Source organism: Nonomuraea sp. NPDC003727, from assembly GCF_053586935.1.
The window spans coordinates 1-106,105 of record NZ_JBSFNE010000024.1 but is presented as its reverse complement, the minus strand read 5'-3'; the positions used below and the strand labels follow the sequence as shown (position 1 = coordinate 106,105).

Annotated in this window: 94 protein-coding genes, 1 pseudogene and 1 riboswitch; of the genes and pseudogenes, 32 read left to right on the top strand and 63 right to left on the bottom strand. The window is 72.5% G+C overall.

Annotated features, from left to right (window positions below):
* Positions 1–1,097, top strand: a 1,097-nt coding sequence (locus ACWDLG_RS39135; protein ID WP_449929763.1) for a sensor histidine kinase, incomplete at its 5' end; no start/stop codon positions are given.
* A 34-nt stretch (positions 1,098–1,131) separates the two neighbouring features.
* On the opposite strand, the gene ACWDLG_RS39130 is transcribed toward ACWDLG_RS39135, so the two are convergent.
* Complete coding sequence (locus tag ACWDLG_RS39130; RefSeq protein ID WP_354911991.1) at positions 1,132–1,773, bottom strand: response regulator transcription factor; 642 nt, start codon at positions 1,771–1,773, stop codon at positions 1,132–1,134.
* 130 nt (positions 1,774–1,903) lie between these two features.
* On the opposite strand from ACWDLG_RS39130, the gene ACWDLG_RS39125 reads away from it, so the two are divergent.
* The 4 genes from ACWDLG_RS39125 (at position 1,904) to ACWDLG_RS39110 (ending at position 8,158) form a co-directional block, all read left to right on the top strand.
* Positions 1,904–2,398 carry a hypothetical protein gene (locus ACWDLG_RS39125; RefSeq protein ID WP_449929761.1) on the top strand — a complete coding sequence of 165 codons (495 nt, stop codon included), beginning with the start codon at positions 1,904–1,906 and terminating at the stop codon, positions 2,396–2,398.
* Between the two features lie 45 nt (positions 2,399–2,443).
* Positions 2,444–3,928 (top strand): MFS transporter, encoded by a 1,485-nt coding sequence (locus ACWDLG_RS39120; RefSeq protein ID WP_449929759.1) that lies wholly within the window; start codon positions 2,444–2,446, stop codon positions 3,926–3,928.
* A gap of 130 nt (positions 3,929–4,058) precedes the next feature.
* Entirely contained in the window at positions 4,059–5,399 is a 1,341-nt protein-coding gene (locus ACWDLG_RS39115; protein ID WP_449929757.1) for an SWIM zinc finger family protein, read from the top strand.
* Positions 5,396–8,158, top strand: coding sequence for a hypothetical protein (locus ACWDLG_RS39110; protein WP_449929755.1), 2,763 nt, complete (start codon positions 5,396–5,398; stop codon positions 8,156–8,158). Before ACWDLG_RS39115 ends, ACWDLG_RS39110 begins: the two co-directional genes overlap by 4 nt.
* Before the next feature lie 79 nt (positions 8,159–8,237).
* Here the strand turns inward: ACWDLG_RS39110 and bluB are convergent, their stop codons facing one another.
* Together bluB and ACWDLG_RS39100 are read right to left on the bottom strand one after the other, a co-directional pair.
* The gene (gene bluB / locus ACWDLG_RS39105) at positions 8,238–8,870 is read right to left on the bottom strand and encodes a 5,6-dimethylbenzimidazole synthase (RefSeq protein ID WP_449929753.1); all 633 of its coding nucleotides are present in this window, start codon (positions 8,868–8,870) and stop codon (positions 8,238–8,240) included.
* Positions 8,871–8,900: 30 nt separating this feature from the next.
* Positions 8,901–9,095: riboswitch (cobalamin riboswitch) on the bottom strand.
* 170 nt (positions 9,096–9,265) lie between these two features.
* The gene (locus ACWDLG_RS39100; RefSeq protein ID WP_449929751.1) at positions 9,266–9,592 is read right to left on the bottom strand and encodes a hypothetical protein; all 327 of its coding nucleotides are present in this window, start codon (positions 9,590–9,592) and stop codon (positions 9,266–9,268) included.
* 209 nt (positions 9,593–9,801) lie between these two features.
* Between ACWDLG_RS39100 and ACWDLG_RS39095 the strand changes: the two genes are divergently transcribed.
* The 4 genes from ACWDLG_RS39095 (at position 9,802) to ACWDLG_RS39080 (ending at position 12,945) form a co-directional block, all read left to right on the top strand.
* Positions 9,802–10,350 carry an MFS transporter gene (locus ACWDLG_RS39095; protein WP_449929749.1) on the top strand — a complete coding sequence of 183 codons (549 nt, stop codon included), beginning with the start codon at positions 9,802–9,804 and terminating at the stop codon, positions 10,348–10,350.
* A gap of 132 nt (positions 10,351–10,482) precedes the next feature.
* Positions 10,483–11,043 carry a copper chaperone PCu(A)C gene (locus ACWDLG_RS39090; protein WP_449929747.1) on the top strand — a complete coding sequence of 187 codons (561 nt, stop codon included), beginning with the start codon at positions 10,483–10,485 and terminating at the stop codon, positions 11,041–11,043.
* Positions 11,036–12,244 carry a Dyp-type peroxidase gene (locus ACWDLG_RS39085; protein WP_449929745.1) on the top strand — a complete coding sequence of 403 codons (1,209 nt, stop codon included), beginning with the start codon at positions 11,036–11,038 and terminating at the stop codon, positions 12,242–12,244. The genes ACWDLG_RS39090 and ACWDLG_RS39085 overlap by 8 nt, the downstream gene beginning before the upstream one ends.
* Complete coding sequence (locus ACWDLG_RS39080; RefSeq protein WP_449929743.1) at positions 12,241–12,945, top strand: copper resistance protein CopC; 705 nt, start codon at positions 12,241–12,243, stop codon at positions 12,943–12,945. The genes ACWDLG_RS39085 and ACWDLG_RS39080 overlap by 4 nt, the downstream gene beginning before the upstream one ends.
* 14 nt (positions 12,946–12,959) lie before the next feature.
* Here the strand turns inward: ACWDLG_RS39080 and ACWDLG_RS39075 are convergent, their stop codons facing one another.
* The 8 genes from ACWDLG_RS39075 to ACWDLG_RS39040 form a co-directional block, all read right to left on the bottom strand.
* Complete coding sequence (locus ACWDLG_RS39075; RefSeq protein WP_449929741.1) at positions 12,960–13,829, bottom strand: pyridoxamine 5'-phosphate oxidase family protein; 870 nt, start codon at positions 13,827–13,829, stop codon at positions 12,960–12,962.
* A gap of 3 nt (positions 13,830–13,832) precedes the next feature.
* Positions 13,833–14,279, bottom strand: coding sequence for a VOC family protein (locus ACWDLG_RS39070; RefSeq protein ID WP_449929767.1), 447 nt, complete (start codon positions 14,277–14,279; stop codon positions 13,833–13,835).
* Positions 14,280–14,363: 84 nt separating this feature from the next.
* Positions 14,364–14,930, bottom strand: coding sequence for a CGNR zinc finger domain-containing protein (locus tag ACWDLG_RS39065; RefSeq protein ID WP_449929739.1), 567 nt, complete (start codon positions 14,928–14,930; stop codon positions 14,364–14,366).
* Between the two features lie 84 nt (positions 14,931–15,014).
* The gene (locus ACWDLG_RS39060) at positions 15,015–15,584 is read right to left on the bottom strand and encodes a mycothiol-dependent nitroreductase Rv2466c family protein (RefSeq protein WP_449929737.1); all 570 of its coding nucleotides are present in this window, start codon (positions 15,582–15,584) and stop codon (positions 15,015–15,017) included.
* Between the two features lie 66 nt (positions 15,585–15,650).
* Positions 15,651–16,259: a hypothetical protein gene (locus ACWDLG_RS39055; protein WP_449929735.1), complete on the bottom strand. Its 609-nt coding sequence runs from the start codon at positions 16,257–16,259 to the stop codon at positions 15,651–15,653.
* A 155-nt stretch (positions 16,260–16,414) separates the two neighbouring features.
* Entirely contained in the window at positions 16,415–16,780 is a 366-nt protein-coding gene (locus ACWDLG_RS39050) for a cupin domain-containing protein (protein ID WP_449929733.1), read from the bottom strand.
* A gap of 62 nt (positions 16,781–16,842) precedes the next feature.
* Positions 16,843–18,231, bottom strand: coding sequence for a DHA2 family efflux MFS transporter permease subunit (locus ACWDLG_RS39045; protein ID WP_449929731.1), 1,389 nt, complete (start codon positions 18,229–18,231; stop codon positions 16,843–16,845).
* Positions 18,232–18,236: 5 nt separating this feature from the next.
* Complete coding sequence (locus ACWDLG_RS39040; protein WP_449929729.1) at positions 18,237–19,178, bottom strand: NAD(P)/FAD-dependent oxidoreductase; 942 nt, start codon at positions 19,176–19,178, stop codon at positions 18,237–18,239.
* A gap of 28 nt (positions 19,179–19,206) precedes the next feature.
* Here ACWDLG_RS39040 and ACWDLG_RS39035 point away from each other — a divergent pair, with 28 nt between their 5' ends.
* Positions 19,207–19,653 (top strand): helix-turn-helix domain-containing protein, encoded by a 447-nt coding sequence (locus tag ACWDLG_RS39035; protein WP_449929727.1) that lies wholly within the window; start codon positions 19,207–19,209, stop codon positions 19,651–19,653.
* 27 nt (positions 19,654–19,680) lie between these two features.
* Here ACWDLG_RS39035 and ACWDLG_RS39030 read toward each other — a convergent pair whose 3' ends face one another.
* From ACWDLG_RS39030 to ACWDLG_RS39020, 3 genes are all read right to left on the bottom strand, one after another.
* Entirely contained in the window at positions 19,681–20,544 is an 864-nt protein-coding gene (locus ACWDLG_RS39030) for an SDR family oxidoreductase (protein WP_449929725.1), read from the bottom strand.
* 157 nt (positions 20,545–20,701) lie between these two features.
* Positions 20,702–21,496 (bottom strand): maleylpyruvate isomerase family mycothiol-dependent enzyme, encoded by a 795-nt coding sequence (locus ACWDLG_RS39025; RefSeq protein WP_449929723.1) that lies wholly within the window; start codon positions 21,494–21,496, stop codon positions 20,702–20,704.
* 141 nt (positions 21,497–21,637) lie between these two features.
* Positions 21,638–22,507, bottom strand: a complete 870-nt coding sequence (locus tag ACWDLG_RS39020; RefSeq protein WP_449929721.1) for a helix-turn-helix domain-containing protein — start codon at positions 22,505–22,507, stop codon at positions 21,638–21,640.
* Positions 22,508–22,587: 80 nt separating this feature from the next.
* Here ACWDLG_RS39020 and ACWDLG_RS39015 point away from each other — a divergent pair, with 80 nt between their 5' ends.
* Positions 22,588–23,385, top strand: a complete 798-nt coding sequence (locus ACWDLG_RS39015; RefSeq protein ID WP_449929719.1) for a phytanoyl-CoA dioxygenase family protein — start codon at positions 22,588–22,590, stop codon at positions 23,383–23,385.
* Positions 23,386–23,514: 129 nt separating this feature from the next.
* Here ACWDLG_RS39015 and ACWDLG_RS39010 read toward each other — a convergent pair whose 3' ends face one another.
* The 3 genes from ACWDLG_RS39010 to ACWDLG_RS39000 form a co-directional block, all read right to left on the bottom strand.
* Positions 23,515–25,284 (bottom strand): cytochrome P450, encoded by a 1,770-nt coding sequence (locus tag ACWDLG_RS39010; protein WP_449929717.1) that lies wholly within the window; start codon positions 25,282–25,284, stop codon positions 23,515–23,517.
* A 68-nt stretch (positions 25,285–25,352) separates the two neighbouring features.
* A complete protein-coding gene (locus ACWDLG_RS39005; protein ID WP_449929715.1) occupies positions 25,353–26,117 on the bottom strand; it encodes an SDR family NAD(P)-dependent oxidoreductase in 765 nt (254 codons plus the stop codon).
* Positions 26,087–27,040 (bottom strand): alanine racemase, encoded by a 954-nt coding sequence (locus ACWDLG_RS39000; RefSeq protein WP_449929713.1) that lies wholly within the window; start codon positions 27,038–27,040, stop codon positions 26,087–26,089. Before ACWDLG_RS39000 ends, ACWDLG_RS39005 begins: the two co-directional genes overlap by 31 nt.
* Positions 27,041–27,215: 175 nt before the next feature.
* Here ACWDLG_RS39000 and ACWDLG_RS38995 point away from each other — a divergent pair, with 175 nt between their 5' ends.
* The 3 genes from ACWDLG_RS38995 to ACWDLG_RS38985 are packed head-to-tail and all read left to right on the top strand — an operon-like array spanning position 27,216 to position 29,364.
* Positions 27,216–28,052: a fumarylacetoacetate hydrolase family protein gene (locus ACWDLG_RS38995; protein ID WP_449929711.1), complete on the top strand. Its 837-nt coding sequence runs from the start codon at positions 27,216–27,218 to the stop codon at positions 28,050–28,052.
* Positions 28,049–28,984 (top strand): zinc-dependent alcohol dehydrogenase, encoded by a 936-nt coding sequence (locus ACWDLG_RS38990; RefSeq protein ID WP_449929709.1) that lies wholly within the window; start codon positions 28,049–28,051, stop codon positions 28,982–28,984. Before ACWDLG_RS38995 ends, ACWDLG_RS38990 begins: the two co-directional genes overlap by 4 nt.
* Positions 28,981–29,364: a hypothetical protein gene (locus ACWDLG_RS38985; RefSeq protein ID WP_449929707.1), complete on the top strand. Its 384-nt coding sequence runs from the start codon at positions 28,981–28,983 to the stop codon at positions 29,362–29,364. The genes ACWDLG_RS38990 and ACWDLG_RS38985 overlap by 4 nt, the downstream gene beginning before the upstream one ends.
* Positions 29,365–29,402: 38 nt before the next feature.
* Here the strand turns inward: ACWDLG_RS38985 and ACWDLG_RS38980 are convergent, their stop codons facing one another.
* Positions 29,403–30,488 (bottom strand): endo alpha-1,4 polygalactosaminidase, encoded by a 1,086-nt coding sequence (locus tag ACWDLG_RS38980; RefSeq protein ID WP_449929705.1) that lies wholly within the window; start codon positions 30,486–30,488, stop codon positions 29,403–29,405.
* Between the two features lie 29 nt (positions 30,489–30,517).
* On the opposite strand from ACWDLG_RS38980, the gene ACWDLG_RS38975 reads away from it, so the two are divergent.
* Genes ACWDLG_RS38975 through ACWDLG_RS38960 form a run of 4 tightly spaced genes read left to right on the top strand, consistent with a single transcriptional unit; the run spans position 30,518 to position 34,567 of the window.
* Positions 30,518–31,531 (top strand): family 4 glycosyl hydrolase, encoded by a 1,014-nt coding sequence (locus ACWDLG_RS38975; protein ID WP_449929703.1) that lies wholly within the window; start codon positions 30,518–30,520, stop codon positions 31,529–31,531.
* A complete protein-coding gene (locus ACWDLG_RS38970; RefSeq protein WP_449929701.1) occupies positions 31,528–32,826 on the top strand; it encodes an ABC transporter substrate-binding protein in 1,299 nt (432 codons plus the stop codon). Before ACWDLG_RS38975 ends, ACWDLG_RS38970 begins: the two co-directional genes overlap by 4 nt.
* Positions 32,823–33,752 carry a carbohydrate ABC transporter permease gene (locus ACWDLG_RS38965; protein WP_449929699.1) on the top strand — a complete coding sequence of 310 codons (930 nt, stop codon included), beginning with the start codon at positions 32,823–32,825 and terminating at the stop codon, positions 33,750–33,752. The genes ACWDLG_RS38970 and ACWDLG_RS38965 overlap by 4 nt, the downstream gene beginning before the upstream one ends.
* The gene (locus ACWDLG_RS38960) at positions 33,749–34,567 is read left to right on the top strand and encodes a carbohydrate ABC transporter permease (RefSeq protein ID WP_449929697.1); all 819 of its coding nucleotides are present in this window, start codon (positions 33,749–33,751) and stop codon (positions 34,565–34,567) included. Before ACWDLG_RS38965 ends, ACWDLG_RS38960 begins: the two co-directional genes overlap by 4 nt.
* Before the next feature lie 75 nt (positions 34,568–34,642).
* Here ACWDLG_RS38960 and ACWDLG_RS38955 read toward each other — a convergent pair whose 3' ends face one another.
* The 5 genes from ACWDLG_RS38955 to ACWDLG_RS38935 form a co-directional block, all read right to left on the bottom strand.
* The gene (locus ACWDLG_RS38955; RefSeq protein ID WP_449929695.1) at positions 34,643–35,401 is read right to left on the bottom strand and encodes an IclR family transcriptional regulator; all 759 of its coding nucleotides are present in this window, start codon (positions 35,399–35,401) and stop codon (positions 34,643–34,645) included.
* Between the two features lie 77 nt (positions 35,402–35,478).
* Entirely contained in the window at positions 35,479–35,961 is a 483-nt protein-coding gene (locus ACWDLG_RS38950) for a metallophosphoesterase family protein (protein ID WP_449929693.1), read from the bottom strand.
* Positions 35,962–36,064: 103 nt separating this feature from the next.
* Entirely contained in the window at positions 36,065–37,903 is a 1,839-nt protein-coding gene (locus ACWDLG_RS38945) for an outer membrane protein assembly factor BamB family protein (protein WP_449929691.1), read from the bottom strand.
* A 12-nt stretch (positions 37,904–37,915) separates the two neighbouring features.
* Complete coding sequence (locus ACWDLG_RS38940) at positions 37,916–39,535, bottom strand: hypothetical protein (RefSeq protein WP_449929689.1); 1,620 nt, start codon at positions 39,533–39,535, stop codon at positions 37,916–37,918.
* Between the two features lie 173 nt (positions 39,536–39,708).
* Positions 39,709–40,473, bottom strand: a complete 765-nt coding sequence (locus ACWDLG_RS38935; protein WP_449929687.1) for a MerR family transcriptional regulator — start codon at positions 40,471–40,473, stop codon at positions 39,709–39,711.
* Positions 40,474–40,700: 227 nt separating this feature from the next.
* Between ACWDLG_RS38935 and ACWDLG_RS38930 the strand changes: the two genes are divergently transcribed.
* A complete protein-coding gene (locus tag ACWDLG_RS38930; protein ID WP_449929685.1) occupies positions 40,701–43,013 on the top strand; it encodes an ATP-binding cassette domain-containing protein in 2,313 nt (770 codons plus the stop codon).
* Between the two features lie 177 nt (positions 43,014–43,190).
* On the opposite strand, the gene ACWDLG_RS38925 is transcribed toward ACWDLG_RS38930, so the two are convergent.
* The 10 genes from ACWDLG_RS38925 to ACWDLG_RS38880 all read right to left on the bottom strand — a co-directional run bounded on the left by ACWDLG_RS38925 (position 43,191) and on the right by ACWDLG_RS38880 (position 54,709).
* Entirely contained in the window at positions 43,191–43,994 is an 804-nt protein-coding gene (locus ACWDLG_RS38925) for an SAM-dependent methyltransferase (protein WP_449929683.1), read from the bottom strand.
* Positions 43,995–44,557: 563 nt separating this feature from the next.
* Complete coding sequence (locus ACWDLG_RS38920) at positions 44,558–45,298, bottom strand: glycoside hydrolase family 16 protein (protein ID WP_449929681.1); 741 nt, start codon at positions 45,296–45,298, stop codon at positions 44,558–44,560.
* Positions 45,295–46,749 carry a hypothetical protein gene (locus tag ACWDLG_RS38915; protein WP_449929679.1) on the bottom strand — a complete coding sequence of 485 codons (1,455 nt, stop codon included), beginning with the start codon at positions 46,747–46,749 and terminating at the stop codon, positions 45,295–45,297. The genes ACWDLG_RS38920 and ACWDLG_RS38915 overlap by 4 nt, the downstream gene beginning before the upstream one ends.
* A 19-nt stretch (positions 46,750–46,768) precedes the next feature.
* Positions 46,769–47,467, bottom strand: a complete 699-nt coding sequence (locus tag ACWDLG_RS38910) for a hypothetical protein (RefSeq protein ID WP_449929677.1) — start codon at positions 47,465–47,467, stop codon at positions 46,769–46,771.
* 11 nt (positions 47,468–47,478) lie between these two features.
* A complete protein-coding gene (locus ACWDLG_RS38905; RefSeq protein ID WP_354911897.1) occupies positions 47,479–48,468 on the bottom strand; it encodes a MinD/ParA family ATP-binding protein in 990 nt (329 codons plus the stop codon).
* A 22-nt stretch (positions 48,469–48,490) separates the two neighbouring features.
* A complete protein-coding gene (locus ACWDLG_RS38900) occupies positions 48,491–49,954 on the bottom strand; it encodes a hypothetical protein (protein ID WP_449929674.1) in 1,464 nt (487 codons plus the stop codon).
* Entirely contained in the window at positions 49,951–51,738 is a 1,788-nt protein-coding gene (locus tag ACWDLG_RS38895; protein ID WP_449929672.1) for a hypothetical protein, read from the bottom strand. The genes ACWDLG_RS38900 and ACWDLG_RS38895 overlap by 4 nt, the downstream gene beginning before the upstream one ends.
* Positions 51,739–51,763: 25 nt before the next feature.
* On the bottom strand, positions 51,764–52,975 hold the full coding sequence (locus tag ACWDLG_RS38890; RefSeq protein ID WP_449929670.1) for a hypothetical protein: 1,212 nt from the start codon (positions 52,973–52,975) through the stop codon (positions 51,764–51,766).
* A 284-nt stretch (positions 52,976–53,259) separates the two neighbouring features.
* Entirely contained in the window at positions 53,260–53,544 is a 285-nt protein-coding gene (locus ACWDLG_RS38885) for a hypothetical protein (protein ID WP_449929668.1), read from the bottom strand.
* 142 nt (positions 53,545–53,686) lie between these two features.
* Positions 53,687–54,709 (bottom strand): ROK family transcriptional regulator, encoded by a 1,023-nt coding sequence (locus tag ACWDLG_RS38880; RefSeq protein WP_449929666.1) that lies wholly within the window; start codon positions 54,707–54,709, stop codon positions 53,687–53,689.
* A 73-nt stretch (positions 54,710–54,782) separates the two neighbouring features.
* Between ACWDLG_RS38880 and ACWDLG_RS38875 the strand changes: the two genes are divergently transcribed.
* Entirely contained in the window at positions 54,783–55,955 is a 1,173-nt protein-coding gene (locus ACWDLG_RS38875) for an MFS transporter (protein WP_449929664.1), read from the top strand.
* A gap of 151 nt (positions 55,956–56,106) precedes the next feature.
* Here the strand turns inward: ACWDLG_RS38875 and ACWDLG_RS38870 are convergent, their stop codons facing one another.
* Entirely contained in the window at positions 56,107–56,871 is a 765-nt protein-coding gene (locus tag ACWDLG_RS38870) for an ankyrin repeat domain-containing protein (protein ID WP_449929662.1), read from the bottom strand.
* 402 nt (positions 56,872–57,273) lie between these two features.
* Entirely contained in the window at positions 57,274–58,098 is an 825-nt protein-coding gene (locus ACWDLG_RS38865; RefSeq protein WP_449929660.1) for an alpha/beta fold hydrolase, read from the bottom strand.
* Positions 58,099–58,172: 74 nt separating this feature from the next.
* Between ACWDLG_RS38865 and ACWDLG_RS38860 the strand changes: the two genes are divergently transcribed.
* The 7 genes from ACWDLG_RS38860 (at position 58,173) to ACWDLG_RS38830 (ending at position 63,514) form a co-directional block, all read left to right on the top strand.
* On the top strand, positions 58,173–58,751 hold the full coding sequence (locus tag ACWDLG_RS38860) for a TetR/AcrR family transcriptional regulator (protein ID WP_449929658.1): 579 nt from the start codon (positions 58,173–58,175) through the stop codon (positions 58,749–58,751).
* A gap of 168 nt (positions 58,752–58,919) precedes the next feature.
* Entirely contained in the window at positions 58,920–59,054 is a 135-nt protein-coding gene (locus ACWDLG_RS38855; RefSeq protein ID WP_449929656.1) for a hypothetical protein, read from the top strand.
* A gap of 154 nt (positions 59,055–59,208) precedes the next feature.
* Positions 59,209–59,481 carry a hypothetical protein gene (locus tag ACWDLG_RS38850; protein WP_449929769.1) on the top strand — a complete coding sequence of 91 codons (273 nt, stop codon included), beginning with the start codon at positions 59,209–59,211 and terminating at the stop codon, positions 59,479–59,481.
* Between the two features lie 71 nt (positions 59,482–59,552).
* Positions 59,553–59,747: a helix-turn-helix transcriptional regulator gene (locus tag ACWDLG_RS38845; protein WP_449929654.1), complete on the top strand. Its 195-nt coding sequence runs from the start codon at positions 59,553–59,555 to the stop codon at positions 59,745–59,747.
* The gene (locus tag ACWDLG_RS38840) at positions 59,737–60,117 is read left to right on the top strand and encodes a hypothetical protein (protein WP_449929652.1); all 381 of its coding nucleotides are present in this window, start codon (positions 59,737–59,739) and stop codon (positions 60,115–60,117) included. Before ACWDLG_RS38845 ends, ACWDLG_RS38840 begins: the two co-directional genes overlap by 11 nt.
* 892 nt (positions 60,118–61,009) lie before the next feature.
* Entirely contained in the window at positions 61,010–62,482 is a 1,473-nt protein-coding gene (locus tag ACWDLG_RS38835) for a serine hydrolase domain-containing protein (protein ID WP_449929650.1), read from the top strand.
* Positions 62,483–62,539: 57 nt separating this feature from the next.
* The gene (locus ACWDLG_RS38830) at positions 62,540–63,514 is read left to right on the top strand and encodes a hypothetical protein (protein ID WP_449929648.1); all 975 of its coding nucleotides are present in this window, start codon (positions 62,540–62,542) and stop codon (positions 63,512–63,514) included.
* Positions 63,515–63,599: 85 nt separating this feature from the next.
* Here ACWDLG_RS38830 and ACWDLG_RS38825 read toward each other — a convergent pair whose 3' ends face one another.
* Complete coding sequence (locus ACWDLG_RS38825) at positions 63,600–63,746, bottom strand: hypothetical protein (RefSeq protein ID WP_354911855.1); 147 nt, start codon at positions 63,744–63,746, stop codon at positions 63,600–63,602.
* Positions 63,747–64,486: 740 nt separating this feature from the next.
* Complete coding sequence (locus tag ACWDLG_RS38820; RefSeq protein ID WP_449929646.1) at positions 64,487–65,074, bottom strand: TetR/AcrR family transcriptional regulator; 588 nt, start codon at positions 65,072–65,074, stop codon at positions 64,487–64,489.
* A 140-nt stretch (positions 65,075–65,214) separates the two neighbouring features.
* Between ACWDLG_RS38820 and ACWDLG_RS38815 the strand changes: the two genes are divergently transcribed.
* Positions 65,215–65,622 (top strand): DUF6463 family protein, encoded by a 408-nt coding sequence (locus tag ACWDLG_RS38815; protein WP_449929644.1) that lies wholly within the window; start codon positions 65,215–65,217, stop codon positions 65,620–65,622.
* 863 nt (positions 65,623–66,485) lie between these two features.
* Here the strand turns inward: ACWDLG_RS38815 and ACWDLG_RS38810 are convergent.
* The 3 genes from ACWDLG_RS38810 to ACWDLG_RS38800 form a co-directional block, all read right to left on the bottom strand.
* On the bottom strand, positions 66,486–67,304 hold the full coding sequence (locus ACWDLG_RS38810; protein WP_449929642.1) for a MerR family transcriptional regulator: 819 nt from the start codon (positions 67,302–67,304) through the stop codon (positions 66,486–66,488).
* Between the two features lie 38 nt (positions 67,305–67,342).
* The gene (locus ACWDLG_RS38805; RefSeq protein WP_449929640.1) at positions 67,343–67,849 is read right to left on the bottom strand and encodes a VOC family protein; all 507 of its coding nucleotides are present in this window, start codon (positions 67,847–67,849) and stop codon (positions 67,343–67,345) included.
* A gap of 347 nt (positions 67,850–68,196) precedes the next feature.
* Positions 68,197–69,645 carry an FG-GAP-like repeat-containing protein gene (locus ACWDLG_RS38800; protein ID WP_449929638.1) on the bottom strand — a complete coding sequence of 483 codons (1,449 nt, stop codon included), beginning with the start codon at positions 69,643–69,645 and terminating at the stop codon, positions 68,197–68,199.
* 295 nt (positions 69,646–69,940) lie between these two features.
* Between ACWDLG_RS38800 and ACWDLG_RS38795 the strand changes: the two genes are divergently transcribed.
* A complete protein-coding gene (locus ACWDLG_RS38795; protein ID WP_449929636.1) occupies positions 69,941–70,819 on the top strand; it encodes a cutinase family protein in 879 nt (292 codons plus the stop codon).
* Positions 70,820–70,828: 9 nt separating this feature from the next.
* Positions 70,829–71,644 carry a M23 family metallopeptidase gene (locus tag ACWDLG_RS38790; RefSeq protein WP_449929634.1) on the top strand — a complete coding sequence of 272 codons (816 nt, stop codon included), beginning with the start codon at positions 70,829–70,831 and terminating at the stop codon, positions 71,642–71,644.
* Here ACWDLG_RS38790 and ACWDLG_RS38785 read toward each other — a convergent pair.
* The 12 genes from ACWDLG_RS38785 to ACWDLG_RS38730 all read right to left on the bottom strand — a co-directional run bounded on the left by ACWDLG_RS38785 (position 71,628) and on the right by ACWDLG_RS38730 (position 85,398).
* Positions 71,628–72,245: a TetR/AcrR family transcriptional regulator gene (locus ACWDLG_RS38785; protein WP_449929632.1), complete on the bottom strand. Its 618-nt coding sequence runs from the start codon at positions 72,243–72,245 to the stop codon at positions 71,628–71,630. The two genes, ACWDLG_RS38790 and ACWDLG_RS38785, sit on opposite strands and share 17 nt — an antisense overlap.
* A gap of 80 nt (positions 72,246–72,325) precedes the next feature.
* Positions 72,326–72,451, bottom strand: coding sequence for a hypothetical protein (locus ACWDLG_RS38780; RefSeq protein ID WP_449929630.1), 126 nt, complete (start codon positions 72,449–72,451; stop codon positions 72,326–72,328).
* A gap of 17 nt (positions 72,452–72,468) precedes the next feature.
* The gene (locus ACWDLG_RS38775) at positions 72,469–74,958 is read right to left on the bottom strand and encodes a GH116 family glycosyl-hydrolase (protein ID WP_449929628.1); all 2,490 of its coding nucleotides are present in this window, start codon (positions 74,956–74,958) and stop codon (positions 72,469–72,471) included.
* Positions 74,955–75,773: a carbohydrate ABC transporter permease gene (locus ACWDLG_RS38770; RefSeq protein ID WP_449929626.1), complete on the bottom strand. Its 819-nt coding sequence runs from the start codon at positions 75,771–75,773 to the stop codon at positions 74,955–74,957. Before ACWDLG_RS38770 ends, ACWDLG_RS38775 begins: the two co-directional genes overlap by 4 nt.
* Positions 75,770–76,702, bottom strand: coding sequence for a carbohydrate ABC transporter permease (locus tag ACWDLG_RS38765; RefSeq protein WP_449929624.1), 933 nt, complete (start codon positions 76,700–76,702; stop codon positions 75,770–75,772). Before ACWDLG_RS38765 ends, ACWDLG_RS38770 begins: the two co-directional genes overlap by 4 nt.
* A 55-nt stretch (positions 76,703–76,757) precedes the next feature.
* On the bottom strand, positions 76,758–78,080 hold the full coding sequence (locus ACWDLG_RS38760; RefSeq protein ID WP_449929622.1) for an extracellular solute-binding protein: 1,323 nt from the start codon (positions 78,078–78,080) through the stop codon (positions 76,758–76,760).
* Between the two features lie 142 nt (positions 78,081–78,222).
* Positions 78,223–79,296: a glycoside hydrolase family 172 protein gene (locus tag ACWDLG_RS38755; protein ID WP_449929620.1), complete on the bottom strand. Its 1,074-nt coding sequence runs from the start codon at positions 79,294–79,296 to the stop codon at positions 78,223–78,225.
* Between the two features lie 46 nt (positions 79,297–79,342).
* Complete coding sequence (locus ACWDLG_RS38750) at positions 79,343–80,836, bottom strand: DUF4185 domain-containing protein (protein WP_449929618.1); 1,494 nt, start codon at positions 80,834–80,836, stop codon at positions 79,343–79,345.
* Positions 80,833–82,482, bottom strand: a complete 1,650-nt coding sequence (locus ACWDLG_RS38745; RefSeq protein ID WP_449929616.1) for a hypothetical protein — start codon at positions 82,480–82,482, stop codon at positions 80,833–80,835. Before ACWDLG_RS38745 ends, ACWDLG_RS38750 begins: the two co-directional genes overlap by 4 nt.
* 22 nt (positions 82,483–82,504) lie before the next feature.
* Complete coding sequence (locus ACWDLG_RS38740; RefSeq protein WP_449929614.1) at positions 82,505–83,974, bottom strand: FGGY-family carbohydrate kinase; 1,470 nt, start codon at positions 83,972–83,974, stop codon at positions 82,505–82,507.
* A gap of 127 nt (positions 83,975–84,101) precedes the next feature.
* Positions 84,102–85,094, bottom strand: coding sequence for a LacI family DNA-binding transcriptional regulator (locus tag ACWDLG_RS38735; RefSeq protein WP_449929612.1), 993 nt, complete (start codon positions 85,092–85,094; stop codon positions 84,102–84,104).
* A 157-nt stretch (positions 85,095–85,251) separates the two neighbouring features.
* Positions 85,252–85,398 (bottom strand): hypothetical protein, encoded by a 147-nt coding sequence (locus ACWDLG_RS38730; protein ID WP_449929610.1) that lies wholly within the window; start codon positions 85,396–85,398, stop codon positions 85,252–85,254.
* 146 nt (positions 85,399–85,544) lie between these two features.
* Here ACWDLG_RS38730 and ACWDLG_RS38725 point away from each other — a divergent pair, with 146 nt between their 5' ends.
* A complete protein-coding gene (locus tag ACWDLG_RS38725) occupies positions 85,545–86,447 on the top strand; it encodes a hypothetical protein (RefSeq protein ID WP_449929608.1) in 903 nt (300 codons plus the stop codon).
* A 265-nt stretch (positions 86,448–86,712) separates the two neighbouring features.
* Here ACWDLG_RS38725 and ACWDLG_RS38720 read toward each other — a convergent pair whose 3' ends face one another.
* The 6 genes and pseudogenes from ACWDLG_RS38720 to ppk2 all read right to left on the bottom strand — a co-directional run bounded on the left by ACWDLG_RS38720 (position 86,713) and on the right by ppk2 (position 91,225).
* Complete coding sequence (locus ACWDLG_RS38720; RefSeq protein ID WP_449929606.1) at positions 86,713–87,060, bottom strand: hypothetical protein; 348 nt, start codon at positions 87,058–87,060, stop codon at positions 86,713–86,715.
* A gap of 214 nt (positions 87,061–87,274) precedes the next feature.
* Complete coding sequence (locus ACWDLG_RS38715) at positions 87,275–87,652, bottom strand: hypothetical protein (protein ID WP_449929604.1); 378 nt, start codon at positions 87,650–87,652, stop codon at positions 87,275–87,277.
* Positions 87,653–87,951: 299 nt separating this feature from the next.
* Positions 87,952–88,812: an alpha/beta fold hydrolase gene (locus tag ACWDLG_RS38710; RefSeq protein WP_449929602.1), complete on the bottom strand. Its 861-nt coding sequence runs from the start codon at positions 88,810–88,812 to the stop codon at positions 87,952–87,954.
* Between the two features lie 166 nt (positions 88,813–88,978).
* Positions 88,979–89,593, bottom strand: a complete 615-nt coding sequence (locus ACWDLG_RS38705; RefSeq protein ID WP_449929600.1) for a TetR/AcrR family transcriptional regulator — start codon at positions 89,591–89,593, stop codon at positions 88,979–88,981.
* A gap of 357 nt (positions 89,594–89,950) precedes the next feature.
* Positions 89,951–90,049 (bottom strand): annotated as a pseudogene (locus tag ACWDLG_RS38700) (IS481 family transposase); the annotation flags it as partial.
* A gap of 222 nt (positions 90,050–90,271) precedes the next feature.
* Positions 90,272–91,225 carry a polyphosphate kinase 2 gene (gene ppk2 / locus ACWDLG_RS38695; RefSeq protein WP_449929598.1) on the bottom strand — a complete coding sequence of 318 codons (954 nt, stop codon included), beginning with the start codon at positions 91,223–91,225 and terminating at the stop codon, positions 90,272–90,274.
* A gap of 327 nt (positions 91,226–91,552) precedes the next feature.
* On the opposite strand from ppk2, the gene ACWDLG_RS38690 reads away from it, so the two are divergent.
* A complete protein-coding gene (locus ACWDLG_RS38690; protein WP_449929596.1) occupies positions 91,553–92,683 on the top strand; it encodes a DUF418 domain-containing protein in 1,131 nt (376 codons plus the stop codon).
* Between the two features lie 155 nt (positions 92,684–92,838).
* Here the strand turns inward: ACWDLG_RS38690 and ACWDLG_RS38685 are convergent, their stop codons facing one another.
* The 5 genes from ACWDLG_RS38685 to ACWDLG_RS38665 are packed head-to-tail and all read right to left on the bottom strand — an operon-like array spanning position 92,839 to position 105,553.
* A complete protein-coding gene (locus ACWDLG_RS38685; RefSeq protein ID WP_449929594.1) occupies positions 92,839–94,995 on the bottom strand; it encodes an SWIM zinc finger family protein in 2,157 nt (718 codons plus the stop codon).
* A complete protein-coding gene (locus ACWDLG_RS38680; protein WP_449929592.1) occupies positions 94,992–98,633 on the bottom strand; it encodes a DUF5682 family protein in 3,642 nt (1,213 codons plus the stop codon). The genes ACWDLG_RS38685 and ACWDLG_RS38680 overlap by 4 nt, the downstream gene beginning before the upstream one ends.
* Positions 98,630–99,796: an ATP-binding protein gene (locus ACWDLG_RS38675; RefSeq protein WP_449929590.1), complete on the bottom strand. Its 1,167-nt coding sequence runs from the start codon at positions 99,794–99,796 to the stop codon at positions 98,630–98,632. Before ACWDLG_RS38675 ends, ACWDLG_RS38680 begins: the two co-directional genes overlap by 4 nt.
* Before the next feature lie 31 nt (positions 99,797–99,827).
* Positions 99,828–104,684, bottom strand: coding sequence for a DNA-binding protein (locus ACWDLG_RS38670; RefSeq protein ID WP_449929765.1), 4,857 nt, complete (start codon positions 104,682–104,684; stop codon positions 99,828–99,830).
* A gap of 2 nt (positions 104,685–104,686) precedes the next feature.
* Positions 104,687–105,553: a DUF4132 domain-containing protein gene (locus tag ACWDLG_RS38665; RefSeq protein WP_449929588.1), complete on the bottom strand. Its 867-nt coding sequence runs from the start codon at positions 105,551–105,553 to the stop codon at positions 104,687–104,689.
* Positions 105,554–106,105 lie beyond the last annotated feature (552 nt).

The following is a 106,105-nucleotide window of genomic DNA, read 5'->3' as shown; positions in this document are numbered from 1 at the left end:
TGTACGAGGAGACGCGGCGCAGGGAGACGTGGTTGCAGGCCTCCTCGGAGATCACCACCAGCCTGCTGTCGGGAGCCGCCTCGCACGACGTGCTCCGCATGCTCGCCGCCAGCGCCCGCAGGATGACCGGCGCCGACGCGGTCATGGTCCTGCTGCCCGAGGCGCCAGGGGAGGGACTGTCGGTGGCCGTCGCCGAGGGCGAGGACGCCGAGGACCTGCTCGGCACCGGCTTCCCGCTGGAGGGAAGCGCCGTCGGCGCCGTCTACACCAACGGGGAGTCCAGGCTCGAGAAGAGCATGCACGACTCCTCCGGCCCTGACGCGCCCGGCCTGCTGGTGCCGCTGGGCACGGCGCTCCCGGTGCGCGGCGTGCTGGCCCTGGTCAAGCAGCCCGGCCGGATGCCGTTCACCGGCGCGAACGTGGAGATGCTCGGCTCCTTCGCCGCGCAGGCCGCGCTGGCCTTCGAACTGGCCGAGGCGCGCAAGGACGCCGAACGGCTCGGGCTGCTGGAGGACCGCGACCGCATCGCCAAGGACCTGCACGACGTGGTCATCCAGCGGCTGTTCGCCGTCGCCATGACGCTGATGGGCGCGGTACGGCTGGTCGAGCACCCTGAGGCGGCCGACCGCGTGCAGCACGCGATCGACGAGCTCGACGAGACCATCAGGCAGATCCGCTCGACCATCTTCGCCTTGCAGGTGCCGCGCGATTCCGGCTCGCCCAGCCTGCGGGCCCGCGTCGTCGACCTCGTCGAGAACGCGCGCGGTCACCTCGGGTTCATGCCCGGCCTGCGCATGGAGGGCCCGCTCGACCACCAGGTGCCCGAGGAGGTCGCCGCCCACCTGCTGGCGGTGCTGCGCGAAGCGCTGTCCAACGTCGTCCGCCATGCCAAGGCCTCCAGGGCGGAGGTGTCGGTCGAGATCGCCGACGGCACGCTCACGCTCGTGGTGCAGGACGACGGCGTGGGGATGAGCGACGGCGGTCACCGCAGCGGCCTGCGCAACCTGGAGGACCGCGCCGCCCAGCTCAACGGCCTGCTGGAGGTCGAGGAGCCGGCCGGCGGCGGCACGCGGATCTGCTGGCGGGTCCCGCTCTGAACCCTCCGCCCGGCGCCTCCCGCCGCGGCGCGCGTCAGCGCCCGCGGTCGGCCTTCAACCTGGCGGCCATGGCCGCGACCTGAGTACGGCGCTGCAGGTTGAGCTTGCCCAGCAGGTTGGAGACGTAGTTCTTGACGGTCTTCTCCGCCAGGTGCAGCCGCTGACCGATCTGCCGGTTGGTGAGGCCCTCGCCGATCAGCTCCAGGATGTGGCGCTCCTGCTCCGACAGCGCCTTGAGCGGGTCGGTCCGGTCGGCCTGCTCGCGCAGCCGCTGCAGCATCGTCGCGGTCGTCTGCGGATCGAGCAGCGACTGCCCCTTCGCCACCGTGCGCACCGCGCCGACCAGGTCGGAGCCGTGGATCTGCTTGAGCACGTACCCCGCGGCGCCCGCCATGACGGCCTCGAACAGCGCGTCGTCGTCGGCATAGGAGGTCAGCATCAGGCACTGCAGTTCGGGCATCTGCGAGCGGACCTCGCGGCAGACGTCGACGCCGTCGCCGTCCGGCAGGCGTACGTCGAGGACCGCCACGTCGGGCCGGAGCGCGGGGATACGAGCCAGGGCCGAGGACGCGGTGCCCGCCTCGCCGACCACCTCGATGTCGTCCTCGGACTCCAGCAGGGCGGCGACGCCCCGTCGTACCACCTCGTGATCGTCGAGGAGGAACACGCGAATCATGATGCCGACGCTATCCATTCGGCATGGGCGCTGGTAGGGACCAAAGTCCCGGACACTTCGGTGGGCGGTGGCGCCACAGGCATCAGATCGACGGGTTGCAATGACGCCATGATGGCGCCATAGTGATGCCATGCACCTCGCGCCGTATGTCGACCGCCTCCACCACGAGCTCGCCGCCTCCGCGGAGGCGGCCGGCGAGGACGCCCGCGCGCTCGCCGAGCGGCTCGTCGTCCCGCTCGACTCCACCGCCAGGCTCGTCCTCCTCGAGGCGCTCTCGACGGCCGCCGTCGAGATCACCCGCGATCTCGCGCCGGGCTCGGTCGAGCTGCGTCTGCGCGGCCGGGATCCCTGCTTCGTCGTGACGCCGCCGCCGGGCGGCCCCGCCGTACCGCCCGGCTCCCACCCGTCCGCCCTCTCCTGGGCCTTCCCGCCCGCTGCCCCGCCCGCCGACGGCGAGGAGAGCGGCACCTCGCGGATCTCCCTGCGCGTCCCCGACCCGCTCAAGCACCGCATCGAGACGGCCGCCGGCGGTGAAGGGCTGTCGGTCAACGCCTGGCTCGTCCGAGCGGCCGGCGCCGCGCTCGACCGCGACGGCGGGCGGCGGCACACCGGCTGGGTGCGCTGAAAGCCGCCCGCTCTCCCTCCCCGACTCCCCCGAAAGGGCCTGAACGTGTCCGAACACACCGGCCGAGACCCCCGCCGCTGGTGGGTCCTCGTCGTCCTCTGCCTGAGCCTGATGGTGCTGGTCATCGACACCACCGTGCTCAACGTCGCCATCCCGTCACTGATGACCGACCTCGGCGCCACCCCCTCCGACATCCAGTGGATCATCAACGCCTACGTGCTGGTCTACGCCGGTCTGCTGCTCACCACGGGCAACCTGTCCGACCGGTACGGCAGGCGCCGCCTGCTCGTCCTCGGCCTGGCCGTGTTCGGCGGCGCCTCCCTGCTGGCCACGCTGGCGACGCAGCCGTGGCACCTGATCTCCGCCCGCGCGCTGATGGGCGTCGGTGGCGCCATGTTGATGCCATCCACGCTGTCCATCCTGATCACCACGTTCGACGACGACGAGCGGCGCAAGGCCATGGCCGCCTGGAGCGTCGTGGCGACGGTCGGCGTGATCGGCGGGCCCACCCTCGGCGGGTTCCTGATCGAGCGCTTCTCGTGGAACTCGGTGTTCCTGCTCAACGTCCCCGTCGCGGTGATCGCGATCGTGGCCGCGTACGCGCTGATGCCCGAACGGCGCGGCCCCGAGCGCAGCCTCGACCCGCTCGGCGTGCTGCTGTCCACCGTCGGGCTGACCGCGCTCGTCTACGTGGTGATCGAGGCGCCCCAGCAGGGCGTGAACCTGCCGGTGGCCGTCATCGCCGCCGTCGCCCTCGGCGGCTTCGCGCTCTGGGAGCGCAGGACGCCGCACCCGATGCTGCCGCTGGAGCTGTTCCGCAGCCGCGACTTCACCGGGGCCTCGTTCTCGATCCTGCTGATGTCGTTCGGCATCGGCGCGGTGATGCTGATGCTCACCCAGTACCTGCAGTTCGTGCTCGGCTACGGGGCCACGCAGGCGGGCCTGGGGCTGCTGCCGTACGCGCTGGCGGCCACGGTCTTCAACTACGTCGGCGTGGCGCTCGGCCAGAAGGTCTCCAACCGGACGCTGGTCGCCGTCGGACTGGCCGTGATGGCCGTCTCCTTCGCGGGCCTGGCCATGACCGGCGGCTACTGGTCGATGTTCGCCTCCATGCTGGTCATGGGGGCCGGTGGCGGCCTGGCGGGGCCGGCCGCCTACACGACGCTGATGGGCGCGGTGCCCGTGGAGCGGGCCGGTGCCGGCTCCGCGCTGAACGACACCGTCCAGCAGGTGGGCATGGCGCTCAGCATCGCCGTCCTCGGCAGCGTGCTGGCCGGGGTCTACACCGCCCGGATGCCGCACTCCGCGCCCGCGGCGGCCCGCGAGTCGATCGGCCAGGCGGTCGTGCTGGGTGATCCCGCCGTGCTCGCCGCCGCGCGCGACGCCTTCGGCGCGGCGATGTCGCTCGGCTCGTGGGTGGGCGTGGCCTGCAGCCTGGCGGCCGCGGCCCTGGCGATGGCCGTGCTGCGCCGTACGGCGCCGGCGCCCGCCCCGGCCCCCGCCAGGGAGGACAGCGAGGTCACCGCGTAAACCCCTCAGGACGGCCGGACCGTCGATCCAGCAGGCCGGCGCGGTGCGCGCCCCCGGTCTGCTGGATCCTCTCGTCCAGGCGTCGCCTGGTAGCCGGATTCTGTCAGTAGTGATCTCTACTGTCCCGCGCATGACATCTGCGACGCAGGCGTACAGCTACGCCGCGCCCTCGACTCTGGTGGACGGCCGCCTCGGACTGTCGACGTCCGGCGGCACCGCGCTCAGCGGCCCCGCCCTCGCGCCCCGGTTCTTCAGCGGGGTGGTGACGCAGGCCGCGCCCGCGGCCGCGGCGCTGCTCGGCGTGGCCGACGTGGCCCTGACCCGCTACCACCAGCCCCGTCCGGGCTGGACCCGCGACCCGGTCGTCACGTGCGGCGGCGACCGGCTCAGGTTCGAGTCGTTCTCCGCCTGCGGCGGCGTCTACGCCCGCCTCGACCTGCTCGACGGAGCCCTGGACGGCGAGGTGTTCGACCGGGGCACCACCAACGTCGACGTCAACGGCCCGCTGCGCGAGGCGCTGGCCAGGGTCGGCCCGCGCGACCCGCTCCACCTCGGCGTCGGCGCCGACGAGCTGACCGTGACGACCCTCGACGGCGCGGTCGTGGAGAAGAAGGTGCCGCTGCCCGAGCGCTGGCTGAGGGGCTTCGCCGAGGTGCAGGTGATCGCGGCGGGCATGGATCTGAAGGCCGAGCTGCCGGGGATGAACGCGGTGCGGTTCCTGCGGTCGCTGCCCAAGCGGGCCACGGCCGACCTGTGGGTCACTCCCGTGGGCCGCGAGCTGCGGGTGGGCGACCGGCCCGGCGCGGGCGCGGTGTGCCTGTCCGGCGTGGGCCGCCTGGCGACGCTCCTGCCGCTGCTGCGCTTCGCCAGAAGCCTGCGGGTGTACGGCCCGGCCGGCGGCGCCGGCGGCGCGGCGTCGAGCGCCTGGGAGCTGGAACTGCCCGGCATGCGCTACACCCTCGCCCTGTCGCCGGAGCGCTGGCGCGGTTTCTCGGGGGAGGGCGCGGTGCTGGAGGACCTGTCGTCCGAGGAGGCCGAGGCCGACGCCGACGTGGTCGGCATGCTGCTCAACTTCGAGCCCGAGGTGGAGATCGGCCTGCTGGCCGACCGGGCGGGCCTGCCCACCGCCCGGGTCCGGGCCGCGCTCACCCAGCTGGGTACGGCGGGCCGCGTCGGCTACGACCTGTCCGACGCCGCGCACTTCCACCGCGAGCTGCCCTACGACAGGGAGCACGTGCAGAACCTCAATCCCCGCCTGGCCGCCGCGAAGGCGCTGGTGGCGGCCGGTGCCGTACGGATCGAGGGGGACACGGCGCGGGTGCGGACCGGCGGCGGGGTGCGCGAGGTGAGGGTGAGCGACGGCTCGTGCACCTGCCCGTGGTGGTGGGACCACCGCGGCTCGCGCGGACCGTGCAAGCACGTGCTGGCGGCCAGGATCGCCGCCCGCGCCGACGTGGCGGCCGTGCGATGAGCGTCTGGCAGGAGGTGCGTGACCTCGTCACCGAGCGCAAGACGGTGGCGCTCGCCGACCTGGTGACCACGCTGACCGAGGCCGAGCGGGCCGAGGCGGGCCGCCGGCTGCCGGGCTTCCTCAAGGAGTTGCGCGAGACCGCGACGCGGATGGCCAGGGAGAGCCGGCGGGGCGGGGGTGCCGAGGGCGACGCCGCCGAGGACGACGACCCCGAGTGGATGCGGCTGGAGGTGCGCTGGGCGGTGGCCGACGCGGTCGGCGCGTTCGGGCCGCCGCTGCTGGTCGCCGGCGCGGGCACGCTCTCCGCCCCCGCGGCCACGGCCGCCTGGCTGACCCGCCGTGACCTGGTGCCGGCCCCGGACCCGTGGCGTGAAGAGCCGGACGAGCTGGACGAGGTGTTCCGCGCGCTGGCCGCGCGCCCCGTCGCCTTCCAGGCCGATGTGGCCGCACGGCTGGCGGCGAAGATCCGCCGGCCGCGCGACCGCGTCGTCCCGCTGGCCCTCGGGGCGCTGCGGACCTCGGGCGCCGAGCCGCCCGAGCACGACCCGCTCGTGGTCGCCTGGCTGTCGGCCCCTCCCGTGGACGACGACCCGCTGGTCGGCCTGCTGCTGCCGAGGATCTTCCACGCGGAGGGCGCAGGCCGGGCCCTCAGGGACGAACGGCCGAAGCCAGGACCCACCCGCTGGCTCGCCCTGTTCGGGCAGCTCCTGGCGGCGGGCACGGTGTCGCGCGAGGAGATCCTCGACGGCTGCGTGAGCCGGTTCCTGCGCGGCGGCGACGCCATCGACCTGCGCTTCTTCGTCCGCCTGCACGAGCTGGTCGACCCGCGGCCGCACGAGTCGGCCGGGCGGGCCCGCGACTATCTGCGGCTGCTGCCCGCCGCCCCCGGCACGGTCGCCGATCTGGCGATGGCCCAGCTGCGCCGCACCGGACCCCACGACGCCGCCGACGTCGTCGACGCGGTCGACGCGCTGACCTTCCGTCCCGAGGCCAAGCTGGCCCGCGCCGGCCTGACCTGGCTGGAGGAGGAAGTACGGCAGGCGCCCGGGCGCGCCGCCGACCTGGCGCCCGCGCTCGTCACGGCGTTCTCCCACACCTCCTACGAGGTGCGGCGGCGCGCGGCCGCCCTCGCGGTCAAGCACGCCACCGCGTTCGGCCCGGCGGCTCCGCTGATCGCCGAGGCCGTCCCCGCCCTGCCCGCCGACCTCGGCGCGCAGGTGGCGGCGGTGTTCGGCGGCGACCTCGCGGCCGAGGAGGCACCGGAGCCGTTCACCCCAGCGCCGCTGCCCGTCCTGCCGGGCCCCGGCCGGTTCCCCGCGCCCGCGCTCGACGCGTGGCAGCGGTACCGGCGCGGATGGATGCAGGACGAGCGGTGGCTGTCCGCCTTCGTGGCGGCCGCGGGCGACCGTCCGGCCCTGCGCGCGAAGCTGAAGCGCGCCTTCGACGACCCCGCTCAGCTGGACGACCCCGCTCAGCTGTACGCCAAGGAGCGCTGGACAGAGACCGGCGACTGGATCGCCGCCCTGGTCAGGGAGGTGATCACGCCGGGCGCCGATCCGGGTGTGCCCGCCGCCGAGCCCGCCGACCGGTGGATGCCGACAGCGGGGCCGCACCCGCTGACCGGTCACGAACAGGAGCCCGACCCCGCGGCGGAGCTGCGCAGGCGGCAGCGGCTGCCCGACCCGGGGCGGGCCTCGCCGCCGCACCTGTTCCTGCTGCGCCGGCTGAGCGAGATCTACGTGGCCCTGCGGGAGGGAACGCTGCCGCCCGTCCTGCTGGCCACGCCCACCCTGATGACCGGGCACCTGGACCCCGCGACGCTGGTGGACCGGCTCGAGGCGTGCGCCGCCGCCGGTGTCGAGCCGCTGGCCGCCGACCTGGGACAGGCGCTGCTGCGGCTGCCGCGCGGAGCCCACCCCGCCGCCGCCGAGCGGGCCGCACGCGTGGGCTCGCGGGGAGCCGTCCAGGCCGCCGCCTGGCTGTCCGCGGGCGGCCCGCCCGACCCGGAGACCGGCGTGGCGTGGGCCTACGTCGAGGGCGGCACCCGCCATCTCTTCGAGGAGCGCACGCCCGAAAACGCCACGCAGGTCGAGCTGGTGCCGGTGCTCCGCGCCGAGCCGACCGGGCACGACCTGGTCGACGAGCTGCTGAGCGAACCGTCGTCCTGGCACTGGGACGACCACAGCAACTCCATGGCCTGGTGGGCGGCGGTCCTGCCGTCGCACCGCGAGGTCGTCGCCGTCAACTACCTGCCCTACCTGCTGTACCGGTGGACCCGCCCCGGGATCTACCCGCCGCACCTGGCGATACTCGCCGACGCCGACGGCCCGGCCGGTGACGCCATCGCGGTCATGCTCGCCTACTTCCTCGCCAAGGGCGAACCGAAGGCGGTGCCGCTGCTGCTGCGGATGGCGGCCCGGGGCAGTCTGCCCGCCGAGGCGGTCGGCCGCCAGCTGGCGTTCCTGATCCGCCGCGCCGGATACCCGATCCCTCCGGTGCTGGACTCCCTCGCCGGCGCCGCCCGCCGGGGCGCGCACGAGCAGGTCTGGGACATCCTCAGGGGGATGCTGCCGGTGCTGCTGCCGGGCCGGGGGGAGCGGCCGACCGCCGGCCACACCGCGGCGGTGGCGCTGGCCACCGACGTGGCGGCGTGGACCGGCGCCCGAGGCGAGATCCCGTGCGTGTCCGACCACGCGGACAGCGGGCGCGGCACCCGCTTCGCCCACGAGTGCGCCCGCCTGCGCGACCGGCTCCGCTGACCGCGGAGGGCCCGCCCGTAGGAGGGGCTCTCCCGGATGGGCTTCGCGCGGGCATTCCCACCCGGCGGCCGGGCGCAGGTCACCGGTCGCCGGTCCAGCGGTCGTGGTGGACGGCGGCGTCCAGCGGGCGGCGCCGTCGCCAGCCGTGCCGTTCCAGGTCAGGGACCTTCTCCAGGTGGGAGACGGGGCCCACGCACAGCCACGCGACCGGTCGCACCACGCCGGGGACGCCCAGCAGGTCCCGCAGGAAGGACTCGCGGTAGAACGACACCCAGCCGACGCCGAGCCCTTCGGCGGTGGCGGCCAGCCACAGGTTCTGGATGGCCAGGCACACCGAGTAGAGCCCGGCATCGGCGATGGCGTGGCGGCCGAGCACCGCGGGCCCGCCCCGGCCAGGGTCGTAGGTGACCACGACGGACAGCGTCGACTCGAGCACCCCGTCGATCTTGATCCGGGCGAACCGCCGGGCGGCCTCGCCGTCGAGGGTGGCCGCGAACGTGTCCCGCTCCTGCCGTACGTGATCGTGGAAGGCGGCGCGGACGGCGCGGTCGCGCACCAGGATGAAGTCCCACGGCTGGGACAGGCCGACGCTGGGCGCCGCGTGCGCGGCCGACAGCACGCGGTGCAGCACCTCGTCGGGCACCGGCGCGCCGGTGAACTCGCCGCGCACGTCGCGGCGGCGGTGGATGACGTCGTACAGCTGGCTGATCATGGGCAGGCTCCCGCTGACTCGCGCCCCCGTGGGGGCGGTGAACGCGAGGCCGGTCTTCGGACTCCCGGATCAACGCCTGCCCGCCGGCCTTCCCAGCCCTGTCGGGCCAGTGACTGCGCTCGCGCGCGTGGGCGGAGGCTCCCCGGTAACCGCGGCGGGCCCGTGCCGGACTCTCACCGGCTTCCCGATTCTCCCCGCGAACGCGGGGCACCTCGCAACAGTTCGCCGGGCAGTACGGTAGCCGATCACTTCACCCGCCCGGTCGGCGAGGTCGGCCGGGACTCCGTCGCCCTGCCCGCGGTAGTGTCACCACGGCCGGTGCGGGCTCGTCCAGGCTTCGTCGCGCGAGGGGGGCGGACGCGTGCGCCGCGACGTCTGCCGTGCCTGGACGGTTGTCACCGCCGGGGGGACAGCCGCAGGACGACCCGGTCGGCGGACAGGGACAGCACCTGGACGCCGATGCCGTTGACCGATCCGGTGGTGCCCGCGCCCAGTCGCGCCTGCGAGCTGACGCCTGGACCGGTGCCCTTCACCTTCACCTGGTCGCCGGTGAAGGTGACGGCCAGCCTGGTGATGCCGAAGCGCGAGCTGACGCGGAAGGACACCGCCCGGCTGAGGGAGAGCCTGCACGCGCCGTCGTAGCAGGCGCGCAGGTCGGGCGCGGGGGAGAGGCCGGTGACCGGGGACGCGGTGGACCGGGACGCGGTGCTGACCGGGGGCACGGCGGTCACCAGCGCGGGGGCGGTCGAAAGGCGACGGGTGGCGGCCGCGGGGGCGGCGGGCAGGGGTGCGGTCGCGCCTGCGGTGATGGGGGGCAGAGGGGCGGTCGCGCCTGCGGTGATGGGGGGCGGAGGAGCGGTGGTGCGGCGAAGAATCCGCTTTGGGAGGCGGCGGGTAAGCGTGGGATGATGGCCGGGCCATGTCAGCCACGATGCCGCTTCGAGCTCTGCGAGCCGCCGCCTTCGCCGCGGTCTCGGTCATGCTCGGCATCGCCGCCCATGTGTTCGCCGGCGGGTCGGTGTCGGCGCCGTCGGTGGTGGTGGCGCTGCTGGTGTCGTTCCTGCCGGCCCAGGCGCTGGCCGGGCGGGAGCGGTCGGCGGCCGTGATCGCCGTGACCCTGGCCGCCACGCAGCTGGTGCTGCACGTGCTGTTCGCCGGCGCCCATGCCGTCGAGCCGGTGGTCGCCGGGCACGCGCACGGCCAGTCCTGGCTGGTGCCGGGCCTCGGCATGCTGGTCATGCACGGATGGGCGATCGGGCTGACGGCGCTGTGGATGTCGCACGGCGAGGCGGCCCTGTGGGCGCTGCTGCGGCGGCTGGCCGTACGGCTGCTCGTCGCGGTGCTGGCGTTCGTCGATCCGGCGGCCCGCACGGCCGTCCCCGCGCCGGCCGAGCGGCCGGCGATCCTGCGTTCCATCCTGCTCGGCCACGAGATGGGCCGGCGCGGCCCTCCTGGCGTCATGCGCACCGTTCCCGCCTGACCTCCCGTTCGAGGAGGCCGATGCGGGCCACCCCGGGAAAGGGGTGCTCCCCGGCGTCCCTGTCGTGACGGGCGCCGGGTCGACATCAGTGCCATGACACCAGTGCCGGCTCAGCCGGAAGAAGGGCTTTCCATGTTCTCGCGCGTCATCGTCGTTGTCGTCGGCGTGGCCAGCTTGGCCGCCTGTGGCGTCCAGGAGGCGGCCGACTCCGTTCCGAAGCAGGTCGCCGTGGCCTCGCCGTCCGGGCCGTCCGGGCCGTCCGGGCAGTCGGCTGCCGCTTCCGCGCTCACCATCACCGACCCGTGGATCAAGACCACGAAGAAGGGGATGACCGCCGCCTTCGGCACGCTCGTCAACAACTCCGGCACGGCCGTCGCCGTCGTGGCGGGCAGCAGCCCCCTGTCGCCGAAGGTGGAGCTGCACGAGGTGGTGGAGTCCGGCGGGAAGATGGTGATGCAGCCGAAGAAGGGCGGCTTCGTCATCCCCGCCAAGAGCTCCCACGTGCTGAAGCCCGGTGGCGACCACATCATGCTCATGGGGGTCACCGAGGAGGTGAAGCCGGGCGCGGAGGTTCCGTTCACGCTCGTCCTCGAGGGCGGCGGCACGTTCGCCTTCACCGCCATGGGCAAGGACTTCGCCGGGGGCAAGGAGGACTACCAGCCCGGCATGGACATGAGTGGCGACCATGGCTGAGCTCGGGCTCGCGGTGAATCGCCGCCGGTTGCTGGCGGGCGGGGCCGTGGCGGCGGTGGCCGCCGTCGCCGGCTCCGCCCCCACCGCGGGGGCGGGCACGGTCACGGCACCCCCGGTGGTCGCCGACGGCAGGGCGGTCGAGCCGTTCCACGGCCCGCACCAGGCGGGCGTGGCGACCGCGCCGCAGGCGCACGCCGTGTTCGTCGGGCTCGACCTGCGCAAGGGCATCGGCCGCGAGGAGGTGTCCAGGATGATGCGGCTGCTGACCGACGACGCCCGGCGGCTGACCCAGGGACGGCCCGCGCTCGCCGACACCGAGCCCGAGCTGGCGGCGCTGCCGTCCAGGCTGACCGTCACGTTCGGGTTCGGCCCCGGCCTGTTCGCCGCGGCCGGGCAGTCCGGGCGGCGGCCCGCGTCGGTGGCCCCGCTGCCCGCCTTCAAGATCGACAAGTTGGAGAAGCGCTGGAGCGGCGGGGACCTGCTCGTCCAGATCTGCGCCGACGATCCGCTCACCGTCGCCCACACGCTGCGGATGGTGGTCAAGGACGCCAGGGCGTTCGCGAAGGTGCGCTGGACCCAGCGCGGGTTCAGGCGGGCCGCGCACACGCAGCCGAGCGGGCTGACCCAGCGCAACGTCATGGGGCAGCTCGACGGGACGGTCAACCCGGTTCCCGGCACGCCGGAGTTCGAGCGGGCGGTCTGGATCCCGGCGGAGGGCGGCCGGCTGCAGGGCGGCACCACCCTGGTGCTGCGGCGGATCAGGGCCGAGATGGAGACGTGGGACGCCGCCGACACCGTGGCCAAGGAGTTCACGGTGGGCCGCCGCCTGGCCGACGGCGCCCCGCTGACCGGCGGGCGCGAGCACGACGCGCCCGACTACGCCAAGCTCACCCCCGCCGGATTCCCCGTCATTTCCGAGTACGCGCACATCCGCCGGGCCCACGTCGCCGACCCGAACCTGCGGATGCTGCGCCGGGTCTACAACTACGACGAGGGCGTCGCGGCCGACGGCCGCGCCGACACCGGGTTGCTGTTCGCCTCCTACCAGGCCGACGTCGCCCGCCAGTTCGTGCCCGTGCAGGAACGGCTGGCCGAGGCGGACCTGCTGAACGAATGGACCACGCCGATCGGTTCGGCGGTTTTCGCCATACCGCCGGGCTGCGGCCCTGACGGCTGGATCGGAGAGGGGCTGCTGTCATGAGCAAGGGATCGGTTCGCAGGGGCCTCGTGCTGGTGGCCGCCTGCTGGTTGCTGGTGCTGCTCGGTGCCACGCCGGCGCTGGCGCACGACCGGCTCAAGAGCAGCTCGCCGGCCAGGAACGCCACGGTGGTGTCCGTGGAGGAGATCGAGCTGGAGTTCACCTCCTCGGTACGGCTGCCCGCGATCGTGCTGCACGACGGTGACGGCTCGGCCGTCACCCTCAGGAAGCCGAAGGTGGATGACAAGATCGTCACCGTGGCGGTGCCGGAGCCGCTGCCTGCCGGGCGGTACGTCATCGGGTGGCGCGTGGTCTCCACCGACGGGCACCCGATCGAGGGGGAGATCCCGTTCTCGGTGAAGGGCGGCCCCTCCGCCACCCCGACGCCGACCGCCTCGGCCGCACCGTCCTCCTCGGGGGACCCCGCGACCGCCGCATCGGCGGAAGCCACGCCCGCCGTCTCGGGAGAGGCCACGCCGGGATCGTCGGCGGAAGCCGCGCCGGATTCCTCGGCGGTGCCCGCGCCCGCGGTGACCGGGTCCTCTCCGGGGGCGCCGGACGCGGTGGCCGCCACCCCGGCCGCGAATCCGGCAGCCGATGGCGTGCCGGTGTGGTTGTGGGCGACGGCCGGCGTCCTGGCGGTGGCCGGCGGCGCCCTGCTGCTGCTCAGGCGCCGCCGGGAGGAGCCCGACGAGGAGGAGTGACCCGGGCGGACGCTTCAGGTGGGGATCGGCGGGTTGTGCCTGGAGTACCCGCCGAACTCCCAGCGCAGCGGCGAGGCCGCCGTCACCTCCACCACGCCGTCCACCTCGAAACGGACCGTGCGCTCGGCGCCCCAATCGACGTGCGCCCGCCCCGTGACGTGCAGGGCGTCGCCGGTGTCCCAGTCGGGGAACAGCAGGCCGCAGGCAGGGTCGAGCTCCAGGTTGCCCAGCGTCATGTACATCGAGTTGCCCACGTAGTCGGGCCAGGCCAGGTGCCGTTCGTCCAGCACCGTGACGAATCCGGGGTTGCCGCCGCGATGCGAGGCGTCGGCGCCGAGACCTTCGGCGTGGGTGGCCACGAAGAAGGTGTCCGCCTCGGAGATCCACTCCTGCTGCCGCCCGCTGAGCGTGTTCGAGGTACGGGCGGCGGGGGAGGTGACGGCCGGTCCTGGGATGATCGTTCTGGCCTGGATGTACTTGGGGCAGTTGCTGTAGACCTGTTCGGTGTGCACGAGCAGGCCGGCGCCGGCCGCGTGCGCGGTGCCGTTGGCCCGCATCCTGCGCCGGGTGGCGGGTTCGATGGCGATCATGCCGATCTCGTGTTCGCTGGCGAACGCCCCGGCCAGCGGGTCGCCGGGCCCCGGCAGGGCGCCCACCATGATGCGCCGCTCGTCCAGCGCCTGGGCGAAGCCTTCAGGGCCGGTCAGCGCGCCGGCCCACATCCGGCCGTGGGTGTCGGCGGCGGCGACGACGAGCAGGCGCTGCCGGCTCAGGAAGTCGGCGGCCACCTCGGGGATCTCCGGCCGGGCCCGGGCCGATCCCCACGTCCCCGCACTGGGCACTCCCGCCCGGCGCTGGACGGCGGCCTCTCCGGGGTGCTCCATGGCCTAGAAGAACCCGCACGTGGGGGCGGAGCCGCTGGGGGCCCGCCGGTCGCCCGCGGCGTCGGGGGCGTAGATCTCCAGGCGGATGCCGTCGGGGTCCTCGAAGAACAGGCCGCCGGAGGAGGCGCCCTCGCGGTGCGGAACGATGCCGCCGTGGTGGATGGTCGCGCCGATCTCGCGCAGCACCGCCTCGGCCTGCTGGACCTCGTGCAGGTTCCCGACCTGGAACGACAGATGGTGCAGCCCGGGCTGCGCGGTGGGGAAGCGGCCCTCGCTCTGCCGCCACAGGGTGAGCCTCAGGGTGCCGTCCTGGGCGAGGAAGGCGAACTCCTTGCCGTCCTGGTCGGACCTGCCGCTCACCTCGAAGCCGAAGACACGCTGGTAGAAGTCGGCCGAGCGGTCGAGGTCGGTGACGTTGAGGCCGATGTGGCCGGTCTGGAAGGTGGACATCGAGAACTCCTCCGTCGATTCGATACCCACGAATATAACGGAGTTTGGCGCGTTAGCCCATTATAAGTTTGTGGCGTGCGTCACTCACTCCGCCTTGTGGGCGCGGTAGTGGCGCGCGGCCCTGGCCCGGTTGCCGCAGGCCGTCGAGCACCATTCCTGGCGCGGGTGCTCCTTGACGAAATACAGCACGCACCGAGGAGCGGGGCAGGTGCGCAGCTCCGCGACCTCGGGACCGGCCAGGAACCGCAGGGCGGCCTGCGCGAGGCGCGCGGCCAGGAACGCCGCCGGAGGTCCGACGGGCACGAGCGACAGCGCCGGCCCGTCCTCGTCCCAGGCCAGCTGAGGCGCCGCCGGTACGGCGAGCGCCGCCGCGTTCACCTGGGCGAGCGCCTGGTCGAAGGCGGGCAGCCGGGCGGCGTCGGCAGAGCTGGGCGGCCTCGGCGCGACGGCCCTGGCGAACAGCGCCCTGACGGCCAGCCGCAGCTCGACGACCTGGCGCCACTGCTCGGACGTGGCGGTGAAGCCAGGATCCAGGTCCAGCTCGCCGGCGCGCGAGCGGGCCCACGCGGTGAGCGCGTCGGGATCGGACAGGGCGTCGAGGAGACCGCTGCGCGTCGCGCGGATCGTGCTGACGAAGTCGAGGGCGAGCATCCCTCCAGGCTAATGGGTGATATGCGGTCTCCCCGTTAGGCGGAGCAGGGTCCGGCTGTCCGGCTGCTCCGGCGCCCGGCCGCGCTAGTCGAGACAGGGCTCGGCGTGCGGCCCGCCCTTGAGCTCGTGGAAACCCGGGGTCGCCGCGACCAGCAGGGTGGCGTCCCAGAGCCGGCCGGCGGCCTCCCCTCTGGGAATGCGGGACATCACCGGACCGAAGAAGGCGACGTCACCCGTCGCGATGATCGGGGTGCCGACGTGGTTGCCGACCCGGCTCACACCGTCGGCGGTCGAGGCCCGCAGGTGGTCGTCGTACGACGTCGTGCTGGCGGCCTCGGCCAGCTCCTCGGGCAGGCCGGCGGCGGCCAGCGCGGGGGCGAGGTCCCAGCCGCCGAGATCGTGCAGGGTCTCGTAGAAGCGGCCGAGCGCCGCCGTGCCGTACCGGAGCTCGACCGCCGCGCACACCCGTGCCGGGTACCAGAGGTAGCCCTCGGTGTCGCCTTCCGGGTTCACCTCGAGGTGCTCGTTGAGCGCGGACAGGCTGAGCAGCCGCCAGCGGATCTCGATCGGGCGCACCCGGGCGGCCTCGGCCAGCCACCGCGAGGTCACCCAGGTGTACGGACACGTCGGGTCGAACCAGAAGTCAGTGATCACAGCACGAAAGTACCGACTCGGCCGCGCCCGCTTCAGGAAAGTCGCACCACCGGGCTCGAGAGGAGGTCAGCGACGGGAGAGCAGCCAGGGGTCGCGCAGGTCGTAGAAGACCAACTCGCTCTCGTACAGCGCCATCTCCTCGTCGAAGAGCTCCTTCAGATCGGCGGGAGGCTGCTTGCGCTCGCCCTCCCTGGCCGCCGACTCGGAGGTGAAGTAGATGGCCTGGGTGAACGAGCCGTCGTCGTACAGGGCCGCGATGCCGCCCAGGACGTCGGGGCGGAAGTTGCTGAACTGCGCCTCGTACAGCTCGTTGAGCTCGCGCAGCCGCCGCACGTCGCGCACCCTGCCCTCGATCACCTGCACGAAGCCCGCCTCGTCCGAGCCGCCGCCGAGGAACGGCACGACCTCGGCGGAGTCGTGGAAGACGATGTCGCCGCTGAGCAGCTTGGAGGTCTCCATCCACCACTGGTGCTGCTCGGAGCGCCCGCTGTTGGCGCGGGCGGCGTCCTCGGACTCGAAGCGGGCCAGGTTGACGAAGGTCCCGTCGTCGGTGACGCCCGCGGTCGTGCCGAGCCATCCCGGCGCGCCGGAGGACAGTTCCTCGACCCACCGGTCGAGCGCGGCGCGCAGCTGGCCGGGGTCGCCGGTGCGGCCCTTGATGACCTGGATGAACATGATGACCTCCGCCTTCCCCGCCCCTCCCGATCTCCGAGGCTACGGTGGCCGCACCGCCCGGTCGAGCCGCGCCGATGCAGGGTTGGGACAAGCAATGGCAAACGCGTGGAGGCGGCCGGCCCGGTGGGGAGGCGGGCCCCGCCGAGCCGGGAGCGCTACGGCCGGCTCGACGGCGTGGCGTGCTCGGCGGCGCCACCCGAGAAGTCGTACACCACGCACTGCTGGTCGCCGACCACCCACGCGTCGTGGCCGGGCGGGCAGACGAAGACGTCGCCGGGCCCCATCTCGGCCTCGGCGCCGTCGTTCATGCGGATGCGGAGCCTGCCGGAGACGACGAAGCCGTTGTGGTGGACCTCGCACGAGTCGGTGCCCGCGATGGGTCTGACCGACTCCGACCAGCGCCACCCGGGCTCGAACGTGGCCACGCCGAAAGCCAGGCCGGTCAGGTGGCATACCTCCAGGTGACCGTTCGGGAAGTCGCGACGCTCGTCCGGCTTGTCGATGCTCTTGACCTCGATCATGACGTCCCCCCTTCCGTCGGCTCCAGTCTCGCACCGGGCCATGGGGCCAACAACCTGCCCGCTCAGGCGTCGGCCGGCCGTCCGGCCGGCCGCGGCAGCGCGGCCATCAGCGCCACCAGGACGATCGCCACCGGCACGCCCCAGGCGAGCACCTCGGGGATCGCCGCGCCCACGCCCCGGCCGTGCGGCTGCCGGGCGAGCAGGCTGCCGAAGAGCGCGACGCCGAGCGACAGGCCGAGCCCGCGCGCCGACAGCGCGGCCGACGTGACGGCGGCCAGGTCCGCGGGGACGGCGGCGTTCTGCGCGACGACCACCAGGTTCTGCATCAGCAGCCCGAACCCGAGGCCGAGCACGCCGAACTCCACGGCCACCAGCGCGTACGGGGTGCCGGGCTCGAGCCGGCTCAGCAGCGCGAAGCCCGCCACCACGATCACCGCCCCGGCGACCAGGTAAGGCTTGGGACGGCCGGCGACGCGCGCCCCCGACACCGAGGCGACCGCCATGAACGTGATGACGTACGGCGTGAGCGCCAGGCCCGCCTGCATGGCGCCCATGCCGTAGGTGGCCTGCAGGTAGCCGGGCAGGTACACGATCGAGCCGCCGAGCAGCGCGCCGAGCAGGGCGGTGGCCGCCAGCGTGACGCGCAGCGCCGGGACGGCGAACAGCCGCGGCGGCAGCAGCGGGTTGTCCGCGCGGCGCTGCCGCCACACGAACAGCGCCAGCAGCGCCGCGCAGGTCGCGGCCGGCGTGAGGACCGCGCCGGAGGTCCACGCGTGGACCCGCCCGCCCCATTCGGCCACCAGCAGCAGGCTCACCGTCGCGCCCGCGAGCAGCACCCCGCCCGCGACGTCGATCCTGCCGCCGCCGGGTGTGGGCAGCCGCAGGGCGAGGCCGACGAGCGCGATGCTGAGCAGGCCCAGCGGGAGGTTGACGAAGAAGATCCAGCGCCAGCCAGCGAGGTCGGTGATCGCGCCGCCGGCCAGCGGGCCGCCGAGGCTGGCCAGCGCGAAGACCCCGCCGGTCAGGCCCTGGACCCTGCCGCGCAGGCGCTGGGGGTACAGCTCCGACAGCGCGATCGTCGGCAGCACGAACAGCGCGCCCGCGCCGATGCCCTGGACGGTTCTGGCGGCCACCAGCTCGGGCAGGGTCCGCGCCAGGCCGCACAGCATCGAGCCGGCCAGGAAGACGGCCACCGCGGTGACGAAGACGGCGCGGCGCCCGAACCGGTCGCTGACGCGCCCGTAGAGCGCGCCGGTGGTGGTCGAGGCCAGCACGTAGGAGGTGACGATCCAGCCGATCGCGTCCGTGCCGCCGAGGTCGGCGGCGATGTCCGGCAGCGCGATGGCGACCACCGTCTGGTCCAGGACCGACAGCAGCATGCCGACGAGCAGTCCGGCGGTGGCCGGCGCCACGCGCGCGGGCGTGCTCCTGGCGAGGTGGGTGGTGCTCACGGCGCTCATCCCTTCGCGCCGGCGAACGGGCCGGGCAGGCCGAAGTCGTCGCCGAGCAGGTCCTGGTCCAACGCGGCCCCGGCGACGGCGCCGCTGGCCGCGGCGGCCACGACCGCGGCCAGCGGCACGGGTACGGTGGCCCGCCGTGCCATGTCGCCGGCCGCGTAGACGCCGCGCACGCTGGTCCGGGCGAACTCGTCGACCTCGACGCACCCGTCGGCGAAGGTCGCGCAGCCGAGTCGGGCGGCCAGGTCGGAGCGCTGGCGCGGCGCGTTGACGACGAACACCGCCTCCCTGGCCAGCGGCGGTCCGCTCTCGAACACGATCTGGTCGAGCCGGTCGCCGCTCCCCTCCAGCCTGGCGACGGCCTCGCAGCGTACCGCGACGCCGTTCGCCTCCAGCGTGGCCCGCTGGGCGGGGTCGAGCGGCCGGCCGTCGGTGCACAGCGTGACGTCGGCGGCCAGGCGGGTGAGCTGCAGCGCCAGCCGTACCCGTGCCGGCTCGGCGCCGAGGACCGCGACGGTCCTGCCGGTGCACTCGTAGCCGTGGCAGTAGGGGCAGTGGAAGGCCGAGCGGCCCCACAGCGGGCCGACGCCGCGCGGGCCGGGCAGGTCGTCGGCCAGTCCGGTGGCCAGCAGCAGCCGCCTGGCCTGTGCCGTGCCGCCGCCGGACAGCTGGAGGCGGAAGCCGGCCCGTACGCCGGTCACGGTCTCCTCGCGGACCTCGACGGTGGCGTAGGCCGACAGCTCCTGCCTGCCGAGCTCTCGCAGCCGGGAGGGCGGCGTGCCGTCCCTGGTCAGGAAGTTGTGCACGGCCTCGGCGGGGGCGTTGCGGCCGTGGCCGGCGTCGAGGAGGAGCACGCTGCGGCGCATCCGGCCCAGGGTCAGGGCCGCGGCCATGCCGGCGGGACCGCCGCCGACGACCGCGACATCGAAGATGTTTGACATGCGCGCAAGTCTGCAAGTTAATGTCAACATGAAGTCAAGTGGTTCGATGCGCATCGGGGAGCTGGCCGAGCGGTTCGATCTGGCGCCGCACGTGCTGCGCCACTGGGAGGCGATGGGCCTGCTGACCCCTGCCACCAGGGTGAACGGCAGGCGTCTCTACACCCGCGACCATGTCGTCAGGGTGCTGACGATCATCCGGGCGAAGGCGGCGGGGATGAGCCTGGAGCAGGTGGGGGAGGTCCTCAACTCGGCCGGCCACGCCGAGCGCACGGCGATCCTCGAGCAGCACCACGCCGAGCTGGAGCGGCGGCTGCGCGAGATCGCCGCGTCCAAGGCGCTGATCGAGCACATCATGCAGTGCACGGCCGACGACTTCACCCGCTGCCCCGGCTACCTGCGCGTGGCCGAGAGCGCGGCGGGCCTGACCGACCCCGGCCAGGCCACCTGCGTGGTCAGGGCGGATCCGCCCGCGTGACCAGGCCCTGAGCCGGCGGGCAGGGCGTCAGCCGGGCAGGGTCTCGCCGCCGACCGGGGCCAGGATCTCGCCGGTGTAGTAGGACGACAGCCGTTCGGCGGCGAAGAACACGTACGAGGGCGCGATCTCGTCGGGGTCGGCCGCCCGCTGCATCGGGGCCTGCTTGCCGAACTGCTCCACCTTCTCCTGCGGGAACGTGGCCGGGATCAGCGGCGTCCAGACCGGACCCGGAGCGACCGCGTTGACCCGGATGCGCCGTTCGATCAGGGTCTGCGCCATGGAGTAGGTGAAGGCGTTGATCGCGCCCTTGGTGGCGGCGTAGTCGATGAGCGACTTGTTGCCGCGCAGGCCGTTGATGGAGGAGGTGTTGATGATCGCGCTGCCCTCGCGCAGGTGCGGCAGCGCCGCCTTGGTCACGCGGAAGTAGCTGTGGATGTTGACCGCGAACGTGTGCTCCCACTGCTCGTCGGTCAGCTCCTCCAACGCGTCGACCGGCTTCTGGTAGGCGACGTTGTTCACGACGATGTCCAGCCCGCCCAGCTCGGCCACCGCCTGCTCGACCACCGCGATGCAGTGGTCGGGGTCGGCCAGGTCGCCCGGCAGCAGCACGCACCGCCGGCCCTCGGCCTCCACCACCTTCCTGGTGTGGTTGGCGTCCTCGTGCTCGCTCAGATAGGCGATGGCCACGTCGGCGCCCTCCTTGGCGAACGCGACGGCGACGGCCCTGCCGATCCCCGAGTCACCCCCGGTGATCAGTGCTTTCTTGCCGCGCAGCAGGTCACGGCCCGCGTAGCCGCGCATCTCGTCGCGCGGCTCCGGCGACATCTGGCCGGTCGTGCCCGGGTACTGCTGGCGCTGGGCGGGCGGTGTGGCATTCGGTTCTTCTGGCATGACGTGCGATTGCCCAGGTCCGCGCCCCTCTAACGGCGAAAGGTCCGCGCCCCTCTAACGGCGAAGCGGCACGGCGCGCGATCGCACCGTGCCGCGACGGGTCACTACCCCCTGGTGAGCCTCGCGCCCGGCCCCAGCCTGCGGGGGCCTTCGCGGGTCACAGCGGCGGCACCAGGGCGAAGTAGCGGTCGAGCCGGTCCCGCTCGCCCGTGACCTGCAGCCGTCCGGCCGGGATCCGCCCCCACAGGAACAGCATCAGATCCGACGCCGTGCCGCTCACCTCGACGTCGCCCGGCGTGCCGTCACGGGTCAGCACGACCTCGTCGCCGTCGAAGCGGACCGTCCAGTCGCCCAGGCCGTCGCTCTGCCGGAACCTGAACCGCTCGCCGGCCCCGGGCGGGGCCTGCCGCACCATCCGGCGGGCCGGCGCCATGACGGTGAAGGTCTGCTCGACGGCGTCCGCGGCCAGCTCGGCCGCGACCGGCTGGGCGGTCCCGACCGCGCCCTCGGCGTCCCAGCGGTGCACGGCCGCCTCGATGGTCTGCATCCGCAGCCAGAACCCGGCGGTCTGCTCGGGCGCCCACGTCCACACGCGCTCGTCCAGCGGGGTCTTCCTGAACACCGACTCCAGCGCGAAGGCGCCCTCGCCGAACCACTCGATCAGGCTCGGCGGGACCGGTCCGGTCGTCGGTTCGTGCCCCGGGCCCTGCCAGCCGCGAAGGTCCTCCGGCAGCCCCATCAGGTCGGGGTCGAGCGCCTCCGGCGGCTGCCGCAGGCGCTCGGTGATGATGTGGGCCACGAACCGGTGCACCCAGCCCAGGTGTCCCACCAGATCCGACATCGACCATTCGGGGCACGACGGCACGACGGGCGCCGTGGTGGCCTTGGCCGCGGTGCGGGCGGCGGTCTCGAAGGCGAGGATCTCGCGACGGAAGTGGGGAAGGAGGTCCATGCCTCCACTGTGTCATCCGGCCGCGGAGACTTTCCAGGCTAGACCAGCCGGGTGACCTGGCCGGTGTCGAGCGAGTAGTAACAACCCACGATCTCGAGCTGCTTCCGGCGGACGCGCGGGGCCACGGGACACACGGGCGGCTCACGAGCCCGAATCCCGCAGCCGGGAGCGGTACTGGCGGGGCGACAGGCCGTAGGCCGCGCGGAACGTCCTGCTGAAATGGAACGGGCTGGCGAAGCCGCAGGCCGTGGCGACCTGCCCGACATCCATGTCGGTCACCTCCAGCAGCCGGGCCGCGTGCCGTACCCGGGCCTCCCGTACGGCCTGCATCGGCGACCTGCCGGTCTGCGCCGAGAACAGGTGCGCGAACCGCGACGGTGACAGCGCCACCGACGCCGCCAGCGACGCGACACTGTGGCGGGCGTCGGGCTCGGCCGCGATGAGCGCCTCGGCCTGCCGGACACGCGGGTCGCCGCCCTCCTCGGGCCCCGCCGTCGCGGCGCAGGCCAGCATGATCACCTCCTCGACGGCGTTGAGCACCAGCTCGCGCGCCAGCGGCGCCGCGGCGACGGCCGGGCTGGGCGGCCGTCGCGCCGGCGCGGGCGGTGCGCCCTGCCCCGGCCGGCGGGCGTCGGCGTCGGCCCGGCGGAAGGCGCGGTCCAGACGCCCGTGCAGCGCCTCCGGCACCCCGCACAGCAGATGGCAGCGCGAACCCCGCGCGTACGGGCGCAGCCAGGTCAGCCAGGACGGGCGGGGCTGGAAGTGGACCCACCAGAACGCCCAGCGGGCGGCCCCGGGCGCGACCCGGTAGTGGTGGCCGGTCATGGAGCCCAGCACGACCAGGTCTCCGGGGCCGACCGTGCAGGCCACCTCGCCCTGCTCCACATGACCCGCCCCGGCCTGCGTCCACATCAGCAGCCAGCTGGGCGCGCCCGTGCCGCGGCGCACGGCGTAGCCCGGCGTCCGGTCGAAGTGTCCGACGATCACCAGGTCGGCGGCAGGAACGGACATGTCCTCAGCCGTCGCAGGCATACCTTTCACCGGTTGGCCCTCCTAGCGTGGGAATCAGCCGAACAAGGAGTGAACGTATCGTGCTGACCTTCGACGAACCGCAGCTGAAGACCTTCCACGACGAGGGGTTCGCGCTCGTGCGCGGGCTGCTGACCGCCGGTGAGGCCGCCGCGCTGCGGGAGGAGTTCATGGCCCTGCACGCGGCCGGACCGGTGCCCGGGCACTTCACGCCCGGACCGCAGGATCCCGGCGCCCCCTATGACATCCTGTGCGACTACCCCCGGGTCATGCACCCGCACCAGATCAACGACCTCGCCCTGCGCTACCTGCTCGACGGCCGGATCACCGCGATCGTCGGCCGGATGCTCGGCGAGGAGCCGGTGGCAGCCCAGAGCATGTTCTACTTCAAGCCGCCCGGCGCCCGCGGCCAGGCGCTGCACCAGGACAACTTCTACCTGAGGGTCGAGCCGGGCACGTGCGTGGCCGCCTGGATCGCCCTCGACCGGATCGACCGCGACAACGGCGGCCTCGAGGTGGTGCCCGGCACCCACCGCATGGACCTGTTCTGCCCGGAGGAGGCCGACCCCGGCCTGTCCTTCACCCGGGAGTACGTCCCGCCCCCGCCGGGGCTGGCGCGGGTACCGGTCGACATGGACCCCGGCGACGTGCTGTTCTTCAACGGCAACCTGGTCCACGGCTCCGAGCCGAACACGACCGCCGACCGCTTCCGCCGCAGCTTCATCTGCCACTACGTCGGCCGTTCGACCGAGCGGATCTCCTCCTACTACCCCACGCTCACGCTGGACGGGCAACGGGTGTTCTTCGCGGAGTCGACCGGCGGCGGCCCGTGCGGCACCGACGCCGGGGGACCGCACTAGCCCGCCACCGCCGGCCGGCCCCCGCACGCTGGGGCCGCCATGTCCAGGCGGGCCGTGCGGCGAAGGCGGGCCGTACGGCGAAGGCGGCCCGTGCGGCGGAGCGTCCAGGCGGGCCGTGCGGCGGAGCTTCTAGGCGGGCCGTACGGCGAAGCGGAGCCTGAAGTGGTCGAGCGTCCCCGGCAGCGGCGTGGGCAGCGCGGTCACGGGCCGCACCCGCCTGGTGCGCAGCAGCGCGGCGAGCACGGTCTCGGCGGTGAACAGCACGAGGTCCCGGCCGGGGCACCGGGCGAAGCCCGCGCCGAACGGGATGCCGGTCCAGCCCGTGCGCCCGGGGACGAAGGCGTCGGGGTCGTCGATCGCGTGCGGGTCACGGTTGGCGTACGGGCTGAAGATCGCCACCATCGTGCCCTCCGGCAGGATCTCGCCCCGCCACTCGATCGGTTCGGTCGTGTCCCTGAGCACGGCCAGCGTCGTCGGCCAGAGCCGGACCGACTCCTCCACCGCGGCACGCAGGTCCTCGGTGCCCGGGTGGGCGGCGACCAGCGCCAGCGCCCGGTAGGCGGCGATGCCCGCGGCGTCGAAGGCGAACAGCCAGTGCGGGGCCTGCCCTTCGGCGTGCACGTCGGGATCGGCGTGGGCCGCCATCAGGAGGGGGGCGAGGCTGCCGGGTTCGGCCCGCCGGAGGTGGACGTCGAGGCGGCGCTGGAAGGCCGCCCGCGCCTGGTTGTGGCGCCGCCTCAGGTAGAACCAGTTGGCGTCGGCCCGCAGCCGGTTCAGCAGCAGGGTCAGCCGCTCGTCGCCGCGGGCGCCGTCGCCCAGCACCAGGCGGCGGGCGATCCGCCCGTGCGCGGCGGTGAACACCGGCCAGGTCAGCTCGCCCTCGCTCGGCAGCGCGGCCACCTCCTCCTCGATCACCGCGGTGAACGGGCCGGCGAGGCTGTGGCGCGGCCGGCCGGGCTCCAGTATCTGCTCGTTGAGCCGGCGGCGGCGCTCGCGCAGGCCGGGGTCCAGGGTGATGAGCACCCCGTGCGGCTGGAAGTGGCCGAGGGCGGCGCGCTTCTCCAGGTTGGCGGGGGTGAAGGCGTGATCCTCCAGTACCCGGCGCACGTCGGCGGCGGCCAGCGGGATCAGCGCCGGGCCCCGCACCGGGATCCGGACCAGCAGCGGGCCCTCGCCGTGCCTGGCCCTGAGCCGTTCGAGAAGGCGCGCGCCGCGCCGGTCGGCGTCGAGGAGGGCGGCCAGCCGTACGCCGAGGGGCCGGCGGAGGACGACGCCCTGGGCAAGCGCGGGCAGCAACACGCCCACGCCCAGGCGCGCGCTCTCCAGCACCGAGGCGCGCGGCAGACCTGCGCGGCCGAGCCGGGAACGCGCGTAGGCCCTGCCGCGCAGGCGCTGCACCCAGCCGGCGGGCCGCAGCGCGGGGTGGTGGTTGACGATCGGGTCGAAGTCGGCCTCGCCCTCGGCGTGCCCGGTCAGGCGCAGGATCGCGATCCTGCGCCCGTTGGCCTTGAGCGCGAAGGCGAGCGGCGGATGCGCGCGCACGGGGTCGGCGGGCGGCTGCTCGCCGAGCGGTTCGGCGGTGAAGCGGACCCGTCCCCCGTCGTGCCGGTAGGACAGGATCGTCGAGTAGTGCCGGGTGCCGGGAAGGCAGGACAGCAGCAGGTCCAGGTCCCCGTCCGGGCTCAGGATCTTGATGGCGAGGCCGAGCACGTCGGGCAGCGAGCCCGGCAGCGACAGGCCCTTGGACAGCCGTGCCCGCACCGGCCGCGGCCCGCGGTCCAGCGCGGGCACGCCCAGCGGCGGGTGCTCGTCGATCTCGAGCGTGCCGGTGAAGAGCTCGCCCACGGTGTGGAGGGCTCGTCCCTGCCGGAAGTGCGCGACTCGGGTGATCGTCGACATGCGGGAACGGCTACCCCGTGCCGTGGCGATGACACCGTGCCCCCTGTCAGCTCCCCGCCATGGTTTCCCTACATGACCGCCAGCTGGCCGCCGTCGATGACCAGCTCGGTGCCGTGGATGAAGGCCGCGTCGTCGGAGGCCAGGAAGGCGTAGCCGGCCGCGACCTCCGCGGCGAGCCCGGCCCGGCCCAGGGGGATGTGGTCGCGCTCGTAGGAGGAGACGAAGTCGCCGGCGAGCCCGGCCGAGATGGCGGCGTTGAGCGGGGTCCTGATGTAGCCGGGGCACAGGGCGTTCACCCTGATGCCGTGCTTGCCGAGCTCGACCGCCATGGTCCTGGTGAGCAGCAGCACGCCGCCCTTGGAGGCGTTGTAGTGGGCGTAGTCGGCCTCACCGCCCAGCCCGTTGGTCGAGGACATGTTGAGGATGACGCCGCCCTCGCCCCGCTCGACCAGGTGCCGGGCCACGGCCTGGGCGACCAGGAACATGCCGCGCAGGTTCACCGCGATGATCCGGTCCCAGTGCTCGGGGGTGATCTCCAGGAACGGCTCGCGCCATGCCGTACCGGCGTTGTTGACCAGGACGTCGATGCCGCCCGTCGCCGCGATCGCCCCCTCCACCAGGCGGGTGACGTCGGCCTCCGCGCGCACGTCGCCCGCCAGCCCGCGCACCTCGCCCAGGCAGGACAGCTCGGCCACGGTCGCCTCGACCTCGTCCCGGTCGAGCCCGCCGAGCACGACCCTGGCACCCTCCTCCAGAAACCTGCGGGCCGTGGCGGCGCCGATCCCGCTGCTGCCCCCGCTGATCAGCACCCGCTTGCCGGCCAGTCCGCGCATGGCATGCCTTCCTTCAACGCACCGCGCCGCGAGCGGCGACGCGTAGTTCGGTGATGACGTGTCCATCCTCGACGCCGTGGGCGACGTCGAAGAGGTTGACGACGGAGCAGGCGTGGCCGGGGACGAACACCACCCGCTCCGGGGTGGGCCTGGCGATGACGGTGGCCAGCACGCGGGCGGCCGTGGTCGCCTCGGTCGCCACGCCCAGGCGCACCATCGAGGCGTCGTTGAAGATGTAGGTGCCCGGCCTGATCTCGGTCACGCCCGTCACCCCCGCGTCCGGGCGGTGGGGTGGAGCCGACGCTGATCTCGCGCAGCTCGATCCCGTCACGGGCGCACAGCGCGGCGGTGGCCACCAGGTCCTCGCCCTCGCGGCGGGCGGTCGTGGCCAGTTCCTCGGCGGTGCGCGCGTGGTAGGCGTGACCGGCCAGCGTGAGCAGGCCCACCACCTCGACGCCGGGGACCGCGGCGATCTCGGCGACCAGGTCGGCGGTGGGCCGGCCGGGTGGGCGGCCCAGGCGGTGCTGGCCGGTGTCGACCTCCACCAGCACCTCCACGGGCGGCCCGCCGAGGCGGCCGAGCCCCGCGGCGACCTCGGGCGAGTCGAGGCTGACCCGTACCCTGACCCGCTCACGGAGCGCGGCCAGGCGGCGCAGCTTCGGCTCGCCCCAGATCGGAAAGGCCAGCAGGATGTCGTCGATGCCTGCCTCGGCCATGATCTCCGCCTCGCCCAGCTTGGCGCAGGTGATGCCGGTGGCTCCGGCCTCGAGCTGCCTCCTGGCCAGCTCGGGCATCTTGTGGGTCTTGACGTGCGGTCGCAGCCTGACGCCGTTGCGTGCCGCCACCTTGGCCATCTCGGTGATGTTGGCGCCGACCACGTCGAGGTCGATGACCAGCGCGGGGGTGTCGATCTCGGGGTACATCGGTGGACCTCCCCTCTCGAAGGTCTTCCGAACGTAGCATCCATTCCGTATCGCGCACCAGCATTCTGTATCACGGAACGACAGCTCCCCTGCGGATGGCCCTTGACAGCCGCCCCGCATGCTGGTGTCCTTGCGCTGATTCGGAACAGCATTCTGTGATACGGAATGGAGCGCTATGAGGCTGGGCACGGTACGGGTCGGCGGGACCCGTTTCGCCGCCATGGAACGCGAGGGACTCTGGTACGCGCTGGACGTCCCCTCCGGCACCCCCATGGGAACGGTCCTGGTCGATGGGCCCGAGGAGGTCGCCCGCCTGGCGGTCTCGGCGGCCAGGCCCCTCACGGGGGCGACGCCTGTGGCGCCGCTGCGGCCGGGCAAGATCGTGGCCATCGGCCTGAACTACCTCGACCACATCCGCGAGGCGGGGATGGACAAGCCCGAGCGGCCGCTGATGTTCGCCAAGTTCCCCTCGAGCGTGATCGGGCCCGGCGAGCCCATCGTGATCGACGCCGGCCTCACCGAGCGGGTGGACTGGGAGGTCGAGCTGGCGGTGGTCGTCGGCACGCCGCTGCGGCACGCGTCCCCCGCGCAGGCGCTGGCGGGAGTGGCCGGCTACACCGTGGCCAACGACGTCTCCGCCCGCGACCTGCAGTTCGCCGACGGCCAGTGGACGCGCGGCAAGAGCCTGGACACCTTCTGCCCGCTCGGGCCGGTCATCGTGACCCCCGACGAGCTCGGCGACCCCCAGGCGCTGCGGCTGTGGACGGCGGTCAACGGCGAGACCGTGCAGGACTCCAGCACCGCCGAGATGCTCTTCGGCGTCGCCGACCTGCTCGCCTTCTGCTCGCGCGCCTTCACCCTCGAACCCGGCGACGTCGTGCTGACCGGCACCCCGTGGGGCTGCGGCGAGTTCATGGACCCGCGCCGCAGCCTGCGGCCGGGCGACACGGTCGAGGTGGGCGTCGAGGGGATCGGCACGCTGACCAACCCCGTGGCGGGAGGCGCCAGGTGAAGGCGCTGGTGTTCACCGGGCCCGGCGCCGTCGAGATGCGCGAGGTGCCCGAACCCTCGGTCGGCGAGGGCGAGGTGCTGGTCCACGTGGTCGCCTCCGGCATCTGCGGGAGCGAGCTGCACGGGGTCAGGACGCCGGGCTTCCGGGTGCCGCCGCTGGTGATGGGGCACGAGTTCGCCGGCCGTACGGACGACGGGCGGCAGGTGATCGTCAACCCCATCCTGTCGTGCGGCGACTGCGACGTGTGCGCGCTGGGGCTGCGGAACGTGTGCAGGCGACGCCAGATCGTCGGCGTGCACCGGCCCGGAGGCTTCGCCGAGCGCGTGGCCGTGCCCGCGACGGCCGTCACCACCCTGCCCAGGGAGCTGGACTGGACGGCGGCGGGCGTCGTGGAGCCGGCCGCGAACGCCGTGCACGCCTGGTCGCTGGCCGCGCCCGCGCCGGGAGCCCGCGTGGGGATCATCGGCGCGGGCGCGATCGGGCTGGCCTGCCTGCAGGTCGCCCTGTCCCGCAAGGCCGCCCGCATCGAGGTCGCCGACCGCGCGGAAAGCCGCCGCTCGATCGCGGGACGCCTCGGCGCGGACGCGGCCGTCGCCGAGCTGACCGGCGAGTACGACGTGATCTTCGACGCGGTCGGCGCCGCCGCCACCCACGAGCGGTCGCTCGCCCTGCTGCGGCCCGGCGGGGTCGCGGTGTGGCTGGGCCTGGCCGATCCTGTCGCGGGCTTCGACGCCGCCGCCCTCGTGCGCGGGGAGAAGCGGGTGCTCGGCTCCTTCGCCTACACCGACACGGACTTCGCCACGGCCGCCGAGCTGGTCGGCGGCTGGGATCTCGGCTGGGTCGACACCTTCCCGCTGAGCGAGGGCGCCGAGGTCTTCACCGCCCTGATGAACGGTGCCACCGTTCCCGTCAAGGCCCTGCTCACGCCATGAAGCGAGGCAGCGTGGACCTCCTCCTGTCCCAGTACCGCCCGGTCTCCCAGCTGCGGGTCCCCGTCACCACGGTCGAGCGGGCGCGCGTACCGGCCGTGGACGCCCACGCCCACCTCGGCCGCCGGCTCGCCGACGACGGCGGCTGGGCGGTGCGTCACCCCGGACGGGTGCTGTCGGGACCGACGAGATCCCGACGCACCCCCGACGTCCACCGCATCCACTTCCGCTTCACGGAGACCGCCGACGAGGCCTTCGCCCGCTCGCTGGAGGACCCGCCGCTGATGGGGCGGTGGACCATCAGCGGGCTCGACCTGCCCGAAGAGGCGCTCGGGCAGGTCTACGCCGGCAACGCGCTCAAGCTCGTGCCGAGGCTGGCATGAGCGGGCGGCCCCGCGCCCGGCCGGGCCGCGGCGCGGGCTCACCTACACGGCTTGTACGGCTTGTCGTACAGCGAGTAGTCGGTGGCCTTCTTGATGGAGTTGAACTTCAGCTGGTTCGCCTTGGCACAGTAGCCGCCGGGCGAGGTCTTGTACTCCACCTGGAAGACCGGCTTGCCGGCCCTGACGAAGGCCGACAGGGCGGAGCACTCCTGCCACTGGAAGCACTCCTCGTTGACGGCGTAGTCGAAGACCGACACCAGCTCGTCGATCTGGCTGAGGTCGTTCTTCAGCGCCACGGACAGGCCCTTGCGGTGCGCCATGTCGGCCAGCGCCTTGTTGTAGACCAGCTGGGTCTGCGGGCTGATGTCCCAGCCGGTGACCGACCTGCCCTCCTCGTGGGCGTGGACGACGTCGAACTCGACGCCGTCGAAGCCGGCCTGCACGCACTTGTCGACGCGGGCCTCCATCATCTTCAGCAGGAAGTCGCGCTGGCCCTTGTCGTTGTTGATGTTGGCCCACCGCTCGTTCGGGAACTCGTCGCTGAACGGCTTGCCCAGCAGGGACTTGCCGTGGCTCTCGTGCCAGCCGACGAACTCCTGGTAGTCCGGCCGGAAGTCCTCGATGGAGCCGGCGTCGACGTAGCAGACGGCCTTGGCGCCCCTGGCGTGGATCGCCTTGACGGCCGCGGTGTTGAGCGTGGTGTTGTTGCCGGCGATCTCGGCGTCCGCGTACAGGTCGATGTCGAAGACGCTGGGCCGTACGCAGGCCCCGCCGCTCTGCGGCGTCTCGCAGATGCCGACGTTGATGCCGCCGGTCGCGGCGAAGGCCTTGGTGCCCTGGAGCTGGTACTGCCAGCGGCTCTGCACCGGCGGGCGCCAGATCGCCGCGCTTGCGCCCGACCGCCCGCCGCTCGTGGCGGCGCCCGTGACGGCGCTCGCAGCGCCGCCCGACGCCGTGCCACCCGCCGGGCCTGCCGTGGCGGCGCCGGCGGTGACGGTGACACCGGTGGTCCCGGGCGCCGCCGTCGTGGCGGCCTCGGCGGAGGCGTACAGGCCGGTGACGGCGAGCGGCAGTAAGGCCGTGACCGCGGTCAACCGGGTCGAGATCGATCGGAGCGTGGTCAATCCACTCACCTTCTATTCCATATAGCGGAATGATGTTCCGCCACCAAGGTCGCTACGGACTGCGCCAGACGATAGCCGACACCCTCGGCATCGGGGGCATCTTCCGGGCACTCCGCACGATTCCGGTGATGGTCGGGCTGGGCAACGACCTGGCCGAGCTGGCGCCGCACGCGCTGCTGCTCAACTACACCAACCCGATGGCGATGATCCCGCGCGCCGTCTACCAGGGCACGCCCTTCACGAACGTGGTGGGTCTCTGCCACTCCGTGCGCGACACCCAGGCCAGGCTGGCCGCGCTGGTGGGCCTGCCGGTGGAGGAGATCTCCTTCGTCACGGCCGGCGCCAACCACCAGGCGTTCGTGCTGACGTTCGAGCACCAGGGCCACGACCTGTACCCGGTGCTCGACGAGGTCATCGCGCGCGACCCGGAGCTGCGCAGGACCGTGCGGGTGGAGATGTACCGCCGCTTCGGCCGCTTCCCGACCGAGTCCAGCGAGCACGGCTCGGAATACCTGCCCTGGTTCCTGCGCCACGACGACCAGGTCGAGCACTTCCGCATCCCCGTCGAGATCTACCTGCGCTGGTCGGAGGACAACCTCGACACCTACGAGGAGACCAGGCGGCGGCTGGCGGCGGGGGAGGGCGTCGAGATCGAGCCGGCCATGGAGCTGGCCTCGGAGGTCATCCACTCCATCGAGACGGGCACCCCCAGGGTCGTCCACGGCAACGTGCGCAACGGGGGCCTGATCGCCAACCTGCCCGCCGACGCGTGCGTCGAGGTGCCGTGCCTGGTGGACAGGGCCGGGATGCGCCCCACCCGGATCGGCGAGCTGCCGCCCCAGCTCGCCGCGCTGAACAGCACCTTCCTCAACGTGGGGGAGCTGACCGTGCGGGCGGCCCTCGAAGGCCGCCGCGACCACGTCTACCACGCGGCCATGCTCGATCCCAACGCGTCGGCGACGCTGACCCTCCAGCAGATCCACGACCTCGTGGACGAGATGATCGCCGCCCACGGCGAGCTGCTGCCGGAGGGCGTCCGATGAGGCGGGCGCCGGCCGCCGCCGCGCTCGTCGGGCTGGTCGTCCTGCTGACCGCCGCGGCGTGCGGCGGCGGCGGGCCGGAGCAGGCGGCCGGCGGCCCCGTCGAGATCACCATCTGGCACGGCCAGGAGGACGCCTCCGCCAAGTCGATCGAGAAGCTGGTGGCGCGGTTCAACCAGAGCCGGCGGGACATCAAGGTCAACACCGAGTCCGGCGGGGCCACGGCCGACGGCATGCTGCCCAAGATCACCGCCGCGCTCACCTCCGACGCCTACCCCGACATCGCCTACCTCTACGGCTCGTGGGCGCCCAACATCGCCAGGAACCCGAAGACGGCCGACCTCACGGAGTTCGTCAAGGACCCGGCCGTGCGCTGGCAGGACTTCTGGGACAACGAGCGCGAGGCCGTCACCGTCCAGGGCAAGGTCATCGGCTTCCCCGCCGTGGTCGACAACATGGTCGTCCTCTACAACAAGAAGGTGCTGGCCAGGGCGGGCGTCGAGCCGCCCGGTCCGGACTGGACGTGGGACGACTTCAGGGCCATGGCCAAGCGGGCGACCGACGCCGATTCCGGCGTCTTCGGCACCACCTGGCCGATCAGCGGCGGCGAGGAGGCGGTCTGGGGCCTGTGGCCGATGATCTGGCAGGCAGGCGGCGACATCCTCACACCCGACCACAAGAAGGCCGTCTTCAACAGCGCCGCGGGCCAGCAAGCGCTGGGCAGGCTGCGCGCCATGGCGGTCGACGACAAGTCCGTCTACCTCGACTCCAGCCCCGCGGAGAAGGGGCAGAAGCTGTTCGAGTCCGGCCGGCTCGGCATGTTCCTGTCGGGGCCGTGGGTGCTGCCCGACCTGCAGGCGGCCAAGGTCGACTACGGCGTCTCGCCGCTGCCCGGCACCGACGGCAACCATGAGACGGTCTCCGGGCCCGACAACTGGGTGGTCTTCGAGCACGACGAACGCCGGGTCAAGGCCGCGGCCACGTTCCTGACCTGGCTGACCGCGGCCGAGCAGCAACTGGAGTGGATGACCGACACCGGCTCGCTGCCGATCAGGGAGTCGATCACCAAGCTGCCCGGCTACCAGGGCTACCTCGACAAGTACCAGGGCATCGAGGTGATCTCGGACAACCTGGCCAACGCCAGGCGGGTCAGGCCGCCGACCACCAGATACCCCCGGGTGTCCGCCTTCGTGGCCGAGGCCATCGCGCAGGCGCTGCTGGGCAGGAGCGACGCCAGGACGGCCCTCGACGAGGCGGCCACCAAGGCCGACGCGGCGCTGGCCGTACCGGGATCATGAGCAGCACCACCGCGGTCGGCGCGGCCGCCACGCGGCACGGGCGGCCGAGGGACCGCAGGAAGCTCGGCGACACCGTCGCCGGCTGGTCCTTCGCCGGGCCGGCGACGCTGGTCATCCTCGGCTTCTCGCTGGTGCCGATGGCGTGGGCGCTGGCGCTGTCGTTCACCGACTCCGACCTGATGTCGCCGGGACGCAACGTCGGGCTCGACAACTACCGGGCGCTGCTCGAGGATCCGGTCTTCTTCCAGGCGCTGCGGAACACCGGGTTGCTGCTGGTGCTCTACATCCCCGCGTCGCTGGTCGCCGGGCTGCTCGTGGCCGTGCTGCTGAACAGGAAGGTGCGCGGGATCGGGTTCTACCGGACCTGCTTCCTGGTGCCCTACGTCGTCTCGGCCACCGCGACGGGCCTGCTCATGGGCTTCGTCTTCGACCGCGACTTCGGCCTGGTGAACGGGCTGCTCGTGCAGCTCGGGCTGCCCGTCCAGGGGCTGCTCAGCAGCCCCTCCCAGGCGATGTTCGTCCTCACGCTGATCTTCTTCTGGACCCGCTTCGGCTTCTCCGTGGTGATCTACCTGGCCGCCATCCAGGAGATCAGCAAGGAGGTGATGGAGGCCGCCGCGATCGACGGCGCCGGGCGGTGGACCACCTTCAGGCACATCATCGTGCCGTCGGTGCGCCCGATGACGATCTTCCTCGCGGTCTGGGGCGTGATCGACGCGCTGCAGTTCTTCGACCTGGTCATGACCACGACGAAGGGCGGCCCGGCCAACGCGACCGTGACCATCGTCTACTACGTCTGGCAGCTGGCCTTCTCCTTCTCCACCGCCGGGTACGGCGCCGCCGTGGCCTACGTCCTGTTCGCCGGAACCCTCCTGCTGATCGTCGCGGGCCTGCTGGTCGCGCGGCGGAGGGGAGCCATGACATGAGACGCCTGCGCCTGCCCGGCAAGTGGCACCTGGTGCTGGTGCCGATCTCGGCGGTGGTCGTGCTGCCGTTCGTCTGGCTGCTGCTCAGCTCGGTGATGACCCAGGCCGAGCTCAACAGGTTCCCTCCGGCCATCTGGCCCGAGGGCATCGACCTGGGCGGCTACCGCACGGTCGTCGAGCGCTCGAACTTCCCGCGCTGGTTCCTCAACAGCGTCATCGTCTCGGGGGCGATCGTGGCGGCCCAGGTCGTGCTGTGCAGCATGGCCGGCTACGCCTTCGCCAGGATCAGGTTCGCCGGCGCCAAGGTGGTCCTGGTCCTGGTCATCGCCACCGCGCTGATCCCGTTCCAGCTCACGGTGATCCCCACCTTCCTGATCTTCAACCAGGCCGGGCTCACCGACACGCTGGGCGCGCTGATCCTGCCCCAGCTCAGCTCGGCGGTCGGCATCTACCTGATGACCTCCTTCTTCCAGTCCTTCCCGAAGGAACTGGAGGAGGCGGCGCGCATCGACGGCTGCTCGCGCGTCGCGGTGTTCTACCGGGTGGTGCTGCCGGTGGCCAGGCCCGCCCTGGCCGCGCTGGCCGTCATCACGTTCATCACGGCGTGGAACGACCTGTTCTGGCCGCTGGTGGCGATCAACTCGGAGGACAACTACACGGTGCAGGTCGGGCTGACGACCTTCCAGGGCCAGCACCGCGCCGACTGGCCGGCGATCATGGCGGGCACGGTGCTGACGACGGTGCCGGTGCTCGCGGTGTTCCTCGCCGGCCAGCGCCGCTTCGTCCAGGCGCTGACCGGCGCGGTGAAAGGCTGACGGCGCATACCGCACCCACCGGCGCCGTCAGCCGACGTCCCGGCGGGGAGACCTGCGCGCTCCCCGCCGGGACGTTCAGACCTGCTCGGCGACCGCCCGCTTGAGCACGTTGCCCACCTCTTCCATCCTGGCCGTGGACATGCGGTCCTTGATCGCCGTCACGCTCACCGCCGCCACGGGCGCCGTCCTGCCCATGAAGACGGGGGCGGCCACACACCGCACGCCCGGCTCGTTCTCCTCCAGGTCGAGCGCGTAACCGCGCTGCCGTACCTGGTCGAGATGCGTGGCCAGCTTCGCCGGGTTGGTGATCGTGTTGCGGGTCCTGGCCGCCAGCGGGCCGTACCTGTCGGCCCACGCCTTGATCGCCTCGTCGGTCGGGTACGTCCAGGCCAGCAGCGCCTTGCCGACGCCGGTGCAGTGGGCGGCGTTGCGGCCGCCCACGACCGAGGTCATCGTGATCGACCGCACCGCCTCTACCTTGTCGAGATAGACGACCTCGCCGCCGTCGAGCATGGCCATGTGCACCGTCTCGGTGAACTCCTCGCTCAGCCGCAGCAGCAGGGGACGTACCAGCGTGCGCAGATCCATCGTCTCGTAGAACCTGAACGCGGTCGCCAGCATCTCGGTGCCGAGGAAGTAGGGGCCGCTCGGCTCGGGCTGGGCGGCGAACCCGCGGTGCTTCAGCGCGCCCAGCAGGCGATGGAGCGAGCTCTTGGGGAGGCCGAGCCTGGTGGCCAGCTCGTCGAGCGTAACGCCCCTGCTGTGTTTTCCGATCTCCTGCAGGATGAGCAGGGCGCGATCGACGCTGCCGACGGGGGACTGGACCTCAGCCACTGCACTCTCCTCCAAGTTCCGCTTTGTGGAATGCTAGCGCGTGATACGGAACTTGGCGCGCTTCGCGAGCCGCGGGTTCACGTCACCGGGACGATCCGCGCCTCCGCCAGCACCCCGTGCTCGATCGTCAGCACCCCCAGCGTCCCGTACGGCTGGCGCCGCCGGTCCGTGGGCGAACCGGGGTTGAAGATGCGCAACCCCTCGCCCGACTCATCCAGCGGGATGTGCGAGTGGCCGAACACGACCAGGTCGGCCTCGGGGAACAACCGGCGCATCCGCGCGAGCCTGCCCCTGGCGGGGCCGCTGTCGTGGACCATGCCCACCCGCAGACCGTCGAGCGTCAGCTTCAGCGTCTCGGGCGCCGCCAGCTCGGGGCCGTCGTTGTTGCCCTTCACCACATGAACCGGCGCGAACGCGGCCAGCTCCGCCAGCACGGACGGCACACAGACGTCCCCCGCGTGCAGGATCGCGTCGGCGCCGCGCAGATGCTCGGCCACCCTCGGCGGGCACGACCTCCAGCGGCGCGGCGCGTGCGTGTCGGACAGCACCACGACGTTCATGGGCTGTCCCTACCCGTCAACCGCCGAAACCCGATGAACCGCCGAAACCCGATGAACCGCCGAGACCGATCGACCGACGAGACCGATCAACCGACGAGACCGATCAACCGCCGAAATAGGTGACCGCGTTCTTGGTCGCCACCGACGTCCACGGCACGATGACGACGCCGCCGTTCCGCTCGAACACCATGGCGTTGTCGCCCTCGGTGCCGAACTCCTGCGGCAACGTCGCCACCGGCGTCGCCTTGCCCGACGCGGCGTCGAGCCGTACCAGTCTGGGGGCCAGGTCCCGCCGGTCACCCACCTCAAGCGCCAGCAGCCCCTTGTCGTCGGCGCGGACGTAGGTGAGCTTGGTGGCGTTGGTGCCCGACGACTCCCACAGCCGCCTGCCCGTCTTGAGATCGAAGGCCAGCGCCTTGTTGCTGGAGCGGAGCTCGTTCGGCACGTTCTCGGGGAAGGTCGCCAGGTACAACCGGTCGCCGTGGACGGCGTAGCGGTACTTCTCCGCCATGCCGTCGAACGTCGCGACCTTGTTCATGCTCAACATGTCCACGTGGCCGGGCTTGATGGCGACCTCGCGGCCCCCCGCGTCGAAGGCGAGGAAGATCTCCTCGCCACCGCGTTCCACCTGGACGATGACAGGGTCGGCCGACAGGACGGAGGGGCCGAGGCCCGTCTCGCCCAGCGGATAGCGCTTGACGGCCTTGCCGCTGTGCGGGTCCAGCACCTCCACACGGTTCGGGGTGCCGGCGAACGAGCAGTCGTAGATCACGACCACGCGGGCGGCGGCCGCGTCGACGTCCTCCAGGTGGCAGCCCTCGGGCGGCGCGACGGTCCACCGCTTCGCGCCGTCGGACAGCCGGTGGCCGTACACCGTCTCCTTCACCGACAGCACCACCATGTCGCCCGCGCTCATCAGCTGCGGCGCGGTGATCATGTTGGCCAGGCTGGACTTCTCCGCCGGAATCTTGATCTTCCAGGTGAGCCGGCCCTTGGCCGCGTCGACCCCCGCCAGGTGGTCGCACAGGCTGGCGCTGCCGTACGCGACGGCGCCCTTGCCCGCCGCCAGCTGGCCGGTGCCACCGCAGAGCTGCTCGCCGGGGGAGGGCACGCCCCACGCTCGCTTGCCGTTCTTGAGGTCGTAGGCGAGCAGGCCGTCCTTCTGGGCGCGGACGATCGTGGTGTCGGTGAGCCATGCCGCGAAGGCCATGCCCGCGGTGAAGTCGGTGCTGTCGGCGTTCGTCAGCGGCACCGCCCACTGGCCGAGCGCCTCGCCGTCGCCGCTCTGCGCGGTCGTCCCCTGCGGTCCGGAGCCCGAGGTGGCGACGAACCACGCGGTGCCGGTGCCCACGGCCAGCAACGCCACGAGGCCGAGCACGACGAACAGCGCGGTGCGGCCCTTGCTCCCCTGCGCCTGCCGCGGCGGCTGCTGCGCCCCGGCCGGGCCGGTCGGGTACGGCGCCTGCTGGTTCCACGACTCGGCCTGCTGGCCGGGCCCCGAGGGCGGGCCGTAGGAGGGCCCGCCGGGCGGCCCGAAGGAGGGCTGGGCCTGGGGCGGCGGACCGTAGGGAGGCTGCGCCTGGTTCGGTGGCCCGTAGCCGGGCTGCCCGTGGTCGTGGTTCGGCGGCGCCGACTGAGCGGGGTGCGCCTGGCTCGGCGGCCCGTAGGGCGGCTGACCCTGGGGAGCTCCATAGCCCGGCTGGCTTTGAGGAGGGCCATAGCTCGGCTGGCTTTGAGGAGGTCCATAGCCCGGCTGGCTCTCAGGAGGCCCATAGCCGGGCTGGGCCTCAGGGGCGCCGTAGCCAGGCTGGCCCTGGTGAGGGGGCCCGTAGGCCGGGTGGCCCCCGGTCGGGGAACCGTACCCGGGCTGCCCGCCGTACCCGGGCTGCCCGCCGTACCCGGGCTGCCCGCCGTACTGGTGGCCGTTGTGCTGATCGGTCATCCCCGCCCCCCCTTACGCCAGCTGGCGGCGAACGTAGGCCGCCCACTGCCGCTCGAACTCCGCCTTGCTCACGCCGAGCACCTCGAACAGCGCCGCCTCGCTCTCGTCGCCCTTCGCCCGGTAGGCCGCGACCACGCCTTCGGCCAGCTTGCGCTCGCCGAACTTCGTCGCGATGAAGCGCATGGCGAGGTTGCCCATGAAGTAGTTGGTGTTGACCATGTTCTTGTAGTCCCAGAACACGTTGTCGGGCAGCCGGCCGTCGAAGGGCCTGGCCATCCGTCCCGCCACGTAGGCCCTGCCATCCGGGTACCGGCGCACCTGGGCGACGCTCTGGTGCCGCGTGGCGACGTAGTCGGCGAAGCCCTCGACGATCCAGTTGGGCTTGCCGAACAGGGACATCTCGGCGCTGTCGAGGCTCGCGACCAGCGAGTGGGCGATCTCGTGCTGGCTGACCTCCTTGATGCCCGCGGTGTCGGAGAAGAAGGGCGAGGTGGTGTCGAGCACGATCCGGCTACCGCCGATCTTGACGTCGTCGCCGGGGCGCCAGCTCAGCATCGGGATCGACACGCCCGCCTCGTGCGCCTTCTCCTTGCGGAACAGGTTGCCCAGCTGTGCCTGGCCCTTGGTCAACGCGACCACGAACCCGCTCGGCACGGTGGCGTCCGGCGGCCCGTTGCGCCGCCAGTAGTCCAGGTCGTCGGCGGTGGCCTGGGCGACGGTCGGCGCGATGCGCCTGGCCAGTCCGGCGTCCTCCGGTCTGGCCAGCACGAGGCTGGGGCCCGCCTTCACCACGGCCACGCCGGGCCAGATGTCCCAGGGGCCGGGGTAGTACACGGTCTTGGAGCCCTCACCGCCCGTGATCGGCGGCGGCGCGCCGCCGACCTTGGTGACGACCAGCGGGGCGTCGGCCGACGCCTTCTTGATCGTCCAGCGGTACCACTCCGAGACCGGCTTCAGGTCGATGCGGGTGAAACGGTGGACGAACGCGACGTCCTGGGTGAAGGTCACGCCGCGCCCGAAGCTGTCCTCCGCCCGGCCGTTGCGGCGCAGCGTCTGGTAGGACATCTCGCTCAGCGGCATCTTGCGCAGGTTGGCGAAGAGCCTGGCCTGGCCACGGACCAAAGCCGCGTTCCCCGGATCGAAGATCGAGGTGAACGCCTTGGCGTCGCCCGCGGTCAGCGCGGCGCCGTGCGACTTCAGCAGCGCGTCGATCTCCTGGTCGGTGACCACGACGGCGGCGGGATCCTGCCCCTTGCCGTTCTGTCCCTTCTCGGCCGCTCCGGTCGGGGCCGGGTCGAGGGCGCTCGCCGAGCTCCCGCCCCTCAGCACCAGTCCCACGCCCGCGCCGACGCCGATCACCAGGACCAAGGACAGGACGCCGAGCGTCACCCACAGCCCGGTCCTGCGCCTGGGTGACGGCGGCGGGGGCGGGGGAGGCGGTGGCTGCTGCCACTGCGCCTGCTGCCCCTCCTGCCACTGCCCTTGCTGCCCCTGCTGCCACGGCGCCTGGTACTGCTGCTGTCCCTGCGCCTGCGGCCACTGCGCCTGATACGGCTCCTGCGCCTGCTGCCCCTGCTGCCACGGCGGAGACTGCGCCGGGTACTGCTGCTGAAAACCGGGCCCCGTCGTCACAATTGCCCCGTTAGAGCTCGTAGGTCACGAAAGGCCAAAATCGTATCAGCGGTTACAGAGACGGTCATGCAGGGTCAGGGGATCAGGCCATCCTTCATCACCGGCGTGCCCTGCGGTGCCTGGAGCGGTCAGCAGTCCGCGCTCCCCACGGGCGGCCGCCGCGAAGGAGGACCTCAGTCATGGCAGCTCCCTGACGTTCCGTCCGGCGGGGCGGGCGGCCGGCCGCCCAGGTGGGTGAGGTAGTGGTGGAGGTGTCCTGAGCCCTCCAGCATGGCCGTGGCCCGCTCGACCAGCTCCGCCTGGCGCTGGGCGATGGCCGCGCGCAGCGCGTCGCTGCTGCCCGTGCGGCGCAGGCCGTCCAGGATGACGTGGATCTGCGGGAACAGGTAGCGGCCCCGCCTGAGCATGCTGATCATCCGGGCGTCGCGCACGTCGGCGGGGCCGAAGACGCGGTACCGCGTGCCGGGCTCGCGCCTGGGGGACAGCAGGCCCGCCGACTCCCACACCCGCAGCGCCGAGGTGCGCACGCCGAGGTAGGCGGCCACCTCGCCGATGCGCATGCCCGCACGGGGCAGCGCCGAGTCGTCCGGTGCCTGCTCGGCGACCGCCTCCAGCGCCTCGCCCACCGCCTGGAGGGACAGCCGCTGCTCGTGCAGCGCCGCGTGCCCCGCGTTCACGAGGGTGAGCGCCTCGGGCAGGTCGCCCGCGTGAACGGCCTGCATGACCGAGCGCGCGGTGTCCCACCCGTATCCCCTGGCGAGCGTCCGGTAGGTCACCAGCGCGGCGCGGTGCCCCTCGTCGAATCGGCGATATCCGGCGGCCGTCCGGGGGCTGGGGGGCAGGATGCCGGTGTCGGCGTAGTTGCGGATCTGCTGGGTGGATATGCCGGCCATGCGCGCCAGATCGATCGGACGCAGCGCCGTCCGCTGTGGGCTCATCGCCTCTCCCCTTACGTCGTGGTTGAAGGTTATCGGTACCCAGCCTCGGCGAGAGCGGCGGATCTTCGGAAAAAGTCTTCACAAGCACTTCAATGAGACACTTGAAGCGCGGATGCCGGCGGCGACGGCCGCCCGATCACCGGCTCGCTCCCTCTTTCCGGGCACGCACGGGCATCCGCCTGACCTCTCGGCCGCAGTGACCATCACACGAGTATGGAAAGGTTTCCGTGGTTTCCAGCCAGCAGGCAGACAACCTTCGTCATGACAGCGTCCGCGGATCGCAGCACACCGCCGCGGACGGCCACGATCTCATCCAGGTGCGTGGCGCCAGGGAGAACAACCTGACCGGGGTGTCGCTCGACATCCCGAAGCGACGGCTCAGCGTGTTCACCGGGGTCTCCGGATCCGGCAAGTCCTCGCTCGTCTTCGACACGATCGCCGCCGAGTCGCGGCGGCTGATCAACGAGACCTACACGGCCTTCGTCCAGAACTTCATGCCGAGTCTCAACCGTCCGGACGTCGACGCGCTGCGCAACCTCAGCGCGGCGATCATCGTCGACCAGGAGCGGATGGGCGCCAACGCGCGATCCACGGTGGGCACCGCCACCGACGCCCACACGATGCTGCGGATCATGTTCAGCCGGATCGGCCTCCCGCACGTCGGCCCGCCCTTCGCCTTCAGCTTCAACAGGGCCGAGGGTATGTGCCCGGAGTGCGAGGGGCTGGGCAAGGTCACCGACATCGACATCGACGAGCTGGTCGACAGGGAGCGGTCGCTGAACGAGGGGGCGATCAAGGTCCCCGGGTTCGCGGTCGACACCTGGTACTGGCAGCTCATGGCGCACTCGGGCCTGTTCGACCCCGACCTGAAGCTGCAGGACTTCACCCCCGAGCAGTGGGAGGACTTCCTCCACAAGCCCGCCACCAAGATCAAGATCGGCTCGAACAACCTCACCTACGAGGGACTCGTCACCAAGGTCAGGCGGCTCTACCTGGCCAAGGACCGCGAGTCCATGCAGCCGGTAGCCCGCGCGTTCGCCGACCGGGCGGTCAAGCTCACCGGCTGTCCCGCCTGCGGCGGCACCCGGCTGAACGCCGCCGCCAGGTCCGCCCTGATCAACGGCCGCGGCATCGCCGAATGCTCGGCCATGCAGATCAACGACCTGGCCGCGTTCGTCCGCGGCATCGACGACGCCTCCGTGGCGCCGCTGCTGGCCGCCCTGCTCGAAACCCTCGACGCACTGGTCGAGATCGGCCTCGGCTATCTCAGCCTCGACCGGGAGTCCGGCACGCTGTCCGGCGGCGAGGCGCAGCGCGTGCGGATGGTGCGCCACCTCACCTCGAGCCTGGCCGACGTCACCTACGTCTTCGACGAGCCCACCGCGGGGCTGCACCCGCACGACATCCAGCGCATGAACGGCCTGCTGCTCAGGCTGCGCGACAAGGGCAACACGGTCCTGGTCGTCGAGCACAAGCCGGAGACGATCGCGATCGCCGACCACGTGGTCGACCTCGGCCCCGGCGCCGGCACGGCGGGCGGCCGCGTCTGCTACGCCGGCGACCTGGACGGCCTGCGCGCCTCCGGCACCCTGACCGGGCGCTACCTCGACCACCGGGTCAGCCTGCGCGAGAAGGTCCGCACGCCGGCCGGGCAGTTGCCGATCCGGGGCGCCTCACTGCACAACCTCAGGGACGTCGCCGTCGACATCCCCCTCGGCGTGCTCACCGTCGTCACCGGCGTCGCCGGATCGGGCAAGAGCTCGCTGATCCACGGCTACGTCGCCGGGCGCGACGGCGTGATCGTCGCCGACCAGTCGGCCATCCGCGGCTCCCGCCGCAGCAACCCGGCCACCTACACCGGGCTCCTCGACCCGATCAGGGCGGCCTTCGCCAAGGCCAACGGCGTCAAGCCCGGCCTGTTCAGCGCCAACTCCGAAGGCGCGTGCCCCGCCTGCAAGGGCATCGGCCTCATCTACACCGACCTGGCGATGATGGCCGAGGTGGCGACGGTGTGCGAGGAATGCGAGGGCCGGCGCTTCACCCCCGAGGTGCTGACCTACCGGCTGCGCGGCAAGAACATCAGCGAGGTCCTCGGCATGTCGGTGTCCGAGGCGCGCGAGTTCTTCACCACCGGCCAGGCCAGGACCATCCTCGACCGGCTGACGTCGGTCGGGCTCGGCTACCTCGGTCTCGGCCAGCCGCTCACCACGCTGTCCGGAGGCGAACGGCAGCGGCTCAAGCTGGCGATCCACATGGCGAAGAACGGCACGACCTACGTGCTGGACGAGCCGACCACCGGGCTGCACCTGGCCGACGTCGACCAGTTGCTGGACCTGCTCGACCGGCTCGTCGACGACGGGAACACCGTCATCGTGATCGAGCACCACCAGGCGGTCATGGCCCGCGCGGACTGGATCATCGACCTCGGGCCTGGAGCCGGCCACGACGGCGGGCAGGTCGTGTTCGCCGGACCGCCGGCCGACCTGGTCGACACCGGGACCTCGCTGACCGCCCAGCACCTGCGCCGGTACGTCGGCTGAGCGACGGGGTGCTCCCGGTTGCCTGGGGCACCCCACCCGTCGCCCGGTGTTCCGGGGGACGCGCCGGCGACGGCGTCGCGTGTCAGGCAGGGGGTGGGGTGCCTGCCGTACGGGCAGGCCGATTCACGAGCCGACGTGGTCGTGCGCGTCCTGACCGCCGACGGGCGGCGGGGTGCGCTACGGCTTGCGGGCGATCCCGCCGTACATCAGCCGCTGCCCCACCGTCAGCTTGGCGGGGACGTCCTGCTCGGGGCGCCACAGCGGCAGCGGCACCACGCCCGGCTCGACCAGCTCGAACCCGTCGAAGAACGCGGTGATCTCCGCGGCGGTGCGGAAGCGGCCGGTCCCGAGCAGCGCGAGGAACTTCTTCTCCGCGTCGCGCGAGTCCTGGCTGGAGTCGCAGAAGTGCGTGATGAACAGGTGGCTGCCCGACGGGACCGCGTTCATGTAGGCCTCGACGATCCCGCGAGGGTCCTCGTCGTCGTGCAGGTGGTGCAGGATGCCCACCAGCATCACGCCCACCGGGCGGTCGAAGTCGATCAGCCGCTGGACGGCCGCGTCCTTGAGGATGGCCTGCGGGTCGCGCAGGTCGGAGGTGACGACCGCGGTGCGCTCGTTCTCCGCAAGCAGCGCCCTGCCGTGGGCCAGCACCATCGGGTCGTTGTCGACGTAGATGACGTGCGCCGCGGGGTTCGCGCGCTGGGCCACCTGATGGGTGTTCTCGACCGTCGGCAGCCCGGAGCCGAGGTCGACGAACTGGGTGATGCCCTGCTCGACCATGAACCGCACGCCACGGCCGAGGACCTGCCGGTTGTAGGTGGCCACGTCGTAGATCTCGGGGACGACCTTCACGATCTCGGCGACGAACTCTCGGTCGACCTCGAAGTTGTCCTTGCCGTTGAGGACGACGTCGTAGGCCCTCGCGATGCTCGGCCTGGTCGTGTCGATGGCGTTGTTCCACTCGGGCTGCTGGTCGGCCACAGGTTCCTCCTCACGGGCAGTGAAGATCATCATAGGGCCCCGGTACGGCGGGCAGAGCGCGATTCGGCAGAGACTGTCGCTTTCGTTCCGCCTGGCAGACCCCGCCGGCCCTCGGCCCGGGAAGGACGTGCCCGATGGGACCTGACCCCATCGGGCACCTCTCTCCTCGCCGGGGGATGGAGCTGCCATCCACGCGGGCGCCCTGGCCGAGCCTGCGCATGATCCCCGCCGCCTGCTCGGGGCGAGACCGCCCGGGACCGCCGCTGCCCTCGCCGACCCCGTGCGGGCCACCCCTTCCACGGCCGCGAGGCGGTCCCGCTCCTCCCACCATCGCGAGGACCCCTGTCCTTTCTCGGTCGCGATCACGCCCCGCTCCTTGCACGTCGCGATCACGCCCCGCTCCTTGCACGTCGCGATCACGCCCCGCTCCTTGCACGTCGCGATCACGCCCCGCTCCTTGCACGGTCGCGATGACTCCCCGCTCAACCCACGGCCGCCAGGGCGTCCCGCTCCACTCACGGCCGCGAGGACGTTCCGGACTCGGCGGCCGGGCGGCCGGGGCGTCACGTCAGGGCGTAGATACGCAGGTAGTCGACCTCCATCCAGGCATCACCCGCACTGCCCTCGCCGGGGAACCAGTCCAGCTGCAGGCACGCCGACATCGGGGTGGTCGCCGCGATCGAGGACCTGAACCACTCCTGGCCGTCGATGTAGCCGACCACGCCCTCGGGGGAGTTCTCCACCGCGTAGGTGTGCCAGGTGGTCATGTCGAGGTCGGCGTGCGCCTCCTGCCGTCCCGAGGGGCTGTGCATGAAGAAGTTCGGGCGCTGCCGTTCCGGATCGTCGATGACCTCGAGGAAGTCGATCTCCTGACCGCCGTTGGGCACCACGCCGCCTCCTCCGCCGGCCGGCCACAGCAGCGCGACCGGATGGTAGGAGCCCGCGCCGGGATACAGGCGGATGCGCGCCTCCCACCGCCCGTACAGCTGGGTGTACCTGGCCGCGAGGCCGGCGGTGGTGCCGTCGGCCGCGCCGTACAGGAACAGTGAGCCGTCGCCCAGGTACAGCTGGCCGGGCGAGCGGCGGCCGTTGCCGGCGTGGCCGGCGGAGTCGTAGACGGCCCACTCGTTGGGGTCGAGATAGTCGTCGAACTCGGCGCACCACACCGGCTGCCCCCAGCCGCGCTGGTCGGGAAGCTGCGCGCAGGGGGCGGCCGTGGCGACGCCGACGAACCCCGGTGTGCTCCAGTACAGCGCCGCCACCACCCCGATGACGGCGAGGCGGGATCGCGTGGTCGACCTCATGGCGCACCCCCTTCCGCCCTGGCGCAGCCGGCCGCGGGCCCGAACACCCAGCACATCGTAGGACCGAGGGTCGCTTGGGCGGCGCCGGTTCCGGCCGGGTCACCGGACACGGCCGGCGGCTGGGCCGCGGGTGCACCGGCCAGGTCACCGATCGCGCGGGCGCCGGGCTGCCTGCCGTCCGTGGTGAACGGCCGGTCGCCGGCGGCGAACGGCTGGGCGCCGGTGGTGAACGGCTGGGCGGCGGCGGGCGGGACGAAGGCCCACCCGGGTGCCGGCGCCTGCACGCCCGTCCCGGTGCCGGCCGTGCCGTGCCACGGCGACAGGCCCCAGCAGGCGGCGCTGTCCTGGGCGAGGCAGGTCTGCCCGGTGGCGGTGGCCGGCGGAGCGAGCGCGGGCAGCGGCAGGACGGTCCGGGCGGTGAGGGCGTTGAGCGGGTTGAGGGCGAGCGCGCGGGGCGCGGCCTGTCCGGTGCTCGGGGCGGGCTGGGCGGTGGGGGCGCTCACGGAAGCGGGCGGCGCGGAGGGAAGCGCCACCGGAGGAGGCGCCGAGGCGGGCACCGAGGGAGGCACCGAGGGCGGGACGGAAGGCGGGGGGCTCGCCTCCGCCGGCACCGGCGGCTGGCGGGCGGGTTCGCGGGCCGGGGTCGACGCCCGGACCGGTCCCGTCGTGACGGCGGGCTGCTTGACGGGGGGCTGTTTGACCGCGGGCGGTTGACCGGCGGGCGTCGGGCGGGCGCCGGGCTCGGCGGTGCTCTTGGGGGCACTCGTCGCGGCCCCGGTGGGCGTGACCTTGACGGGCGTGGGTTTGGGCGCTGTGCTTGCCGTCGGTTTCGGCGCGGTGCTGGCCGTCGGCTTGGGCGCGGCGCTGTTCGTGGCGGCGGGCTTGGGGACGCTCGGCACGGTCGGCTTGGCCGTGCTGCCCTTGCCGGGCAGCGGGAGGGGGAACTCCATCTTGGCGGGCGGCCACTCGACCGGCGCGGGCCGATCGGACGGCAGCGGCTTCGGCTCCTCCTGCTTGGGCGCCGGCTTAGCGGTGGCAGGAGGGTCGGGCTTCTTCCTCTCGGGCGAGTGCGTGGCCTTGGGGGCCTTCGTCGCCGTGGGGCTGCCGGATGCCGTGGGCGTGTCGGTCGGCTCCTCGCTCGGCTCCGCCGTCGATCGTCCGGTCGGTTCCCCGGAGGGTTCCGATGTCGGTTCCGACGTCGGTTCCGAGGTCGGTTTCGAGGTCGGCTCCTCCGTCGGCTCAGGGGCAGGCTCGGGAGCCGGCTCAGGGGCGGGCTCGGGAGCCGGCTCGGGCGCGATCGTCCCCGCGGGACCTCCCTCAGGCGAGGACGGGTCGACGTCGGCGTGCGAGGTCCACGGCTGGGCGAGCGCTCCGCCACCCACGACGGACACGCAGGCCAGCAGCAGGCCGGAGGCTAAGGAAAGGCGCCGGGAGGGGCGGCTGGGGGTCATGAGCGGCTGTCTCCTGGAGTCACGAGGTGGGCTGGGTACGGGCGATGGGCCGCCAGCCCGCCGCGGTGAACTGGGGGGTGCCCGGCGCGGCCGCGGGCGGCGCCGCGGCGGGCCGGGTGTCTGGGGTGTTGACCCAGTCCCCGCCGCGCAGCGTGGGGTGCCAGGTCATGAGCAGGTTCATGGCGTAGGGGCTGGAGTAGACCGGGCCCGAGTCGCCCTTGGTGGCCGTCACCTGGACGAGGACCGAGACGAGGATCTGGTCCTCGGCGCGCTCCTGCCAGCGGATGCCGATCGTGCTCGACCGCATCGCCGCTCCCGCGGGCAGCGACCCCACCTCGGGCAGGCCGAGGGTGCGCCGCCAGCCCTTGGTCGCGCTCACGGCGCCCGCGCGGGCCGCCTCCTGCTGCTCCGGCGGCGCGTACAGCTGCGCGGCGGCCGTCGCCTGCACGTCGTCGAGCGACCAGGCCGCCTCCAACGTCGCGGCGGCGGCCGAGGCGGCGCCCAGCTCCGTGTGCGGGAAACCGATGGGGAAACCCGCCGCGCCGTGGTACCCGGCGGGCTCGGCCAGGGTGACGGGCCCGTCGTCCGCTCCTGGACGCAGCAGCGTCCAGGCGGCCACGGCCAGCGCGAGGACCGCGACCACCGCGATCACCACCCGGCGTGCGCGGTGGCGGCGCCGTACCGGACCCAGATCCCAGCGCAGGGCCGGGTCCTCCATCACCGGCGGCACTAGCGGCCCCGATCGGGACGCAGGCTGAAGGCCTGCCCGGCGGCGGCGGCCAGACGCAGGTAGGCGCCCGCCGTGGTCGGCCGCAGCCGCAGCAGGTCGACCTCGGCGCCCTCCTTCAGGTGCGGGTCGAACGGCACGCGGATGACGGTCCTGCAGCGGGCCGCGAAGTGCTGCTCCAGCAGGTCCACATCGACGTCGCAGCGCTCCTCGACGGCGTTCAGCACCACGATCGCGTTCTTGACCAGGTCGGCGTGCCCGTGCGCGGTGAGCCAGTCGAGCGTGGCCGCCGCCGAGTTGGCGCCGTCCACGGCCACCAGGCTGACCAGGACGATCTGGTCGGCCAGGTCCAGGGTCGCGCCCATCGCGCCGTGCAGCAGCCCGGTGCCGCAGTCGGTGATGCAGATGGAGTAGTAGCGCTCGATCAGCCCGGCCACCGTTCGGTAGTCGTCGGCGTCGAACGCGTCGCTCACCGCGGGATCGGTGTCGGAGGCGAGCACCTCCAGGCGCGCGGGCGACTGGGAGGTGAAGGCCCGCGCGTCGGCGTACCTGACGATGTGCTCGGCCTCGGCCAGCAGCGTGCGGATGGTCGCGGCGGTCTCCGACTTCACCTTCAGCCCCAGCGTCCCCCTGTCGGGGTTGGCGTCGATGGCGATGACCCTGTCACCCCGCAGCGACGCGAGCGTGTTGCCCAGCGCGGCCGTGGTGGTGGTCTTGCCGACGCCCCCCTTCAGGCTCATGACCGCGATCCTGTGGTGCCCGCTGGCCACCGGGGTCTGCGCCTGGGCGATCAGCTTGCGGCGCTCAACCTCGGCCGTCGACTCGGCGGGGATGTACCGGCGACCCGACAGCTGCCACACCAGGCGCCGCCAGCCGGAGGCAGGTTCGGGCCGCCGGTTGGTCAGCAGGCGTTCGGCGGTGAGCGGGATGGTCTGGTCGAACTGCTCCGCCTGTGTGGCCGGCTTCTGCAGTTTGGAAGGGGTCTCCGTCATGGCAAGCGTCCTTTCACAGGGGTCAGCAGGTGTTCCAGCGAACGCGGGTGGTGAGCGAGTCGGCGGGTCCCTGCACGGTCAGCACGATCTCGACCGGCGACGGGTCGCCGCACCAGTGCCGGAAGCGCACGGCCCGCACGTGGATCACCGCCGGGTCGCCGTCTCCCGAGGTGCCGCTCGACGGCGTTACGGCGAGGCCGGGTGCGATGATCCGCCAGCTCACCGGCTCGCCGGGAAGATTCAGCGTGATCGTGCCCCTGCCGAACTCGTCCAGCGTGACCGAAGCGGGAAGGGTCAGCCGCCCCACGAGCGCGTCGCTGCCCGACGAGGGGGTGAACGTGGTCTCCCGCGGCGGTTCCGGGGCGGGCCCGAGGATCTGCAGGCCGGTGACCATGCCGGCCGTACCCGCGACGAGCATGATGGCGACCTTGACCGCGGTACGGCGGGTGCGCGCCCCGGCGGCGGCCAGCGCTTCCGGCAGCCGCGAGCGCGGCCGCAGCGACGGGCGCAGCGATGGCCGCAGGGAAGGACGCGGCGATGGCGGGGACTCGGTGGGCGACGGCGCCGTCTCGCCCGGCCGGTCCTGGACCGGATGGGCGGGCGGCGCGCTCGCCTGGTCGGTGGGGGAGAGCACCTCGCGCGCCCACACCACCGACGCCAGCGCGTTGAACAGCGGCGTGTCCTGGCCGGGGGTCGGGATGGCGGGCGGCCGCACGTCGAGATCGGCCCCGGGCTCGGCGGGCGTGGCCTGGCGCGGAACGGCCGGCGGCGAGGGGTCGGGCACGGCGGGCAGCAGGCCCAGCACCTCCTCCCGCCGCGCGGCGCTCAGCGGGGCCACCGGCACCTGGTCGATCATCTGCGGGACGGTGTAGTGGATGTTGAACGGCCGGTTGCAAGCCGCGCACTCGATCAGGTGCGTGACCAGGTCGGCGCGCGCCGCGTCGGAGCCGGCGGGGAAGGCCGCCGACACCAGCGCCACGAGGCCGTCACACGTCGGACGGCCGCGGGCGAGCGCGTCCAGCCCGCTCACCAGCGTCTCGATGAGGTCCTGCGTCCTGGTGACCAGCCGGTGCGCCTCGGCCTCCGGCAGCCCCAGGACATGGGACAGGTCGGCCAGCGTCAGCTCGTGCCGGAACAGCAGCAGCAGCGCCTCCACGCCCAGCGGGTCGACGAGTCCCCAGGCCCGCGCCATGAGCTCGGCGTCGGGCAGGCCGGGCCCCGTCCCCGGGTGGTAACCGTCCCGGCACGCCGGATCGGCCAGGCACACGCCCCGCAACGCCGCGAACAGCAGGCCGCGCTCGGAGACGTTCTCCGGCACGGCACGCCAGTGCGACGCGCCGAGCGCGGCGGCGACGGCGGCCGGCGCCGCCGCCTCGCCGAGCCGGTAGCAGGCGTAGTCCATGAGGTGGCCGCCGTGCTCCCGCACCCACGCGGCCGCCCGATCGGGTCCGAGGATGGCGCTCCCCGTGTCGTGAAGAGAGCTCATGGCCCCTGATCCGGGTCGACCGCGCCCGGCGCGGTCTCGGGCGGCTGGAGGCTTGCCCTGTTCGGGTCGACGACCACGAGCTGGAGGTTCCGGTCGGGCAGGCCGGTGAACTTCGTCCAGTTGCTCACCTCGCCGGGGGCGGGATCGGCGTACAGCCAGCGGATGAAGGCCGGCCACAGGCACGAGTCGCGCGGCAGGCTGGCGGGCGAGGCGGTGGAGACCCCCATGGCCTGCAGTTGCTGCTCGCTGTAGTCACGGCATTCGGGAGTACCGGGCGGGGCGACGGTGAGGTCCCACTCGCCGTTGGCGTCGACGTAGGACCTGGTGCCGTCGAGGCCGAGGGCCTCCTCGGCGCGGCGCATGAGCGCCGGATCCTGGAAGATCGGCAGGCTCTCGCCCTCGACGGTGGCCGGACGCAGGGCCGTGCCGTCGCCGACGCGCGGGCCCGAGGTGGCGGGCGCCCCGGTGCGCCGGCCCGGGCTGGCGGCGGGCCGCAGCGACGTCGGCATGGACGGCTGCGCTGTCCTGGCGGTCCCCTTCACGGTGGCCCTGGGGGTGGCCTTGGGCGCCGCGGTGGGCGTGGTCCTGCCGGTCGGCGGCGCGGGCCTGGCCGTCGGCAACGCGGTCTGCGCGGGGTCCTCGCAGCCGGGGGCGATCCTGCCGGCCACGGCCGGGCGCAGCGCGTTGCCGTCGGGGCCGGTCACCAGGCACTGCCGGTCGTCGGGGGGCCGGACCGTCGGGTTGCCTCCAGGGGGAGGGGCCGTGGGAACGCGGGTGGGGACCCGCGGGGCCGGCTGGCGGGCCGTGGGGTACTGGTCCGGCGGCCGGACGGTCGGATGCCGGCGTGGCGTTCCCTGGTCCGGGGTGCCGCGATCCGGGGTGCCGCGGTCCGGCGGGTTCTGGCTCGGTGGGGTCCGCCGCGGCGGATTCTGTGGCGGGTTCTGCCGTGGTGGGTTCTGGCTGGACGGGTTCTGGCCCGGCGGCACCTGGTCGGGCGGGTTCTGGTCGGCGGGGCGGGGCCGTACCGGCTGGCGGGGCGGGCCGCTGGGCAGCGGCTGCGCGTTGGGTTCGACGGCCCGCAGCGTGCCCTTCGGGAAGCCAGGCGCCGGGACCTCGGCCTTCTTGTCCTCCTTCCTATCGTTCTCGTCCTTCCTGTCGTTCTCGTTCTTCCTGTCCGCCTCCGGCTCGCTCTTCCTCGGCGCGGGGGGCTCGCTGCGCCTGGGCGCGGGAGCCTCGCTCCTCCTGGGCTCGGGGGAGTCGTCCCGCTCCCTCGCGGGCGGCCGCGGGTCGGATCGCTGCGGCGGCGGCTCGTTCATCCGCGTGGCCGGCGGCGGATCGCTCTTCTTGGGCGCGGGATCCTTCGGCTCCGGCGCCTTCGGCACCGGCGTGGACCGCTCCGCCGGGTTTCCAGGGCGCAGCAGGGGCGGATCCGTCATCTCCTTGCCCAGCAGGGGGATGGACGCGCACGCCTCACCGGACCCCTGGACAGCCAGCCAGTCGACGGTGGCCGCCAGGCACAACGGCGGGCCCCCCGAACCGCCCGACAGCGTGCTGCCGCCGTCCGCGCCGGTGAGCGAGCGGGCGGTGAGCGCGTCCGAGGACGACCCGCCCTCCTGCTCGTCCAGCTGATAGGTGCCCGCCGCCAGGCGGAGGACCTCGCTGCGGGGCTCGGGGGCACGACTCTGGAGGAAACCGCCGAGTCCCGCCCCGGCGCCGAACACGCCGATCGTGAGTGCTGTCGTGACGACCGTTGACCTGGAAGGTCTGCGTGGGGATGTCGCCATGGTGCTCCTCTTATCTGGTGGTCCGTCAGGTGCCGTGGCTCTCCAGTACGTCTGTCCAGTCGCCCAGGACCCTGATGGGCTCGGTGGAGTCGATCGGCGGAACGTACGCCAGGTACATCCGCCCGTAGGTCGCGCTGGCCGTCTGAGCGAACGGCCGGTTGGCGGTGCGGACGGCGGCCGAGCCCTTCAGCGTCACCGTGGTGCCCGGCCGCTCGGCCGTGCGCACCTCGGTGGAGCGGGCCGCGTACCAGACCAGGGCGCCGCCGTCGACGGTCCTGAGCGCCCGCACCTTCCCGGTCAGGCGGTAGGACAGCTCGAGCTTCCAGCCGGCCTTGCGGAGCTGGGCGCGTTCGCGCTGCCAGAGCCGCACCGCCGTCGACGTCCACGGCCCGTCGGCGAACCGCTCGTCGTCGGTGGCCCGTTCCAGGCTTCTCAGGTGCGCGAGCGCGACCTGTTTGGGCGTGCCGCGCAGGCCTGAGGTGAACTCGTCCAGGCTGGTGGCGTACCCGTCGGCGTCGACGGCGATGGCCGGCAGCTCGGGCGCGGGGGTGCGGGTGTCGGCGGTGGAGGCCACCAGCCGCCACCCCTGCTTCGTCCTGACCAGCACGTCGGTCACGCGCGCCACGCCCGGCTCGTGCATGGCGGCCACGAACCACTCGCCTGCCTCAGCCGTACGGCGTGGCACCCACACCTTGGTGCCCGGCCAGATGCCGGCCGCCACCGGGTCGTCGCGCAGCCTGGCCGTCTCGAAGCTCGCCCTGGTCATCTCCAGCGCCAGCCCCTGCTCGAGCTGGGCCACGGCCTTGTCGTCCATGTCGAGCTGGACGGCCGACAGGTCGCGCTGGAAGCGGTCGTGCACCCGCTTGGCCTCCCGGGTCGAGACCGCGGGCTCGGCTCCGCCCCCTCGCGGCGGCGCCGAAGCCCCCGGCTCGACCGGCTCGCCCGAGGTCCCGGGTCCGACCGGCGTGGCCTGCTGCTGCGCCGCCCCGGCCTGGGCGGATCCCCGGTCGGTCGCCGGCGCGGACGCGCTGGCCACGGGCGTGACCACGCTCGGCGCGGGCGTCCACGACGAGCGAATCGCGCCGATCCCGATCCCCACCACGGTCAGCGCGACGAATACGGTCCCCGCACGAATGATCAGCCGCCACGGGCCTGCGGACAGCCGTTCGGGCTCCCACTCCTCCGGCGGCTGCGGCTGCGACCTGTGCCTGGCAAGCGGAGGGATGGGAGCTGTCACGGCGGTGTCATCGGAGTGGCCGGGTGGCCAGACCTGCTTGTCCGGTAAGTCCGATGGATCATGGGACACAAACCCAGATATTAGACTTACGGCCCGTCCTTTCAAGGGTCATAAATCTAGTAATCGAACTTTCCGGATGTTACTAGAACGCCATTTCGGCAATGTCTATAGAGAAGTACCAAAAAGTATAATTTGCGTCCTTGACTGGCTCCTGACAGTACGTTATAGATGGACGGCCCGTCCGTCGTGCCGGACGCCGAAGGGCCTCGACGGGCCGCTCTAGATCATTTACTGGGCGGCGTCGGGATGAATTGTCTTCGGTCGATCTCTTTGTCGATGAATGTCCAACCGAAATCCGCCCGCCGGCTCTTCGTCAGGCAGGACGGGGAGGGTCGCCAGAGTCGCCGCGAGCGGCGGGCCGGTGGCTGGATCGACCGGCCCATGGTGATCAGCAGGCGCAGCCCGGCGACCGCCATGTCCGCGATCACATTCTTGGCCCGGCCGAACGGCAGGCCGCGCACGCGAAGCGCCTCCGGCGCCGGGCGCTGAAGCTCGTGCGCATCGGTCACGGTCGTCCCCCTGTCCGTGGAGCAATGGGGGCTTTCTAGTCGAAGCCGGTTGCAAGTCCCTTTTGTCGTGCTTGCAGGGGCCGGCTCACGCGAGTCCGCCGGCCGGCGGGAGGAGATCGTCGCGGCCCTGGGCGCGCCGGCGTCAGCCGAAGATCCTGTCGCGGGCCGTGTCGAGGGCCGTCAGCACCGCGCCCTGCAGGATCGCGTTGCCTGCCACGGTGCTCGCCAGCACCCTGGTGGGCGCGGGCGACAGCGCGCCGAGCCGCTCGCCCACCAGCCCGGCGAGCGTGTCGCCCCCGGCCCGCCCCGTCTTCCCGCCGAGCACGACCACGCCCGGATCGAGGATCGTCACCATCGCGAAGGCGGCCAGCGCGATCCGCCCGGCCAGTTCCTCGCCGCCGAGTTCGCGCGCCGCGCCGCTGGCCACGCTCTCGCAGAACGTCGTGCCGTCCACCTCGAGCAGCCCGATCTCGCCCGCGCCGCCCGACGCCCCGCGCCGCAGCCTGCCGTCCAGCACGACCGCCGCGCCGACGCCGTCATCGAGCCACAGCAGGACGAAGTCGTCGCTCCCCATGGCCGCCCCGGTGCGGTGCTCGGCGACGGCGGCCAGGTTCACCTCGTTCTCCAGGATCACCGGCACGCCCAGGCGGTGCCGTACCTCCTGGACGAAGCCGGGCCCCCAGCCGGGTACGCCGTTGCCGGCGACCAGCTCGCCGTGCCGCGGATCGACCAGGCCGGGCGCGCCGATCACCACCGTGTCCAGCGCGCGGCCGCCGGCGGCCGCGCTGACCGTGCTCTCCACGAACGCGGCGAGGTCGGGACGCCCGGGCAGATCGCGTATGGCGGTGCCGACCGTCGTCCCTGTGATGTCGGCGACGGTCACCTCGACCGTCGCGCGCCGCAGGTCCACGCCTGCCACGTGGGCGCGGCCCGCGACGATGCCGTAGAGGCGTGCCTTCGGCCCGCGCCGGTCCTGGCCGCACTCCCCGGTCACCTCGACCAGGCCGCCCTCCATGAGCCTCTCGACCAGGTCGGAGACGGTGGGCCTGGACAGGCCGGTGAGCTCGCGCAACTGGGGAGCGGTCAGCGGGCCGCGCTCCAGCAGCAGGTCGAGGGCGAGCCGGTCGTTGATCGCGCGGGCCATGGCCGGCGTGGCGGTCTTCACGCTCCACATAATAAGCAGGGAGCCTGCCTATTACCTCTTTTCATCAGGAAGGCTTCCTGATAATTTCGGCGCCATGAGCCCCCACCGTGCCATCGCCGCCGTCTTCGCCGTCCACGGCGCCGTCGCGGGCAGCCTGGCCACCCGCATCCCCTGGATCCAGGACCACCTCGGCCTCGGCGCCATCACCCTCGGACTGGCCCTGCTCTGCCCGTCGATCGGCGCGTTCGTCGCCATGCCCATGGCCAGCCGCCTCAGCTACCGGCTCGGCAGCGCCAGGGCGACCAGGGTCGTGCTCGCGCTGTGGTGCCTCGCGCTGGCGCTGCCCGCCCTCGCCCCCGTGCCCGCCGTGCTGTTCGCCGTCTTCCTCCTGTACGGCGCGGCCGCCGGCATGTGCGACGTCGTCATGAACGCGCACGGCGTCGTCCTGGAACGGCGCCTGGGCCGCCCGATCATCTCGGGGCTGCACGGCATGTGGTGCCTGGGCAGCCTGGCCGGCGGCGGCGTCGGCGTCCTGGCCGCCCAGACGGGCACCGACGCCCGGACGCACCTCGGCGCGATGGCGCTGGTGATGCTGCTGGCCGGCACGGTCGCGGGGCGCGGCCTGCTCCCCGACCCGCCGGGCGGCGCGCTCGGCGACGCGCCCGCACCGCGCCGCTTCGCGCTGCCGCCCAAGGCCGTCCTGGGCATCGGCGTGGTCGGCTTCTGCGGCACCTTCGTCGAGGGCGCGAGCGCGAACTGGTCGGCCGTCTACCTGACCGAGGTCGCCGACGCGGGCCCCGGCACGGCCGCCGCCAGCTACACGATCTTCATGCTCTGCATGGCGGGCGCCCGCCTGGCCGGTGACCGTCTCGTCCACCGGTTCGGGCCGGTGACGGTGGTCAGGGCGGGCGGGGCCCTGGCCGTCGCCGGCGGCGTCACCGTGGTCGCCGCCCGCACGCCGGTGCTGTGCGTCATCGGCTTCGCGCTGATCGGGCTGGGCGTGGCGGCCATCGTGCCGCTGGTGTTCGCCGCGGCGGGCAACGCGGGGCCCACGCCCGGCGAGGGCGTGGCGGGAGTCGCGACGATCACCTACCTGTCGGGCCTGACGGCTCCCGCGGTGACCGGCTGGGTCGCGGGCGGCGTCTCCTACCCGGCGGCCTTCGCCATGATCACCGGGGTGGCCGTGCTGATGGTGCTGCTGTCGGCGGTCATGCGCCCACGCGTGCGACAGGCCGAGGCTGCCGGGCTCACCCCCTGCGAGGTGTGAGCGAGACCCGGCCGGTCCGCCCGGCACGGGACCTCGCGTGGATGGGGCTGCCCGCCGCCCCGGACCCCGTGGAGGGCCGCAGGCCGGCCTGGCGCGGGATCCCGCGGGCGGGCTGCCTTCCTTTCCGGTGCGGGACCTCGGGGACGGAGGCCTACGCGCCGGCCGGGCGGGCCTCCAGGAGGCGGACGATCTCGGCGTGGCCGGTCCCGAGGAACGACTCCGAACGCAACCGGCCGTCACGCTCCCGCACCTCGGCCACGACGCGCTCACCACCGCCTTCCGGCTTCTCGCGGCGCACGCTGATCCGCGCGCCCGCCGCGGCGTACTCCCCGGCCCGGTCGCGGACCACCGTTTCGATGTCCTGGCCGGCCAGGTCGCGGGCCAGATCGAGGGCAGGCCGTCCCTGGCCGTCGGTGATCGAGGGGTCGGCTCCGTGGTCGAGGAGCACCCGGACCACGGCCGCCGCGCCGTACCGGGTGGCGTGGACGAGCGCGGTGTTGCCCACACTGTCCAGGACGTCGGGGTCGGCGCCCCTGCCGAGCAGCGCTGAGACGACGGCGAGATGGTCCTTGGCGGCGGCCCAGTGCAGGGCGGCCATCGCGTGCCTGTCCGGATCCTCCTTCAGGTCCGGGTCGGCGCCCGCGTCGAGCAGGGCGACCACCACGTCCAGTCGCCCCCAGGTGGCCGCGGCACACAGCGGCAGTCCCTCGCTGCCGCCGCCGCTCTCCCGGTTCGGATCGGCCCCGGCCGCCAGCAGCGCGCGCACGATCTCCGCGTGCCCCTGGACGGCCGCTCGGTAGAGGGCGGTGCTGCCCTCGTCGTCGGGCGCGTCGGGGGAGGCTCCGCTCTCCAGCAGCCGTCTCACCTCGTCCGCGGCTCCGGTCGTCGTTGCCGTCACCAATGCGTTCTCTGTCACGCGGCCCAGTGTGGACGGCGCTGCGCGCCGCTCTCCACCGGTTTTCCCTGCGTGCGGGCTTCCTCCGCGTGCCGGGGCGTTTACCCCCGGGCGTGCGAGCTCTCCTCAGCGTGTCGGGGCGTTTACCCGGGCGTGCGGGCTTTCCTGTGCGTGCCGGGGCGTTTACCCCCTGCGAGCTCTCCTCTGCGTGCGTGGGCGTTTTCCCGGGGGGTGCGGGGCCCTTCCTCCTCCTGCCTGGGCGTTCTCCCGTGCGCGTCCTTCTCGGCCCGTGTGGGCGCCTTTCCGGCACGGGCTCCCCGTCCGGCGCGGGTCCCAGGCCGGTGCACGGGCTGCCGGCCGCCGCGGCGACCACGAAGCGGGGGAGCGGCGGCGACCCGACGCGGGGCGCACCGGACGTGGGCCTCAGGCCTGCCGGAGCCCGAAGGCGAAGTGCTCACGCAGGTGGGGGACGAGCTCGCCGGCCCGCTCCTCCACGAAGAAGAGCCTGCCGTCCTCGATCTCGACGACCTTCCTGACCCCTGGAACGGTGTCGCGCAGCCACCGCGCCCACCGCAGCTCGAAGAACGGGTCACTGGTGCCCCACACCACCAGCGTGGGTACGGCCAGCCGCCCCAGCTCCGGCTCGATGGCGACGAGGTCCTTGGCGTCCAGCCCCACCAGGAAGCGCTCGAAGGCGCGGCCGCGCTCGGGATCGCCGAAGATCGGCCGGAGGAACCGCTCGACCAGCGCCTCGGGGTCGTCGATGCGCTCGTAGCCCGCGCCGAAGGCGCTTCCGGTCACGAGCGCGGGCCGGTCGAGCAGCACGGCGGTGAGCGGCGCGAGCTCTCCCTTCGCCGCGAGCTCGACGGTGGGCTTGAAGGCCTCGGGCGGCAGGTTGTCGTGCACGTCGCAGTTGGTCAGCGTGAGCGTGCGCAGCCGTTCCGGGTGCCTGACCGCGAGGACCTGCGCGATGGCGCCGCCGCTGTCGTTGGCGACGAGGTCGACCGTGCCGAGGCCGAGATCGGCGCAGAACTCCTCGACCAGCTCGGCGAGGGCGGGCAGCGACAGCTCGTCCCTCGCCTCGCTCCGACCGTGCAGCGGCAGGTCGAGGGCCACGCACCTGCGTTCGGCGCGCAGTTCGGCGATGGCGTTGCCCCACAGGCTCGCGTTGGTGCCGGCTCCGTGCACGAACAGCGCGACGGGCCCGTCGCCTTCGTCGACGTAGGAGATGCCGTGACGTGTTCTCATCGTTCCTCCATAACAAACCGACTGTCGGTCTGGAAAATAACCGACCGTTGGTCGGTATGTCTAGAGTGGTGGTCATGAACCGCAAGGCAGAGCGCGGCGCCGCCACGCGCGACAGGGTCCTGGCCATCGCCACCCGCCTGTTCGCCGAGCACGGCTACGAGGGCACCTCGATCGAGACGGTCCTGCACGAGTCGGGTCTGAGCAGGGGGGCGCTCTACCACCACTACGCCGGCAAGGACGCCCTGTTCGAGGCGGTCCTCGAGGCGGTGGAGACGGAGGTCGGCCGCCGGATCGCCGACACCGTGCGCGATGCCGTGAGCCCGGAGCAGGCGCTGCGCCTGGGCGTCCTGGCCTGGATCCGCCTGGCGGGCGACGAGGTCGTCCGGCGGATCGTCCTCGTCGACGCCCCCTCGGTCCTCGGCTGGGAGAAATGGCGCGAGGTCGAGGCCCGCCACGCCTTCGGCATGCTCAGGGGGGCGCTGCGGGCCACCGGAGCCGTCCGGGACGACCACCTGGGGATGTACGCCCACATGCTGCTGGCGGCGATCAACGAGGTGGCGTTGCTGGTGGCGCGCACGGGTGAGACGGAAAGGGCCGAGCGGGTGGTCGACGACCTCCTCGGCCGCCTGCTGGGCGCGCCGCCCTCGCGCTGAACCTGACGAGCTGGGTGTTCTATGTCGACGGCCAGCGCAGCGCACCACCACCTGGGAATCGCACCTCCTGCTCGTCCGCTCCTGGCGCCCGCCGGCCCTGCCCTCCGTCGACGTCCTCCTGCCCATCTGGGCGAGCCGGAAGAGGTGCCGGCCAACACCTTCCGCCACGTGGCGGCCCTGAGCTGGAACGCTCCACTACGCGTCCTCGTGCTCGACGACGCCGCCCGGCCCGAGGCCGAGCGCCAGGCGTGCGAGCACGCCTTCGACTACGACTCGCGGCCCGACCGCGGCCACCTGAAGTAGGCGGGCAACCTCAACCACGGCCTGACCCTCGGCGACGCCGACCTGGTCGCCGTGTTCGACGCCGACTTCTGCCCCCGGCCCGACTTCCTGCGCCATCTCGTCCCCTACCTGGAGGACCCGCAGAGCCGCCCGGGATCACCTCGGGCGAGCGGCCGTGCCCACCTGCCACAGCTCCTTCCACACCTACGCGGTCCAGTTGACCGAGCGCGAGGTGCGCTGGTACCTGGACGGGCGGCTGCCCTTCACCGTGGAGGCGACCCGGATGGACACGGCAACCTGGGAGCGGGCGACCCGCCACGGCTTCTTCCTGATCCTGAACGTGGCCGTCGGCGGCGGGCTGCCCCAGGCGTTCGGTGGCGGACCCACGGCCGCCACCGCGCCGGGACGGCCCATGCTGGTCGGCCACGTGCGGGTGCTCACGAAGTAAAGCTCCCTTGACACCCGCCGGTGTCAAGGGTACTTTCCATCGTGAGGTTGAAGTAAAGGGAGCTTTACGTTGTGGACAACGACATCAGAGAGCTCCGGAACGCCGCGGGGCTCTCCCAGCAGGCCCTCGGGGAGCGTCTCGGGGTCTCCCGGCAAACGATCAACGCCATCGAGCAGGGCCGGTATGACCCGTCGCTCCCGCTCGCCATCCGCATGGCCCGATTCTTCGGCCGGACCGTCGAGGAGATCTTCCACTGTGACGACTAACCGCTGGTTCATCACGGCGTTCAGCCTCGTGCTCGGGCTGCTGCTCGGCGTGCCGTTCATGCTCCGCGGCCAGGTCGTCCTCGGGCTCGCGCTCTTCGGGATCATGGCCGGATACGCCGCCTTCCTCGTGCTGACGCGCAAGGCCAGTGAGACCACCGCGATGCTGAGCGGGGAACTGGGCGACGAGCGGCGCAAGCTCAACGAGCTGCGCGCCCGCGGCGCCACCGCCCACGTGCTCAGCATGGTCGTGGTCGGCGGGTTCTTCGTGCAGGTCTGGCGCGGGGAGGATCCCATGCCGTTCGCCTTACTGGGAGCCGTCGCGGGCGTGTCCTACGTGGCCGCCCTCGTCTACTTCTCCCGCCGGGGCTGACCACCGGATCCGCTCATCCGCCGCATTCCGCGAAAACCCGGCAGCCCGCCCCGCCCAACCCAGCCCCGCCCAGGCCCTCCTCGGCCCGGCCGACCCGACCGACCCAGCCTGGGCGGTCCCAGCCGACCCGCGGGCCAGCTGGGCGGGCCCAGCCGATCGACCCAGCCTGGACGGGCTCAACCGACCCAACCGACCCAACCAACCCAGCGGGCCAGCCTGGCTCAGCCTGGCTCAGCCTGGCTCAGCCTGGCTCAGCCTGGCTTAGGCTGGCTTAGCCTGGCCAACCGACTCGGCCCGGCCAACCAGCCCAGCTCCGCCGCGACGGCCGCTGGCCCGGTCCGCCGGCGCACCCCGGTGCTCGGGCTCTCGGGTTCGCGCTGGTGGGCGCCATGCCCAACCCCGGCTTCCGGCCCGACAAGGACGATCACCGGGTCTGGCGGTGTGCGCCGCCCTCAGCAGGGGCCGTGCCGTGGGTGGCGGTCGGGTGCCGTCCCTTACGAACCGGCGCTCATCCGTGCGAGCGGTGGCCGTCCCTCACGAACCGGCGCTCATCCGTGCGGGCGGTGGCCGTCCCTCCGAGGGGACGGGTGCGCACCTGCTGCGCGGTCGTCCTTGGGGACGGGTCCACCCGCGGCCCCGGTGGGGGAGTGCTCATGCCGTCGCCGGGATCCCGCTCGTCATTCCCGGGCGTGGCCCCTGACCGCCCTCGTGGTCCGGCCGGTCACGCGTGGTGCCGCCATGCCGTTCCCCGGATCCCCGGGACACGGCGAGGTGCCCTCGCGGAACGGGTCACACCGTTTGTAAGCGATCCGATCCGACCCTGACAGGCGAGGGGGCCCACGCGGAACCGGTCACACCGTTCGCAATCGATCCGATCCGACCCTGAGAGGGGATGCGTTCCATGTTCCAGCGGAGCGACCTGGTGCTGACACCGGGCCGGCTGACGTCCGTCCTGGTCGCGGCCGTGCTGGCCGCGGTCGCGGCCTTCGCCGTCGCGCCCGGGCCGCCGCGCCTGGGGGCCGCGACCACGGGTGACCGCGCGCTCGCCCAGGCCGTGCGCCACGCGGCCGGCTCCGAAGGCTACCGCGCGCTGTCCGTGGCGTTGATCGAGAACGGCGCCGTCCGTACGGCGGGCGTTGGCGACACGGGCGGCCCCGTCCCGCGTCCGGTCGACGCGTCCACCTCGTTCGAGATCGGCTCGGTGACCAAGGCGCTCACCGGCATGCTCCTCGCCGACATGGCCGCGAGGGACGGCCTCGACCCGCGGTCCCCGGTGCCGGGCCTGCAGGGCTCGATCACCTACGAGGAGCTGGCCGGCCACCGATCCGGCCTGCCGCGGCTCGCGGGCGGTCTCGGCACGCTGGTACGGGCAGCCGCCGCGAACTACACCCACGGCAACCCCTATTCCGGCCAGGGCGTCTCCGACGTGCGCGAGGCGGCGAACTCCGCGACGCTCGCCGGACGCGGCACGGTCGCCTACTCCAACCTCGGCATGGCGGTGCTCGGGCACGCGCTCGCCGAACGCGCGCGGCAGCCGTACAGCGACCTGTTGAGGCGGCGGGTGCTCGACCCGCTCGGCATGAGGGCCACCACCACCTCCGTCCCACCGGCGGGCAGGGCCCACGGCTACGTGCGGGCCGGGCACGAGGCGGACCCGTGGACAAGCGACGGCTACGGCCCGGCGGGCGTGGGGATCTGGTCCACGAGCGCCGACCTCGCCCGCCTCGTCGACGCCATGCTCAAGGGCGGCGCCCCTGGAGCCGAGGCGGCGACGCCGCGCTTCACGGACGACGAGACCAGCCGCATCGGCTACGGCTGGTTCACGACGAAGACCGCGGAAGGCGAGGTCACCTGGCACAACGGCGGCACCGGCGGCTTCCGGTCATACGTCGGGTTCGACCGCGCGGGGCGGCGCGGCGTGGTCGTGCTGGGCAACACCGACAAGGACGTCGACCACGTGGGCCTGCGGCTGCTCGGCCACGAGGAACCCACGCCCGCGTCCACCGACCCGCTCCTCCTCACGGTCACCGCCGGGCTGCTCGCCGCCGCTGTCCTGATCACGTGGGAGCCGGCGACCCGGCGGCGGCCGAGCCGTAGCCGTCCGCAGGCCGACCGGCTCGGCGCCGTCAACGCGACGGCCAACGCCGCCCTGCTGCTGTGGGTGGCCTGGATGGCCGGGGCCTGGGGCACGGTGCCGTTCGCGGCGTTCATCCTCGTGGCGGCGGTCACCGCGGCGGGCACGGCCGTCCACCTGGCCCGCTGGCGGGAGCTGCCCACGGCCCGCCATCGCAGCCGCTGGCTGCCCGCCCTGTTCAGCCTCGCCATCGACGCCGCGATCGTCGCGCTCCTCGTCCTCGTGGTCTGACGCGTGCGCCCCCGTCCGCGTCCCGGCCGCCAGGTCCGGATCCCCTAGGGTCGTGCCATGAAGATCGCAGAGGCGCGGGCGGTGGCGGCGCGATGGGTGGCGGAGCATCAGGTCCCCGGATTCGTCGGCGCTTACGTCAGCGGGTCCGCGGCCTGGCTTCCGGCCGAGGCGGAGCTTCCTGCCGCCTCCGACGTCGATCTCGTGATCGTGGTCCACGGCGAGGCCCCGCCGAAGCTGGGCAAGTTCCGGCACGAGGGCGTGCTGCTGGAGGTCGGCTACGCCCCGCTGGAGTCCGCGGCGGACGTGCTGTCCTCACCGGCGCTGGCGCCCGCCTTGAGCAGGGGAGTCCTCCTGGCCGATCCGGACGGACGGCTCGCCGCGCTGCACGCCGCGGTGGCGGGGGAGTTCGGCCGCTCCCGTTGGGTCCGCATCCGATGCGCGGCGCTGGAGGAGCGGATCTCCCCTCTGGCCCGGTTCGACGTCGGCCGGCCGCTGGCCGACCGGGTGCTCTCCTGGGCGTTCCCGGCCAGCCTGCCCACGCTGGTGATCCTGACCGCCGCCCGCGCCAACCCGACCGTCCGCCGCCGGTACGTGGCCGCCAGGGAGGTCCTGCTGAGGCACGGCCACGCCGGCTTCCACGACGTACTGCTCGACTGGCTCGGGTGCGCCCACCTCGACGCCTCGCGCGTCGCCGCGCACCTGGACCGGCTGGCCGACGTCTACGACCGCGTGCCGTACGATCCGGCGAAGCCGTACGGGACGGACCTGACCCCCGAGGCCCGGCAGATCTCCATCGACGGCACCCGCGACCTCATCGAGCAGGGCCTGCACCGGGAGGCGGTCTGGTGGATCGTGGTCACGTTCGCGCGCTGCCTGACGTTCAGCCCGTACGGCACGGCCGCCCTTCAGGACCTGCTCGACGACCTCGGCGTCGGCACCCCGGAGGAGATGCGGCGGCGGGCCGCGGCGGTGCCGGCCGGGCTGCCGGGGCTGCGGAAGGTGCGCGACGCGCTGATGGCCGAGACGGCCTGACGGCCACCGAAACCGGCCCGCCGCGGCGCACGGCGCGCCCCTTCAGAGACGGACACGTCAGCCGCCACGGGGGACCACGGCCGGATCAGAGCGGCCAGGGTTCGTAGCCTGGAGGCCGGTAGTCCGAGTCCACGGGCACCCGCCCGCACCAGCCGTGGACCTCGCAGATCACCATCACCGACGCCTGGACGACCTGCCGGGTGAGCGTGTCGCGCCCCTCGCCGTCCACCAAGGGGACGTGTCTCTGGGGCTCCCACCCGGTGACGGTCAGACGATCACCGTGGGGGACGACCTGACACACAGGTCCACGACTCACGGACATACCTGCCTCCAACCCATGCTGAAACGGATGTACAGAAGGCGGGGGTCATCTGAGTACAACACATCACGGAGCGTCACATCCGCAGGGGGTACCCCGCGTCGTTCAACCTTTTCCCAGACGCGCATCAGCCGAGCGGCAGCGCGGTAGGCGTATCGGGCGGCCGGGACCGACCGGCCACCGGGCCACTGCTGTGCCGCACGAACCAGGAAGCACCGTCAGCAAGCCGGTCGCGCGGGCTCCCAGATGTCCCACGAGCAGCAGCAGGCAGTCACGGCCGTGCTCGCCGTCGCAAACCTCGGGGCCGGAACAGCCCACGCGGATGCCCTCACCGCAGCGGTCCAGCAGGCCGAAGGCCGCCTGCGCGCCCTGCTCGCCGCCATCGCGCCCGCAGCCCAGCCTTCAGGAACACGCCATGACCGGCCTGGAGACGACACCCAGCTCACGCTCGGCTTCAGGCGTTCGTTGACCGTGGCCAGCACGGGCCCCGCCGAGCGGCCCCACCGGTCGGACCTCCAGAACTACAGGGTGTCGCCCGCCTGGGGCAGCGCCAGGAGCGCCTCTCATGCGGCTGACCACGCGCACGGAGCCGTAGCGCGTCGTGTTCGTGCAGGCTTCCCGGTCCTGCGGGCCGACCAGGTGGAACAGCCCTGTCAACACGGCTCCGCGGTTCTGCCGGGGTCGCTGTTGTGCCGGTTGGCCAGGGCGATGATGCCGGCTACGGCGGCGGTGGCGAGGTCGGCGACCATCGCATCGTCGACGGGCACCTGGAGAATGTACAGGGCGGCGGTGAGGGAGCCGGCCAGGAGCACGTGGGCGATCGCGGGGTCGACGGGCCCGGTCAGCTCGCCGCGGGCCACGGCCCGTTCGATGATGCGGGCAACATCGGCGTGTTCGGCGGCCAGGAAGGTGTCCTGGAACCGGGTCACCAGTTCGGGATTGACGGCGAGTTCGCTCATCAGGGCCGGTCCCAGATCCCGGGTCGCCGGGGCGGCCAGGCGGACATGGAACGCGCGGGCCAGCGCCAGCAGGTCTCCGTGCAGGGAGCCGGTGTCGGCCGGCGGAGGCAACTGCTGTCCGTGCACGGTGGCGGCGAACGCCATCTCGGCTTTGGAGGTGTAGCGGCGGTAGATCGCCGCCTTGCCTACACCGGCGCGGGCCGCGACCTGGTCGACGGTCAGGGCGGGGTAGCCGATCTCGTCGATCAGCTCACGGGTGGTCTGCAGGATTCTGTGATCCACACGACTGTCGCGGGGGCGTCCTCCCCGTTGCTTTCTCGCTGCCACGCCTGCATTATACGGAACGCGAGTATCGAAACCAGAGTTTCGTAACTGGAGTTCGCCCGGATGCGCGTGACTCCGCGAAAGAACGGAGAACTCAGATGATCAAGTGGGCCGGTTGGCTCATCGCGCTTTTCGGGGCCGCGCACACGCTCAGCGCCCTGACGCTGGAGGGCGCCGCGCGCCACGCCGGGGCATGGTTCAGCGGGGAGCTGTGGGGCGAGGACTTCGCCGCGATGGGCCCGGCGAACAGCGCGTACTGGCTGAGTCTGGCCAGCTTCGGCGTGCCGCTCATCGTGGTCGGCCTGATCGTGCTGTGGCTGGACCGCCGCGGCATTGTGCCGCCGCCGTTCGTCGCGTGGACGCTGGGGATCTGGACCGTGGCCGGCGCTGTGGTCCTCGCGTTCACGCCCTGGCCGATCCTCCTGCTCGCGAACGTCTTGCTGCTGGTCGGAGCCCGCCGCGCCGCCCGCCAGGACAACCCCGCGCCCCAGGCCGGGCTTCGATGAGCGTGACCTGCAAGCCGCGCCGGTTCCCGATCGAACCCGTCCCCCGACCGGCTGGCCTCCTGGCGGCCGACGACCACCGCCCGGTCACCAGCGGCCGGGCCGGCCTCGCGCGGGCGGCTGCGTCGACCCGGCCCGCCACCAGCGGGCAGAACCCGCGATTGATCCGCCTTACGGCCTGTCGGTAAGGCTCGCCCCATCAGCCGCCATCCATGACGTTCGCGCTGGTGAGCCAGGATGGCGTTCGCGTGAAACCTGGACAGTCAGACGGTTGATCGGGTAGCGGCGGTGTGACGCGAGTGTGGTCGGGTGCCAGGCGTGCCTGGCGCCCGACCACCGGCCGAAGAAGGCCCTGCGCGAGCCGGTTCAGCTCTTACGCGGTCACCTGGGGGTATCGGTCTTCCTCGTCCGCCGACGTGGAGAGCTTGTTTCGCGGACCGCGGACGGCGGTGTAGACGAACAAGACGCCCATGACGACGACACCTGCCCACATGGCCTGCTGCCAGCCGTCGACGAAGGACTGCCGGGAGGCATCAACCAGCGCCCGCGCGTGGGAGCCGGCAGTGCCCGCGGCCTCGACGGCGTTGGCGACGCCCTGGCGTGCAGCGTCCGCCGCGCCTTGAGGGACGCCGCCGAGCCTGTCGTCGATGGCACTGCGGTAGCCACTGGCCAGGAGGGTACCGAGGAGGGCGACGCCGAGTGCGGTGCCGAACTCGCGGGTGATGTCGTTCCCGCCGCCATGGTCGACCGGGCGCCGATACGCGCGGCCAGCTTGTGCGCCAAGCCGGAGGTCGATGCCGCCACCGCCCTGCTCGTCAGCGCCGGGGAGCAGGCCCGCCGGCTACGCCGGCGCCACAGTGGGTGCGTCAGGTCCAGCTCGCCGAATCCGGGTCGATGCCTCGATCGCGGGCGTTGGCGTCGATGATGTCACGGAGCCAGATGGTCAGGCCTGGCTCGATTGCGTCGTAGTAGGCCGTGAAGCCAGGATCGGCGGCGTACTTCCTTCCCAGGCAGACCTGCATCGAAAGGGTGCAGTCGAAGTACGCGTCCATGGAGGCCCTGTGTCGTTCCGCCAGAGCGTTGGCTTCGGCGCTGCCTGGCCTGACGCCGGCGCGCTTGGCTGCTGCCAGGTCGTGCTCGAGCATTGCGATGTTGTCGGCGATCTGCTGCCAGTCCTCGGGGGTCATGCCCGCGGCGCGCTCGGCGTACTGTGCCCATTGAGTTGTGTCGCCCCACCGGTCACGTGCGCCCGCGGTCAGTGACGGCTTCCAGCGCTGCCCGAAGATCGCGACTTGATCCTCCGCGGAGAGCAGGATGCCGGTGCGTGCTGCTTCGATCATGCGATCGACCGCGTCGACCATTGCCTGCAAGCGGGAGATGCGATCGAGGAGCTGGGCGCGCTGTTGTCTCAGCGGCACGGTCATATCGACCGTCGGAGCATCGAGAAGTTCACCGATGTCGTCGAGCGACAGACCGAGCTCGCGGTAGATGAGCACCCGGTGGATGCGTGCGATGTCGGCCGCGGAGTAGAGCCGGTAACCGCCGGTGGTCCGCCCGGACGGGCGGACGAGCCCGATCGCGTCCCAATGATGGAGGGTGCGGACGGTGACTTCCACGTGCGATGCCGCGGCCCCGACGGTCAGCCCGCCGGGTCCCGCGGCATCGTCCATCGCGGTGTCGGTCACGCTGCCGAGTCTGACATGCGCGTCTGACTTACCCGGTTTCACCCCTTGGGGAGCGTGAAGCCGTTTGCTTCGAGGTAGCGTGCCTCGGCGCTGTCGAGGTCGAGGGGACGGGCCGCAGTCATGATCACGCGAGCGTTCTCCGGCGTGATGACCTCCAGTTCCACGGTGTTCCACGGTGTCTGTCGCGGTCCTGTCGTGCATCCGGGCACCAGTGCGGTGCACGCCTGCGCGATCTCGTCGACCTGGCTCAGCACGCAACTGAAGCCGATGCTCACCGTCGAAGGGGCCGGCAGGGCGTCGGTCGGGACGAGCAGAGCGTCTTGGAACGCCCACCGTCGAAGGTGCGTGACCTGGCCCGGGACCGTGAACAGGTCGATGAAGCCGAGTCCGCGGGTCCAGAAATCCACGGACGCGGCCAGGTCCGGCGTCGGCACGGTGACGAACATCGGCATGCCGTAGATGCCCCGGTAAATCTCAGGTGGCGTCGCGTCGGGCCCGGGCGGGGGGACAGGGCTGATATCGAATGCCTCGTAGTAGTCGGTCATGCGTTCATCGTGGTGCCTGACGCAACGTCAGGGTCAAATCCGGATCAGCACGTGCGTCAAGCCGCACGAGTCTCGATCTGCGGGGCAGGAGTGCTCAGGCGGCTCGGGTCTGACCCGCTTGGTGCTGTCGCTGGAGCGTGGCTGGCCTTCCCCATGCACGTACGACAAGCGCGCCCGGGCCCCGGTTCGGCTCGCGGTGGGAGTGAGCCCAGGTTGCCCACTCCGTCGGATTCGAGCATGACCATCGGGGAATGGTCAGCGCCCTGCCTCAAGGCCCGTGAGTGCAGCAGGGGTCATTCCCACGAGACAGGCAAGGCCCCATCACCGCTCGCGCACTGCCTTGGGCTTCACCGCAGCAGATGCAGACCCATCTCCGGGGTTTCGACGTCGATCCCGATCTGCGATGGGTGGATCACCTGCGCCTCGGTGGCGGAGAGCCCCGATGGGGTGCCGCGGACGATGGCCAGCATGCCCTGCCACGCGTTCTTACCCGGCGCGCTGGTGATGAGCTCAGCCTTGCCGTCGCCGGTAACGTCCAGGACCGAGACGGCCGCGCCGAAGGCGTCGCCGCGAACGGACTGCTCGCTGATCGGATCGGGCAGCGGCGTAGGAGCCGATCCGGACAGCGGCCGGACGCCGTCCTGCGTGATCACCTGCCCGTCCGCGATCGCCGGGCCGTTGCGGGACCCGGGGATCAGCACGACCGCACCTCCTGCGGGAGCGGTGGAGCCGCCGACGTCGGGCCTGCCGAGAACGATGTCTTCGGCCCCGTCGCCGTTGACGTCCCCGGTGGTCACTCCGCGCCACAGCACGCCGCCCGCCCAGTCCACGTCCCGCGCCGTGAAGCCGGGAACGGTGCTCGGACCGGAGGACGAGCCGTAGAAGACGTGCAGGGTGCGCTTGCTGGGCGTGAGCATGATGACGTCGTCGTACTTGTCTCCGTTGACGTCGCCGGTCACGACCTGTGAGTCCGACTCCGGGCAGACGCGGAGAGCGGGATACGGCGAGGCGGTGCAGGTCGCCGGAGAGCCGAGCTCGATGATCCGGACGGGGCTCTCCTCCAGGTCGTCGGCGAGCACCAGGTGGTGCTCCACCCACTGCTCACCGGTCGAGGGCTCGCGCATCGACCTGGCCTGAACGATCGCGATCTCCTTGTCATAGCCACCGTCCACGTTGCCGGAGGCGGTGTGCCTCGGCTCATTGCGGGTGACCCGGACGTCCGTGTCGGGCAAGGGGAAGGACTTGTACTGCCCCTGGCCGTCGTACCAGCCGCTGATGCCCGTCCACGGCGGGGTGACGCCGCGGACGACGGTGTCCGCCATGACCACGTCGTTGGCGAACTGGCCGCCGAACTGGCCGACCTCCATCCTGCCGTTGTACATGACAGTGGACACGTGCCGCTCGACCGTCCCGAACCCTCCGGACTGCCAGGACATGGCCTGCGCCTCGCTCAACCCGGAGAAGTACAGGTCGGTCCTGCCGTCGCCGTTGGCGTCGGCGGCGGCCATCGTCAGCCCCCAAGACTGGCACGGGACGGTAGAGCCCCACCTGTCCACCGTGGTGCATCCGGCCGGGGGTCGGATGAGGTGGTGGCCACTGGTCCCGTTGGGTCCGCCGTAGAGCACGGCGATCCCGCCCGAGCTCCGGTACGCGAAGGTGAGGGCCACGTCGTTATAGCCGTCGCCGTTGAAGTCGGTGTTCCGCGCGGCCACGGCATGTGCGGGACCGGCGGGGAACACGAGCGCCGCGGTCAGGGCGAGCAACGTCGCCGACCGTACGATCTTTCTGACGTGCATGGCAGCAGCATCAGCACGCCGACTTGGGGATCACTTGTGCCTGACCGTAGTTCCTGGTCAGCCACCACGTGATGTCTGGGAGAAAGCCGAGAGCGACGAGGCCCCCCGGTGCGACCTGCGCCCCCTGAAGACTTCTGTGAGTCGGCCATCCGGGACTCCGGCCTGAACAGCCACGGTGGCTGGACGGCACCGCCGCGTCCCCGTCGGCGCGCCTCCCGCAGCGGCCCGGGATGATTCGCGAACGACCGTGTACACGAGTCGGGAAATCGATTACTTTCTTGGCAAGGAGGCTGTCATGAGAGCTGCGTTAGCGGGAGTGTTAGTCGCGGCCGGGCTGGTGGGGGTCTCCTCGCCCGCCGCGGCCGCCACCTGTGACACCAAGATGATCTTCGAGGTGGGTGGCCACCTCGATCCGGACGCCAACGTCTACGACCGGACGAACGCCACCCTGCCCCCCGGCGTCGGCTTCACGAAGATCCACTATTCGGCGTCCATCGCCCCCTACCCGGGCGACCCGGTCTCGCTGGACGACTCGGTCGCCGAGGGCATCGCCACCCTCGACCGGGCGGTGCGGGCCTTCCACGCGGCCTGCCCCGGCAGCCGCATCACGATCTCGGGCTACTCCCAGGGGGCGATCGTCGCGGGGGACGTGCTCCACGCCCTGTCCGGGTCCGGCGACATCCCGCACCAACTGATCAACGGCGTCCTGTACGGCGACCCGCGCAGAATCGGCGTCAACGGCGGGCCCGGCGGCATCGAGACCAACCTGCCCACCGTGGTGCCCGGCATCACCATGAAGGGCCCGCGCGGCTTCGGCGACCTGCGGGTGAAGCAGATCTGCAACCAGAACGACGGCATCTGCCACTCCGAGAACCCGATCACCAACCTGCTGGGCTTCGCCAACGGCGTCGCCGGCTACTTCCTCGGCGACCACGCCTACGACATCGACCCCGACGCGGTGACCGGCTCCGGTGACGTCGTCATCGCGCAACCCCCGAGGGTTCCGTACGGTCCCCCGCTCCCGCTGCCGATCCCCACCCCGTACGAGCTGTTCAACGGCGATCGCCAGCGGGCCGCGGACGCCGTGGTCGGTTACCGGGCGGCGATGGGGCCCGTCCTGCCGGCGGCGGTCCGCGACCGCCTCCACGAGTTCCCCTGGTTGCCGGTCTCCTAGGAGTCGCCCATGCGTTCCGCACGTCTCGCCTTGTCGGCCGTCGTCCTGCTGCCGGCGCTGTTACCCGCCCTCCCCGCCCACGCGGCGCCGCTGTTCAAGGCGCCCTTCCCCTGCGGCCAGACCTGGACCTACAGCCACCACTCCACCGAGGTGCGCCTCGCGCTCGACTTCGTCAGGTCGGACGGCGGCGCGACGGGCGGGACCCCGGTGCTGGCCTCGGCCTCGGGCACCGCCTACCGCTACTGGGAGGCCGGGGGCGCCGGCAACTACGTGGTGATCGATCACGGCGGCGGCTGGAAGACGTACTACTTCCACCTGGCCTCCTTCTCGGTGCCGCACGGCGCCTCCGTGTCGCAGGGCCAGCAGGTCGGCGTGACGGGCACGACCGGCGGCTCCAGCGGCCCGCACATCCACTACGAGCAGCTCTACAACGGCGCCGGGCAGACGATCGTGATCAACGGCCAGTCGTTGGCGCCCTACCCCCCGTACTACAACCAGCGCTACCTCACCAGCGACAACGGGTGCTCGGGCGGTGGCCGGTCCTGGGTGGACACGTTCGCCGACGCCACCGGCTACGCGGAGCCGAACACCGCCGACGCGCAGGGCGTGCTCAAGGCGGGCACCAACTACGTGTACTGCAAGGTCTGGGGCCAGGAGATCCGCGACGGCTCGGGCAACTACAACCACTGGTGGCTGAAGACCGACCTCGACATCGTGTACGCGGGCAAGAACGGCTGGGGCGCCTACGTGTCGGCCTACTACCTCAGCCGGTGGGGCAACGACGAGGCCAGGGACAACGACGGCGCCGTCATCCCCGACTGCTGACCGTGAGGAGCCGCTCGGCCATCCGGGTCAGCGGCTCTTCCAGCGCCACCAGGCCGTCGAGATCGTCTGCCATGAGGTGTGCGGTGACGAGCTGGGCGACGGCGGCCACCAGGGTCACGCAGGCGAACCTGTCGTCGTCGGTCCGCGCCTCGAAGATGTCGCCGATCTCGGCGGCGAAGCGCCGCTGCATCTCCATGCGCCTGGCCACCGCCTCGGGACCGGCGGCGTAGACCTCGACGAGGAAGAACCGGGCGCGGGCCGGCTCGGCGGCCAGGGCGCGCAGATACGTCCGCAGCAGCACGCGGAAGCGTTCGAGCGGCTGGAGCCGGGGATCGCGCGCGGCGTCGAGCAGCGCGGCCAGCAGGTCGATCGCCTCGTCGAGGCCCTGGACGAAACAGGCCTGTTTGGAGGCGAACTGCTGGTAGAACGTCTCCCGCGACACCCCGGCGCGGCGCACGATGTCGGTCACCGACGTGCCGGCGTAACCGCGTTCGAGCATCGACTCGCACATCGCCTTCAGCATGCGGGCGCGCTGGGAGGACACGACCTCCTCGCGGGTCAGCTGATGCCGTCCGCTGGGCAGGGGCCGCAGGTCAGTCACGAACGCTCCGGTGCGCGTCGGGCGCGCGATGCGCAGGGTCCCGATGAACGTCGCCAGCATCTCATAATGGCCGACCCGCATCACCAGCCGTACGGGTGACCCGGCCGGCGGGGGCGCTGGTCCACCCCGGCGATCTCGACGGTGTCGGTCAGCGGTGTGTCCACCCCTCCAGGGCACACCGGCGTCACCGCGATCCCGCGCCTCATCACTCAGAGGCCGGCAGTCACGAACACTCCTGTACGTGAACCTTCAGGTCCCCGTGGGAGCAGGAGATCCGCACGCCGTCGTCGTCGCGGATGAGGGTCCCCCATCCCGTCGGAAGCAGCAGCGGCCACCGCCCGTGCCCACGGGGCGACACGGTGAGCCGCTGGGTGACGGCGTCGTAGGTGGCGCCGGACAGCGCGTCGAGCACCGACCAGCCGGCCATGGCGCGCACGTAGTGGTCGCCGCACTCGATCTCGTTGTACGGGTTGCGCCGCCGGCCGTCGTATCGGGCCCACACCCCGTCGAGGATCGCGCCGGCCTCCTCCTCCAGCCCCTCCCACAGGCAGTGGGCCGCGACCTGGTACTCGCTGCCGGTCCACACCTCGTCGCAGTAGCGGGTCGGCACCCGCGGCCTGCCGCCGCGCGGCCAGGTGCACATGAGCAGGCCGGTGTCGGCGCCGTCGGCGAACACCCGGTACGGGTGGTCGAAGCCGTCGAACCCGGTACGCAGGTTGTGCCTGACGACCGCGCGCAGCGCGCTCACCACGTGCTCGCGCGGCAGCACGTGGCCGAGGCCGAGCTGGTGGGCCCACCACTGGCCGATGAGCTGGTCGGCCAGGCAGCCCTCCAGCCACTGGAACTCGGCCGAGTCGCCCTCCTCCAGCACCTGCGTGTAGTACTCCCCGTTGAACAGCGCCTCGTCGTAGCGCGTGCCGCCCTTGGTGAACAGCTCGCGCAGCTCCGCCGCCATGGCGGGCTCGCCCATCAGGATCGCCATCTCCTCGGCGGCGCGCAGCGCCGCCAGCCAGAGCGTGCCCATGAACGGGTTGAGCCCGCACAGGTCGATGTCGTGGGTGGAGGGCTGAACGCCGCGCAGCACACCGCTGCCGTCGGGGTCCCATTTCTCCCTGATATGGGCCAGCAGGCGCTTGATCCCCGGCCAGTACCGCTGCAGCCAGTCCGCGCCGTGCCGTACCTCTCTGTAGGTCTTGAGTATCGTGCCGAGCATGCCGTCGAGCGCGGGTTCGACCGGGCCGCCGATGGGCACCTCCCAGAGCTGACGCAGGTAGGTGGGCGCGATCACCCGGTGCGGGAGGTAGCCCTCCGGCGCCTGCATGACGTCGAACTCGGTGGCGCGCATGCTCCTTTCGAGCGACGGGAAGAGCCTGGCCACCGCCTGCGCGTAGTTCCACACGTGGGTGCAGTTGAGCGGGCAGGATCCGCCGACATCGCCCGACCACATCACGGTCGAGGCTCCGAGGACTCCCTCGAAGCCGAAGAACGCGCCGTCGGCCGTGCGGAAGCAGGACGGGCTGCGCAGGATCGCCGCCTGCGCGGCCAGGTGCTCGACCGCTGCCGGAGACAGACTGCTGCCGGCCAGCGTGTCCACCCAGCTCAGCGACGTGTCACGCAGCCGCGCCCACTGTTCGCGCACGTGTCCTGCGACGTCGACGGCGTCGGCGAACCTGGTCGCGTAGGCGTTGCCCAGCCAGAACCTGGTGGGCCCCCACTGCGGGTTCGGCGGCCCGAACTGGACGAAGTCGGCGTAGCGATTGGGGAAATACCACGCCAGACAAATCCGGATATTTCGGGACTCGCCAGGCTGGAGGATCATCGGGGCGACCACACCACCGTTCCACGTCCGACCGGCCGGGCTGGGGCCGTACCCCTGCTGCGGCCCGCTGCCCTGGTAGTCCGCCAGCCACGGCGCGTGCCGCGCCTTCTCGGCGTCGGCGTAGACCGCGCGCCCGGCCAGGAAGGCGAGGAACTCGTCCGGATGCGTCCACTGCGGCATCGTCACGGCGTCGGCCGCGTCCACGGCCAACACCGCCTGACCGGCGCCGGGCGCCGCCGGGTCGACCGCGGTGTTGTCCATGACCAGCGAGGTCCACCCGCGCTCGCGGCGCACCCGGTTGGTGTTGCCGCCGTAGCCGAGCGCGCGCACGCCGTCGACAGGGGTGCTGCCGTCGTGCCCGACCGGGTTCTGTACGGCCGCCGCCAGCCACACCTGGGCGGGAAGCGGCCCCGGGTTGCTGATCGTGAAGGTGAACAGCGCGGCGGGCAGCGAGCTGTCGTCCACGTCCAGCGGGATCAGCGGGTTGAACGCCTCCAGCCCGACCTCGACGGGCAACCCGTGATACTCCACGTGGGCGAAGGGGTAGAGCCCTCGGAAGGTCGTTCCAGTCACCCCCCGATGGCCGCGCAGCAGCTCGCGCTGCCACCCCGGCACGTGGTCGTCGTCGACCAGCGGCGTCGCCGGGGCGTCGGCAGCCTGCGCCTGCAGGACGAACACCTCGTTCGCGGGCGGCTCCCACGTGCTCACCCGCAGGGCGAAGAAGGTGTACGGCAGGACGCCGCGATGGTTGCCGACGTTCTGCAGCTGCCACTGCCGGAGCGCGCCGTCGGCACAGATCGCCAGATTGCCGGTGCCGATCCCGCCCAGGGGCATGGCCACGTGCCTGCCCTCGTCGTGGGGTATCGGCCGGGCGTTGCCGAGGTGGGCGTTCACTTGAGTCCCGAGAGGCGCACGCCGCGGATGATGTGCCGCTGGAAGATCAGGAACAGGATGATGACGGGCAGGGCGGCCAGCGTGGATCCGGCCATGAGCAGGCCTTGCTCGCTGGTTCTTTCGGAGCGGAAGGTGGCCAGGTACTGCTGGATCGGGAACAGCTCAGGGTCGGTGATGGTGAGCACCGGCCAGACGTAGGAGTTCCAGAACAGCAGGAACGAGGTGGCGCCGACCACCACGAACGCGCCCTTGGACAGCGGGATGAAGATGTGGCGGAAGATCCGCCACGGCCCCGCGCCGTCGAGCTGCGCCGCCTCCTCCAGCGCGGTCGGCACCGCCAGGAAGAACTGGCGCAGGAAGAAGACCTGTACGGCCGAGGCCGCGCCGGGGACCACCAGAACCGCCATGCTGTCCAGCATGCCCAGCTCGGTGACCACGATGAACGAGGTCAGCATGATCGCGATGCCGGGGATGAACATGGTGGTGATCACGATGGCCCAGATCGTCCGCTTGAACGCGAACTCCAGCCTGGCGAAGGCATAGGCGCCCAGCGCGTTGACCACCAGGCTCAGCGCCGCGAACAGGGCGGCCCCGGCGAAGGTCACCCCGAGCGCGCGCACGAACGCCTCGTCGGCCAGCAGTTGGGCGTAGTTGTCCCAGCGCCACACCTCGGGGAAGAACTGGAACGGGGTGGCCGCCACCTCGGTCTTGGCCTTGAAGCCGGCCACTGCCAGCCAGGCCAGGGGGAACAGCGCGGCGACGATGATCGCCACGGCCAGGCCGTACCGGATGATCCAGCCGAGCGCGCCTCTCATGCGTCCATCGCCTTCTCTGATCTGACCAGCCGGAAGATGACCGCCGACACCGCGCCGAGCACCCCGAACAGCAGCAGCGCCGCGGCGATCGAGTAGCCGACGTACAGGTCGGTGTTGAAGTGCTGAAGGATGAACAGGTTCGGCAGGTTGGTGGAGTTCACCGGCCCGCCCTGCGTCATGAGCCACGGCAGGATGAGGAACTGCAGCGACGCCGCGAAGCCGGTGACCAGCAGGAACAGGATGACGTTCTTCATCAGCGGCAGGGTGATGCGGAACATCTTGGTCCACGGCCCCGCCCCGTCCAGCGAGGCGCACTCGTAGTACGCCTCCGGGATGTCGAGCAGGCCGGCCAGCATGATCAGGGACGCCACACCCATGCCGATCCAGATCGCGGGGATCGCCACCGCCGGCAGCGCGGTGGCGGTGTCGCCGAGCCAGGGGACCGCCTCGATGCCGAAGAAGTCGAGGAACCAGTTCAGCAGGCCGCCGCGATGGGTGTAGATGAGCGCGAACACGATGGCGGCGATCACCTCGGAGATCACGGCGGGGACGTAGATCGTCACCTTCATGACGGCGGCCATCCGGCGGCTGACCGTCTTGACCAGGTTGGCGAAGACGAACGCGATCGTGACCTGGACGGGGACCACCATGGCGGAGAACAGCAGGCCGCGCACCACCGAGTTGACGAATTCCTCGTCGGTGACCACGTTGATGTAGTTCTCCAGCCCGACGAACACCGCCGGGTCGTAGAAGCTCCAGGTGAAGAAGCTGATGTAGACCGCGTGGATCAGCGGCCAGATCACGAAGACCGCGAGAAGGACCAGCAGCGGCGCCAGCATGGTGAACGCCGCCCTGCTCTCCCGCCTTGGGCGGGCGCGGACGCCGGCGCGGCGTTCCACGCGTGCCGCCCGCAGTGACGTGACAGCCACGGGCGCTCCTTTCTCCGCTGCCGGTCCTGTGCGGGACCGGCAGCGGGCTCACTGGTCAGGAACCCTGTCCGGCCAGGTTGTTCTTGGCGATCACGTCCTTGATCTCGGCGTCGGCCGCCTGGAGCGCCTGGTCGATGTCCTTGCCCTGCAGCGCCTTCTCGATGGCCTTGCCGAAGGCCAGGCTGACGGCCCAGTCATAGGCGGGCTCCGGCTTGGCGTACTTCACGACCTGCTCCTCGATCGTCCGGGCCCAGGGGTTCTCCGCCGCGGCCGGGTCGTTCTTGATCGCGTCGGCCACGGCCGCCCGCGGCGAGTACTTGGAGAACTTGGTGTTCTTGAAGAACTCGACCAGCAGCGTGGGGTCACCGGCCAGCAGCCAGGAGACGAAGTCGGCCGAGGCCTTGGCGTTCTTGGACTTGGCGTCGACGACCAGCGTCCAGCCGCCGAGCGTGGCGGTGGGCTTGGTGGTGTCGCCGTCGAAGGAGGGCAGCGCGGCGGCGCCGATGTCGGCGACCATCTTCGGGTAGTCCTGGAGCAGCACGCTGGCCGCCCACGAACCGCAGACCATCATCGCGGTCTTGCCCTGACCCAGCGGGTTGGCGTCGGCGTAGGGCGCCAGCGGCTGCTTGGGCATGATCCCCTGCTGGTACAGCGTCTGGTAGACCTGCAGCAGTTGCTTGTACTTCGCGTCGGCCGCCTGCGGCGTGGACCAGTCGTCGCTGATCGGCAGGTGCCCGGCGGCGTTCCACTGCAGACCCCAGGTCGACCAGGCCATGTCGATCTGATTGGCGGCGGTGACGACACCCGCGACGTCCTTGGTGGTCAGCTTCTTGCCGTAGTCGATGAGCTCCTGCCAGGTGGCCGGCGGCTTGTTCGGGTCGAGCCCGGCCTTGGCGAACAGGTCCTTGCGGTAGTAGAGCACGGCCGACGGCTCGACCAGCATGGGGTAGCCGTACTTCTTGCCCTTGTGCTCCACCGAGCCGACCACCGACTCCTGCAGCCCGGCCCACTTGCCGGCCGGGATGAGCGGGTCGAGCGCCTGGATCTGACCGGTGCGGGCGAAGCCGGGCACCTTGCTGTAGTTGACGGTGTAGACGTCGGGCGCCTTGCCGGCGGCCTGGGCGGCCTTCATCTTCTGGTCCCACACGTCGGCCGGCACGATCACATGCTTGAGCACGACCTTGTCCTGCGACTTGTTGAACGCGGCGACAGCCCTCTTGTACCAGGCGTCCTCCTGGTCGGTGAACTTCTGCTGCCACAGCGTGATCTCGGCCTTGCCGCCTGCCGCGCCCTGGCCCGTGCCGCCCGACCCGCAGCCGACGGCCAGCACCGCGGTGCCGGCCACGGCCGCGATCAGCCGGATGAGTTGTGTGCGCACGTCGTCTCCTTCGGTGACGTGGGGGGTGAGCCCTGTCGATGCGCCGCGGACCGAGGTACGGCTCGCAGAGCGACAGGTTGGAGGACACCCGGCCGCCGGCGGAGGAACGGCGCCGGGTGCGGGAAGCGCGCGGCCCGGGTGATCACAAGATGGGCAGCCGCGCGCTGACGGGTGGGAGCGTGAACGGCCGGTGCGGGAGTTCCTGGTACCAGTAGGCGACCGAGGACAGGTCGTCCTGGCGGCGGTTGGCGTGGCCGTGCTCGATGGTGACCTTGATCGAGGTGGTGAACGGCACCGGGTCCTCGACGTGGAAGCGGTACATCGAGATCTGTCCTGACCAGTTCTCGCCGCCCGGCAGGGTGAGCCCGTGGTAGGGGGCGTGGTACGGCTGGCTGGGACACCACGCGGTGTTGAAGTAGTCCTCGGTCCCTGTGCCGTGCAGGCTCGGCGGGAACGCCTCGCCGTCGATGAAGATCATGTCGTCGCCCTCGCCGTACCAGTTCCAGTCGCAGGTGCGGCGGAGGTTGGTGACGTTCAGGACGCAGCCGACGTAGTGGCCGCGGCCCTCGGCCTCGAGGATGACGTAGTTGCCGTCGCCGTCGAGGTTGGTCCCGCCGAACAGGTACTCGGCGTTGGACATCTGCCCCTGGTCGAGACCGTCAGCGGGGCACTCGCGCCGCCACTGGGCGTGGAAGCGGCCCAGCCCCTCACCGAGTTCGTCGAACTCGTCGTAGTCGATGTAGTAGTAGAACCAGAGCACCTCCGCCTCGCACTCGCTCGTCAGCTCGAACCTGGCCCGGCTGCTGAACGGCATGTGGAACCAGCAGTTGAAGGCCTTGCCGTCCTGCGGGCTCATCTGGAGCGGTGCCGAGACGAAGTTGGCGGTACGGGCGTGGCCCATGCCGAAGAAGTCGCCCAGCGGCACGAGCACGCTGGGGTGTTCGTTGTCGTCCCAGAAGACCCGCAGGACGAGCTTGCGCAGGAAGTCCCGGTCGTGGGTCTCGGGCGTGCCGGGGTCGCGGGGCGCCACGGTCATCCAGATGTGGTTGATCGAGCCGGCGCCGCGGATGTCGGCGAGGGTGACCGTCTCTCCCGGCGCGACCGTCACACGGTCGTCGTTGCCGCCCGAACGGTCCCAGCTCGACGCCCTCCTGCGGCGGTGCGAACGCAGGCGCGGAAGGTCGCGCAGGCTGCTGCCGTGCTGACCGTAGGTCACGGGTCCTCCTATGAGAAGCGAGAAGATGACTGTCACGTCGATGAGGTCAGGTCCTGGTCAGGGCGAAGTCGTCCAGTTGGAGCCACATGTCGCCGTTGTCGGTCCAGATCCCGGCGAAGACCTCGACGGAGCTGCGGCTACCGCTGTCGAAGGTGACGGTGAACTTCGTCCAGCCGCCGACGGCCCCGAAGTTGACCTCGGCGAACGGCGGGCCGCCCGGGTTGCGCACGCCGAAGAACCCGTTGTCGTTGTTGGGCGAGGTCCTGAGCCAGCCGCTCAGCGTGTAGGCCGTGTGCGGGGTGACGGAGACGGTCTGGTGCAGGTCGTGCCAGCCGCGGTTGTACCTGACGAAGCCGTTGCGATCCGCGGTGAAGGCCCAGGTGGCCTGGTCGATGCCGCCGTTGCCGGTCACCGCCCACGGCGCCGACACCGTGCCCGTGGTCTGGCGTTCGAAGCTGGGGTCCCGGACGAGGTTCGGGTTGGTGATGCTCCCGTCGCGGTTCAGGGTGACGCGGATCAGATAGACGTTGTACGGCGTCCACTCCGACAGCGCCAGATACAGGTTCGGCCCCGACGACCAGGGATGCATGAAGCCGCCGTACAGGCCGGGGAAGTCGGCGAAGCCGGCCACCACCGCGGGGGCGCTCCACGGGCCGGTGGGCGCGGGCGCGGTCCTCAGCACCACGTCGCTGCCCTTCAGATAGGTCATCAGCCACTTGCCGGTGAAGGCGTTGAACTGCACCGACAGTTCGGACACGGGCGCCGCGACCACCGGGGTGGCCAGCGTGTCAGGGCCGGACCGCCAGGCGCTTCCCGTCCAGTACCGGTAGGCGGCCTTGTCCAGCACGGCGGCCTCGGGGACCCTGGCCAGGTAGGCGGCGCCGTTGCGGCCGTTCGGCGTGCCGTACATGTAGACGAAGCCGTCACGCCGGACGAACGCCGCCATCTGGAAGTGGTTGTCACCGCCGGGGTTGTCCCATCGGGGGCCGCCGGTGACCCAGTTCTGGCCGTTGTCGTCGGAGTAGGCGATCGAGGAGTGGTTCGTGGTCCAGACTCCGGGCTCGCCCCAGTGCCGTACGGACATGTAGGCGAGGTACTGCCGTGTGCCCACCGACACGCCCGCCGTGGGGATCACGGTGATCTCGTCACCGTCGATCTTCTTGCTGGGGATGAGTTCCTTGGCGTGGCCGGGAGCGTCGGTGGCAGCGCTGCTGAACGACATGCCGTCGGCGAGGTCGGGGTCCGTGCTGCGCAGGAGCACCTGGCTGCGCCAGTCGTCGCCGTTGGCGCCAGGGGGTCGCCAGGTGTCGCCGAACGTGTCGCCGAACGCGGCGAGGATCTCGCCGCTGCCGTTGTCCCACATGACGCCGAGATCGGTGGCCTTGATCTTCCAGTTGGCGTCGGTGGCGCTGACGGAGCCGGGTCCGGTCATCTTGCTCACCACGATGGCCGGTGAGTGGGCCGACGAGGCCTGGGCGGGGCCCGCTGCCACCAGACCGGACAGCAGAACCATGGCGATCGGGACGCGTAAGAGCTTCACCGCTCTCTCCCTCCTGGGACAGGCGCGGAGATTCCGCACAGGTGCACGTGCACGCCGAGCTCGGCAAAGGCCGCGGCCTTGGCCGTCAGCGCCCTGTCGGCGCTGTCCGCGTCGTGGGCGTAGGCCACGTTGAGGTGGTTGGCCCGGTGGCGGGCCATGAACTGGTTGCGGGTGACGCCGTGCAGCACCGCGTGCATGATCGGCCACTGCGGGGTGGTGGCGTCGAGCCTGCGCCTGGTCTCCTCCTCCGGCAGCTCCACCACGCTCGCCCGGCCGAGGTCGACGTGCAACTCGCCGTCCATGATGAACACCCGCGACCAGACGATCTCGCCGGGCTTGGAGACGCCGCTCAGCGTGCCGCCGCCGAGGGGGAAGTACATCGGCGGCTGCCGCATGCTCCACGACTTGTCGTAACCGCCGTTGTGCGACGCCGGCACCGACCCCGAAATCTCCAGAACCCAGACGAACCGCCCCTCGTACTCCTCGCCCCATCGAATGTCGTGCAGCGTGGTGGCCGGGTCGAGGCCCATCGCGCTCCACACCCTGTTGGTGATCAGCGAGTCGACCGCGACCCCCTCGTCCACCTCGTTGAAGTGCGGCAGCGGACGGCCGGCGTAGAGCTCGCGGAAGCCGTCGCGGCTGCGCACCGGCGGGCGCTCGACGTTGTTGAGCAGCCCCTCCACCAGGTCGCTGGCCGGTACCACGTCCTTGAGCCCCTGCTGGTACTGGATGCCCACGGCGTCCAGGCCGAAGTCGTCGGCGATGCGCAGCGCCGCGACGTACATCTTGAACTGGCTGATCAGCTGCGACTCGGTCAGCTCGGTGGCCTCGTCGGCGCCGGTGTGGAAGGTCAGGCCCGCCTCGTCGAGCCACGCGCGCACCGCGAGCGCCTCGGCGTCGCCGACCCGGTTCATCTCGGCGACGAGCGCGCTCTGCGACAGCCGCTCCTTGTAGATGCCGAGCGGGTTGAGCTGCTCGTCGTCGATGATGGCGTTGTACATCCCCATGCAGCCCTCGTCGAAGACGCCGATGATCGCCTTCTCCGTGGCGAGCTGGCGGGCGAGCGCCCGGCCCAGCTCGGACTCGGGGGTCGGGGGCAGCTCGCCCAGCCTGGTGACGTGGCTGGTGTCGTGGGTCAGCTCGCCGTTCTCCAGCCAGGTCTTCAGTCCGTGCCTGGCCCACTCGTCGGTGAAGTCCTCGCTCCACAGCACCGAGTACGGCCTGCCCGCCTTGGTCAGGCTGCCGGCCAGGTTCAGCAGGCCGACCAGGCCAGGCCACTGACCGCTCCAGTTGGCCACGATGAGGATCGGCCCGCGGTGGCTGCGCAGCCCGGCCAGCACGTGGTGGCTGTACTGCCAGACCGCCTCCACCACGATCAGCGGCGCGTCCGGCGGCAGGGCCTTGAACACCTCGATGCCGGCACGCTGGCTGTCGATGAAGCCGTGTCCCTTGCCGGGATCGACGTCGTGGCCGCGCCGGACCGACCAGCCCAGGTCGCGCAGCGTGGCCGCGAGATCGTTCTCCAGCTTCTCCTGCACCGGCCAGCAGGTCTGGTTGGCGCTCTGACGCAGGTCGCCGCTGGCGACGGTGTAGACGACGCCGGGCTCCGCCGCGGGCGGTTCGTTGAGCTCGGGGAATCGGTACATGGGCTGCCCTTCACGTGGGGGGTCAACGATGCTGGCGGCCGGCCAGGGCGTGCGCGATGCCGGCCGTGCTCGGGTAGAGCTGCTGGTAGAGGCGGTAGAGCTGGTCGTACTGGGTGACCGCGTCCGGCCGCGGGGTCACCAGGTGCCGGACGGGGTTCCACGCGTCGATCGACGCCTCACCGACGAGCCGGGCGGCCAGGAAGGCGCTGCCGTACGAGGCTCCGATCGAGGTGGCGCGCACCTCCTGGGGTGTGCCGGTGACGTCGGAGACGATCTGCGTCCACAGACCACCCTGGGTGCCGCCGCCGACGGCGACGATGCGCCGGATGTCGCCGCCGGCCGCCCGCATGGTCTCGACGTTGTGCCGCACGGCGAAGCCGGTGGCCTCCAGCGCCGCCCGGTAGAGGTCGCCCCGGGTGTGGGAGAGAGTGAGCCCGGCGATCACGCCTCTGGCCTGAGGGTCCATGACCGGGGTGCGCTCTCCGGCGAAGTAGGGCAGCATCAGCAGCCCGTTGGCGCCGATGCCGGACGCGTCGGCCTCCTGGAGCAGCTCCTGGTAGGCGGCCCCGAACAGGTCGCGCAGCCAGGCGGTGATCGCGCCGGAGGTGGCCATGCCGCCGGCCAGGTTGTAGGTGCCCGGCAGGGCGCCGACGGTCCCCCACAGACCGGGCCAGGTCCGGTGTTCCGGCGTGGTGTGGACCAGGAACATGGTCGTGCCGTACATGAGCATGAGATCGCCGGGGTGGTGGGCGCCGACGCTGAGCGCCTCGGCCCAGGCGTCGACCGTCCCGGTGATCACGGGGATGCCTTCCGGGAGATCGGTTTCCCGGGCGGCCTGCCGGGTGAGCGTCCCCGCGGGCTCGCCCGGCCAGCGCAGCGGGGGCAGCTCGATGCCCGGCGCGACCGTGTCCGCCCACGGCCGGTGCCAGTCGAGGCGGCCGACGTCGTAGAGCGGGGTGCACTGGCTGGCCGAGTGGTGGTCGAGCACGTACGCCCCGGTGAGCCGGCGCACCAGCCACGAGCTGGGCATGTACAGCCGCCGCGCCCTCGCGTAGAGCTCGGGCTCCTCGTCGGCCACCCATGCGATCTTCGCGCCCGCCGCCTGGCTCGACAGGTCGGAGCCGCCCCTGCGGCGGATCTCCTCCGCTCCGAGCTCGCGTTCGAGCCTGGCGATCTGGGCGGTGGAGCGGGTGTCGACGCCGTAGAGGATGGCGGGCCGCACCGGGCGATCGGCGGAGTCGGCGAGCAGGACGCAGGGTCCCATCCCGCTCACTCCGACCGCGACCACCTCGGCGTCCCGGCCGAGCTCGCGGGCCAGCTCGCGGAACTCCTCCCACCAGAGCCGCCCGTCCATCTCGAAGCGCCCGAGGCCGGGGCGGTCCACCGCGTGCTCGCGGACCGCTGACCGCATCAGCGTGCCGTCCAGGCCGACCAGCACTCCCTTGCTGGTGGACGTCCCGATGTCGACCCCGAGCACGACGGGCACAGACATGCGCACCCCTGAGAAATCGATTGCTGATTGCCCAGAACGTAATGAACGCAGACACCGGAGTCAATGGTGTCGGCGGCGGTTCGCTGGGGTCAGTGACAGTTCGCCGGTGCGGCGGCAGTCGCTGGGGTCAGCGGCGGGAGCTCTCGCGGACGTGCAGCTGGGTGTGCAGGGTGACGCTGCCGGCCGGGCGGGACGGCTCGGCGATCCGCTCGGCCAGCAGCAGGGCGGCGGTACGGCCCAGCTCGTAGGTGGGCTGCCCCACGGTCGTCAGCGACGGCCTGACCAGATGCGCCCACGGGATGTTGTCGAAGCCGACCACGCCGACCTCCTCGGGGATGCGCACACCCTGGTCGACCAGGCATTCCACGGCGCCGACCGTCATCAGGTTGTTGGCGGCGAACACGGCGTCCGGCGGGGAGTCCTGCCGCAGCAACGCCTCCATCGCCGCATATCCGCCTTCCTCCCGGAAGTCGGCATATCTGACCAGCTCTTCCCGTACGGCACGGCGGTGCCCGCGCAGCGCACGCTGGTAGCCGCGCAGCCGCTGGACGGCCGTCGACAGCCTGCGCGGCCCCGTGATGCACGCGATGCGCTCATACCCCGAGTCGATGAGGTGAGCGGTGGCCAGCTCGGCGCCGTGCTCGTTGTCCACCAGCACGGTGTCGACGGCGATGCCGCGCAGCTGCCGGTCGATGACCACCACCGGCACCCGGGCGTCGACCAGCCGGTTGACATGCGTGGCCCGCCCGGACGGCGAGATGATCACACCGGCCATCTGGTCGTCCAGCGCGGCGGTGACGTACTTGCCCTCCTTGGCGGGGTCCTCGTCGCTGTTGCACAGCACGACCGAGAAACCGGCTTTCTGGGCGACGTCCTCCACGCCCCTGACCATCGCGGTGAAGAACGGGTTGCCCACGTCGGAGATGATGACGGCCCACAGCGTGGTCTGGCTCTTGCGCAGGTTGCGCGCCACGGCGTTGGGGCGGTACGCGAGCTCGGTCAGGGCCCGCCTGACCCGCTCGGCCAGCACCGGATCCACGTTCGGCCGGCCGTTCACCACCCGCGAGACCGTCGCGGCGGACACCCCCGCGTGGCGAGCCACATCGTAGATCGTCGTCATCCTGTCCCCGTTTCGGATCCTCTGGAGGGAAAGCGTAGCTGCAATCGATTCCTCACAGCAGATCCGTGCGCTCTCCGGGCCCTGGGCGTCCCGCGCGGCGGGCCAGGGAGCGACCCTGCCTCCCTTGGAGACCTCGGGACTCCGCCCGAGGGTCAGCTCACGGGATGAGCGTGTCGGGGAAATCGGTGACGGCGGCGATGAACTCCCTGGGCTTGTCGTCGTGGATGACATGTCTGGCGTCGATGCGGCGGTAGACGCTCTGAGGAGCGAGTCCGGGCACCCGGCGGGCGTCGTCATCGTCCATGGCGCCGACGAGTCCGTACCTGTCGTACCGGCTCCACCTGGTGTGCGACGACAGAGACCCAGCTCGCCGCGCACGGACAGCCCGCCCTGCTCGCCGGCATGCGGCTCGAGATCATTTCGTGACGCCGGAGCGACAAGATCCTCCGCATGAAACGTGTCGCAGTCGTTGCCGTCACGGCCGTGGTCGCCGCGTTCTTCGCGGGTGGCGGACAAGCTCAGGCCGCCGCGCCCGAGGACCCGGTCACGGCCGTGCAGAAGCAGTTCGCCCCTGGGCGTGGCGTCCGGGTGTCCGAGGCGAACCGGACCACCGTCAGCGGGATCAAGGGAGTCTTCCTCACTCGGACCAGCGGAGTGATCGGGTTCGGAAAGTCCGCGGCCGTGGACTACGACCTCACGTCGAAGACGAAGCTCACCGACGAGCAGAAGGCAGCTCTCGGGCTAGGCGAGGACTACGAACCGGCCACGCTGCGTGCGGTCAAGGTGGGCCGCGCCACCTACGTGAAGGGCTTCGAGTGGGGCGACATGCCCGAAGGCAAGCACTGGGTCCGGTTCAGCGGCAGCTCCTCGTGGAACAACGACGGGCAGCGCGGCGACCAGCGTGTCGACGTCCTGAACCCGGCGATCCTGAAGCTGGTGATCTCGAAGGCCACGTTCGCCAGGGCCGGCGAGTACCGCGGCGCACTCAGCGGGAAGGAACTGTACAAGGAGAAGTACGGCAACTCCGAGGTGGGCAAGATCTCCTTCAGGCTCTTCGTCGACCGTGACCGGCTGCCTGTCCGTCTGATCACGGAGTACAGCCTGAAAACCGAGGTGCCCAAGGACGGCAAGCTGGTCAAGGCCACGGTGCACGACATCGTCGACACGCGCTACAGCGGCTGGGGCGCGAAGGTCGCGATCGCGGCGCCTCCGGCCGGCGAGGTCGTCGACTTCGATGATCTGAAGTGGCCGTCGGTCGACGACAACCCGATCAGCGCGCTGACCGACGCAGGCCGAGGAGCTGTGGGAGCGTCAGCCGTTCACGGGGCGGAGGGCGCCGGGGGCGGCCGGTGAGGCGGTCGAGCGCGGTCATGTTCACCGCCTGCGGCCAGAGGCCCGGCTCGCCGTCGACGCAGAGTTGTGGCATGTCCGGCTCTCGTCCACGGCGGGGTGGGACGAGGGCGGCTACCCCGTCAGGGCGGAAGGTGGCGGTGACGTGGCGCTTCGCTGCTGCGGCCGACCGTTGAGTCTCCGGGGTGGGCGCGGACCCCGGAGATGCTCAGAACCCGTCGTGGACTTCCACGGCGGCGCGTACCCGCTCGATGCGTGTGGGAGGGAGTCAGCCCGCCTGGCAGGCGGTGTTCAGCGCCGTCGTCTTCGCGTCCGTGCCCTTCTGCGCCGCGTCGATGCCCGCCTCGTCGCCTGCGTCGATGGCGGCGTTGGCAGCGTCGAGCGAAGCGGCCATGTCGTCCATGGCCGACTTGACCGCGCCGTCCACCTTGCCTGCCTGCTCGACCAGCACCGCCTTGTACGTGGTGTTGACGCCCTTGACCGCCTCCGCGCCTTGAGCGGAGCCGAGCTCCTTTTCCCAGGTCGCACTGGCCGCTGCCGCGGCGTTGCACGCGTCGGCGGAGGCGGAGCCGCAACTGGTCAGGAAGGGTACGGCGGTCATCAGGGCGATGGTCATCACAATCTTCTTCATGGCGTCAGAGCCTACGAACCCCACTTTGACGGTTGATGAACGATCTATAACCGCACAGCTCTTCTCCTAGGCGGGCCGCCTGGGCCGGGCAACCGGCGGCAGTCGGCCGGCGGTCCCCCATGAGGTGCGGCTCAAGGCCGTCCATCAGGAACGGTACGGTGACCTTCACCGCCGGCCTGAGTCTGCTCGACGTCGTTCTTCAGGCGGTGCAGGCGGAGTTCAGTTTCGACACGGTCGCACTGGCCTGGTCGGTGTACTGGTCCGCCTCTTCTGGCGCGCTGATCTCCGCCAGTTCCTCGTAAAGGGAGACGACCGCGCCCTGGGCCTCCTCGACCTTCTCGTCGACGTCCAGTTCCTTGATCTTCTGTGCGCTGTCGCCGTAGAACTGCTTCATCGCCTCCAGGTCCTCGGCGTTGCTCTGGAGCTGGGTCACCGTGCTCGCCATGATGGCTCGTATCTCCTTGCAGCCCTTGGTGTCGGCCACGGCGGCAGTCTCGCCTCCCGAGCCGCAGGCCGCCGTACTCAGGGTCAGGAACATGAGAGCGGAGACGCTCAGGGCGAGTTTGTACAAGGACATGGCTTTTCCTCCGTGCTGTCGCAATGGTCACGACAGCCTTCACCTCGGCCATGGACAGCCGATCGTCAACCGGTGAACGCTCGTCCTGCCGTCAGCCGATCCCGAGATCTGCTGCCGGAGGGCTCCGGCAGCTCTGGGCTGGGTGGGATCCAGGAGCGCCAGCTGCCGGACCCGCGCGGGCACGTGCGGGGCGTGGGTCAGCGCGAGCCATCCGCCGTAGAAGTGCCCGCACACCGCCGCGCTGTCGACCCCCAGAGCGGTAGCACCGGACCCGGAGGTGGTCGAGGTGCGGTTGTCGGCTATCGCCCGGTGTGCCGAAGGATCGCGGCGGAGATACGAGGAATCACCGGCGGCGGGAACCCGTGCCCCATTCCCTCGATGGGCAGAAACTCGCTGTTGGGAATCGCCGCTGCCAGTGCCTCGCCATGGGCGATGGGTGCCATCGGATCGTCCGACCCGTGAATCACCAGAGTCGGGGCGGTGATCGAGCCGACGAGCCCGGAGCGGTCGCGAGAGGCGAAGGCCGCGAGGACGTGGTTCTTCGAGGCGTGGCCCGCATCGGTGGCACTTTCGATCTGCTGCTCGATGAGCGCACGCGTGGCGGTCTCGTCGAACGCCGTCACCTGTCCGGTGAGAATGCGAGCCAGCTTCAGATGTGCCTCAACGTGCTCCTCTCGGGTGCTGGGCGGATTGGCGATCTGCTCGGCGTCCCAGGCGGCCAGCCGTGGATCCCGCTGCGTGCCCCGGAAGGTGTTGGTCACGGGATCGAGAGGCTCGGCGCTCGACATGATGACCGTCAGGCTGCGCAGCCGGTCAGCGTGTTCGAGCGCGATCTCCTGGGCGATCATGCCGCCCATCGACGCGCCGACCACGTCCGCCGCGGCGATGCCCAAGCCGTCGAGCAAGCCGACCGCGTCCTGGGCGAGGTCGATCATGGTGTACGGCTTGGCCTCGTAATCGACACAGCTGGACAGCCCGGTGTCCCGGTTGTCGTAGCGGATGACGTACCGCCCTCCCTCCTGGAGAAGCCGGCAGAGCTCATCGGGCCAGGTGGCGCCTCGGGCACCGAGTCCCATCACGAGCAGCAGCGCGGGATCGGCCGGATCCCCGAACGTCTCGCACCACAGACGGATCCCGTTGGCCTCGACCATGCGTTCCATCAATTCTGCCCTTCGTTCTGGCTTGGACCAGTTGCGACGACTGGCGCTACGGCGTCCCGCACGAGGACGAGCGCTCACTGACCGTCCGCCGAGTCCGCGCTCTCTTCCCGCAGCACCCTTCCCCAAAAAAGTATAGACACGTTAACTTTTATTCGAACCGGAACCGTCACAAGACAGCCGGCGCATGCAGGACGGCGAGCATCTGGGCCCGTAGATGCCCGCTCAGCGCTTGGATGTCATCGCTCAGCCGGGCAGCGAGCACCGACGTCACCATCCCCATGACGGATGTGACGGCGATCCGCGCCGCGAGGTCGGACAGCTCCGGCCGCACCTCGATCAGCAGCCCGACCCACGCCTCACGTATCTGCCGCATCTGGCGATTGAGCCGCCGCCGATCCTGCTCCGGCAGCCACAGCAGCTCGGCCTGCATGACCAAAGTCAGACTCCGGTTCTCGACGGAAAACCGGGAGAACCAGTCCACCAGGGCAATCAGCGCCTCCTGAGGCTCCCGGTCCTGGTCGGCCAGCGCGGCTTGCGTCCCCTCCCGCAGGCGCTCCAGCGACAGCTCGATCAGGGCGAGGAGGATGGCCTGCTTGCCGGGGAAGTGCCGGTAGACCGCAGGCCCGCTGATGCCCACCGCGGCCCCTATGTCGTCGATTCCGGTATCGGCGTAACCTCGCTCCACGAAGAGCCGGGCAGCCTGCAACAGGATGATGCGCTTGCGCACCCCATGCTTGCGCCCCTGGGAGATGAGCGATTCCAGCTCATCGGACTCGGCCACTGGCGTACCTCTCTGAGAGAAAAACGGGAACCACGGTTAACATATCGGAGTCTCCGGCCGCGGATGGAGATCGGCGCCGAGACGGTGCGCCAGGAGGTGGAACGCGCCGGGCAACTCTTCCCCGACGCGGTGGCGCGCTTCCACAACGCCCTGCGGGCCCTGCCTGCCGAGCAGGCCGACAGCCCGTTCGTGAAGGCCCTGGTGGAACCGGTCACGCTGAAGGACGACACGTTTCGCGGCCGCGGCGGTTTCGTCATCCTGCCGGAGTGGGCCGACATCCTGGACCGGCATTTCCCCGCCACCTCGCAGTGGCAGACGCGGGTCAGCCCTCGGCTCGGGCAGCATCCCACGTGGCCAGGTGTTCCGTCCCGTGAGGTTGGTGACGCGGCCGGCGGGCGGTCGGCCTCCGAGCGCGGTGTGTCCGCGGTGATGGTTGTACAGGTGCAGCCAGGCTGGCCAGGCGGCGCGGCGTTCGGCCACGTCGGTCGCCGATGACGTAGGCGCACGGGGACCGGCTGGGGCTGGGGTGTGTCGGCCGGTTAGCGGGGTGGCGAGGCGTGGGGTCCGGGGTGGGGCCGGCTGGGGTGGGGCGCGTTGGCCGGCTATCGGTGTGGTGGGCCGCTCTCCGTGGTGCGGGCGTCGTGCGCGGGCTGGGCGGGGTTCGGTCGAGCCGGCCGGTCACCGTACCTGGTCGGTGGTGTGATCCTCGTCGAAGATGTCGGCGGCGGAGATCACGATCCGGGGATCGGGGGTGCCCACGACGTGGGCGTCCTTGTCGGCGTAGTCGAACCGGCTCAGGACGTGACGCATGGCTTCCAGCCGGGCGCGCTTCTTGTCGTTGCTCTTGATGACGGTCCAGGGCGCCACGTCGGTGTCGGTGTGCAGGAACATGTCCTCCTTGGCCCGGGTGTACTCGTCCCACTTGTTCAGCGAGGCCAGGTCCATCGGCGACAGCTTCCACTGCCGGACCGGGTCGACCTGGCGGATGATGAACCGGGTGCGCTGCTCGGCGCGCGAGACCGAGAACCAGAGCTTGATGAGATGCAGGCCCGACTCGACCAGGAGCCGTTCGAGCCGCGGCGCCTGCTCGATGAACTCCAGGTACTCCTCCTCGGTGCAGAAGCCCATCACCCGCTCGACGCCCGCCCGGTTGTACCAGGACCGGTCGAACAGTACGATCTCGCCCGCGGCCGGCAGGTGGGCGATGTAGCGCTGGAAGTACCACTGGCTCCGTTCGCGTTCGCTGGGCTTCTCCAGCGCGACCACGGTCGCGCCGCGCGGGTTGAGGTGTTCCATGAAGCGCTTGATGGTGCCGCCCTTGCCGGCGGCGTCGCGCCCCTCGAACAGCACCACGAGTCGCAGGCCGGTCCGTTTGATCCAGTACTGCAGCTTCAGCAGCTCGATCTGCAGCAAGCGCTTGTCGTGCTCGTACGCCGGCCGCGGCAGGCGTGCCGGATAGGGGTAGTGCTGGCGCCAGGTGTCGACCTGCGTGCCGTCCGCGCGGTACAGCCTGGGGTCGTCATCGTCGCGATCATCGACCCACAGGCCGGGCGTGCTGTCGAGCAGCTCTCCGGTGTCGTCCGCGTCCTGGGAGCCGAGGACGACCAGGCGTCGTCGGTGCGGATCGTTCATCGTGCACACCCGGCGAGAGTGGTGATGCCCATACCGTCACCATGCACCCTCGGCGGCCGATCTAACCACCTTCCGCCACGTTCGCCGAGAAATCCCGCCGGGCAGGAGCCGCCAGCGGAACGACCCGCTCGTCTGCTCCCCGCTCGTCTGCTCCGTCTGCTCGCCCGCTCCGCCGTCCCGTTCGCCCGCTCGGCTCGTTCCGCTCGTTCCGCCCAGCGGCGGCGAGCACCAGACGACCGAAGGCGACGCGTGTCCATCGATGGATGTACACGCAGGTTCGTCTGGCGGTAGGAGATCACGGTCTCCTGCCGCTGGAAGGCTTGATGCGTGACCACACGTATCGACGCGCTGGACGTGCTGCGGGGTGTCGCCATCATGGGCACCCTCGGCACGAACATCTGGATCTTCACCGATCCGGCGGGCCCCGCCGGAATACTCGCCATGGGCGGCGCGCCGGGCACGGTGGAGACCCTCCTGCGGTTCCTGTCCAACGGCAAGTTCCTCGGGCTGCTGACCCTGCTGTTCGGCATCGGGCTCGAACTCCAGTACCGCAGCGCCGTGCGCAAGGGCCTCACCTGGCCGGGAAGATACCTGTGGCGGGCCGCCCTGCTCTTCGCCGAGGGACTGCTGCACTACATCCTGATCTTCGAGTTCGACGTGCTCATGGGGTACGCGATCACCTCCATGGTCGTCGCGTACCTGATCGGCAGAAGCGAGCGCACGGTGCGGATCTGGATGGTCGCGGCGGGTACGGTGCACGTCACCCTGGTCGCGCTGCTGACGCTGGCCCTGCTCGCGGAGGACGCCCCCGGCGGCTCAGGGGCCGTCACCCTCTACAGCCAGGGCGGCTGGACCGACCAGGTGGCCGCGCGCCTGGAGCACGTCCTTCTCCTGCGCGCGGAGCTGGTCTTCATCGTGCCCATGGGGATCGTGCTGTTCCTGCTCGGCTCGCGGCTGCTGCGGGCCGGGGTGTTCGAGGAGCGGGGCGCGGGCCTGCGCAGGAAGCTGGCTCTCGCCGGGCTCGGAGTGGCCGCCCCGCTGAACCTGGTCACGTCCTTCGCGGGCCCCGCGTGGTTCGCCGTGGACCGCTACATCCTGCCGCCGCTGGTCGCGCTGGGCCTGCTCGCGCTGCTCACCTCGATCGTGCTCGGCATGAAGGGCGCGCCGGGCGTCATGCGCAGGGGACTGGCCGGCGTCGGCCGTACCGCGCTGTCCTGCTACGTCTTCCAGAACCTGGCGGCGAGCGTGCTCTGCTACGGCTGGGGGCTCGGCCTGGCCGTCCGGCTCGACGGGCTGCGGCCCTGGTGGGTGCCCGTCGCATGGGCGGCCATCTGCCTGCTGTTCATGACGCTGACCTCCCTCTGGCTGCGCCGCTTCGACCGCGGACCGCTGGAGCTGGCCTGGCAGTGGGCCTACCAGGCCCCCTGGAGGCGGCAGGCCGAACTCCAGCGGTCGTGACCGGACGCCCGTACCCGCGCCGCGCCGCCCGACCAGCCGAGCGCCCGCCGGGGCGATGGCCCAGGACCCCTCGGTCTACGCCGGCACGAACGGGGAGGAACGGCCGGGCCCGGAGCCGCTGGGGCGCTCCGGGCCCGGCCCATGCCGTCCGGCGATCAACCGGCCTGCCAGGACGCCCGCACCAGGGCCCGCTCGGTCGCGGCCAGGTGGGCCGCGGCGGCCAGCCAGGCCCACGCGTAACGATCGGTGTCCGACTCGGCCAACCGGCCGAACACGTCGCGAGCCCTGCGGTCGGCCTCGGCGGTGAGCGCGGTCACCAGGTCCGCCGCGGCCAGGAACCCCGCACCGCGCAGGGCGGCCGCCTGCGCGCGGGCGTCGCCGTTGCGCGCGGGTTCGGCCACCGCCCTGCGGCCGCCGGCGACGGCCAGCTCGACCAGCCGGCGTACCCGCCAGAGCGGCGCGCCCGCCACCGGATCGACGCGTTCCTCCGCCCCCTCCATCCGGTACGGCAGGCAGGCGTCATCCGGAGGCAGGTGCGAGCGTTGCAGGCGGTCGTAGCCGAGGTCGGCCCGATCGTGCCAGTCGGCGGGAAGGCGCAGGGTCGCCTCGGCGCCCGGCACCGGACCCACCGCCAAGGGGATCAGGGTGGCCGCCCGGTCCGGATCGACCCGGCCCACGACGCGCACCAGCATGCCGGGGCGCGAGGCGAGACGTCGCAGGTTGTCGAGGTGGGCCAGGCCGGGGTGCCGGCCGGCGGGGACGAGCCGGATGAGCGGGCCGCCGGGCCGCGCCGGCCGGACATCGTCACCGGCCAGGCCGCTCGACGGGGCCCGCCACACCGGATCACCGTCCGCCGGGCCGCCGGGTGGTGCCTGAGGGGTGGGACCGTCGGCATCCGCGCCCGCGGTGGCGGCGGGCCACAGCTCGCGGGCCAGGACGGCGTCGCCCGCCGTACCGACGATCACCAGATCGCAGCCGACCGGCTCGCGGGCCGCCTCCGCCTCGCTCCACCCGTCGTCGGACAGCCGGGCGGCGGCGGACTCGGCCAGGGGACGCGCGAACAGGGCAGCCAGCGGACCGGCCGTCCACGGGATGCCGGTGAGCGGAGTGGCGCGCACCCCGCGGCCCGCGCCGAGGCGGCCGTCGGGCGAAACGGTCGCTCCGACGATCAACAGGCCCGCCCGCGCCAGCTGGGCATGGCTCAGCATGGCCGAGCCGATGGCCACGGTCGCGGTGGCCGCCCCGCGCGCGCGAGCGGCCCCGCCCGGTTTGACGTCGGCGACCGAGAACCACCGGCCGTCCTCCGCGACGAGGTGGGTGACCACGCCGCCGTAGCCGGTGGCACTGATCACCGGCTCCCTGAAGACGCCGTGCGCCCGCAGGCTCCCGCCCTGCTGGTAGCTCCGGCGAACGCTGCCGACCAGCGCGGGATCAGGGTCCGCCAAAGCCAGCCGGCCGGCGGTGAGCAGCAGCTCGCGCAGCGCGGACACCAGGTCGGCGAGACGGTGACCGTCGTGGCGTTCGCGGGCCGCGCGCAGACCGCGCACGACGCGTACGGCGGCGGCCTCGGCGTTGGGCAGGCCGGCCAGCCGGGCGGTGTGCGCTGCCCTGAGCAACTCGGCCTGCGGAACCGCGCCCGCGGCGGGCACCCCGGCGGACAGCACCGCCGCGGCGGCGGCCCACAGCCCGGCCGCCGCGGCCACCTGCGCCGCACTCGGCCCCGCGCGGGATGGATCGCCGGCCTGGGCGGAGCCGTCCGTCCCGGTGGGGGACCCGGAACCCGCGCCCCCGCCGGCCGTCGCCTCCGCGCCCGAGCCCGCACGGGTGGCCGGTGCCGTGCCGGCGGAGTCCGCGTGGGTGGCCGGACTCGCGCCGGAGTGGGCGCCGCCGGCCGGTGCCGCACCGGAGCTCGCGTCGGGATCCGTGCCGGTGTCGGTCATCTCTCCGGCGGCGACCTCTCCGGTGTCGGTCTCTCCGGTGCCGGCCGTCTCTCCGGCGGCGTCGGCCACGGGGCAGGCGCTGAGAACGGCCGCGCGGTGCAGGCACCGCGGCGACAGCAGGCAGCTGCACCGCGCCTGGTCCTCCTCGAGGATCGCACCCGACGTCCCCGGCGAGAGTGTCACGACCGCGTCCTCGCCGCAGCGGATCGTGATGCCGTCGCCGTCGGCGACGGGGGACACGGCGGCGTACTGCTCGACCGCCGCGTCCAGCTTCTTGCGCAGCCTGGAGGTCAGGACCTCGACGGCCGCGGCCACCACGTGCGGCGCCACGGGCGGCAGGGCGGGGGGAACGGTTGGCGTGGGGGAGTTCACCTGGCTTCTCCGCGGAGGCGGTCGCCCACCCAGCGGGCGAGGGCGAGCGGACTGAGGGCGGCGACCGGCATGCCGGCCGCGACGAGCTGCTGGGCGACGGGCAACGAGTAGCGGGGGACGCCTTCGTCGTCGAGGGCGGCGCAGCCCAGCAGGTGGACGCCCGACCCGACGAGCGAACGCACCTCGCCGAGAAGGCCGCCCAGGGGGTATCCCTCCTCGAAGTCGCTGACGACCACGACGAGCGTACGGCTCGGCACGGTGACCAGCGAGCGGGCGTGAGACAGCCCCGCCGCGATGTGCGTACCCCCGCCGACCTGCACCTCGAGCAGGAGGGAAAGCGGGTCGGCGACCCTGTCGGTGAGGTCGATCACCTGCGTGGAGAACGCCAGGAAGTGGGTGGAGAGCGTGTGCACGCCCGCCAGGACCGCGGCGGTCAGCGCCGACCACACCACCGAGGCCTCCATCGAGCCGGACACGTCCACCACGAGGATCAGCCGCCAGTCGGCCTCCTGGCGGGCCCGGCTGTTGAACACCGGCCGTTCGGGGACCACCACGAGCCGTCCGTCGCCCATGCGGCGCGTGTGGGCCAGGTTCGCCCGCAGCGTGCGCGGCAGGTCGAGCCTGCCACCCGGACGGCGGGTCGGACGCGGGTTCGCCACCCCGGTCAGCGCCGGCCGGAGCCGGGTGGCCAGCTCGCGGGTGAGCTCCGCGACCAGATGGCGGACCAGCGGCCGCAACGTGGCCAGCCGCTGCTCGGGCAGGCCGCCCGCCAGCGTCAGCACCGAGGTCAGCAGCTCGATCGACGGCCGCACCGCGCCGGGGCGCAGAACGTCGAGGACGTCGGTCCTCCCGGCCTCGGCCGCTCGCGCCAGGACCTCCTCCCGCACGTCCGCCCCGAACAGGGCCTCCAGCTCCTCCGCCCACTCGCGTGCGGTGGGGAAGGAGTCGCCGGTGCCGCCGGGCCCGTCGCTTTCCCCGAAGTCGTCGGCGCCTTCGCCGCGGCCCGCGCCGTACAGCTCGTCCAGCGCTCGCGCGTAGGAACGGGCGCCCGCCGCGAGCCGCTCGGACTCCCGCCCGAGCAGCAGCCGCCACCGGTCTGTCGGCGCGAACCTGCGCGAAGCGTCGCTTGAGGCGGCGGATTCGGGGATCGTCAGGGCTCGGGGTCCGTCGTCCGAGGTGGCGGAGTCGGCGGCCGTCAGGGCTCGGGGTCCGTCGTCCGAGGTGGCGGGCCCGGGGGTCGTCTGGTCCTGCCGTGCCACGAGGAGATCACCGGCCGCCGGGTCCGGTGCGAACGGTAGCCCGAGCGCACGCAGCGCGCCCAGCCCCGCCGTGTCGGCGGCGGCCCACAGGGCGAGCAGCGCGGGCGGAGCCTCCAGCGTCACGTCGAGCCGCCCGCCGAGGCGCGCGGACACCTCGCTCAGCAACCGGGTACGGCCCGCGGGCGCGAGCGTGTCGAACCCGCCCCGCAACGCCGGCAGCCGATCGAGGAACTCCTGGTCGGCCAGCGCGTCGATGCGGTCCATGAGCGGCACGAGGGCTTCCGGAGCCGACTGCAGCAGCGGCGCGGCCGCCGTGAGCACGCCGCTCAGCAGGCGGCTGAGGCGTCTGCGGCTGTCGAGGTCGGTCGCGGTGTCGACCCACCCCGCCGCCCTGGCGCCGAGAGCGTCCGGACCGTCCAGGTCGAGCAGGACGCGTGCGGCCATGGCCGCCCCCTGGATCAGCGGCGAGGCGGTGCGCGCGAGCCCGGCCAGCGTGTCGTCCATCCGCAGGCCGAGGCGTTCCTCCCCGGCCCTGGAGGCGAGGGCGACCAGGGCGACCGCGTCCTCCGGCTGGTCGCTGCCCGCCAGGCCGGGCAGCGCGCGTACGGCGGCTTCGAGCAGGGTGCCCGCCAGTTCGGCGGCCTGCTCGCGACCCTGCGGGGTGGTGCCGGGCAGATGCTCGCGGCGCAGTGCCTCCAAAACGTCGAGCGCCTCGAGCAACTCGGCGAGCGTGGCGGCGGCGGGAAGCGTGACCGCGGCGTCGTCGAGACGGGCCGCCACCAGCTCCGGCAGGTCGCAGCGGGCCGCGGCGCGCAGGCCGTCGAGGATCAGCGCGCAGGTGGGCCCGCCGTCGGCGGACTCGCGGCGGAACCTGTCGCGCAGCGTGCCCGCCGCGGCCTGGGCGAGGGTCACCCCGCGAACGCCGGCCAGGTCGAGCCGGGCCGGGACGGCAGGCGTCCACGCCAGCCGCCATTTGGTGGTGAGCGCGCCGGCGTCGCCCGTTCCCGCCACCTCGATCGGCTCGCCGTAGCCCGCCCCGCAGACCAGGAGGCGTCGCAGGGCCACTTCCCTGCGCGCGTCCAGCTCGGAGCGGAGCGGGTCGAGCCGTACCTCCCGATGGTCGGGATCGTCGGGGCACGGCAGACGCAGCGCGGCGAGCTCCGCCTCGACGGCGGGGCCGAGGCCGGAACGGGGCGTGCCGGGGGCGATCCTGCCCCGTTCCGCGCCGACGAGGACGGTCTCCATGGCCTGCGCCAGGGCTCGTCCTCTGCCCAGGGGTTCGCCCTGGCCGAGCACGGTCGTCACCGCCTCGACCAACTCGCCGCGCCCGGGGGCGGACAGGCCGCGCAGCCGCGCCAGGTCGCAGGCCATCCGGAGCGTCTCGACGGCCTCGCCGGTGCCCGCGGTGTGCCCGGCGGCGCGCAGTTGCCGGCACACCTCGGTGATGGCGCGGGCGGCGCCGTCCCTGACCCGCCCGGGATCGCCGCCCGCCGCGAACACCGCCTGCTGCCAGCGGGGGTCGCGGATGCCCGCGGGGTATCCGGACCTCGAGTCGAGCAGGTCGAAGGCGTACGGCACCAGCGAGGTGACGGGTGTGCCGGCCGCCGCCGGCGCCTCTGCCTGGGCGCCGGGCTGGAGGCCGAGCAGGGCCGGGGCGTGGAAGGCGCCGACGACCGCGGCGACGCGGCGCCCGCCTGCCGCTGCTTCGGCGAGCACGCGGCGCATGTGCGCCTCCCGCGCCAGGTCCCTGGCCGGGACGCCGCCCGCCGACTCCGTGCCTGTCTCGGCGTCGCGCCGCAGCGCCCAGCCGACGCCGAGCGCGGCACGGCGCACCGCCTCCGGCTCGCAGCCCGGCGCCAGAACCTCCACGGCCCTGTCCCACAGGTCGTCGCCCTCGCGTCCGGTGCCCGAGGCGGCCAGCGCGTCGGCGAAGGCCACACCCGCCTTCGGGCCGGGCGTGGACGGGTCAGGAGCGGGCAGGCCGGGCGGGTCGGCCGCCTGCCAGCCGGGGTCCGACAGCGGAAGGTCGCAGCAGAGCACCTCGGCTCCCCGCTTCCACGCCCAGCGGACGGCCACCAGCTCGGGCGAGAAGTCGGCGAACGGGTAGAAGCCGAGCCGCCCGTCCACGCCTGACCCGGCGAGGGCGACCGGCGCGACGGTCGCGGGGTCGGCGAGGTGCTGCAGCCACGGCTGGAAGTCGGCGGGCAGCTCGACGCACACCACCTCGGGGTCGGCGGCGTCGAGCAGCGCGGGCAGCGCCACCGCCAGCGCGGGGCTGTGGTGGCGCACCCCCACCACGTACGGCACCGCCGAGGCGGCCAGCGCGGCGACCGCCTCCCTGGGGTCGGGGCCGACCGTGTCGTGGTCCTGGACGGTCACCGGAGGGTCTCCCGCAGGTCCCACAGCCGCCGCCACATCGCCGAGCCGTCCTCGGCGCGGCGCCGTACCGGGCCGTCCCAATAGCCGAGCAGCCGCCCGTGATCGGCCGGGTCGTCCTTGCGGACCACCCCGAGCAGGTGGCCGGGCACCAGGTCGAGGACGTCCCCGCCGGGCAGGTAGGCGGTGGCGACACCGAGGGAGGCCGCGACCTGCACCGCCTCGGCGGTGGACATCACGGTGCCGGGCCGCTCCACGTCCCAGCCCTCGTCCGAACGGCCGGAGCGCAGGTCGCGGAAGACGGTGACCAGCGCCTCGAGCACGGCGTCGTCGACGGCGAAGGCGGCGCCGGCCCGCTGCACGACCGCGGTGGCCTGCCGGCGCACCAGGGAGGTCTCCGCGGCGGCGTCGGCGATGGGATCGACGGTCTCGAAGTTGAAGCGCCGCTTCAGCGCGGCCGACATCTCCGAGACCCCGCGGTCGCGCAGGTTGGCCGTGGCGATCACGGTGAAGCCCGGCGCGGCCGCCACCTGGGCGTCGGGGGTGCCGGCCAGCTCGGGCACGCTGACCCGCCGGTCGGACAGGATCGACACCAGGGCGTCCTGCACCTCGGGCAGGCAGCGGGTGATCTCCTCCACCCTGGCGACGCGCCCGGCGCGCATGGCCGTGAGCACGGGGGAGTCGACCAGCGCGGCGGGACTCGGCCCCTGGGCGAGCAGCAGGGCGTAGTTCCAGCCGTAGCGGAAGGCGTCCTCGGTGGTGCCCGCGGTGCCCTGCACGGTGAGCGCGCTGGTGCCGCACACGGCGGCCGCCAGCAGCTCCGACAGCATCGACTTGGCGGTGCCCGGCTCGCCGACCAGCAGCAGGCCGCGCTCTCCCGCGAGCGTCACCACGCATCGTTCGACCAGCGCCCGCTCGCCGACGAACTTGGCGGCGATCTTCAGCCGGGCCGGCGCGCCGTCGGCGGGCCGCCGGTTCTTCGGCAGCTCCAGCGTCGCGTCGCCGCTGCCGCAGATGAACGTCACCACCGCGCGGGGCGTCAGCCTCCAGCCGGGCGGCCGGGGGCCGTCGTCGTGAGCGGCGAGAAAGGCGAGCTCGGCGGCGTGACGCTCCTCGGCGGGCAGCACCTGCCGGGGCGCGGTCGCCTGGTCCTGTGTCAGGGTCATGAATACACGTCCTCGTCGGTACGGATGTCGGTCAGCGGCGCTTGCCGCGCCTGATCTGGAGCTGGGCGAACCTGGGGGCGTCGCCGTCCCTGACCCGCCGCCAGGCCCCTGCGTACAGGTCGACGGCCGGCTCGGCGGGCACGAGCGGGGTGCGTCCTGCCGTGGTGCCGAACAGCGGTGCCTTCCACTCCTCCAGCGGCAGGCACGGGGACCGCAGCTCGTTCCAGCCGCCGGGCAGGAACAGCGAGCGGCCCGCCCGGTTCCTGGCGGCCTCGACGACCAGGTCCGTGGCGGCCAGCTCGGCGCGGGCCGCCTTGAACCGGGCCGGCTTCCAGCCCGTCCACCGGGCCACGTGGCGATCGGTGGGGTCGGGCATGGCCAGCAGCATCAGGTAGAGGGCCGCGGCGTCCTCGCCGAGGCCGTACTCCTTGGCCGCCTCGACCACCAGGTCGGGCACCGAGCGGGTGGGGTCCTGCGGCCACCACGTGCCGTCGGCGTCACGCGTGCCGGCCACCGGATCGCCGGGGTCGGCCAGCAGCGCCGCGAAGCGCGGGTCGAGGGCGGTGCGCAGAGCGGTCTCGACGGGGAACGGCTGCTCCATGCCGAGCAGGGCGCGCAGGTAGGGGTCGGCGCCGGACGGGTCGAGCAGCGAGGTGCGGATGCCGGGCGCGGGCCGCTCGTCGTAGGTCGCCATGACGAGCGCGCCGTACCTCTCGTAGCCCGTGCCGACCTCGGTCGGCGCTCCGGCGGCCGTCCTGAACGCGGGCAGGTCGACGTACCGGTCGAGGTCGAGCATCAGCTCCGGGTTGGCCAGCCGCGCCCTGACCGCCGCCAGCGCCTCGGGCAGCGCCGCGCGGATGGGGTCTCCCGCGGGCAGCCGGTGGGCGAGCCAGCCCGCCGTGGTGACGACCATGGCGAGCGTGTGCCCGGTGAAGCCGGTGGCCTCCTCGTCGGCGGGCCTGACCCGGTCGCCCCGCACCGTCCAGACCAGGTCGCGGGTCAGCTCGGGCGCGGCGGCGGGCTCGGCCAGCGTGCGCAGCGCCGTGCCGGGCGCACCGACGCCCCGCAGGTCGCGGTTGGCGTCGGCGGTGAGCCACTCGGGGATCGGCATCTGCCGTCCCATGGCGCCGCTCCAGATCGCGGCCGCGCGGGCCACGTCGGGTCCGTCCGTCCAGAGCCGGGCGGGGTCGTCGGGCAGGAGCGCCGAGACGACCGCCCGCCGCAGCCCGTGGTCCGTCCCGCGCAGCTCCTCCTTGGCGATGGCGGCGTCGCCGACCTTCACCCCGAGCGTGGTGCGGGCGTCCTTGGGGAGGAAGCTGCGCTCGTAGCTGTCCACGTACGGCATGCCGGACACGACCAGCCGGGCGAGCGTCAGCGAGACACCGGTGAGCCTGGCGAACTCCTCCGCCGCCGCGGGCAGCCACGGCGCGGGACCGCGCGCGTCGAGCTCGGCGAGGAAGGCCTCCAGCCAGTCGGCCCGCCTCGCCTCGCCGACCGGGCCGGAGGCGACGACGGTGTACGGGGCGGGAACCTCGAACCGGCCCGTGGGGTCGTGGAACAGCGCCGACCACGAGGCGCCCGTGTCGCCGAGCGACTCGCAGAACAGGAAGGCGAGCACCGCGCCGCCGCCGAGCGGCAGCAGCGCGTCCCGCATCTCGCGCCTGTCGCCGTCCGGGGCGAGCAGGTGGCTCTGGTCCAGGCGTAGCGTCATCGTGCGCCACCGGGCCGGATCGGCCGCGACGGGCAGCCCGAACTCGCCGAAGTGGCGCAGCAGCTCGCGCAGGACCGCGCGGTGCTCCGGCTCGCTCACCTCCGCGGCGGCTCGGAACGCCACGGCGGCGAGGTGGTCGAGCAGGCGATCCCACGGCAGGCCCGTGACGGGCAGCTCGGGCTGGTCGAGGTGCAGGCGGCCGGGGGCCGCGGCTTCGGCGCCCGCCGCCACCGCCTCCCCGATGGCCCGCATCCGCCGGTAGGCGCCGTCGGTGTGCCGGCGGTTCCAGACGTTCCTGACGGTGCTGGTGAGCCCGTTGAGTGCCGCTTCGAGCAGATCGTCCGAGGGGCCGGCCGGTCCCTCGTCCTGGGAACGGCCGTCGAGGACCGCCGTGAGCCGCGCCTCGACACCGCGCAGCGCGGCCTGCTGAACGGCGGCGAAGCGCACCACCCCCGCGATGCCGGCGATCAGCGCGTCATGGCTGACCTGCGGTATCGCCGCGCGGATCCGTGCGGGCAGGTCGACGTCGCGGCTCTCGCCCGCCGCCAGCAGGGCGGCCGCGGTGTCCCTGTCGAGGCGGCGCAGGGCGGCCGAGCCCTCCGGGTCCCGTGGCCGCAGGCAGTGCCAGTAGCGCACCGGCGGCAGGATGAGCGTGCCCTCGGCGAAGACGCCGGGAGCGGCGTCGGTCCTGGCCACGGCCGTGACGACACCGTCGGGGTCGGAGAGGCCGACGCGGTAGCTGCTCGATCGCACCAGGGCTCTGGGCCGATCGTCGCCGGGGAAGGTCAGGGCGCGCAGCACGGCGTCGGTGCCGGGCGGCACCGTGACGGTACGGCCGGACAGGTCCTCGCCGCGCAGCGACCCGTCGGGCAGCACCACCACCCGCCAGCCGTACAGGCCGCGCACCGGAACGGCTGCGGGGGTGGGCTCGTCCGAGGACGCCGGCAGGAGCCAGCCCGAGTCGAACGTGCTGCCGGTCGGCGCGGCGCGCAACGCGTCGGCGAGGAAGCCGGGCATGGCCTTCCTGCCCACCTGCCCGTCGGCGGGGTCGAACTCGTACCAGCCGGTGGTGGTGCCGTCGCCGCCGTCCCACGTCCACACCCAGTGGGAGGTGCCGTCAGTGATCACCGACCGCTCGGACGGCACCGCCGTGTCACCCTTGCGCAGCGGCGCGTGGCCGGTCGTGCGCCCGCCGCCGGGCAGCGGCAGGGTGACGGGATCGTCGCCGCGGTACCAGTCGAGCCGGGTGCCGCGGGGGTGATCGCCTTCCACGTGGTGGAGCCGGCCGGGAGAGGTGTGCCAGTATCCGCGCAGCTCGCCGTCAAGCTGGCGGGACTGCCAGTACACGAGCAGCTCGCCGTCCACGTAGTGGAATCCGGCGTCGCCCCAGTCGTCGTCGGCCGGGCGGCGCAGGTCGTGGGTGAGCACCGCGCCGTCGGCCGCCAGCACCCGCGCCTGCGCGGAACCGGCGACGATCAGGTGCGGCCAGGCGTCGGCCACGATCAGGTCGTCGACGTCCTCCTTGCGCACGAGCGCGGCGGCCGCCTCCTCCCACGCCGGCCAGCCCAGCTCGTCGAACAGCCCCGCGCGCAGCGTGCGGGCCAGCACCTCGGCCACGTCGGCGCGCGCGGCCCGCCGCACCTCCTCCTCGGCCAGGGCCAGCGCCTCACCCGGCAGCCAGGACAGCCGCCGCATGGCGTCGGGCAGCTCCGGCAGTCCCGCGGCCGAGGAGCGGGCGGCCACCGAGCGCACCCACGCGGCCAGCAGCGGCCGCCCGCCGGGCGAGGCCGCCAGCAGGCGGGCGGCGCGCCTGCCGTCCTCGTCGTCGGTGAACCGGTCGGCCGCCCGCTGGAAGGGCAGGTGGAAGCGGTCGTCGGCGGCCAGGGCGAGCAGGTCGCGCTGGCCCTCGCCACGCGCCCACTGCTCCAGCAGCAGAGTGTTCGGCTCGGCCACGGGGATGTCGAGGGCGAGCAGCAGGTCGAGCAGGTCGAGGTCGTAGGGGACCCGTAGCGTGCGGCCGGATCCGGCCAGCTCGGCCCGCACGACGCCGGCCAGCCGCTCGACCAGCAGGTAGAGGGCGGGCAGCCGCGGCGGGACGCCCCAGGCGTCGTCGCGGGCCTTCAGGAAGCGCTCGAGCCAGCCGGCGGTACCGTCGCCGGGGCGCTCGCCCTCGGGCACCTCGCCACCGGCCAGGCCGGCGGTGGCGCCGCAAGCCTCGAGGATGTCCAGCCACACCGCCGGCAGCTCGTGGTCGTTCGCCTGCGGCATGACGTTCAGCAGCCTGCCGCGGACCTCGGGCTCGCGCCGGCCCAGGGCGACGATCGCCGCGCGGTGCGCCTTCCACCAGCCGGCCGGGGCCAGCAGGGTCGCGGACAGGTCGAGCAGCCGGCCCAGGAACGCCTGCTCCTCCGCGTCGGCGTCGGCGCCCGCCGCCTTGGCGAGCCGGCGCAGATCGGTCGCCATCTGCGTCGAGGGCGGCAGCCCGCCCGCGGTGCGCCGCACGCACAGCCGCGCGAACCTGCGCAGCGCCTCGTCGGCCGGCAGGCGGGCGGCCAGCTCCTTCGCGTAGCCGGACAGCACCTTCACCGGCAGCGCGCCCGCCAGCGCGAACTCGAGGAACACCGCGTCGAGCCGGTCCTCGTCGATGGCGAGCCCGTGCCGCGCCTCGGCCTTGCGGGCGTGGCCGAACAGCTGGGCGGCGTAGGTGGCGTTCTCCACCTCCAGGAACACCCGGCCGGCCTGCTCGTAGAACGTGGGCAGGAAGTGCGGGACCGCGGCGGCCAGCCTGCCGGCCAGCTCGTGGTAGGCCTCCAGCGCGGCCTTGGGCTTGGACTTCGCCTGCCGCGCCGCGCGCTCCAGCTCAGGCACGACGGCGAGCGCGTGCTGCCCGTCCTCCGGGTGGTGCACCAGCACCCATTCGGGGAAGCCGAGGGACCGCCGCGAGCCGAGCCCGACGACGGCGGGCTCGCCGTCAGGGATCAGGCCCAGGAAGCCCGCGGCCAGGTCCTCCGCCGCGCCGAGCTCCGCGGCGACCAGACGGACCACCACCCGGTCGTCCAGGCCGGGGTGGCGGTAGGCCCTGGTGGTGAGCGGCACCGCCCGCTCGCCGGCCCCCTCGGTGTCCGGCGGCAGCACCGCCCCCGCCTTCAGCAGCTCCTCCGCCGGCGACATCTCCATGGTCACGCGCCCTTCCCCTCCTCGACCCGCCGCCCCGCGTAGAGCGCCGCCGCCATCCGCATCCCCTCCGACCAGGCCACCGGGCCGACCTCGCGCAGCGCGAGCGTGCGGCCGTCCTGGTCACTCCACCGCAGGTCGCCCGTCGACACGTCGTCGTCCCAGTACGGCTCGCCGATCCACACCGCGGCCTCGGTGATGCGCCCGGCGTCGCGCACCCTGCAGGTGGCGTGACCGCCGGACACCCGGTAGCCGAGCGAGGTGGCGCGGGCGGCCAGCCCGAAGCGCGAGTCGAAGCTGCCGCCGGCGAACTCGTTCACCGCGCTGTCCCGCTCGCCCAGCTCGGCGGGCTTGCGCCAGGTGGCGCGGTGGATCTGCTCGACCTTCTGGACCACGCCGAGCTCGGCGGCGAACTCGCGCAGCTCCTCCAGGTCCTGCAGGAGCACGGGGTGCGGCAGGGTCACCGTCCGCGGCGACAGCCGTACGGTCTCGCCGTCGAGGTCGACCACCCGCAGCTCGCCCGCGTCGGTGGCGTCGCGCAGGAAGCCGACCTCGTCGGGATCGTCGCCGACCACGACCAGGTCGCGCAGTGCCGACTGCCACGCCTCGTCGGGCCACACGCGGGCCAGCAGCTCGGTGGGGACGGGCAGCGACGAGACCATCCACGCGTCGACCTGGGCGACGCAGGAGGCGGCGTGCCGGTCGAGCCACTCGGCGAGGCGGCGCAGCCGGTCCACCTCGGGATGGTCTCGTAACGCCTTCGGCAGCGACTTCAGCTGCCGTCCCGCCGCCCTGCCGGCGGTGGCTCTCGCCGCCACCCGGCCCTCGATGAGGGCGACCTCATATCCGTCGCCCGCCGCCAGCCAACCCAACGCTGCCGCCTTTCGCCCATGCCGAAGACGCGGGACGCAGCTCCCGCGGCTGTGATGATGCGCGGAACGCTAGCGGCATCCACCGACAAATGCGCCCGGAAGCCCTGCGGGCGCGGGCTTCCGGACTGCGCGAGAGCCACCGGAGGAGCGGGGGCCACCGGAGGAGCGGGGGCCACCGGAGGAGCGGTGGCTACCGAAGGAGCGGGGCCACCGGAGGAGTGAGGGCTACCGGAGGAGCGGGCGCTACCGGAGGAGTGAGGGCTACCGGAGGAGCGGGCGCTACCGGAGAAGGTCGAGCCGGCGCGGCGAGGGGTGCGGGGTCAGCCGGCGGGTGCTCGCGCACGTTCGGCGCCTCCAGCGGTGAGGATGACGCCCGCCAGCGGGGTCGTGCGTGGTTGGGGGCCCCGGCGCAGCGCGCCGGTCAGCTCGATCCGGTCGGCGATGCCGGGGGGTCGCGTTCACGACGAAGCGGCTGCCGCCGTCGAGCTCGACCGCGAGCGAGGCGTGGCGGCGGCGCCGCCACGGATGAGCGCGCGCCCCGGAGCAGCCGGG

Bases quoted from the DNA above. Each gene is read 5' to 3' on its own strand.
- ACWDLG_RS39130 (WP_354911991.1), bottom strand. From the start codon at position 1,773: ATGATTCGCGTGTTCCTCCTCGACGATCACGAGGTGGTACGACGGGGC.
- ACWDLG_RS39125 (WP_449929761.1), top strand. From the start codon at position 1,904: ATGCACCTCGCGCCGTATGTCGACCGCCTCCACCACGAGCTCGCCGCC.
- ACWDLG_RS39115 (WP_449929757.1), top strand. From the start codon at position 4,059: ATGACATCTGCGACGCAGGCGTACAGCTACGCCGCGCCCTCGACTCTG.
- ACWDLG_RS39110 (WP_449929755.1), top strand. From the start codon at position 5,396: ATGAGCGTCTGGCAGGAGGTGCGTGACCTCGTCACCGAGCGCAAGACG.
- bluB (WP_449929753.1), bottom strand. From the start codon at position 8,870: ATGATCAGCCAGCTGTACGACGTCATCCACCGCCGCCGCGACGTGCGC.
- ACWDLG_RS39095 (WP_449929749.1), top strand. From the start codon at position 9,802: ATGCCGCTTCGAGCTCTGCGAGCCGCCGCCTTCGCCGCGGTCTCGGTC.
- ACWDLG_RS39090 (WP_449929747.1), top strand. From the start codon at position 10,483: ATGTTCTCGCGCGTCATCGTCGTTGTCGTCGGCGTGGCCAGCTTGGCC.
- ACWDLG_RS39085 (WP_449929745.1), top strand. From the start codon at position 11,036: ATGGCTGAGCTCGGGCTCGCGGTGAATCGCCGCCGGTTGCTGGCGGGC.
- ACWDLG_RS39080 (WP_449929743.1), top strand. From the start codon at position 12,241: ATGAGCAAGGGATCGGTTCGCAGGGGCCTCGTGCTGGTGGCCGCCTGC.
- ACWDLG_RS39075 (WP_449929741.1), bottom strand. From the start codon at position 13,829: ATGGAGCACCCCGGAGAGGCCGCCGTCCAGCGCCGGGCGGGAGTGCCC.
- ACWDLG_RS39070 (WP_449929767.1), bottom strand. From the start codon at position 14,279: ATGTCCACCTTCCAGACCGGCCACATCGGCCTCAACGTCACCGACCTC.
- ACWDLG_RS39065 (WP_449929739.1), bottom strand. From the start codon at position 14,930: ATGCTCGCCCTCGACTTCGTCAGCACGATCCGCGCGACGCGCAGCGGT.
- ACWDLG_RS39055 (WP_449929735.1), bottom strand. From the start codon at position 16,259: ATGTTCATCCAGGTCATCAAGGGCCGCACCGGCGACCCCGGCCAGCTG.
- ACWDLG_RS39050 (WP_449929733.1), bottom strand. From the start codon at position 16,780: ATGATCGAGGTCAAGAGCATCGACAAGCCGGACGAGCGTCGCGACTTC.
- ACWDLG_RS39040 (WP_449929729.1), bottom strand. From the start codon at position 19,178: ATGTCAAACATCTTCGATGTCGCGGTCGTCGGCGGCGGTCCCGCCGGC.
- ACWDLG_RS39035 (WP_449929727.1), top strand. From the start codon at position 19,207: ATGAAGTCAAGTGGTTCGATGCGCATCGGGGAGCTGGCCGAGCGGTTC.
- ACWDLG_RS39030 (WP_449929725.1), bottom strand. From the start codon at position 20,544: ATGCCAGAAGAACCGAATGCCACACCGCCCGCCCAGCGCCAGCAGTAC.
- ACWDLG_RS39025 (WP_449929723.1), bottom strand. From the start codon at position 21,496: ATGGACCTCCTTCCCCACTTCCGTCGCGAGATCCTCGCCTTCGAGACC.
- ACWDLG_RS39020 (WP_449929721.1), bottom strand. From the start codon at position 22,507: ATGTCCGTTCCTGCCGCCGACCTGGTGATCGTCGGACACTTCGACCGG.
- ACWDLG_RS39010 (WP_449929717.1), bottom strand. From the start codon at position 25,284: ATGTCGACGATCACCCGAGTCGCGCACTTCCGGCAGGGACGAGCCCTC.
- ACWDLG_RS39005 (WP_449929715.1), bottom strand. From the start codon at position 26,117: ATGCGCGGACTGGCCGGCAAGCGGGTGCTGATCAGCGGGGGCAGCAGC.
- ACWDLG_RS39000 (WP_449929713.1), bottom strand. From the start codon at position 27,040: ATGTACCCCGAGATCGACACCCCCGCGCTGGTCATCGACCTCGACGTG.
- ACWDLG_RS38995 (WP_449929711.1), top strand. From the start codon at position 27,216: ATGAGGCTGGGCACGGTACGGGTCGGCGGGACCCGTTTCGCCGCCATG.
- ACWDLG_RS38985 (WP_449929707.1), top strand. From the start codon at position 28,981: ATGAAGCGAGGCAGCGTGGACCTCCTCCTGTCCCAGTACCGCCCGGTC.
- ACWDLG_RS38975 (WP_449929703.1), top strand. From the start codon at position 30,518: ATGATGTTCCGCCACCAAGGTCGCTACGGACTGCGCCAGACGATAGCC.
- ACWDLG_RS38970 (WP_449929701.1), top strand. From the start codon at position 31,528: ATGAGGCGGGCGCCGGCCGCCGCCGCGCTCGTCGGGCTGGTCGTCCTG.
- ACWDLG_RS38965 (WP_449929699.1), top strand. From the start codon at position 32,823: ATGAGCAGCACCACCGCGGTCGGCGCGGCCGCCACGCGGCACGGGCGG.
- ACWDLG_RS38960 (WP_449929697.1), top strand. From the start codon at position 33,749: ATGAGACGCCTGCGCCTGCCCGGCAAGTGGCACCTGGTGCTGGTGCCG.
- ACWDLG_RS38950 (WP_449929693.1), bottom strand. From the start codon at position 35,961: ATGAACGTCGTGGTGCTGTCCGACACGCACGCGCCGCGCCGCTGGAGG.
- ACWDLG_RS38945 (WP_449929691.1), bottom strand. From the start codon at position 37,903: ATGACCGATCAGCACAACGGCCACCAGTACGGCGGGCAGCCCGGGTAC.
- ACWDLG_RS38935 (WP_449929687.1), bottom strand. From the start codon at position 40,473: ATGAGCCCACAGCGGACGGCGCTGCGTCCGATCGATCTGGCGCGCATG.
- ACWDLG_RS38920 (WP_449929681.1), bottom strand. From the start codon at position 45,298: ATGAGGTCGACCACGCGATCCCGCCTCGCCGTCATCGGGGTGGTGGCG.
- ACWDLG_RS38915 (WP_449929679.1), bottom strand. From the start codon at position 46,749: ATGACCCCCAGCCGCCCCTCCCGGCGCCTTTCCTTAGCCTCCGGCCTG.
- ACWDLG_RS38910 (WP_449929677.1), bottom strand. From the start codon at position 47,467: ATGGAGGACCCGGCCCTGCGCTGGGATCTGGGTCCGGTACGGCGCCGC.
- ACWDLG_RS38905 (WP_354911897.1), bottom strand. From the start codon at position 48,468: ATGACGGAGACCCCTTCCAAACTGCAGAAGCCGGCCACACAGGCGGAG.
- ACWDLG_RS38900 (WP_449929674.1), bottom strand. From the start codon at position 49,954: ATGAGCTCTCTTCACGACACGGGGAGCGCCATCCTCGGACCCGATCGG.
- ACWDLG_RS38895 (WP_449929672.1), bottom strand. From the start codon at position 51,738: ATGGCGACATCCCCACGCAGACCTTCCAGGTCAACGGTCGTCACGACA.
- ACWDLG_RS38875 (WP_449929664.1), top strand. From the start codon at position 54,783: ATGAGCCCCCACCGTGCCATCGCCGCCGTCTTCGCCGTCCACGGCGCC.
- ACWDLG_RS38865 (WP_449929660.1), bottom strand. From the start codon at position 58,098: ATGAGAACACGTCACGGCATCTCCTACGTCGACGAAGGCGACGGGCCC.
- ACWDLG_RS38860 (WP_449929658.1), top strand. From the start codon at position 58,173: ATGAACCGCAAGGCAGAGCGCGGCGCCGCCACGCGCGACAGGGTCCTG.
- ACWDLG_RS38835 (WP_449929650.1), top strand. From the start codon at position 61,010: ATGCGTTCCATGTTCCAGCGGAGCGACCTGGTGCTGACACCGGGCCGG.
- ACWDLG_RS38830 (WP_449929648.1), top strand. From the start codon at position 62,540: ATGAAGATCGCAGAGGCGCGGGCGGTGGCGGCGCGATGGGTGGCGGAG.
- ACWDLG_RS38815 (WP_449929644.1), top strand. From the start codon at position 65,215: ATGATCAAGTGGGCCGGTTGGCTCATCGCGCTTTTCGGGGCCGCGCAC.
- ACWDLG_RS38805 (WP_449929640.1), bottom strand. From the start codon at position 67,849: ATGACCGACTACTACGAGGCATTCGATATCAGCCCTGTCCCCCCGCCC.
- ACWDLG_RS38800 (WP_449929638.1), bottom strand. From the start codon at position 69,645: ATGCACGTCAGAAAGATCGTACGGTCGGCGACGTTGCTCGCCCTGACC.
- ACWDLG_RS38795 (WP_449929636.1), top strand. From the start codon at position 69,941: ATGAGAGCTGCGTTAGCGGGAGTGTTAGTCGCGGCCGGGCTGGTGGGG.
- ACWDLG_RS38790 (WP_449929634.1), top strand. From the start codon at position 70,829: ATGCGTTCCGCACGTCTCGCCTTGTCGGCCGTCGTCCTGCTGCCGGCG.
- ACWDLG_RS38780 (WP_449929630.1), bottom strand. From the start codon at position 72,451: ATGAGGCGCGGGATCGCGGTGACGCCGGTGTGCCCTGGAGGGGTGGAC.
- ACWDLG_RS38770 (WP_449929626.1), bottom strand. From the start codon at position 75,773: ATGAGAGGCGCGCTCGGCTGGATCATCCGGTACGGCCTGGCCGTGGCG.
- ACWDLG_RS38745 (WP_449929616.1), bottom strand. From the start codon at position 82,482: ATGTACCGATTCCCCGAGCTCAACGAACCGCCCGCGGCGGAGCCCGGC.
- ACWDLG_RS38740 (WP_449929614.1), bottom strand. From the start codon at position 83,974: ATGTCTGTGCCCGTCGTGCTCGGGGTCGACATCGGGACGTCCACCAGC.
- ACWDLG_RS38735 (WP_449929612.1), bottom strand. From the start codon at position 85,094: ATGACGACGATCTACGATGTGGCTCGCCACGCGGGGGTGTCCGCCGCG.
- ACWDLG_RS38730 (WP_449929610.1), bottom strand. From the start codon at position 85,398: ATGGACGATGACGACGCCCGCCGGGTGCCCGGACTCGCTCCTCAGAGC.
- ACWDLG_RS38725 (WP_449929608.1), top strand. From the start codon at position 85,545: ATGAAACGTGTCGCAGTCGTTGCCGTCACGGCCGTGGTCGCCGCGTTC.
- ACWDLG_RS38720 (WP_449929606.1), bottom strand. From the start codon at position 87,060: ATGACCATCGCCCTGATGACCGCCGTACCCTTCCTGACCAGTTGCGGC.
- ACWDLG_RS38715 (WP_449929604.1), bottom strand. From the start codon at position 87,652: ATGTCCTTGTACAAACTCGCCCTGAGCGTCTCCGCTCTCATGTTCCTG.
- ACWDLG_RS38710 (WP_449929602.1), bottom strand. From the start codon at position 88,812: ATGGAACGCATGGTCGAGGCCAACGGGATCCGTCTGTGGTGCGAGACG.
- ppk2 (WP_449929598.1), bottom strand. From the start codon at position 91,225: ATGAACGATCCGCACCGACGACGCCTGGTCGTCCTCGGCTCCCAGGAC.
- ACWDLG_RS38675 (WP_449929590.1), bottom strand. From the start codon at position 99,796: ATGACCCTGACACAGGACCAGGCGACCGCGCCCCGGCAGGTGCTGCCC.
- ACWDLG_RS38670 (WP_449929765.1), bottom strand. From the start codon at position 104,684: ATGGAGATGTCGCCGGCGGAGGAGCTGCTGAAGGCGGGGGCGGTGCTG.